Annotated in this window: 117 protein-coding genes, 1 tRNA gene and 1 pseudogene (1 of these 119 only partly in view); 30 read left to right on the forward strand and 89 right to left on the reverse strand. The window is 33.2% G+C overall.

The window, feature by feature from the left end; all coding sequences use genetic code 11:
- The 6 genes from MXE27_RS01550 to uvrB form a co-directional block, all read right to left on the reverse strand.
- On the reverse strand, positions 1-56 hold the start of the coding sequence (locus MXE27_RS01550; protein ID WP_248610640.1) for a methanogen output domain 1-containing protein. The gene continues 802 nt to the left of window position 1, outside the view; 56 of the gene's 858 nt are visible here — the first part of the coding sequence; it begins with the start codon at positions 54-56; its stop codon lies off the left edge, out of view.
- The gene (locus tag MXE27_RS01555; RefSeq protein WP_248610641.1) at positions 57-1,817 is read right to left on the reverse strand and encodes a response regulator; all 1,761 of its coding nucleotides are present in this window, start codon (positions 1,815-1,817) and stop codon (positions 57-59) included.
- A 63-nt stretch (positions 1,818-1,880) separates the two neighbouring features.
- The gene (locus MXE27_RS01560) at positions 1,881-2,318 is read right to left on the reverse strand and encodes a response regulator (RefSeq protein WP_248610642.1); all 438 of its coding nucleotides are present in this window, start codon (positions 2,316-2,318) and stop codon (positions 1,881-1,883) included.
- A 97-nt stretch (positions 2,319-2,415) separates the two neighbouring features.
- Entirely contained in the window at positions 2,416-3,330 is a 915-nt protein-coding gene (locus MXE27_RS01565) for a sensor histidine kinase (RefSeq protein ID WP_248610643.1), read from the reverse strand.
- 407 nt (positions 3,331-3,737) lie between these two features.
- Positions 3,738-6,623, reverse strand: a complete 2,886-nt coding sequence (gene uvrA / locus MXE27_RS01570) for an excinuclease ABC subunit UvrA (RefSeq protein ID WP_425438257.1) — start codon at positions 6,621-6,623, stop codon at positions 3,738-3,740.
- 76 nt (positions 6,624-6,699) lie between these two features.
- Complete coding sequence (uvrB, locus tag MXE27_RS01575; RefSeq protein WP_248610645.1) at positions 6,700-8,661, reverse strand: excinuclease ABC subunit UvrB; 1,962 nt, start codon at positions 8,659-8,661, stop codon at positions 6,700-6,702.
- Positions 8,662-9,103: 442 nt separating this feature from the next.
- On the opposite strand from uvrB, the gene uvrC reads away from it, so the two are divergent.
- From uvrC to MXE27_RS01590, 3 genes are all read left to right on the forward strand, one after another.
- On the forward strand, positions 9,104-10,861 hold the full coding sequence (gene uvrC, locus MXE27_RS01580; RefSeq protein WP_248610646.1) for an excinuclease ABC subunit UvrC: 1,758 nt from the start codon (positions 9,104-9,106) through the stop codon (positions 10,859-10,861).
- 314 nt (positions 10,862-11,175) lie between these two features.
- A complete protein-coding gene (locus MXE27_RS01585) occupies positions 11,176-12,447 on the forward strand; it encodes a methanogen output domain 1-containing protein (RefSeq protein ID WP_248610647.1) in 1,272 nt (423 codons plus the stop codon).
- A 49-nt stretch (positions 12,448-12,496) separates the two neighbouring features.
- The gene (locus MXE27_RS01590) at positions 12,497-13,225 is read left to right on the forward strand and encodes an ATPase domain-containing protein (RefSeq protein WP_248610648.1); all 729 of its coding nucleotides are present in this window, start codon (positions 12,497-12,499) and stop codon (positions 13,223-13,225) included.
- 108 nt (positions 13,226-13,333) lie between these two features.
- Here the strand turns inward: MXE27_RS01590 and MXE27_RS01595 are convergent, their stop codons facing one another.
- Positions 13,334-14,362 (reverse strand): M42 family metallopeptidase, encoded by a 1,029-nt coding sequence (locus MXE27_RS01595; RefSeq protein ID WP_248610649.1) that lies wholly within the window; start codon positions 14,360-14,362, stop codon positions 13,334-13,336.
- A 90-nt stretch (positions 14,363-14,452) separates the two neighbouring features.
- Positions 14,453-14,680 (reverse strand): hypothetical protein, encoded by a 228-nt coding sequence (locus MXE27_RS01600; protein ID WP_248610650.1) that lies wholly within the window; start codon positions 14,678-14,680, stop codon positions 14,453-14,455.
- A 221-nt stretch (positions 14,681-14,901) separates the two neighbouring features.
- Between MXE27_RS01600 and MXE27_RS01605 the strand changes: the two genes are divergently transcribed.
- The 3 genes from MXE27_RS01605 to MXE27_RS01615 all read left to right on the forward strand — a co-directional run bounded on the left by MXE27_RS01605 (position 14,902) and on the right by MXE27_RS01615 (position 16,812).
- The gene (locus MXE27_RS01605) at positions 14,902-15,636 is read left to right on the forward strand and encodes a 4-phosphopantoate--beta-alanine ligase (protein WP_248610651.1); all 735 of its coding nucleotides are present in this window, start codon (positions 14,902-14,904) and stop codon (positions 15,634-15,636) included.
- 205 nt (positions 15,637-15,841) lie between these two features.
- Entirely contained in the window at positions 15,842-16,405 is a 564-nt protein-coding gene (locus MXE27_RS01610; protein WP_248610652.1) for an AAA family ATPase, read from the forward strand.
- A gap of 14 nt (positions 16,406-16,419) precedes the next feature.
- The gene (locus tag MXE27_RS01615) at positions 16,420-16,812 is read left to right on the forward strand and encodes an RNA-binding domain-containing protein (protein WP_248610653.1); all 393 of its coding nucleotides are present in this window, start codon (positions 16,420-16,422) and stop codon (positions 16,810-16,812) included.
- Between the two features lie 107 nt (positions 16,813-16,919).
- Here the strand turns inward: MXE27_RS01615 and MXE27_RS01620 are convergent, their stop codons facing one another.
- From MXE27_RS01620 to MXE27_RS12015, 4 genes and pseudogenes are all read right to left on the reverse strand, one after another.
- Positions 16,920-17,798: a prenyltransferase gene (locus MXE27_RS01620; protein ID WP_248610654.1), complete on the reverse strand. Its 879-nt coding sequence runs from the start codon at positions 17,796-17,798 to the stop codon at positions 16,920-16,922.
- Positions 17,799-18,638: a phytoene/squalene synthase family protein gene (locus MXE27_RS01625; protein ID WP_248610655.1), complete on the reverse strand. Its 840-nt coding sequence runs from the start codon at positions 18,636-18,638 to the stop codon at positions 17,799-17,801.
- A gap of 62 nt (positions 18,639-18,700) precedes the next feature.
- Positions 18,701-20,173 (reverse strand): phytoene desaturase family protein, encoded by a 1,473-nt coding sequence (locus MXE27_RS01630; protein ID WP_248610656.1) that lies wholly within the window; start codon positions 20,171-20,173, stop codon positions 18,701-18,703.
- A 172-nt stretch (positions 20,174-20,345) separates the two neighbouring features.
- A pseudogene (locus tag MXE27_RS12015) lies at positions 20,346-21,094 on the reverse strand (carotenoid biosynthesis protein).
- Positions 21,095-21,214: 120 nt separating this feature from the next.
- Between MXE27_RS12015 and MXE27_RS01645 the strand changes: the two are divergent.
- Genes MXE27_RS01645 through MXE27_RS01655 form a run of 3 tightly spaced genes read left to right on the forward strand, consistent with a single transcriptional unit; the run spans position 21,215 to position 23,753 of the window.
- Positions 21,215-22,897, forward strand: a complete 1,683-nt coding sequence (locus MXE27_RS01645) for an ABC1 kinase family protein (protein WP_248610658.1) — start codon at positions 21,215-21,217, stop codon at positions 22,895-22,897.
- Positions 22,898-22,937: 40 nt separating this feature from the next.
- Positions 22,938-23,291, forward strand: coding sequence for a DUF5518 domain-containing protein (locus MXE27_RS01650; RefSeq protein ID WP_248610659.1), 354 nt, complete (start codon positions 22,938-22,940; stop codon positions 23,289-23,291).
- Between the two features lie 21 nt (positions 23,292-23,312).
- The gene (locus MXE27_RS01655) at positions 23,313-23,753 is read left to right on the forward strand and encodes an Hsp20/alpha crystallin family protein (protein WP_248610660.1); all 441 of its coding nucleotides are present in this window, start codon (positions 23,313-23,315) and stop codon (positions 23,751-23,753) included.
- 59 nt (positions 23,754-23,812) lie between these two features.
- Here the strand turns inward: MXE27_RS01655 and MXE27_RS01660 are convergent, their stop codons facing one another.
- From MXE27_RS01660 to MXE27_RS01690, 7 genes are read right to left on the reverse strand one after another with little or no spacing between them, the layout of a single operon-like run.
- Entirely contained in the window at positions 23,813-24,493 is a 681-nt protein-coding gene (locus MXE27_RS01660) for a diphthine--ammonia ligase (protein ID WP_248610661.1), read from the reverse strand.
- A gap of 7 nt (positions 24,494-24,500) precedes the next feature.
- Positions 24,501-25,301: a hypothetical protein gene (locus MXE27_RS01665; RefSeq protein ID WP_248610662.1), complete on the reverse strand. Its 801-nt coding sequence runs from the start codon at positions 25,299-25,301 to the stop codon at positions 24,501-24,503.
- A gap of 14 nt (positions 25,302-25,315) precedes the next feature.
- Positions 25,316-25,777: a hypothetical protein gene (locus MXE27_RS01670; protein ID WP_248610663.1), complete on the reverse strand. Its 462-nt coding sequence runs from the start codon at positions 25,775-25,777 to the stop codon at positions 25,316-25,318.
- A gap of 50 nt (positions 25,778-25,827) precedes the next feature.
- The gene (locus MXE27_RS01675; protein ID WP_248610664.1) at positions 25,828-26,229 is read right to left on the reverse strand and encodes a hypothetical protein; all 402 of its coding nucleotides are present in this window, start codon (positions 26,227-26,229) and stop codon (positions 25,828-25,830) included.
- 12 nt (positions 26,230-26,241) lie between these two features.
- Positions 26,242-27,297, reverse strand: coding sequence for a hypothetical protein (locus MXE27_RS01680; RefSeq protein WP_248610665.1), 1,056 nt, complete (start codon positions 27,295-27,297; stop codon positions 26,242-26,244).
- A 9-nt stretch (positions 27,298-27,306) separates the two neighbouring features.
- Positions 27,307-29,406 carry a hypothetical protein gene (locus MXE27_RS01685; protein ID WP_248610666.1) on the reverse strand — a complete coding sequence of 700 codons (2,100 nt, stop codon included), beginning with the start codon at positions 29,404-29,406 and terminating at the stop codon, positions 27,307-27,309.
- A 4-nt stretch (positions 29,407-29,410) separates the two neighbouring features.
- Positions 29,411-30,328: a hypothetical protein gene (locus MXE27_RS01690; protein WP_248610667.1), complete on the reverse strand. Its 918-nt coding sequence runs from the start codon at positions 30,326-30,328 to the stop codon at positions 29,411-29,413.
- 152 nt (positions 30,329-30,480) lie between these two features.
- Between MXE27_RS01690 and MXE27_RS01695 the strand changes: the two genes are divergently transcribed.
- The gene (locus tag MXE27_RS01695; protein ID WP_248610668.1) at positions 30,481-30,864 is read left to right on the forward strand and encodes a hypothetical protein; all 384 of its coding nucleotides are present in this window, start codon (positions 30,481-30,483) and stop codon (positions 30,862-30,864) included.
- A gap of 139 nt (positions 30,865-31,003) precedes the next feature.
- Here MXE27_RS01695 and MXE27_RS01700 read toward each other — a convergent pair whose 3' ends face one another.
- The 3 genes from MXE27_RS01700 to MXE27_RS01710 all read right to left on the reverse strand — a co-directional run bounded on the left by MXE27_RS01700 (position 31,004) and on the right by MXE27_RS01710 (position 33,626).
- On the reverse strand, positions 31,004-31,918 hold the full coding sequence (locus tag MXE27_RS01700) for a DUF2101 family protein (RefSeq protein WP_248610669.1): 915 nt from the start codon (positions 31,916-31,918) through the stop codon (positions 31,004-31,006).
- 20 nt (positions 31,919-31,938) lie between these two features.
- Positions 31,939-32,364, reverse strand: a complete 426-nt coding sequence (locus tag MXE27_RS01705; RefSeq protein WP_248610670.1) for a class III signal peptide-containing protein — start codon at positions 32,362-32,364, stop codon at positions 31,939-31,941.
- A gap of 104 nt (positions 32,365-32,468) precedes the next feature.
- On the reverse strand, positions 32,469-33,626 hold the full coding sequence (locus MXE27_RS01710) for an A24 family peptidase C-terminal domain-containing protein (RefSeq protein WP_248610671.1): 1,158 nt from the start codon (positions 33,624-33,626) through the stop codon (positions 32,469-32,471).
- 239 nt (positions 33,627-33,865) lie between these two features.
- On the opposite strand from MXE27_RS01710, the gene MXE27_RS01715 reads away from it, so the two are divergent.
- Entirely contained in the window at positions 33,866-36,121 is a 2,256-nt protein-coding gene (locus MXE27_RS01715) for a dolichyl-diphosphooligosaccharide--protein glycosyltransferase subunit STT3 (RefSeq protein ID WP_248610672.1), read from the forward strand.
- 45 nt (positions 36,122-36,166) lie between these two features.
- Here the strand turns inward: MXE27_RS01715 and pyrG are convergent, their stop codons facing one another.
- The 18 genes from pyrG to MXE27_RS01805 form a co-directional block, all read right to left on the reverse strand.
- A complete protein-coding gene (gene pyrG / locus MXE27_RS01720; protein ID WP_282730436.1) occupies positions 36,167-37,771 on the reverse strand; it encodes a glutamine hydrolyzing CTP synthase in 1,605 nt (534 codons plus the stop codon).
- Positions 37,772-38,074: 303 nt separating this feature from the next.
- Complete coding sequence (locus tag MXE27_RS01725) at positions 38,075-39,271, reverse strand: cofactor-independent phosphoglycerate mutase (RefSeq protein WP_248610673.1); 1,197 nt, start codon at positions 39,269-39,271, stop codon at positions 38,075-38,077.
- Positions 39,272-39,355: 84 nt separating this feature from the next.
- Positions 39,356-40,372: a homoserine dehydrogenase gene (locus tag MXE27_RS01730; protein ID WP_248610674.1), complete on the reverse strand. Its 1,017-nt coding sequence runs from the start codon at positions 40,370-40,372 to the stop codon at positions 39,356-39,358.
- 63 nt (positions 40,373-40,435) lie between these two features.
- The gene (locus tag MXE27_RS01735) at positions 40,436-40,924 is read right to left on the reverse strand and encodes an amino acid-binding protein (protein ID WP_342765976.1); all 489 of its coding nucleotides are present in this window, start codon (positions 40,922-40,924) and stop codon (positions 40,436-40,438) included.
- A gap of 111 nt (positions 40,925-41,035) precedes the next feature.
- Positions 41,036-41,251: an Asp-tRNA(Asn) amidotransferase subunit GatC gene (gatC, locus tag MXE27_RS01740; RefSeq protein ID WP_248610676.1), complete on the reverse strand. Its 216-nt coding sequence runs from the start codon at positions 41,249-41,251 to the stop codon at positions 41,036-41,038.
- A 128-nt stretch (positions 41,252-41,379) separates the two neighbouring features.
- Entirely contained in the window at positions 41,380-42,870 is a 1,491-nt protein-coding gene (asnB, locus tag MXE27_RS01745; protein ID WP_248610677.1) for an asparagine synthase (glutamine-hydrolyzing), read from the reverse strand.
- Between the two features lie 446 nt (positions 42,871-43,316).
- Positions 43,317-43,700 carry a transcriptional regulator gene (locus MXE27_RS01750; protein ID WP_248610678.1) on the reverse strand — a complete coding sequence of 128 codons (384 nt, stop codon included), beginning with the start codon at positions 43,698-43,700 and terminating at the stop codon, positions 43,317-43,319.
- Between the two features lie 192 nt (positions 43,701-43,892).
- The gene (gene cysE, locus MXE27_RS01755; protein WP_248610679.1) at positions 43,893-44,606 is read right to left on the reverse strand and encodes a serine O-acetyltransferase; all 714 of its coding nucleotides are present in this window, start codon (positions 44,604-44,606) and stop codon (positions 43,893-43,895) included.
- An 85-nt stretch (positions 44,607-44,691) separates the two neighbouring features.
- On the reverse strand, positions 44,692-45,669 hold the full coding sequence (gene cysK, locus MXE27_RS01760; RefSeq protein WP_248610680.1) for a cysteine synthase A: 978 nt from the start codon (positions 45,667-45,669) through the stop codon (positions 44,692-44,694).
- A 144-nt stretch (positions 45,670-45,813) separates the two neighbouring features.
- The gene (locus MXE27_RS01765) at positions 45,814-46,761 is read right to left on the reverse strand and encodes an ABC transporter permease (RefSeq protein WP_248610681.1); all 948 of its coding nucleotides are present in this window, start codon (positions 46,759-46,761) and stop codon (positions 45,814-45,816) included.
- Positions 46,758-47,576, reverse strand: coding sequence for an ABC transporter ATP-binding protein (locus tag MXE27_RS01770; RefSeq protein ID WP_248610682.1), 819 nt, complete (start codon positions 47,574-47,576; stop codon positions 46,758-46,760). Before MXE27_RS01770 ends, MXE27_RS01765 begins: the two co-directional genes overlap by 4 nt.
- 77 nt (positions 47,577-47,653) lie before the next feature.
- Positions 47,654-48,742: an ABC transporter substrate-binding protein gene (locus MXE27_RS01775; protein WP_248610683.1), complete on the reverse strand. Its 1,089-nt coding sequence runs from the start codon at positions 48,740-48,742 to the stop codon at positions 47,654-47,656.
- 262 nt (positions 48,743-49,004) lie between these two features.
- Positions 49,005-49,241: a hypothetical protein gene (locus MXE27_RS01780; RefSeq protein ID WP_248610684.1), complete on the reverse strand. Its 237-nt coding sequence runs from the start codon at positions 49,239-49,241 to the stop codon at positions 49,005-49,007.
- A 69-nt stretch (positions 49,242-49,310) separates the two neighbouring features.
- On the reverse strand, positions 49,311-50,189 hold the full coding sequence (locus MXE27_RS01785) for a nucleotide-binding protein (RefSeq protein WP_248610685.1): 879 nt from the start codon (positions 50,187-50,189) through the stop codon (positions 49,311-49,313).
- Between the two features lie 251 nt (positions 50,190-50,440).
- Complete coding sequence (locus MXE27_RS01790; RefSeq protein WP_248610686.1) at positions 50,441-51,820, reverse strand: nitrogenase component 1; 1,380 nt, start codon at positions 51,818-51,820, stop codon at positions 50,441-50,443.
- Entirely contained in the window at positions 51,817-53,355 is a 1,539-nt protein-coding gene (locus MXE27_RS01795; protein WP_248610687.1) for a nitrogenase component 1, read from the reverse strand. Before MXE27_RS01795 ends, MXE27_RS01790 begins: the two co-directional genes overlap by 4 nt.
- 527 nt (positions 53,356-53,882) lie before the next feature.
- Positions 53,883-54,230: a NifB/NifX family molybdenum-iron cluster-binding protein gene (locus tag MXE27_RS01800; protein WP_248610688.1), complete on the reverse strand. Its 348-nt coding sequence runs from the start codon at positions 54,228-54,230 to the stop codon at positions 53,883-53,885.
- 36 nt (positions 54,231-54,266) lie between these two features.
- Positions 54,267-54,662, reverse strand: coding sequence for a pyridoxamine 5'-phosphate oxidase family protein (locus tag MXE27_RS01805; protein ID WP_248610689.1), 396 nt, complete (start codon positions 54,660-54,662; stop codon positions 54,267-54,269).
- Between the two features lie 234 nt (positions 54,663-54,896).
- Between MXE27_RS01805 and MXE27_RS01810 the strand changes: the two genes are divergently transcribed.
- Positions 54,897-55,166, forward strand: a complete 270-nt coding sequence (locus tag MXE27_RS01810) for a MoaD/ThiS family protein (RefSeq protein WP_248610690.1) — start codon at positions 54,897-54,899, stop codon at positions 55,164-55,166.
- Between the two features lie 31 nt (positions 55,167-55,197).
- On the opposite strand, the gene MXE27_RS01815 is transcribed toward MXE27_RS01810, so the two are convergent.
- Positions 55,198-55,557 (reverse strand): zinc ribbon domain-containing protein, encoded by a 360-nt coding sequence (locus tag MXE27_RS01815; RefSeq protein WP_248610691.1) that lies wholly within the window; start codon positions 55,555-55,557, stop codon positions 55,198-55,200.
- A 141-nt stretch (positions 55,558-55,698) separates the two neighbouring features.
- Here MXE27_RS01815 and MXE27_RS01820 point away from each other — a divergent pair, with 141 nt between their 5' ends.
- On the forward strand, positions 55,699-56,622 hold the full coding sequence (locus MXE27_RS01820; protein WP_248610692.1) for an ABC transporter substrate-binding protein: 924 nt from the start codon (positions 55,699-55,701) through the stop codon (positions 56,620-56,622).
- A 131-nt stretch (positions 56,623-56,753) separates the two neighbouring features.
- Positions 56,754-58,265 (forward strand): PP2C family protein-serine/threonine phosphatase, encoded by a 1,512-nt coding sequence (locus MXE27_RS01825; RefSeq protein ID WP_248610693.1) that lies wholly within the window; start codon positions 56,754-56,756, stop codon positions 58,263-58,265.
- A gap of 108 nt (positions 58,266-58,373) precedes the next feature.
- Here the strand turns inward: MXE27_RS01825 and MXE27_RS01830 are convergent, their stop codons facing one another.
- The gene (locus MXE27_RS01830; RefSeq protein ID WP_248610694.1) at positions 58,374-58,757 is read right to left on the reverse strand and encodes a nuclear transport factor 2 family protein; all 384 of its coding nucleotides are present in this window, start codon (positions 58,755-58,757) and stop codon (positions 58,374-58,376) included.
- Positions 58,758-58,955: 198 nt separating this feature from the next.
- Between MXE27_RS01830 and MXE27_RS01835 the strand changes: the two genes are divergently transcribed.
- Positions 58,956-59,894, forward strand: a complete 939-nt coding sequence (locus tag MXE27_RS01835; protein ID WP_248610695.1) for a 4Fe-4S ferredoxin — start codon at positions 58,956-58,958, stop codon at positions 59,892-59,894.
- Between the two features lies 1 nt (position 59,895).
- Here MXE27_RS01835 and MXE27_RS01840 read toward each other — a convergent pair whose 3' ends face one another.
- The 4 genes from MXE27_RS01840 to MXE27_RS01855 form a co-directional block, all read right to left on the reverse strand.
- Entirely contained in the window at positions 59,896-60,477 is a 582-nt protein-coding gene (locus MXE27_RS01840; RefSeq protein ID WP_248610696.1) for a hypothetical protein, read from the reverse strand.
- Between the two features lie 56 nt (positions 60,478-60,533).
- On the reverse strand, positions 60,534-60,992 hold the full coding sequence (locus MXE27_RS01845; protein ID WP_248610697.1) for a DUF2124 domain-containing protein: 459 nt from the start codon (positions 60,990-60,992) through the stop codon (positions 60,534-60,536).
- Between the two features lie 94 nt (positions 60,993-61,086).
- Positions 61,087-63,075 (reverse strand): sensor histidine kinase, encoded by a 1,989-nt coding sequence (locus MXE27_RS01850; protein WP_248610698.1) that lies wholly within the window; start codon positions 63,073-63,075, stop codon positions 61,087-61,089.
- A 270-nt stretch (positions 63,076-63,345) separates the two neighbouring features.
- Positions 63,346-63,903: a flavodoxin family protein gene (locus MXE27_RS01855; protein ID WP_248610699.1), complete on the reverse strand. Its 558-nt coding sequence runs from the start codon at positions 63,901-63,903 to the stop codon at positions 63,346-63,348.
- Positions 63,904-64,133: 230 nt separating this feature from the next.
- Here MXE27_RS01855 and MXE27_RS01860 point away from each other — a divergent pair, with 230 nt between their 5' ends.
- The 6 genes from MXE27_RS01860 (at position 64,134) to MXE27_RS01885 (ending at position 71,802) form a co-directional block, all read left to right on the forward strand.
- Positions 64,134-64,547 carry a winged helix-turn-helix transcriptional regulator gene (locus MXE27_RS01860; RefSeq protein WP_248610700.1) on the forward strand — a complete coding sequence of 138 codons (414 nt, stop codon included), beginning with the start codon at positions 64,134-64,136 and terminating at the stop codon, positions 64,545-64,547.
- Positions 64,548-64,993: 446 nt separating this feature from the next.
- Positions 64,994-66,337, forward strand: a complete 1,344-nt coding sequence (locus tag MXE27_RS01865; protein WP_248610701.1) for an RNase J family beta-CASP ribonuclease — start codon at positions 64,994-64,996, stop codon at positions 66,335-66,337.
- 217 nt (positions 66,338-66,554) lie between these two features.
- Positions 66,555-68,087, forward strand: coding sequence for a SulP family inorganic anion transporter (locus tag MXE27_RS01870; RefSeq protein WP_248610702.1), 1,533 nt, complete (start codon positions 66,555-66,557; stop codon positions 68,085-68,087).
- 187 nt (positions 68,088-68,274) lie between these two features.
- Positions 68,275-69,087 (forward strand): DUF368 domain-containing protein, encoded by an 813-nt coding sequence (locus MXE27_RS01875; protein ID WP_248610801.1) that lies wholly within the window; start codon positions 68,275-68,277, stop codon positions 69,085-69,087.
- Positions 69,088-69,165: 78 nt separating this feature from the next.
- The gene (locus MXE27_RS01880; RefSeq protein ID WP_248610703.1) at positions 69,166-70,395 is read left to right on the forward strand and encodes a hemolysin family protein; all 1,230 of its coding nucleotides are present in this window, start codon (positions 69,166-69,168) and stop codon (positions 70,393-70,395) included.
- 582 nt (positions 70,396-70,977) lie between these two features.
- Complete coding sequence (locus MXE27_RS01885; protein WP_248610704.1) at positions 70,978-71,802, forward strand: transglutaminase-like domain-containing protein; 825 nt, start codon at positions 70,978-70,980, stop codon at positions 71,800-71,802.
- Between the two features lie 41 nt (positions 71,803-71,843).
- Here MXE27_RS01885 and MXE27_RS01890 read toward each other — a convergent pair whose 3' ends face one another.
- Both MXE27_RS01890 and MXE27_RS01895 read right to left on the reverse strand, forming a co-directional pair.
- Positions 71,844-72,524, reverse strand: coding sequence for a hypothetical protein (locus MXE27_RS01890; protein ID WP_248610705.1), 681 nt, complete (start codon positions 72,522-72,524; stop codon positions 71,844-71,846).
- A gap of 114 nt (positions 72,525-72,638) precedes the next feature.
- Positions 72,639-73,754, reverse strand: coding sequence for a DUF362 domain-containing protein (locus tag MXE27_RS01895; RefSeq protein WP_248610706.1), 1,116 nt, complete (start codon positions 73,752-73,754; stop codon positions 72,639-72,641).
- Positions 73,755-74,167: 413 nt separating this feature from the next.
- On the opposite strand from MXE27_RS01895, the gene MXE27_RS01900 reads away from it, so the two are divergent.
- From MXE27_RS01900 to MXE27_RS01910, 3 genes are all read left to right on the forward strand, one after another.
- Entirely contained in the window at positions 74,168-74,590 is a 423-nt protein-coding gene (locus MXE27_RS01900; RefSeq protein WP_248610707.1) for a hypothetical protein, read from the forward strand.
- Between the two features lie 152 nt (positions 74,591-74,742).
- Positions 74,743-75,039, forward strand: coding sequence for a 2TM domain-containing protein (locus tag MXE27_RS01905; RefSeq protein WP_248610708.1), 297 nt, complete (start codon positions 74,743-74,745; stop codon positions 75,037-75,039).
- A complete protein-coding gene (locus tag MXE27_RS01910) occupies positions 75,032-76,216 on the forward strand; it encodes a M24 family metallopeptidase (protein WP_248610709.1) in 1,185 nt (394 codons plus the stop codon). The genes MXE27_RS01905 and MXE27_RS01910 overlap by 8 nt, the downstream gene beginning before the upstream one ends.
- Positions 76,217-76,245: 29 nt before the next feature.
- Here MXE27_RS01910 and MXE27_RS01915 read toward each other — a convergent pair whose 3' ends face one another.
- Positions 76,246-76,719 carry a hypothetical protein gene (locus MXE27_RS01915; RefSeq protein WP_425438252.1) on the reverse strand — a complete coding sequence of 158 codons (474 nt, stop codon included), beginning with the start codon at positions 76,717-76,719 and terminating at the stop codon, positions 76,246-76,248.
- Between the two features lie 93 nt (positions 76,720-76,812).
- Here MXE27_RS01915 and nudC point away from each other — a divergent pair, with 93 nt between their 5' ends.
- Together nudC and MXE27_RS01925 are read left to right on the forward strand one after the other, a co-directional pair.
- Positions 76,813-77,643 (forward strand): NAD(+) diphosphatase, encoded by an 831-nt coding sequence (gene nudC / locus MXE27_RS01920; protein ID WP_248610711.1) that lies wholly within the window; start codon positions 76,813-76,815, stop codon positions 77,641-77,643.
- A gap of 58 nt (positions 77,644-77,701) precedes the next feature.
- Complete coding sequence (locus tag MXE27_RS01925) at positions 77,702-78,130, forward strand: hypothetical protein (RefSeq protein WP_248610712.1); 429 nt, start codon at positions 77,702-77,704, stop codon at positions 78,128-78,130.
- A gap of 172 nt (positions 78,131-78,302) precedes the next feature.
- Here MXE27_RS01925 and hdrA read toward each other — a convergent pair whose 3' ends face one another.
- From hdrA to MXE27_RS01960, 7 genes are all read right to left on the reverse strand, one after another.
- Positions 78,303-80,678 (reverse strand): ferredoxin:CoB-CoM heterodisulfide reductase subunit HdrA, encoded by a 2,376-nt coding sequence (hdrA, locus tag MXE27_RS01930; protein WP_248610713.1) that lies wholly within the window; start codon positions 80,676-80,678, stop codon positions 78,303-78,305.
- A gap of 33 nt (positions 80,679-80,711) precedes the next feature.
- Entirely contained in the window at positions 80,712-81,644 is a 933-nt protein-coding gene (gene hdrB, locus MXE27_RS01935; protein WP_248610714.1) for a ferredoxin:CoB-CoM heterodisulfide reductase subunit HdrB, read from the reverse strand.
- A gap of 103 nt (positions 81,645-81,747) precedes the next feature.
- Positions 81,748-82,332: a 4Fe-4S dicluster domain-containing protein gene (locus MXE27_RS01940; protein ID WP_248610715.1), complete on the reverse strand. Its 585-nt coding sequence runs from the start codon at positions 82,330-82,332 to the stop codon at positions 81,748-81,750.
- Positions 82,333-82,532: 200 nt separating this feature from the next.
- Complete coding sequence (locus MXE27_RS01945; protein ID WP_248610716.1) at positions 82,533-83,549, reverse strand: ThiF family adenylyltransferase; 1,017 nt, start codon at positions 83,547-83,549, stop codon at positions 82,533-82,535.
- 65 nt (positions 83,550-83,614) lie between these two features.
- Positions 83,615-84,985: an FAD-dependent oxidoreductase gene (locus tag MXE27_RS01950; protein WP_248610717.1), complete on the reverse strand. Its 1,371-nt coding sequence runs from the start codon at positions 84,983-84,985 to the stop codon at positions 83,615-83,617.
- A gap of 120 nt (positions 84,986-85,105) precedes the next feature.
- Entirely contained in the window at positions 85,106-86,488 is a 1,383-nt protein-coding gene (cysS, locus tag MXE27_RS01955; protein ID WP_248610802.1) for a cysteine--tRNA ligase, read from the reverse strand.
- A gap of 65 nt (positions 86,489-86,553) precedes the next feature.
- Positions 86,554-86,624 (reverse strand) — tRNA-Cys (locus MXE27_RS01960).
- A gap of 425 nt (positions 86,625-87,049) precedes the next feature.
- Here MXE27_RS01960 and MXE27_RS01965 point away from each other — a divergent pair.
- The 4 genes from MXE27_RS01965 (at position 87,050) to nifU (ending at position 91,610) form a co-directional block, all read left to right on the forward strand.
- Positions 87,050-88,375: an O-acetylhomoserine aminocarboxypropyltransferase/cysteine synthase family protein gene (locus tag MXE27_RS01965; protein WP_248610718.1), complete on the forward strand. Its 1,326-nt coding sequence runs from the start codon at positions 87,050-87,052 to the stop codon at positions 88,373-88,375.
- Positions 88,376-88,419: 44 nt separating this feature from the next.
- Positions 88,420-89,889, forward strand: a complete 1,470-nt coding sequence (gene metX / locus MXE27_RS01970) for a homoserine O-acetyltransferase MetX (RefSeq protein WP_248610719.1) — start codon at positions 88,420-88,422, stop codon at positions 89,887-89,889.
- 113 nt (positions 89,890-90,002) lie between these two features.
- On the forward strand, positions 90,003-91,154 hold the full coding sequence (gene nifS, locus MXE27_RS01975) for a cysteine desulfurase NifS (protein ID WP_342765981.1): 1,152 nt from the start codon (positions 90,003-90,005) through the stop codon (positions 91,152-91,154).
- Between the two features lie 81 nt (positions 91,155-91,235).
- Positions 91,236-91,610, forward strand: a complete 375-nt coding sequence (gene nifU, locus MXE27_RS01980; protein ID WP_248610721.1) for a Fe-S cluster assembly scaffold protein NifU — start codon at positions 91,236-91,238, stop codon at positions 91,608-91,610.
- Between the two features lie 27 nt (positions 91,611-91,637).
- On the opposite strand, the gene MXE27_RS01985 is transcribed toward nifU, so the two are convergent.
- The 33 genes from MXE27_RS01985 to MXE27_RS02145 form a co-directional block, all read right to left on the reverse strand.
- Positions 91,638-92,282 (reverse strand): nitrite/sulfite reductase domain-containing protein, encoded by a 645-nt coding sequence (locus MXE27_RS01985; protein ID WP_248610722.1) that lies wholly within the window; start codon positions 92,280-92,282, stop codon positions 91,638-91,640.
- 167 nt (positions 92,283-92,449) lie between these two features.
- Complete coding sequence (locus tag MXE27_RS01990; protein WP_248610723.1) at positions 92,450-93,331, reverse strand: hypothetical protein; 882 nt, start codon at positions 93,329-93,331, stop codon at positions 92,450-92,452.
- A gap of 70 nt (positions 93,332-93,401) precedes the next feature.
- Positions 93,402-94,301, reverse strand: a complete 900-nt coding sequence (locus MXE27_RS01995) for a hypothetical protein (RefSeq protein ID WP_248610724.1) — start codon at positions 94,299-94,301, stop codon at positions 93,402-93,404.
- Between the two features lie 273 nt (positions 94,302-94,574).
- Positions 94,575-94,793, reverse strand: a complete 219-nt coding sequence (locus tag MXE27_RS02000; RefSeq protein ID WP_248610725.1) for a TIGR04165 family Cys-rich peptide — start codon at positions 94,791-94,793, stop codon at positions 94,575-94,577.
- A gap of 214 nt (positions 94,794-95,007) precedes the next feature.
- Positions 95,008-95,499: a TspO/MBR family protein gene (locus MXE27_RS02005; RefSeq protein ID WP_342765977.1), complete on the reverse strand. Its 492-nt coding sequence runs from the start codon at positions 95,497-95,499 to the stop codon at positions 95,008-95,010.
- A 231-nt stretch (positions 95,500-95,730) separates the two neighbouring features.
- Complete coding sequence (locus MXE27_RS02010) at positions 95,731-96,165, reverse strand: MOSC domain-containing protein (RefSeq protein ID WP_248610726.1); 435 nt, start codon at positions 96,163-96,165, stop codon at positions 95,731-95,733.
- Positions 96,166-96,212: 47 nt separating this feature from the next.
- Entirely contained in the window at positions 96,213-97,037 is an 825-nt protein-coding gene (locus tag MXE27_RS02015) for a sulfide-dependent adenosine diphosphate thiazole synthase (RefSeq protein ID WP_248610727.1), read from the reverse strand.
- A 92-nt stretch (positions 97,038-97,129) separates the two neighbouring features.
- Positions 97,130-98,284, reverse strand: coding sequence for a tRNA uracil 4-sulfurtransferase ThiI (gene thiI / locus MXE27_RS02020; protein ID WP_248610728.1), 1,155 nt, complete (start codon positions 98,282-98,284; stop codon positions 97,130-97,132).
- Positions 98,285-98,335: 51 nt separating this feature from the next.
- Positions 98,336-98,527: a MoaD/ThiS family protein gene (locus MXE27_RS02025; protein WP_248610729.1), complete on the reverse strand. Its 192-nt coding sequence runs from the start codon at positions 98,525-98,527 to the stop codon at positions 98,336-98,338.
- A 168-nt stretch (positions 98,528-98,695) separates the two neighbouring features.
- A complete protein-coding gene (locus MXE27_RS02030) occupies positions 98,696-99,826 on the reverse strand; it encodes a trans-sulfuration enzyme family protein (RefSeq protein ID WP_248610730.1) in 1,131 nt (376 codons plus the stop codon).
- Between the two features lie 335 nt (positions 99,827-100,161).
- Positions 100,162-100,668: a hypothetical protein gene (locus tag MXE27_RS02035; RefSeq protein ID WP_248610731.1), complete on the reverse strand. Its 507-nt coding sequence runs from the start codon at positions 100,666-100,668 to the stop codon at positions 100,162-100,164.
- A 142-nt stretch (positions 100,669-100,810) separates the two neighbouring features.
- Positions 100,811-101,446, reverse strand: coding sequence for a CBS domain-containing protein (locus MXE27_RS02040; RefSeq protein WP_248610732.1), 636 nt, complete (start codon positions 101,444-101,446; stop codon positions 100,811-100,813).
- A complete protein-coding gene (locus MXE27_RS02045; RefSeq protein ID WP_248610733.1) occupies positions 101,436-102,200 on the reverse strand; it encodes a 4Fe-4S binding protein in 765 nt (254 codons plus the stop codon). Before MXE27_RS02045 ends, MXE27_RS02040 begins: the two co-directional genes overlap by 11 nt.
- Positions 102,201-102,401: 201 nt before the next feature.
- Positions 102,402-103,328, reverse strand: a complete 927-nt coding sequence (locus MXE27_RS02050; protein WP_248610734.1) for a carbohydrate kinase family protein — start codon at positions 103,326-103,328, stop codon at positions 102,402-102,404.
- Positions 103,329-103,351: 23 nt separating this feature from the next.
- Positions 103,352-104,245, reverse strand: a complete 894-nt coding sequence (locus MXE27_RS02055; RefSeq protein ID WP_248610735.1) for a formylmethanofuran--tetrahydromethanopterin N-formyltransferase — start codon at positions 104,243-104,245, stop codon at positions 103,352-103,354.
- Positions 104,245-105,276 (reverse strand): hypothetical protein, encoded by a 1,032-nt coding sequence (locus MXE27_RS02060; protein ID WP_248610736.1) that lies wholly within the window; start codon positions 105,274-105,276, stop codon positions 104,245-104,247. Before MXE27_RS02060 ends, MXE27_RS02055 begins: the two co-directional genes overlap by 1 nt.
- 58 nt (positions 105,277-105,334) lie before the next feature.
- Positions 105,335-106,714: a 4Fe-4S binding protein gene (locus tag MXE27_RS11970; RefSeq protein WP_342765982.1), complete on the reverse strand. Its 1,380-nt coding sequence runs from the start codon at positions 106,712-106,714 to the stop codon at positions 105,335-105,337.
- 13 nt (positions 106,715-106,727) lie between these two features.
- Positions 106,728-107,750 (reverse strand): 4Fe-4S binding protein, encoded by a 1,023-nt coding sequence (locus MXE27_RS02070; protein ID WP_248610737.1) that lies wholly within the window; start codon positions 107,748-107,750, stop codon positions 106,728-106,730.
- Positions 107,751-107,812: 62 nt separating this feature from the next.
- Entirely contained in the window at positions 107,813-108,949 is a 1,137-nt protein-coding gene (locus MXE27_RS02075) for a hydrogenase large subunit (protein ID WP_248610738.1), read from the reverse strand.
- Entirely contained in the window at positions 108,946-109,395 is a 450-nt protein-coding gene (locus tag MXE27_RS02080) for an NADH-quinone oxidoreductase subunit B family protein (RefSeq protein WP_248610805.1), read from the reverse strand. The genes MXE27_RS02075 and MXE27_RS02080 overlap by 4 nt, the downstream gene beginning before the upstream one ends.
- 89 nt (positions 109,396-109,484) lie before the next feature.
- Positions 109,485-109,868, reverse strand: coding sequence for an EhaM family protein (locus MXE27_RS02085; protein ID WP_248610739.1), 384 nt, complete (start codon positions 109,866-109,868; stop codon positions 109,485-109,487).
- A 54-nt stretch (positions 109,869-109,922) separates the two neighbouring features.
- A complete protein-coding gene (locus MXE27_RS02090) occupies positions 109,923-110,246 on the reverse strand; it encodes an energy-converting hydrogenase subunit EhaL family protein (protein ID WP_248610740.1) in 324 nt (107 codons plus the stop codon).
- Between the two features lie 10 nt (positions 110,247-110,256).
- The gene (locus MXE27_RS02095) at positions 110,257-110,574 is read right to left on the reverse strand and encodes a hydrogenase (RefSeq protein WP_248610741.1); all 318 of its coding nucleotides are present in this window, start codon (positions 110,572-110,574) and stop codon (positions 110,257-110,259) included.
- Complete coding sequence (locus tag MXE27_RS02100) at positions 110,571-111,434, reverse strand: respiratory chain complex I subunit 1 family protein (RefSeq protein ID WP_248610742.1); 864 nt, start codon at positions 111,432-111,434, stop codon at positions 110,571-110,573. Before MXE27_RS02100 ends, MXE27_RS02095 begins: the two co-directional genes overlap by 4 nt.
- 43 nt (positions 111,435-111,477) lie before the next feature.
- Complete coding sequence (locus MXE27_RS02105) at positions 111,478-111,693, reverse strand: DUF788 domain-containing protein (RefSeq protein WP_248610743.1); 216 nt, start codon at positions 111,691-111,693, stop codon at positions 111,478-111,480.
- Between the two features lie 46 nt (positions 111,694-111,739).
- Entirely contained in the window at positions 111,740-112,420 is a 681-nt protein-coding gene (locus MXE27_RS02110) for a proton-conducting transporter transmembrane domain-containing protein (RefSeq protein WP_248610744.1), read from the reverse strand.
- Positions 112,421-112,484: 64 nt separating this feature from the next.
- Positions 112,485-113,153, reverse strand: coding sequence for an EhaG family protein (locus tag MXE27_RS02115; protein WP_248610745.1), 669 nt, complete (start codon positions 113,151-113,153; stop codon positions 112,485-112,487).
- The gene (locus tag MXE27_RS02120) at positions 113,150-113,632 is read right to left on the reverse strand and encodes an EhaF family protein (RefSeq protein WP_248610746.1); all 483 of its coding nucleotides are present in this window, start codon (positions 113,630-113,632) and stop codon (positions 113,150-113,152) included. Before MXE27_RS02120 ends, MXE27_RS02115 begins: the two co-directional genes overlap by 4 nt.
- A complete protein-coding gene (locus MXE27_RS02125; RefSeq protein ID WP_248610747.1) occupies positions 113,629-113,889 on the reverse strand; it encodes an EhaE family protein in 261 nt (86 codons plus the stop codon). The genes MXE27_RS02120 and MXE27_RS02125 overlap by 4 nt, the downstream gene beginning before the upstream one ends.
- Positions 113,882-114,166: an EhaD family protein gene (locus MXE27_RS02130; RefSeq protein ID WP_248610748.1), complete on the reverse strand. Its 285-nt coding sequence runs from the start codon at positions 114,164-114,166 to the stop codon at positions 113,882-113,884. The genes MXE27_RS02125 and MXE27_RS02130 overlap by 8 nt, the downstream gene beginning before the upstream one ends.
- 86 nt (positions 114,167-114,252) lie before the next feature.
- Positions 114,253-114,504: an EhaC family protein gene (locus tag MXE27_RS02135; RefSeq protein ID WP_248610749.1), complete on the reverse strand. Its 252-nt coding sequence runs from the start codon at positions 114,502-114,504 to the stop codon at positions 114,253-114,255.
- A 37-nt stretch (positions 114,505-114,541) separates the two neighbouring features.
- The gene (gene ehaB / locus MXE27_RS02140) at positions 114,542-115,045 is read right to left on the reverse strand and encodes a [NiFe]-hydrogenase-3-type subunit EhaB (protein WP_248610750.1); all 504 of its coding nucleotides are present in this window, start codon (positions 115,043-115,045) and stop codon (positions 114,542-114,544) included.
- Positions 115,038-115,334, reverse strand: coding sequence for an energy-converting hydrogenase A subunit A EhaA (locus MXE27_RS02145; protein WP_248610751.1), 297 nt, complete (start codon positions 115,332-115,334; stop codon positions 115,038-115,040). The genes ehaB and MXE27_RS02145 overlap by 8 nt, the downstream gene beginning before the upstream one ends.
- Positions 115,335-115,343 lie beyond the last annotated feature (9 nt).

Consider the following 115,343-nt stretch of genomic DNA (forward strand, 5'->3'; position numbering starts at 1 on the left):
ATACCCAGAGCCACAATACTTTCATCTTCCACCACCAGAACTCTTGCACTGACCAATCAAATCCTCTCCTTATATCTTATCTCTTTAAATTTAATCTTGAATTTAGAAGGTTTTGAAATCTCCATAACTCCATCAATCTGGTTTACCAGGTTATTTACAATTTGCAATCCCAGAGTATTAGTTTGATTTAAATCTAAATTTTCAGGTAATCCCACCCCATTATCACAAATCATTAAACTATACTCATCATCATTTAATTTATGCAGCGATATTAATATACTCCCCTTTCCATCAGGAAATGCATATTTAAGTGAATTCGAAACAAGTTCATTTATTATGAGTCCACAGGGGATAGCAGTTTCAATACCCATTAAAACATCATCTACCTCAAGTTTTGCTTCTAACTTATGAATATCCATCCCATAAGAGTCAAAGAGATCACTTATCATGCTCTGGATATAATCTGTAAGATTTATCTTAGATATATCCTGTGAATGATATAATTTCTCATGGATTAATGCTATGGCCTGGATTCTATTTTGACTTTCATTATAAAATTCAGATATTTGCTCATCATCAACTTGAGCCGATTGTAAAGTTAATAGAGTAGATATAATTTGGAGGTTATTTTTTACTCGGTGATGTATTTCCCTAAGTAAAAGTTCCTTTTCTTTAAGGGATTTTTTAATTTTATCCTCAGCAATTTTACGGTCTGTGATATCCATGAAAGAAATTAATCCTTTATTAGTGGCAGGTATAATATCAGAAGTGGCAAAGAAAGTTTTGGTAGTCCCTTTTCTATTAATAAGGCTTACCACATAATTTTTAGGCAGTGCATTGGGATTTATTCTCTGCAATCTCTGATATCCTTCCATTCTTTCCAGATCATCAGGCGACACAAAATTTAACCACGACATTTTTGATTCAATTTCATTTTTGTGGTAGCCTGAAAACTTTTCAAATTCACTATTTACCAGAGATATAACCATATTTTCATCAAAAATTAAAAATAATGTTCCTGTATTTTCAAATATGGCCCTGTATTCTTCTTCTTGCTTTTTAAGGGCTTTTTCAGCAATTTTTTGCATAGTTATATCTTTACCTAATAAAAAATAAGTATTTGCAGAATCAGTGTCAATTAAAGTACTGGAAAGGATTAGGACTTTTTCCTTTCCATTTATATTGAATATTATTTCCATATCCTCTGTTTTATCAAGAAACAAATTTTCAAAATCATTATCATTAACCCAATAATTAATTTTTCTATTAACAAGTTGTTCTTTTTCACTTTCCATGAAATTTAATGCAGCATTATTAAAGTCAATTAAGTTTCCATCGCGATAGCAAACAAAAATAGGATTTTTAGATTTTTCAAACAGAGTACGGTATTTTCTCTCACTTTCTTTTAAAGCTTTTTCTGCAAGCAAATGCTCATGTTTTTGTTCGGCTTCTTTCAAAGCCCTTATCACAGCATGTGGAAGTTTAGTAAGATTATTTTTAAGCACATAGTCGGTAGCACCTTTTTTAAGCATTTCAACAGCGTAATCTTCCCCTATTTTACCACTGACAAATAAAAAAGGTGTGTGAGGTGTTATCTCATTAGTAATTTTAAGTGCAGCAGGACCATCAAAAGTAGGTAGTGAATGATCTGCCAGTATTATATCTGGTTTAAATTCTTGCAGTTCACGGACAAAATCATTCTCTTTCTCAACAATATGGGATACAAAATCCATTCCCTCTTTCTTGAGTTCTCTTTCAGCTAATTCCGCATCAAGAGGAACATCTTCCAAAATTAGAACTTTAATTTTATTGTTCATAGAATCATTAGATTTTTTATAATTTATCAAACGATTGGTAAGTATTTTAAAAAGTAAAAATCATTAAGGTGGATTATTTATTAACATCCAATAAAAGCCCAGCGTAGATACAGCATCAATAAATTCATCAAACTCTACAGGTTTGCTAACGTAACTATTAACACCTAATTTATAACTTTCTACTATATCCCTATCTTCTTTAGATGATGTTAGAACAACTACTGGTATTTTTCTAGTATTTTCTTCAGCCTTTATTCTTTGGAGAACTTCAAGACCATCAACTTTAGGCATTCTCAAATCAAGGAGTATTAATTTTGGAAGATCCTCAGGGTTCCTATGAGAAAAATCACCTGTGGCGAAAATGAAATCCAATGCTTCCGCACCATCCTTAACCCAAACAACTTGATTAGCTAAATTTCTCCGTTTTAAAGCCCTCATGGTTAGTTCTGCATCAGTAGGATTGTCTTCAACCAGTAAAATTTCTATTTCTTCCATTCCCATCTAATCACCTTAGTATAAACTTTTTTAAGAGGAGTTAAATTAATAAATTATTTATCCAAAATTATAAGATAAATAGCTGGAAAATAAATTCCGGAGACTATTTACCGTTTTTAGGCATGGAGAAGTAAATAATAGCACCTTCATCCACTGCACCTTCACCCCATACCTTTCCATTGTGTCTTTTTATTATCCTCTGAACAATAGAGAGCCCCACTCCTGTACCTTCAAATTCTTCTGGGCTGTGTAATCGCTGGAAAAGACCAAATAATTTATTAATATATTTCATATCAAATCCAGCACCATTATCCTGGACATAAAAAACATATTCATTTTTTTCTTCAATACACCCAACAGTTATCTCTGCAGGGTCTTTATGGCTTGTGAATTTTAGAGCATTACCAATTAAATTACTGAATACCTGATACATTAAAGATCTATCACCAAAAACTGGTGGGAGATCCTCCACCATAAAATTTATATTTCGACCTTCAGTTTGGGTACTGAACTCACCATATATATTTTCTACTAAACTATTCATATCTAATTGATTAATATTCATTTCCTGTCGGCCGGCGCGGGATAACAATAGTATATCATCAATAAGTTGACCCATTTTTCTCGTATTATCCCTAATAATATTTAAAAGCCGTATACCTTCCTCATCTAATGTATCTTCATAATCTTCAACCATTATCCTGGAAAACCCATCAATAGCCCTTAAAGGAACCCTTAAATCGTGGGATACAGAATAAGCAAACGCTTCCAGTTCATCATTGGCATCTTCTAATTTTTCTGTCTGCTTTTTAAGTTCTTCATTTAATTTTCGGAGGGAACGAACACGTTCTATACGCTCAGAAAGTAAGGCAACCATAACCACAATAAGCATCAAAAGAATTAATCTAAATGAGTCTTCAGATATATTGAATCCCAAAGAATTAGATAAGGGTTGTAAAACTAATAAAGCTATAGCCACAGCCACTGGGAACAATATTAACAATTTTTTACGCCCCAATACTATCCCCATAATAAAGGGCACTGGGAAAAAATTAAAACCATTCAGATGGAAATTCATCTGATGAAAAAGATTAGAACTATTTTGCAGCCCCAAAAAAATCAAGACAAAAATTATGATTAACAAGAAGAAATTTTGAGTTTCTATTTTTAATTTCTCTGTAATCATGGTTATCACAATTTATATTATTTTTTAATTAATATAAAATATTAACTCATGACAACTATAAAAAACATTGGAATATTTGACTTCTATCTATAAAATTTGGAATATACTAGGGATATACTTACATCCCGTAAGTGAAAAAAATAAAAAAACATAGAGTATTTAAAAATAATAAAGGGGTTGATAAAGTAAAGTAAAAACTTCTAATAATTATTTTAAAAAATTAATTATTTGAAATGTTTTTATTTATCAGATACTTCACTAACCAGTTTTCTAGTAAGTGGGGTTGAATTTTCACTAAGAATTTCCCTTAAAAAATCACCGGTGAAAGTTCCACTTTCTGCAATTTCTTCAGGAGTTCCTGTTGCCACCACCAGACCTCCTCCATCTCCACCTTCAGGTCCCAGATCAATTATATAATCCGCAGTCTTTATGACATCTAGATTATGTTCAATAACAACTACTGAGTTTCCAGAATCTGTTAATCTACCCAGGACATGGAGTAATCTTTTGATATCCGCAAAATGAAGTCCTGTAGTAGGTTCATCCAATATGTAGAATGTTTTGCCAGTACTCTGACGGCTTAATTCTTTTGCCAATTTTACTCGCTGAGCTTCTCCTCCAGATAATGTTGTGGCAGACTGTCCCAGTCTAATATAACCTAAACCCACATCATCAAGGGTTTGAAGTTTCTTTTTGATTTTTGGGATATTCTCAAAAAATTCAAGTGCTTCTTCCACAGTCATATCCAGAATTTCTGAAATATTTTTAGCCTTATATCGTATGTCTAAAGTTTCATCATTGTATCTTTTACCTTTACAGACTTCACAAGGCACATATACATCAGCTAAAAAGTGCATCTCAATTTTAATTATACCATCACCAGTACATGCCTCACAACGCCCCCCTTTAACATTGAAACTAAATCTTCCTGGTTTATAACCTCTTTTTTTAGATTCAGGAGTTTCTGCTAATAATTCACGGATATGAGTAAATACTCCAGTATAAGTGGCTGGATTAGAACGAGGTGTGCGGCCAATAGGAGATTGATCAATGATAATTATTTTATCAATATGTTGCACACCTTCAATTTTATCGTGTTTTCCAGCATTCATATGCTTGCGATTAATTTTTTCATACAGCCCCTTGTAAAGGATTTCATTGATTAAAGTACTTTTTCCAGATCCTGAAACACCAGTAATGCACGTGAAAACCCCTAGTGGTATCTCAACATCGATATTTTGCAAATTATTTTCTTTGGCACCGTATATAGTGATATTATTTCCATTAGAATTTCTTCTAGATGAAGGCAATGAAATGAATTCTCTTCGAGAAAGATAGCTGCCGGTTATGGAATCAGGATTTTCCATAATTTCTTGGGGTGTTCCACTGGCCACAAGATGGCCACCGTGTTCACCAGCCCCCGGCCCAATATCTACCACATAATCTGCAGATAATATAGTTTCTTCATCGTGTTCAACTACAATAAGCGTATTTCCAATATCTCTCAGTCTTTTAAGGGTTTCAATTAGCCTTACATTGTCTCTCTGGTGCAGCCCAATGCTTGGTTCATCAAGGATGTATAAAACACCCACCAACCCAGAACCAATTTGGGTCGCTAAGCGTATTCTCTGGGCCTCCCCACCAGATAGAGTACCGGAAGATCTTTCTAAAGTAATATAATCCAATCCCACATCGACTAAAAACTTTAATCTTTCATTGATCTCTTTTAAAACTTCTTTAGCGATGAAATTTTCTCTTTCTGTGAGTTTTAAATTCTTGAAAAATTCTTTTGACTCTTTAATGGGCATCTTCACAACTTCAAAGATAGATTTACCACCTACCGTTACAGAACGGCTTTCTGGTCTCAACCGACTTCCGTCACATACCGGACATTTATGATCACTCATAAACTGCCCCATGTAACTTCTCATATAATTGGATTTAGTTTCCATATATATACGTTCCATCCGTCGAATAACACCTTCAAATTTTCTCTTAACACGGTATGATCTATTTTTTCTTTTAAATGCAAATTCTATACGTTCAGACGAACCATATAAAATTGCTTTCCGGTATTCTGGATCCAATTCCTTAAAGGGGACATCCATACTAAAACCAAAGTGATCCGCAACCGCTTGCAGCATCTGTTGATAATAGTTATCCTTGTTTTTTGATTTACTCCATGGAACAACAGCTCCCTCATTTAGGGATAATTCTTCATGAGGAACCACTAGGTCTGGATCAATTTCCAGTTTGCTTCCCAAACCATTACATTCTGGGCATGCTCCATGAGGATTATTGAATGAAAACATCCTTGGGCTGATTTCTTCAAAGTTTATGCCGCACTCTACACACGCAAAGTGTTCACTATATATTTTTTCATGGTTATCTTTACCAGACCCATAAACGATAATAAGTATTCCCTCTCCTAATTCCAGAGCCGTTTCTACAGAATCTGCAAGTCTCCTCTGGAAATCAATATCTGATCTGATTACCAATCTATCCACAACGACTTCGATAGAGTGTTTTTTATTTTTATCAAGATCAAAATCTTCTTCTAAATCATGTATTCCACCATCAACCCTCACTCTCACAAAGCCTTTAGTCCTTAGATTTTCAAAGACCTTGAGATGTTCTCCTTTTCTATCTTTTACTACAGGGGCTAAAACTTGAATTTTCGTTCCCTCTCCATTTAAAAGAATATTTTCCACTATTTGGGTAGATGTTTGCTGTGAAATCTCTTTACCACAATTATAACAGTGCGGAGTACCAATTCTAGCAAATAAAAGTCTTAAATAATCATATATTTCAGTTATAGTTCCCACAGTAGATCGGGGATTCACCTTAGTTGTTTTTTGATCAATGGATATAGCTGGAGATAATCCTTCAATATAATCTATCTCTGGTTTTTTCATTTGTCCTAAAAATTGTCTAGCATAAGCAGATAATGATTCAACATATCTTCTCTGGCCTTCGGCATAAATGGTATCAAATGCCAGTGACGATTTTCCAGATCCACTGATCCCCGTAATCACCACTAATTCATCACGGGGAATATTAATGTCAATATTCTGTAAATTGTGCTCTCTAGCCCCTTTAAGGACTATTTTTCCTTTTTTATTCATAATTTCAGCACTCATTAAATTATAACTCCTTATTGTGAATTAATAAAATTAGATTAATTAAGAAATTTTCATCATATTACTTTGATACACCTTTTAGTACCATTAGTTTATCCCTTATTTTTGCAGCCTGTTCAAAATCAAGATCGGCTGCTGCTTTTTGCATATCTTTTTCTAAATCTTTTATTAAAAGCCTTAACTCATCTTTCGGTACTTTCTTAATATCACTGATATCTCCAAGATCCACTTTTTCCTTTTCTTTTTTCTCTTTAAGGGTACGTATTACACTGCGAGGAGTGATATTATTCTTCTCATTGTACTCAATTTGTAGTTTTCTACGGTGATTGGTAATATCCACTGCCGATTTTACAGATTCAGTCAGTTCGTCGGCATAAATCAATACCTGACCTTCGACATTTCGAGCCGCACGACCTATAGTTTGTATTAATGAGGTTTTTGATCTTAGAAATCCTTCTTTATCTGCATCTAAAATAGCTACCAGAGAAACTTCTGGAAGATCTAATCCCTCTCTTAAGAGGTTTACTCCCACCAGGCAATCAAATTCTCCTCGTCTTAAATCATCAATAATTTCAATTCTCTCTAAAGTATCAATTTCTGAGTGGAGATATCTAACTTTTATACCTATTTTAGCATAATAATCTGTAAGGTCTTCAGCCATACGCTTGGTTAATGTTGTTACCAGTATTCTCTGGTTTTTTTCCACCCTCTTTCTAACTTCAGATAATAAATCATCAACCTGTCCCTTAACCGGGCGTACAATTACTTCAGGATCCACTAAACCTGTCGGTCTGATAATCTGTTCCACTACATTCAAGCTGCGTTCTAATTCATACTGGGCAGGAGTTGCGGAAACATAGACTACTTGATCAACTATATTTTCAAATTCATGGAATTGTAAGGGTCTATTTTCCATTGCTGAAGGTAATCTGAAACCATAATCCACTAAAGTTTCCTTACGAGCTCGATCACCATTGTACATCCCCCTAATTTGAGGTACAGTTACATGTGACTCGTCAATTATGGTTAAAAAATTATCAGGAAAATATTTTAATAAAGTATATGGTGTTTCTCCCCACTTACGCCCACTAAGATGGAGAGAATAATTTTCAATTCCAGGACAATAACCCATTTCTTTAAGCATTTCCAGATCAAAACGTGTTCTTTGTTCTAAACGCTGGGCTTCTACTAATTTATTTTGAGATCTTAAGATGATTAATCTCTCTTCCAGTTCTTTTTCAATATCTTTTAATGCTTCTTTAACTTTTTCTTCTGCAATTACAAAGTGTTTTGCGGGAAATATAGTTGTACGTTCTAATTCCTGAACTTTCTTACCTCTTAATGGATCAATTAATGAAATGGCTTCAATCTCATCCCCAAATAATTCAATTCGCAGGGGGGTGGTACCGTGAACTGGATTAATTTCAATTACATCCCCTCTTACACGAAACTGGCCTCTGTTAAAATCTATATCTCCTCTTTCATACTGCATATGAATTAAACGGGAGAGTATTTCTTCCCGATCCATACTATCCCCTATTTGTAGGGAAAGAATAAACTCACCGTAGTCTTCTGGAGATCCTATACCATATATACATGAAACACTGGATACCACAATGACATCGTCTCTTGATAATAAAGATTGTGTGGTTGAATGGCGCATACGATCTATTTCTTCGTTAATAGACGCCTCTTTGTCTATAAATGTATCAGTTCTAGGAACATAAGCTTCGGGTTGGTAGTAGTCATAATAACTCACAAAATATTCTACGGCATTGTTTGGAAAAACTTCTTTAAATTCTTCATACAGCTGCGCAGCTAAAGTTTTATTATGCGAAATAACAAGAGTAGGTTTTTGAACCTTTTCAATTACATTAGCCATGGTAAAAGTTTTACCAGACCCGGTGACACCTAAAAGAGTCTGGTGTTGAAAACCTTTATTGATGCCATCTACCAGAGATTTTATTGCTTTTGGCTGATCACCAAGCGGTTTATAATCTGATACTATTTCAAATTTATTCATTTATTAATCCTCAAAAAAAGTGCGGTTTTTTTGTAATTTAAGATTCATTTTAAAACCATAAAATACAATCCCCTTTTTATTTGTTTGATTTTGTTGATTTTATTTATTTTAGATTTACGAAACAATAAGTGAAAAACTTAAATAATAATATATAATTTAAGAAAAACAATGATAAAATTTATATTAAATATGGTTGTAGTTTAATCCTTAAAAAGCTTTCCACACTATTACAACATCCCATTAAATTATTACAAATATCCCTTTTATTTAGTTATTAAGACTTAATATAAAGTAATGTAAGAAAAGAATATTCATTTTGTGGTAGAGAGCAAAAGAAAAGAAAAGAAATCATCTAAATTAAGCTAAATCAAAATATAAAAATCAATACAACTATAATTAAATTGACCATTAAATCTATAAAATTATAAGTAGAGGTAAAAAGTTGTCCACACGTGTCAATAATCCTGATGATCTTCCAAATAAGCCCGGCGTATATATAATGAAAGATAAACAGGACAATATTATTTATGTAGGTAAATCTATTTCTCTTAAAAAAAGAGTAAAGTCTTATTTTAAAGAATATCATGACACACCCAAGACTACAGTTATGATGGGGCAGTTCAATAGCCTGGAATACATAATAACCGATACTGAAAAAGAAGCCCTTATTTTAGAAGCTAATCTTATAAAAAAACACCGGCCCCGATATAATATTCGTTTAAAAGATGATAAAAGATATCCGTACGTTAAAATAACAAATGAAGATTTTCCCAGAATATTAATTACTAGACACATCTCAAATGACAGTGCTCATTATTTTGGACCATTCACTGATGCAACATCCGTTAGAAAAACTGTTAGATTTGTTAAATCACTTTTTAAAATTCGAAATTGTAAAAGAATGGAAGGACCATGTTTAAACAGTCAAATAGATCTCTGTCATGCGCCCTGCGATAATAAAATATCAAAAGCAGAATATCAGAAATTAATTGAGAATATCGATCTATTTTTCCAAGGTAAATATGGTGAAGTTATGGAAACCCTTCTAAGTGAAATGAATGAAGCCGCAGCAGAGCATAATTTTGAAAGAGCAGCAGTTACTAGAGATCAGATAAATTCAATCAAAGAGATAATGGAACACCAAAATGTTGCTTTTACAGATAACCTAGATCAGGATGTTATTGCAGGTTCTATTGATAAAAGTACCGCTTGTATTGTGGTTTTTTCAGTTCGAGAAGGAAAAATCGTTGGTAAAGACGATTTCCTGATGGCAGGATTTGAAAAATCGTCCCCTAAAGAAATATTGTCTGCTTTCATTAAGCAGTACTATGCAAATCCACGATATGTGCCTGGTGAAATCCTTTTACAGGATAATATTCATGATCAGCAACTGGTAGAAGAATGGTTATCTGATATAAAAGGTTCTAGTGTAGAAATTACAGTTCCCACCGACGGTGTAAAATTTAGACTGGTGAGAATGGTAACAAAAAACGCAGATATTATTCGGAACCAGAAAAAACAGATCAAAAATGCTTTAATTGATTTGAAAAAGTATTTAAAGCTCCCTACTATCCCCCATATAATTGAAGGTTTTGATGTTTCAAATATTTCTGGAAAATCAGCAGTGGGTTCAATGGTCACATTTCATGAAGCTTTACCAAAGAAAGGGAAGTATAGACGTTATAATTTGAAAACTCCTGGACCGGATGATTACGGGATGATGCGTGAACTATTAAATCGAAGATATAAAAAATTAATTGATGAAAGTGATGAAATCCCCGATCTTATCCTAGTTGACGGTGGAAAAGGACAGTTGAATGTGGCTTGTGAAGTTTTAAAAGAATTGAATCTGGAAAAAATTCCAGTAATGGGGCTGGCTAAGGAATTTGAATATATTTTTATCCCTCAAATGGAAGAACCTATAATTCTACCCCCTAATTCTGAATCGTTATTCCTCCTGCAAAGGATTAGGGACGAAGCCCACCGGTTTGCAGTTTCATATCACCGCCAAGTCAGGTCAAAAAATATTGATCATTCTGAACTTGATGAAATTAAGGGTGTGGGACTCCAAAGGAAAATGAATCTTTTAAGACACTTTGGAGATCTAGATACAATAAAAAAAGCTACAAAAGACGAATTAATTCAAGTAAAAGGCATAACTAAAACCGTGGCACAATCAATATATAATCACTTTCATTAAAAATAATACTTAAAAAGCTAAAATAATGCCAAAACACAAAAACATCGTTTATTTTTATTAATATAAATAGTATTCAACACTGAATATAACCTTAATTTTGATAATATGAGTTTTTAACTTAAATAAGATTAGATTTCTAGTTTTTAGATATTATATAAGTAAAACTATTAATATTTGTAAAAATAAAATAGATTTAGAATATAATTTCAAAAGGTACAAATGCCTATACTATATATTATTTAAGGAAATAATCCCTATAAATAAAACCGAACAAGATTATATTATTAGAGATAATGTTATCCTGAGGGAATATAATGGCTGATACAAGTTTGCTGGTTGTAGAAGATGAAAGTATTGTGGCCATGGATATTAAGCATCGCGCAGAAGGGCTGGGATATAATGTATTAGGAATAGCCTCCTCAGGAGAAGAAGCTATTGAAAAGACTGAAAAAACCAGGCCTGATTTAATATTAATGGATATCGTCTTAAAAGGGAAAATGGATGGTGTTGAGGCAGCTCAAATAATAAGAGATAAATTTGATATTCCCGTTGTATATTTAACTGCATATTCCGATGAAAAAACATTGGGAAGAGCAAAACTTACAGGCCCATTTGGATATATTATAAAACCATTTGAGGACAGGGAACTTCACAGTGCAGTTGAAGTTGCTCTTTATAAACACAAAATGGATAGTAAACTTAAAGAAAGTGAAGAAAGATATCGGGCGTTATTTGAATCTTCACCAGACCCTATTCTTTTACTGGACACTGATGGTAAAATTAATTTCATGAATCATCGCGTTGAAACTCTTTTAGGAATACGCCGAAAAAAAGTTATCGGAAATTCTTTATTAACCCTATCTAAATGGGGATTTATTGATGAAGTTACTGTGAAAAAATACCTTGAATTAATTCCTATAATCCTCAGTGAAGGTAGAATAGATAGTTTTGAGATGAATATTATAGATAAAAATAAGGATTCTTTTTACTTTGAAACTTATTCTACATTACTAACTTCTGAAGAAAAAGGCTCAATTATTCAATTAATAGGCCACGATATAACTTCTAGAGTAGAAGCAGAAAAACAAAAAGTAGAATTAGTACGTGAAAAAGCACGAGTCGAATTATATGGATTTGTAGTGAGTGCTGTTCCCGTTTTTGCTTCATCTATTCCCCCTCAACTTAGAAATACAATAATAAAAAATTTTGCTGATCGCTTTGAACAGAATGTTAGACCTAATTTTTACAAAGAAATGGCTCGTATTGGTTTACTTAATCAGATTAAAGAAAATACTGAGGAAAATAAAACTGAAATATTTGATGCATATCTATCCTGGTTAAAAGAATTACTTTCCAACCTCGGTATTCAAACGAAAGTTAAAACCAATCATTCTAAATATAAACTGGAATTTATTACTTTTCCATGGATCGATGAGGCTCGAAAAAATCCCATATTCTCTCTCATATTTAGAGCTATGATTATTAGAAGCTTCACCTGGACTGGACTTAAAGGAAATGTCACTCAAACTTCAAGCCTGCTCGAAGGATCTAAAAACATTCAATTTGAATTCCATTTACCTCATTAACATTTACCCTTCAACAATATTTCCCCACATAATAAAATAAAAAGGAGGCGTGACTTTGTTAGAGAGGATAAAAACTGGAATAAATGGATTAGATAACTTAATGAGTGGTTTTCCAAAAGGAAGATCTGTTTTAATAACAGGAGACGCAGGTTCTGGAAAAACTATTTTTGGATTGCAATTTGCAATTAGTAGCTGTAAACAGGGCTATAAAACAGCGTACATTACCACTGAAGAGGATGATGAAGACTTAGAAAGGCAATGCAGATCATTTAATTGGGATACACAATCCCTAATTGACAAAGGAACTTTAAAATTCATCGAACTTGCGGGTCTGCGAGCCAAAGTAACTGAAGCAGAAATGAATATTGGTGTAGATGCTATAAAAGGAAACTTTGAAAAACTCATCCATGAAATTTCGCCAGATGTTAAAGTAGTGATAATTGATAGTATGGGCAGCCATACTGCAAAATTGACTCCCTATGAATTCAGAGACCGTTTTGATCTTTTAATTTATGAACTAAAACAAAAAGGCATTACATCCATGATAATATTAGATAGTGCTACTTCACGGGAATTCAATGAATTAGCTTTATTTTCTGTTTATGGTGCGATTAAACTATTAAAACGGGAAAACCCATATACTGGAAGGCGTGAAAGAGTAATGGATATTGTAAAAATGAGAAGTACAAAAACACCTATTGAATTTGTAGCCTATGAAATCAATGATAATGGTATAGAAACTGTTGATCAAATGGAAAGTGAAGAAGAAGATTTCTAAAAACAATAATATTTTTTATTAACTGAAAAAATATGCCAAAAAAGAAATTTTAGTGTTTAAATATACTAAATTAGCATCAGCTTTGATTTATATTTAAACAATAATTTTTTAAAGATTTTCCAATGCATTTACCAACAAATTAATGGTTTCTTCAATATCTTCCATACTGGCAATGCTTACTGTGGTATGGATATATCGAGTAGGGACTGAGACAACTCCCGAAGGAATACCTTCTCGGGTAAGGTGTATGGCAGTTGCATCGGTAGTTCCACCCTCACTAACTTCTAATTGAACTGGAATTTTGTTTTCTTCTGAAGCTGAAATTAACCATTCTTTAATTTTAGGATGAGTTATAATTCCCCTACCACTTGCATCAGTAAGGATAATTGCAGGTCCTTTTCCTATTTTAGCTGGAGCTTCATCTTCTTTCATTCCAGGATGATCGCCGGCAATGGTCACATCAAGGGCAAGTGCAATATCTGGATTAATCTTAAATGCAGAAGTTTTAGCCCCCTTAAGTCCGACTTCCTCTTGCACTGTACCTACGCCATAAATATTAGCTTTTGATTTTGCTCTTTTTAAAGTTTCTATCATGATCAAACAACCAATTCTATTATCCAGTGCTTTACCAGTGATTAACGAATTAGGTAGTTCTGTAAACTCATTTTTAAATATAACTGAATCCCCAACACTGACCATTTTACTGGCTTCTTCACGAGATGATGCACCTATATCAATAAACATGTCTTCATAGCTAGTTATTTTCTTCCTCTCAGCTGCTTTCATTCGGTGAGGTGGTTTGGATCCAATGACACCCAGAATCGGGCCTTTTTTTCCATAGACATATACAACCTGGTTTAATAGCATTTGATCATTAATTGCCCCTATTTTTGAGAATTTCATGAAACCTTTTTTATCAATATGCCTTACCATCAAACCAATTTCATCCATGTGGGCAGCTAGCATGACATTAGGATATTCAGGGTCTCCTTTTTTAAAAGCGATGATATTTCCAAGCCTATCTTGCTCTATTGTGTCAACATTGTCTTTTAATTCTTCAGTGATTAGTTTCCGAACTTCTTCTTCGAATCCAGATATACCTGGAACATCTGAAAGTTTTTTCATCAATTTTATCATTTATTACACCTTAGACTGATATTTAAACTTATAAAGTTATGAATAATTTATATTAACCTGAAAATTAATATAATATTCTTAAAAAATTAATTAAAGAGATTTAATTAAAATAAGGATCCCTACTACAATAATTAAAATTTGAGGCCAGGATTCAAGATACTGTAATGGTATAAGGCCCATGTTTATAGCGTACCATACAAATCCAATTACAATAAACGCCAATCCTATATAAATCCCGTAAACATTTCTTTTTTTCTTTTTTTCTTCCATTTCTCTTCTTGAAGTAGTCTCAGCATCAATATCAATATCTTCTTTCATGGAACTCCTCTCACCAATTATTTAATTAAAAACTAATAAAATGTCATGGAATTATCTATGTTTATTCTATTATTTATTATACTATATGAAAATTAAATATTTCTACTTTAAATAAAAATATCAGAGTACCATTATCACATCCCCATTTCAAGATGAAAAGCAGCATACTCTATCTAAAATTGAACATTAAAAATTTATATCTTTACAACCCATTTTTTTATATGATTCCAAAAGATCATCCTCGTTATCAATCACTATTACTAAGAGAAAAAATTGTCATTGCTCACCAAAATGGCATCCTTGCAGAGTCAGGAATGATTGCTCATGGGAGAGGAGAAGCATTTGATTATCTTATTGGGGAAAAAACAAGTGCCCCTGCAAAAAAAGCCATAAAAGCAGCTGCTGCAGCATTATTAGTTGCTGAAAATCCTGTTCTATCTGTTAATGGAAATACGGCAGCATTGGCATCCCGAAATATGGTGAATTTAGCCAAAACAATACCTGCTAAAATAGAAATAAATCTTTTTTATAGAACTCCAGAAAGAGTTGAAGCAGTAAAAAATGTTTTAGAAAAATCCGGAGCAGAAGAGATATTGGGTACTGAAGATGAAGATTTAAAACACGTGGATAATATAAAAAGTCCCAGATCAACTGCCAGTCCAGAGGGCATATTCACAGCAGATGTAGTTCTGGTACCGTTAGAAGATGGCGATCGTGCAGAAATACTAGTCAATAGTGGGAAAAAGATTATAACTATTGATTTAAATCCCCTCTCAAGGACAGCACAAAAATCATCCATAACTATTGTTGATAACATTGTAAGAGCCATTCCATTAATAAAAAAAGAGACTAAGAAACTTAAAAATGAAGACCCGCGTATTTTAAAGAAAATTATAAAAGAATTTGATAATAAAAAAAATCTTGATGAATCTTTAACTATAATTACACCTAAATAAAATAAAAAACTCAGTTATAATAAAGATTAACTAAAAAAATAAATTATTAAACGTTCTTTTAAATTTAATCTACCTTGAAATGAATTATATGAATTATTCATTCAGAATACACTTAATAATAATCATATTTAATAAATTAGACTATTATCTAAAATAAACAACAATATTAATATGCAATGATTACAATGATCTTAGAAGTGAAAAAATGAAAGTGATTGGAGTTTCAGGAATGCCCGGATCAGGAAAAGGCGTGGTCTCTCAGATTGCCCATAGAATGGGTATGCGAATCATTAGAATGGGGGATGTTATCCGGGATGAAGCTAAAAAAAGGAATGAAGATGTGGGTAAAACCGCTGTAACTTTAAGAAAAGAGTTTGGAGATTACATAGTTGCTGAAAAATGCGTTGAAAAAATCAAATTAGAACAGTCAAAAGCAGATAGTAATGTAATCTTCATGATCGAGGGAATTAGAAGTCCATATGAGTTAGATATTTTTAGAAATAATTTTAATGAATTCATAATTATCTCAGTATTTTCCAATCCAAAAACCAGATTTAAACGATTAAAGAGGAGAAAACGATCAGATGATTTTTCAGAATTCTCTGAATTTCAAAAGCGGGATAAAAGAGAGTTATGCTTTGGCATTGGTGAAGTGATTGCTACTTCTGATTACTTAATTGTTAACGAAGGCCCTCTGTGGCGCTTCAAAAACCAGGTAAAACGAATTCTTCGCCACCAAAACAAAAATGTGAATGATGAAACAATATAGTCAGGTGAATACTTATGGAATGCTTAGTCAATATTTCATCTAAAATTAATGCAACTGAAGATTCAGAAAAAGTTGTAAAATCAGTCCAGAATATATTCAATGGAGGGTCATTAAAAATTGATGAAAAAATGGTTTTATTACAGGGAGACTGCAGTCTACTTAAAAATTTTAAAGAAATTTTAGAAAATGAGAAAATAAGGGCCACTGCAAGATCTGTGATGGAATCATCCCTATCCGACGATAAAATTGAATTTATTTTAAGTAAACAAACAGCATACGTGGGAGTTGTTAATTTTGTTTCTGGAACAGAATCTCCACTGGGAGATATAGATGTCCAGATAACCAGCAAAAATACAGATCAACTCTTGGATTGGTTGGCTCCAGTTGAAGATTTAGATAATGAATAATATTTCTCCATTTTGTTACTATTATAACAAATCCCTCCTGAATTAATTTAAATTATTGCTTTTTTTATTGTAAAGAGATAACATATCTCTTTTTGTAGGTTATAATTTCAATTAAAGAATAATTTGTAAATCACCAGGGCCGTGAATAATATACCCCCCAGTATAGTATTTACATAAGGAAGATACCAGTAAATCTTTGTTATATTCATGTTTTTTTTAATTAGTAAAATTAGTGGAAACACTGGATAAATGAAAACTAAAAAACTCAAAGGATAAAAATCTGATAAAAATATAACGATTAGCGATAATGATAACCAAAAAATAAAACAGAGATAAAGAGAAGTTTTTTCACCAATAAATACCGGAGTAGTGTTTATTCCCGATTTTTCATCATATGCTATATCGGGTATTGCTGAGAATATGTGCATAGCAGATATATGGAAATAAGCCCCTAAAAGTACTAAAAAAGAAGGAAATGTATTTGAAGCCAGATAAAAAGCAAAAATTCCCGGAAGAATATATAAATAATTTGATGAAAAATCCATGAATGGTCTTTCTTTAAATCTTAAAGGTTTTGCACTGTAAAAATAGGATAAAATCAAGAATAACGAGAAAACGATTTTCTCAGGTAAATTCTGGAAAAGCATTAAAATTATGCTGAAACCTGTGACCAAATAGATAACAGTTAAAAGCTTTTGACGTTCAGTATTATGTACCCTATACTCTTTTTTATCCTTTTTAGGATTCAATTTATCAGTTTCTTCATCCCAATAATCATTAACCCCATAAATAAATATATTGGCCGGTATGAAAAAATAGAAAAGATATAAATAGTAATCTGGGCGTAGAAAATCTTGAAATAGAGAAAACCCCAGAGCATAACCTACAACATAAGTTCCTCCGGTGTAAATCCAAAAACGAAAACGAGATATTTTGAAAATGAAAGATAAGAATGATTTCATGAGATTACCTTCAATCTCTTTCATTTAATTCCTGAAAGGGATTCCTAATGAATTAGTGAACACATTGAATACAATCTTTGGTGGTGATGGCTTTACTTTTGTTTTGTATACTGCAAATGGATCTTTTTTAATCTGGGAGGCGGTCCATTTATACATATCAGAAGCTGTTTTAATAGGAATCAAGTATCGGTATGGTATGAAAGAGAAGCCTTTTTCCGCTTTAATCTGCCATGAGTGATAAACTTCAAGCTGTTTATGTATGAATGAATTGAATTTATCCGGTTTTTTTCGGGTTATATTATAATTTAGGTTCTCTAGTTGAAATTCTTCTAGGTCACTTTGAGGAAAATAAATCCTACCTAAATCAATATCCTCAGAAATATCTCGGATAAAATTGATGTACTGCATAGCTCTTCCCAGGTGCCGTGCAGCAGAAAATGATTCTTCTTCAAGATTCATTATTTTTGCCATGAATAGGCCAACTACTTCTGAAGAGCCAAAGAGGTAAGTCATTAATTCATCCATATCATCATAAGTCGATTTATAGATATCCATTTCCATAGAACTTAAGAACGCTTCAACCCATCTATTAGGGAACTCTTTACGATTTTCTAGTTCTACAAATGAGTCTATGATGATATCCCCTGTAATAGAACCAGATTTTGAATCCTTATATTTATCCCAGAATTCATAAAATCTTTCTTTATCTTGAGGGATAGCATCCACATAATCATCAGCTTTTCTTAAAAAACTATATAATGTGAAAACATCCTTTTTAACTGCTTTAGGGAAGAATATCGTGCTGTAAAAATAAGTTTTACTCCCTTTTTTAAATATTGTGTAAATATTTTTATCTATTTTCATTTATCTCAACTTAAAAAATTTTTTTAACTATTTTTTAGTATTTGAGAATGTGAAACTGAATCTCATCCATACCTGTCTTTTATTTCTTGTGCAACAATCTGAGATGAAATTAAAACCATAGGGACACCTATACCTGGATGAGTATAATGTCCAGAATAATATAGATTGTCGACTTTTTTGCTTATATGCGAAGGTCTAAATAATGCAGTTTGTCTTAAAGTATGGGAAAGGCCAAGAGCTGTACCTTTATATGCATTATATCTGTCTTTAAAATCAGTTAATGCAAATATATGTTTTACTACAATATTATTTCTTATATTTTCCCCAATTTTAGATTCAAGATCATCCATTATCATGTTATAAAATTTTTCACGTATCTCTGGAGTATCTTCAATTCCCGGAGCCAACGGTATTAAAATAAACAATGTCTCCGAACCATTAGGAGCTGCAGTTTTATCTGTTTTTGATGGCACATTAACATAATAAGATGGGTTTTCAGGCCATGCTGCTTTTTTTGGATCGAAAAGTGTATCAAAACCAGATTCCCAATCCTTATCCAAAAAGAGGTTGTGGTGAGCAAATTGTTCCATCTCTTTATCAATTCCCAGATAAGCCACCATAGCCGACGGTGCTAAAATTTTTTTATCCCAATAGCCCTCATTATAAGTCTGATGTTGTTTATCTAAAAGATCAACCTCACTGTGGGCATAATCCGCATTAGACAATACAATATCTGCATCATAAACATCTTTAGTGGTTATAACTTGATTTACATGGTTTTCTTGAATTTCTAGATCAATCACAGGTTCATTGAACTTAAATTCCACCCCATATAATTTACATAAATCATAAATTGAATGAGCTACTTTTCTCATACCTCCCTGTGGATACCATACTCCCATGGTAAGGTCAATGTGTGACATTATATGGTAAAATGAAGGTGTGTTTTGGGGTGATCCACCTAAAAATCCAATGGAATACTGGACAATTTTACGTGCCTCGTCACTTTCAAATTGATTATTAACATAGTGCTGCAGATTTTCCCAGAGTTTAAGTTTGTATCCTTTCAGTAGGAGTTTACCATTAAAGAAGTCTAAAATAGAGGTGTAGTCCCTATATAACATTTCATCAATGGAAAAATCATAGACCTCTTTGGATTCAGCCAGGTATTTTTTTAATTTTTCAGCTCCACCCTCTTCAAAACTTTCAAAAAGTTCATAATTCTTTTCAATATCAGAAGCGACATCTACCACTTTCTCATCACCGAAAAAAATTCGATAAGATGGATCTAACCGATCTAGTTGAAAAAAGTCCTCAGGTTTTTTATCAAATTCTGCAAAAAATTTCTCAAATACATCTGGCATCAAATACCATGATGGTCCCATATCAAAATAAAAATCGTTTTTGGCATAAACACTGGCACGCCCACCAATTTGTTCATTTTTTTCCAGCACTGTGACCTTAAAATCATCTTTTGCAAGAAGGGCCGCTGCTGAAAGTCCCCCGAATCCAGATCCTACCACAATTGCTTTCATCATATCATCCTTATTTCCTGATTTTAATCTACAGAAATTAAGAGCGAACAAATGATAAATTAATAATAAATATATTATTAATTATTAGATTTAAACTTGATTATTATTAATGATAAACAAAATCAAAAAAAGATATAATTTATTGTTATATTCTTTATTGAGGAATGAATGACTATGATATAAATTTAAAAATTTTAAACTGTTTTTTGTATAAAATAAAAATTAAAAAAGATAATCCAATTATTGACGGAATTAGTAGGCCTAAAAATATACAGACTGAAGTCCAGAATATTAAAATCAAAAATAAACTAGAAGCTAATATTTCTGGTTTATCCTCATCCCATATATGTTCATTAATTAAATACAAACCCAATAGAGAAGCTATAAATCCAGTTAATACCCACCCCATCAAATTCATTAAAGGAACACCATAAAAAATACCCGGAGAATCAAAAATCCAAAATTTTAAAGCAACAGCAGCGGGATCTAAAATAAAATCTGCCATTAAAACTAAAAAAGTTGAAATAATAATGATTTTCAACTTATTCACTGACTGTAAAGTAGCTAAATAAAAGCATCCTATGAATATAGGGACATAAGCAAATGGAACTGTGTATGGAGTTAGTCCAAATAGTTTATAGCCAATATATCACCATAGTGAAAATTAGAATAGGGAAATCCTGTTAAAATAGCAAATGTTTCAATTAAAAATGCGTAAATACTGAGGATAATAATCAAAGAAACTGATTTTTTCCACCCCAACCAAACAAATAAAGCATAATAGCAGGGAATTGCTAGAAATATTATAAAGAACCCTGATATCAGCGAACTTTCACCACTAACTGGAATGTTTACTAAAAAATACGCAGAAATTATCAGTGCAAATAATATTATAATAATGAATTTGGAGTGATTTTTCATTTAAGATCATTTGATTCATATAATCAATCAGGTTATGTTTATATTTGATCCCCATTATTATTTTATGTTTGTAAAAATATATGATAAGTATTATATATCCAAAAAAAGTTATTTAATAGTATGATGCTTGGTCCTTTCAACAAGCAAAAACCAGATTTAGGACGATTAAGAGAAATTATTAGTGTGCTTATTAAATACCAGTTTGGTAATATTATGGCACAAGCTGGTTTTAAAAAAAGTTTTAAAATATCATTCACTCGTGAAACTGATTTTGAAGAAGATCTGGATAGTACTGCGCCTGAAAGATTGCGACTCGTTTTAGAAGAATTAGGAACTACTTTTATAAAATTAGGTCAAGTATTAAGCACCCGTCCAGATCTAGTGGGGAAGGATATTGCAGATGAACTGGCAAAGCTGCAAGACGAAGTACCTCCCTTTGAATATAGTGAAGTTGAAAAAGTGGTGGAAGCAGAACTGGAAGGGCCTATGGATGAATTTTTTAAAAGTTTTAAAAAAACACCTATTGCCTCTGCTTCCATAGCTCAGGTCCATAGGGCACGTCTTATTGATGGCAGTGAAGTTGCAGTTAAGGTTCAAAGACCTGATCTAGAAGAACAAATTCAGAAAGATATATCTTTAATGAGATATCTTGCACGGCAGATGGATAAAAGAATTAAAAATATTAAATATTATAATTTACCCAGTATAGTGGACGAATTTGAGAGGGTTATTGATAATGAAATGGATTTTTCACAGGAAGCGCGGAATTTAGAAAAATTTAAAGCCATGTTTGATGATGATCCTGAAATATATGCACCTAAAATTTATAAGAAATATTCAACCAACAGGGTTTTAACCATGGAATTTATTCATGGCACAAAAATTAGTGAAATTATTGAAACAGATATAGACATTAACCGCAGAAGAATTGCCGAGATTGGTACTGAAGCTTATTTTAAAATGATATTTTTAAATGGTTTTTTCCATGCCGACCCCCATGCAGGAAATATTTTTGTGATGAAAAATAATGTGCTGTGTTTTGTTGATTTTGGAATGGTTGGACATTTAGACTCTGAATTTATGGACAACCTTGCAGAATTATTTATTTTCACTATAAACTATGATATTAAAGGCATGATTAACCAGATGATGTACATGCGTTTAATTGATGACGATACTAATATGGAAGAACTGCGTTTTGACCTTCTCAATCTTCTAGATAAATATTATGGGGCTGAAATTGATGATATTGGTGGTCTAATAAATGAATTCAGTATGCCTGGAATAATGGTTAAACATAAGATTAAGCTTCCTAAAGATTTCATTCTATTGGGAAGAGTACTGAGCATGGCCGAGGATATAGGTCGCAAATTAGACCCTACATTTAATGGAATATATTTAGCTCAACCACTTATTAAAAAGATTATAAAGAAAAAATTAAGTCCAATGCGTTTTTTAGATTATCAGACCCAATATCTATTTGAAATTGAACATTTACTTAAAGACCTACCTCAAACCATGAACCGATTAATCTTTCGCCTTGAAGAAGGTAAATTAAAAATGGAAACTGATTTGAAAGGTCTGGACACATTTTCAGATCGTTTAGAAACAATGACCAATCGTATTTCGCTGGCATTATTAATATCTTCAATTATTATTGGGTCTTCATTGATATTACAAACAGATAAAGGTATGCCCATGCCCACTATAGGCTTTTCATCAGTAGGACTTATAATTTTTTTAATTGGGGCAATTTTCGCAATAGTGCTCACCATATTCATTATCAGGTTTGGCCGTATCTAAATTTAATAAATAGTATATATTTACTTATAAAGGTCTAAAAATGTTTTATTATGTAGAAGTAATTTGGGGAACTATAATTGCTTTTGTACTCAGCATGAGTTTAGGATATCTCCTGGGAGCATTGGGATCCTTTTTAGGATTTATATTAGCCACCGTATTTGTTGGTTATCAGGTAAATGAAGATATTATAAATGGGGCGTTTCATGGAGCAATTGTAGGGTTAGCTGCAGGAATTCTTGCCTTTATTTCAATGATTATTATGGGTATTCTTTTTGAAGTAGGGCCCGGGTTAAGGATAATGGAATTTGGATTATTTGGAATAATCATAGGATGGGTGGTGGATTTAATAATTGGAACAAGCGGAGGAATTATTGGATCAAAAATAAACTCCTGAAAAAAAGGATTAGGTGATAAAATGAAACATAAACAACATGCATCAGAAATGAAATGTCATTTAAAGGAAGCATTTAATGAAAGTGCGAATAAAATAAATGAATTAAGATGCGGCATTGAAGAATCTATTTTTAATCATGATTTACTGCCGGGAAAGATGATAAATGAAACTCCAGATTCTTTAATAATTAAAATTGTAATTCCAGGGGTTAAAAAAGAAGATATAAAAGTTGATTTATCTGAATCAGAACTATATTTAGAAGCTGAAATTGAAACCGAACATATTCTTAAAGGTAGGGTGATTAGTTTATCTGATAAAAAAACAGCTCATTTTAGAAGAAAAATTTCACTTCCTGAGAAAGTAATTCCTGAAAAATCTAAAGCCCGATTAAAAAATGGAATTTTAAAAATAGAAGTGGTTAAATTAGAAAAATCCAAATTTAAAGAAGTTAAAATTGAATGAATTATTCTCCAAACTGGATATGGGGAATAATGTCTTAAGCTTTTAGAGTGTGATATGCATTATTTATCTTCCAAAACAGCCTCTTTAATGGATAGAACACCATTATCATAGAACCATTCAGTTTCAGATTCTATGATTTTAATTTTTTTTTGGAATATTGGACAGTCCAGAACTAATGTTTCAGCTTCTCCACCTTCAAATGCCACATTAATTCCATGCTTTTGGTTTAGTTCAATAAGTTCATTTAAAGCATTTTCATCAATTTTTCGACCTAACCATGATTCATCCAGACCTTCAGCTGCAACACCAGTTAATATAAATTCAAATCCCAGATCTAAAAGTTCCCTCATGTATTCTTCTGGGTCACTGTGCCATAAAGGAGCGACAGATTCCAGACCTAAGTCTTTGCAGAGTTTATCGATTCTTGATTTTTGGTATACGGAGAATAGTGCTCCAGAGTAAATTGCTTCAACACCCAGATTTTTTAATTGTTGTAGTGCTAATTTAAGATCATCTAACTCTTTTTCTTCCTCTCCTTGAGTAGATCCTTTAATTAAAGGAATATTCAATGCCTGGGATGAAAGTTCGCTTATATGGATATTAGGTACGTGGTACATGTAGGAATGAGGATTTTCAGATATCATAGAGAAAAGATAAACCACCTGGTTTCCTTCTTGAATTGCCCTGTAAACAGCCATAGTACTATCTTTTCCACCAGAATAAAGAACTGCTACTTTCATTTAATAATCATTCCTTTTTAAATATCCTATTTCTTAAATCAGATATAAATGTGATTATAGTGTCTATAAATACACCGGCTAGACCCGTTAACAATCCAATTAAACCGCAAAACAAAATTATGCTTGTTTTAGATGGTAAAAATGTTTTTAAATCAGCGATTTTTTCTTCAACAGGTCCCTGCACACCAGTCACAACAACTTCTTCTTTAGATATCGTTTTTATAATATTATCTACCTGAGATGCTTGAGCAACAATAGAAACATGCACATTACTGTATTTGGTATTTATTTCACCAGTAAGCATTAGCCAATCTGATAATGTATTAATAGCAGTTATGGGGTTGTATCCTCTTTTTGTATTTAAAACGATAGTACCATTAGTATAGACTTCATAAGAGGTTATGTTTGCATCAACAATAGGAATTCTATCTTCTATTAATGTCTTACGTCTATCAGAGAATGGATCTGTCCGGATAATTATTCCACTGCTGTAAACTTCTAAAACACCGTCCATTGATTCAACTTGCTTTACAAAATTATTAACGTCGATATTAGTAGATACATCAACCCCAATGGTTTCATTGGCATTACTTGATATCTGATAATATGATCTGGCCATTTCCGGCAAATCGTCATATAAAGGGGAAATAAAGAAGGCTCCCCCCACTACTCCTACCATGAAACCCATGAAAATCACGAATAATAAGTTTTTCTTGCCAATGATAGGTGTTAAAAGTGCAGTGGAAAATACAAAAACCAGTAAAACCACAAATAAAATAATCATTATTATTGCTACTAAGGTGTCCATGTTATCACTATTAATTATAATTGAGTACTATTTGAACTTGCTTGATTTTCTGATGTTTCTCTGGTGGCCACAATACTACCTGTTGCTATATCAACATAGACCTCTTTTGCAACTTTAAAGTCCTTAGATAATGGAACAATCCAGACAGAAATTGTTTCATTGTTGATAACAATTGATCCTTTAGTTGGCTGTCCAATCGTATAACCTTCTTCTCTTGCTATTTCTTTGGCCTTATCTGAAGTAATATTTAGATTAGTATTATTGGTTGTATTCTCTGTACCAGTATTATTCGTATTGTTATTAAATGGTGATGCTTGAGGTGTTGATTGAAAAGATAAAGGGCTGTTATCTATCCTATTTTCAACAGAAGAATCAGTTGATTTGAAAGGATTAAAAGCAATTAATAGTATTATAACCGTTAGAGCTCCTATGCCAATGAGTGCTTTTTGTTCCCATGTTAAGTCCTTGATGTCCAAAGTAGATCCTCCGAGATAGTATTTGAAATAATAAACTAATAAATATAGATTTATGGATTATAAACTGCAAAATAAATATATCCATTAGTGTTTCGTATTGTGTAACCTTTTCCAGGTGTCATGTTTGTATAACTTATATTAGTACGTGGAATTAATAGTATATCAAAACTTTGCCCTTTATATCCCATAGCAAGTGTACCATTACTTCGAACAATTGCTGAGTAATTAAAGTCACCAGGAATGGTTATATTTACTTTATAGCCATTACCCCCCATATAAGCAGTATTTATAGCCGAAGCGATTTTTTCACCTACAATGCGTGTTCTGGCAAGTTCTGATGTTTCAACATTACTAGTTTCTGTGCTGATTAGACTTATGAAACTCCCGAAAATCACGAAAGCTACTAAAGTTGCTAATAATAGATCCACACTTGCTATTCCTTTACTATCCATATTTTCACATCTTTAAGTATACTGACTCTGCAAATCGAAATTATTCCTTGAAGCCGTTGAGATATAAAATGTTGTGCCTGTTGGATCGGCAATTGGTTGATAAATATTTCCCTGAACCCTAATACTAATGGGATAACCTCTAACTGAATTAAAGTATTCATAATCGACAAAAGATATATCTGCCCTACCATGATCTTCTGATAAAACATTTCCTAAAACAAAACTACTCATCCGGGTATTAGCGGGGCTGGTAGAAGAACTATTGGTTTTGTTTTCCAGGCGATCGAAGAAAGATAAACCGTATTTATTTGGTACATAGTAAGATCTAGGATAAATTTTACTGGGGTTATCGGTACCATACATGCACTCCCATAAATAATTTAACCGGATTAAGTCTTTATCCACAATTTCGTCAAATTGATAATCAATACCTGTACTGTTAGTAGAAGCATAAGGGTAATTATAGAATACATTACTTGATCTTTCTTTGGAATTTAACCATACATATGGATCTTCCATTCCTTCAATAGACACATATGTTGATATTTCTGGAGTGAAAGTTTGAATATACTGACGATTTTTAGATTCATAAACACTCACAGGTATTCCTCCCTTTATTGTAACATAAAACCCAAATGGGTCTGTTTGAGTAATATTCACATCATTTGAGAAGAAAGTAGCATTTGTATAATTATTAATAGCAATATTGTTAATAGATATTTGACGTCCAGTTTCATTCTCTAATTGTTTACAATTCTCAATAACATGCTGATTAATAGACTCTAATACCCTCTGTTTAACATGATCCCTACTGTTACTCAAAAATGTCTGATTATCTATGACATTCCTTGTTGCATTATATGCAGAGTTTCTACCTGCATCACCTGCTGCTTTTTCAATAGCATTAAATATATTATTTGCTGTGGAATAAGTAACGTCTCCACCTGTTGCAATAGTTGCTACCATATTAGCCTCATTAACAATTGAGCCATAATTTATAGCTACTATTAAAACAGGTATCAATATCAGAAATGTTAATGGGCTAAAAGCATATCCTTTTTCATCCATAAAAATCCCTCAGCCTCTCCATAAATCCAATCTAACTGGAATATTGTTTGGTAAATCCCCAGTAAACAATGCTTCGCTTCTAAATAATGATGGATCCACATCATACCCTGCTTCCTGTAAAGTTTGATTGAGTTTTGCAATTGCTCTTAAGCGCGCAGTTTCAGCTTCTGGAGCATAAGACGCCGTCCATATATTTGATAAAAATTCAGGATATAATACAGCTACTCTATTTCCAGAGTAAATTTCTGCATTACCTGCAGTATCTCCTGATTCCCAGTAATTAGAAGGCCCAGTTACAGTAACCCTTACTGTATATGTTCCAGGAGTAATTGTATAATTACCTGCATTTCCGGTGGTGAAAGCTTTAGTTCCAGCAGCATCTAATGAAGCTAAATTCAATGCATAGGGGACAATAGCACTATCATATAAATTATACCAAGTACCACCTTTATTTATTTGGACCCGATAATTTTTAGTATCTGTACCTGCACCTGCAAATAAGTATACTTCTTTTGCACCAGATTCCGTGGTGAAAGATCTTGTTTGAGTGTAACTGTTACTTGATGCTTGATAACTGTAGAATGGGAAGTTATTCCATTTTATAGGTAATTTAGTATATGAAGCCGTTACATAACAATCAGCCAATCCCACTAAATCGTAATCAGTGCTGGGTACTCTGTCCCATATAGTAATCCTAACCTTGTTGTGACCCGCCCGTAACTTATCTCCTATATATATAATGCCTGGAAGATTACCATAACCATCACCAGCAGTGTAATCAGTGATTGATGATGTAGGGGTGGATTTGAAATCAAATGAGCAGAACACTGCTTCCCATTGATTACCATTCCATACTTCGACCATTGCATTGTCTACACCACCATATGCATTAACATAAACAGCACCATCAAGTATGGAAATGGTTTCATTAGGTAAATCAAATTCTCGAATAACACTAACTGCACACCCATCTTCATTGGTTACTAAATCATCTATAACGAAAGGTATGCCATCGTCATAATTATCCAGTAGATTTCTGTTTGAATCTCTAAATGTCGCCCAACTCATTACCCGGCGAGTATTAAGTGATGTAACAGTTCCAGTATCTAAATCATAGATACGGCCAAATGCTGAGCCTCCACCCAATTCTTGAGCAGTAGGCACTGCTAATCCTGCAGCATCAGGGAAACTATATTTTTCATTGATTACACCTTTTGGAACTTTAAAGTTAGTAGTATAATTGGCAATAATTGCAAACCAGGCCATATTATAATCATTTCTTTTGGCATAAGTTGTGTTAATAAAGTTCACGTAAAAATTGTTCACACCTGCACTCAAGTTCGAGGCAGAAATATTGCCCTGGAAGTTATACATCCGAGTAGTGGTTCCAGGCCGAGAATTTAAAAATATAAACTGGTTTGGGTTACCTCGAATACGATTACCATTTATATAAGTATCAGCACCATAAGATGCTCCATTATTTGCAGAACTGGAACCTATTAAGAAAAATGCGTTGCTGATAACAGCATCACTGGGTATAGAAAATGCAATGTTTTGAGCAGTAGAACCTCTTCCCCAAAATGGATATGAGTATAAACCACCACTACCACTCCATGGATTAAAATTAGTCAACCAGTTGTGAAAGTTCCATACCGTGGTAGTAACATTGTTTTGTTGATCTTCAAATTCAGCTTTTTCCAATTTGTACCATGCACGCCCCATCCAACCTTCTTGAGGAGCAGATAAAACCTGTACACGTGTGGCAATATTTTTAGATACAAGCACGCCTCTATCATTTTCAGCAGAAGCAAAATCATCTACTGTCATTTTATAGGCAGTGTTGTTAGGAATTAACTGATCTAATCTTTCAGTTAAAATATCATTTGCACCAGTTTCATTTCCAGATTGATATAAACTTGCAGCAGTATAAATAGTACCATCATACTCCATAATCCTTAAAGCATCCCCCGCAATCCTTTCTAAAGACTGCTGATCTTGACCCGCATAATTAGGCATAGCATAATAAGTTACCATTGCTGAAGCAAACACAATAAAAATTACAAGAGCTAAAGTAGCATCGGTTGTGAAGATTAAACCTCTATCATCCATAAAATCACCGTATCCATATATAGAAAACAAACCTGCCTGCAATAGGTTTGGTACCTTCTAAATCAATTAGATTTTCAGGCGTACCTTTCGGTACTCTAATAATGTAAACATCCAAATTACTTCCAGGTTTACTGGCCACCTGTTTAAGCACCACACTGTTATCCTGTAACTGAGTTGCATTCTTTAAGATAGTGGAACCATAAACAGCAGGATCGATTTTTTTTCTAATGAATGTAGTACCGCCCTGGAAATCATTCTGTCGGACAACCGCTATATTGTTGATTTCAACAGAAGCGGAAGTAATATCCTTATTATAAACTAAAACATAATAATCATAAGCATTATTATACGCAATATTAGTCTGGAAGGGGTTTGGTGGATTAGAGTAATCCCTGGGCTGTTTATTATATCTTATCCCCACACCTTGAGAAACAATAGTAAATTTCGAAAGACGTACCAATCGCTCAATTCTTACAATATTAGAAGCAGACCCATTATACGTCCCTAAAGAATAGTATTGAGAATTATTATTTACAGTTGTAATATTGATGTAATATCCATATGGGCTTCCCACCATTTCCTGCATAAGCGTCGTATTCAACGCCCCTAATTTAGCAGGATCAATATAATTCGGTATTGGAGCTTTAGCTCGTGAATCGTAAGTAGCTAAACCAGGTGAATAAGGATTACCTAATGTTTGCCAGTCGTAAGGTTGACCTGATGTTTCCAGCAATGATTTAACTGTATCTGCTCCAACTCGATCCAATGAAGTTTGAAATGTTGTTTCTTGAGTTAGATAGTACATACTATCCATATTAGCTGCTGCCATCCCCAGTATTATAGTAATCGGTATTAGTGCTAAGAGTAAATCTAAAGAAAACGCGAAACCCCGTGAATCATCTTTTAGTTGCCTCAGATACATGCCCCCATGTAAATATTAATAATTTTATACAACATATAGTCTATTTAATAACATTTATATAACTTTTCTTTCTTATTAATATATATAAAATAGTTTAATAAAATTGAAACAATATTTTTTAATATATTCATTGATAAAAAGGCGTAGATATTATGGACAAAAGGGGACAGCTTACTGCTGAATTTATTTTAATAGTTGGTTTCATAATTGTAATTGTCTTATTAGTAGTCTCATATATTGGTCCACAGGTTGAACAGAATTCCGTTATGGCTGCGGCAAGAGAAGGAGCTTCTGCTGCAATTGCTAATATTGATATTGTAGATATTAGTGTACAGCCCATAAGGGTAACCAGTTTACAAGTTACCGGTGATACTGATAAAACAGTACGAATTCTATTTTCTGGAACTATACCCGAGAATTACAAAGCAGTTATTATGAATAAAACAGTTAATACAGTTGTAGAACAAGGATTTACTCAAATAAACAATAGTTCAGTTAAAGGGAACAATTTTGTTTACAATTTTATAATTGGATAAATCCCTAAATTCTTTTTTTATTTATGGAGAGTTTATTAATCTTTAATCTTGAAAAAATAAACCTTAACTAGCTATTCATTTATATAAAATAATAATTAGTTAATTTTAAAAAAACAGAAGATATTAAAAAAAATTAAAATTAGAAATCATGAACTTTTTCAATGATTTTAACTGGTTTGTTTCCATTCATATTAAATGTACTTCCTCTAACTTCTAATTTAACCTGTTCTCCTTCTTTTAGATCAATTCCATTGTTTTCCACTAAATATAGGTCTGGTTTTACATTAGATTGGATATCATATTCAACCTTTACATGTGAAGTATTGCTTCCGACTTCAATTATTTCACCATAGGTAAAATCCCGGTGATATCTAATTCGGAATATGAGAAATACTGCTAAAACAGCTAAAAGTGCGAATATGAGTACTGAAAATGAAGGGAAAAACTGGAATGGAAAAGCCATGGTTATGGCAGAGTTTCCTGCTACAATTACCAAAATAAAACCCACTGCTATATACATCAAAAAGAAATCCCTATACGCATTAAAGTCATCCGGGTACATTAATTTGATTTTATTGTAAAGAGTATAAACCGTTAAGGCGACCAAAGCTAATCCGACAATTGCAAAAATAATGAATGAAATAAAGTTAAAAACAAAAAGTACAGAAACTATTAAAAATGATCCTGCCATAATCTGCAAGCGTAGAATAGTATTTTCCTTTTCTTTTGAAGAAAACTTCAAACCTTTAATCATTATAGTGCCGTCTGACTCCTCTAAAGATTTTGGAACTTTAACCATTTCTTCATTTTTAAGTTCATTCTTTAATTCTTCAGAAGGTGAGTATTTTTCATCTCTTTTAGTCATATTAGAAATTTTATCAACAATTTCTTCATTTTTAATTTGATTAACAGTTTCCTTTACTTTTTCAGGGCCGGTCCTCTTTAGATCCAAATTCTTAATTCGGCTGGGAAGTTTTATAATTTCAATAACTATGGTTCCTGTAAATGAAAAAATTGATATTATTATATCACCAAATCTGGAAAAAAAACTCATAGAATACCTCGAAAAAATAGTTATGTTACATTATAAGTAATAGAAGATCCAACTGGCCAGTAAACAATCACCGTGCGCCATCCTTCAGTAATGGAAACATTTTTATTTACAATATATTGTGTGGTAGCATTTACAAATTTAGTGCCATTAGATAGCGTAGTATTGAGTCCAATAGTATAATTGGAAGCTCGAAGAGTAGTTGTCTGAGGGAAATAAACAGATATTGTCCTTTTTGCTCCAGGACCATTAGCATATACCATGTCTACTGCTTTTGCAATATTTTCAACCGCATTTTTTGCATCTGATGCTGTTGAAACATCGTTACTGGCTTGAAGCGAGTTACTAACCAGAGGTATAGTAATAGCAGTGAACATCAATATTATAACCAGTACAAGTAACAAATATTCAACAGAAACTTGCCCTCTTGAATCTAACCCTTTCATCATACTAACTATGTCTCCCTATCATATATAACAATTAAGTTTTTAATAAACTTTTATAAACATTTTATGATTAAATTTTGGATTGATTTTTTTATTCTTTGTCTCAGTTACACCAGTAACTGCACCAGTTGGAAGAAAATTAAGGCCAAATCTCCAATGAATAATGAAATTAATAGGCCTATGAATATTGATGGTGCAAAAGGTACACCTCTTTTTACCCGGAATTTATTTTCTAATTTTTTCTGACTAACCATATCTTTTAGTAGATCTATATTTTCATCAGTTAATCCAGCCGCTAAATTACCAATCAATAATTTACCTTTAGGTGCCGTTAAGGTGCTTATATCACCTGTTTTTGCTGCTTTTTTAAAACCAGAAAACATACTACTATCATCAAAGAAAACTTTGTCATCCTTTTCATATAAACAATGGGCCATTATCATTCCGTCTCGCAGCTTATCTACTTCCAAATCATCCTGCAGAGCCTGTCTATTCACAGAGGTTAATAATTTCCTTATTATTCCAATAATAGTTATGGAAATAAAGACTACTACTATCCCCGTGATTGCCAATTCAAAGCTTTTATAAATAGCATAAACCGTGACGATTGAAACCAGCACGGCCTTTACCCGATTGGGCAACCTGGAAATTGTCATAGTCAATAGATAAATCAATATTAATGATAAAATCAAAATCTGGAATGGTAGAAATGGCGTTATTAAAACAGTTATGGTTACTGAAGAAGTGACAACCAATGCTAAGACCATATTTTTTTTGTAATCTTTTACAGGAGATGTGAGTTCACTTATTAAATGCCTCTTTTCATTATATGCAATGTAAAATACAAATAATAATAGAAATGGGAAAGTAGAAAGAATACTGTTAATTATTAATGTAAAAGGGAACGGATAGTAAGCTAAAATTGGAAATGATGTGTTTAAAAAGGTGTAATTAACTATTAATGGTTGAAATGGTAAAATAGCAGCTAGTGCTGTGAATAATTTTACATCTCCACCGGCCCAGGCACCAAGTTTCCAGAATGCATATCCTAAAACAAAAATAGTTCCAGTAAATAACAACGTATAAACTAAAATCATTATATTTCCAAGTATAAAAGCATTAATTCCATTAAGAAGGATTCCTATGCCAATTAAAGGAAATGTAAGTTTGTTTGGGATTATTCCCTTTTTTAAATCACTGTAAGATGCATAAAAACATGCAATTATGGCTATAAAAGTACAGCTTAGAGCAATATATGAAATCATGACTATCACTTTAATAATATCATTACAATAATTAAATTACCGATTAAATAATTATTATCAATTAATTCTATTTAAAATAAGGTATTTAATGGTTATTATTTAAATATATTTCAAATTAAAAATACTAAAAAAAGGAAAACTGTACCAACTCTTTACTTTAATCTAATTAAATAGTAGTCATTACAATAACCAAGTGAATGTTTATTCAGCAAATAATAAATCAGTAACAGGTAAATCTCATGAATTTTTCCAGCAATCAGTTCTTATTCATTTTTGTATCTGTGGTATTCATATTATCCATAGGGATTTTTATTAGAATGGATTCAATTGGTCTGGAAGGAGTTTCATTAGATAAAAAAGAATTTTATAAAGACACACATGGACAACAGTACATGTATGATATGGATTCTTATTACAACTACCGTTTATCAAATAATTTGTTGAAAAACGGAGCGTTGGGAGATGCAGTTTACCAAAATATAGAATGGGATTTGCATTCCTATTATCCTCCAGGAGTTCCTCTGGATTACCCTCCACTTATTGCTTATCTTACAGTTTTTATCTATAAATTAATCAGCATTTTTCATCAAACAGAATTAATTAACGTGTGCTTTTTCATTCCAGCATTTATTGCACCTCTTGCCGGAATTTTTGTTTTATTTTTTATATACCGAATGAAAAACGACACAAATGGATTTTTAGGTGGATTGGCAGCAGGATTATTAATGGTTTGTGCTCCTTTCTATTTCATGAGAACCGTGCCCGGGTTTTTCGACACAGACATGTTCAATCTCTTATTTCCTATTATTATTGTGTGGTTTTTATTTGAAGCTATTCGAGCAAATGAAAAAGAAAAGCAAGTTATTTTTACCGGGTTATCCTCGATTTTTATGCTATTTTTTGCTTTAGCCTGGAATGGATGGCAGTTTCTCTACTTCATGATATTAATCGCAGCATTAATTTTTTATATAAGTCAAAATCTTAAAAAACAGGTTTCTTTTAGTATAAAAAATAAATCCCACATCCCATTTATATTTTTATTATTATCCTTAATCATCATTGTTTTAGTAAATGGAGTAGAAAATTTAATAAAAATTGCTTCTGGCCCCATAGAAACCCTGAAATTGACCTCAAATTATATTTGGTACCCCTGGCCAGATCCTTATAACTTTATAAGTGAACTCCAACCTCCGGAACTTTTAAATGTTCTATGGGGGTTGGGGCCGGGCTTAATAGTGGCCGGGGTTATGGGGATAGTCATTCTTGTTTATAATTATTTTAAAGAAAGTTCTAAAAAAGCTCCTGAATTGAAATTTTTAATGATTTTACTAATAATATGGACAATAGCTTCAATATTATCACTATTTAAAGGCATTCGATTCGAAATAATGTTAATTGCACCATTGAGTATTGGTGCAGGTATTTTTATTTACATGCTCGGTGATTATCTGGATAAAGTACTTTATAAAACTAAAGAGAGGCGCCTAAATTACAGTAATTTGATCTTCATAATCCTTTTAATTGGTTTATTGGTGGTCCCCTCTGTTTTAATAGTCCAGGAAAACTATAAAAATCTTACACCTCGGGCCAACGATAACCTATGGGATTCAGCAGTATGGATTAAAGAAAATACTACAAATAATACAGTAATTATATCCAATTGGGTTCATGGACATTTTTTTGCTACTGTATCGGATAGACCAGTAGATTTTGACGGTCGTTTAGGTTACATTGAAACATTACCCGTTAGAAGCTGGCAATATCAAGGTTCTTCAATTAATATTAAAACACCGAATGTATATCGTGAATACTGGCAGGACAAAGTTTTTTCAACATCTAATATTACTCTGTCTAAAGGAATACTAAGAATGTTAGCAACCAGTGGAGACAATGCCTATCTTACCCTTGAAGAATATACTCAAAATCCCGCAGAAAGTGTTAAAATATTAGAAGATATTTTAGGTCTTGATAAAGATCAAGCTTATTCATTACTTACCAAGAAATATCTTATCCCTTCTCAAACTGCGCATAAATTATTGGATTACACTCATCCATCACAGGAAAATCCATACATTTTTGTAACCTATGATTCACTGATAGAAAAAGGTTACTGGATATTCTATTACAGTAATTGGGATTTTAAAAAAGCCAAAGGTATTAAAACCATATATTCCCCTGGATATTTGATTAGAAAAGATAGTAATCTACTAGTTTATGATAATGATTTATTGGTTAATCTTTCCAGAGAAAATGCAACATGGCAAGATAAAAAACCAGCAAAGCTTGTAATTATCCAGGAAGATGAAAAAGAGAAAATAATTGAACCGGATAGTGATTTTAATATTTATATACTCTTAAATAATGATAGAAGTATTGTTCTAGATAAAAAATTTGAAAATTCGGTTTTTGTTAAGTTAGTATTAGAACAAGATATTAATAGTGAATTCAAATTACTTTATAAAAAAGGAGACGTTCATTTGTGGAAAGGATCTTGAAAAAAAATTATTAAAAATCGTGAATTCATCTGAGAATTCATGATTTTATTTTTTATGATCTACAGTTGCCTGCATAAATGAGACAAAAATGGGATGTGCTCGGTTAGGTCGGGATTTAAATTCTGGATGGAATTGGCAACCTAAAAACCAAGGATGATCTTTTAATTCAATAATTTCTACTAAAAAGTCATCTGGTGAAGTTCCAGATATTTTAAGACCCTTATTTTCAAGTTCTTCACGGTATTCATTATTTAATTCAAATCTATGTCGGTGGCGCTCCTCAACCATATCCTCTTGGTACGCGGTATGGGCAAGGGTACCTTTTTGAAGTTTGCAATCATAAGAACCTAATCTCATGGTTCCGCCCATGTCTTTGATTTTTTTCTGCTCTTCCATCATATCAATTACAGGGTAAGGTGTATCCACGTCAAATTCAGTGCTGTGTGCTTCTTCCAGTCCATGGAGTCTTGCATATTCAATAACCATACACTGCATTCCTAAACAAATTCCAAATAAAGGCACCTGATTTTCAATGGAGTATCTTACGGCATCTAGCTTTCCAGAGATTCCCCTTTCACCAAATCCTCCAGGAATCAGTAGTGAATCTAAATCTTTAAGTTTTTCCGTATTTATAGAATCTTCAGCACTAATCCATTCAATTTCTACTTTGGCCCCTACATGTGCCGCGGCATGTTTTAGTGATTCCCTGATACTCATATATGAGTCTTCAAGTTCTACATATTTACCAACAATACCCACACGTACTTTGGGTTCTTCTTTTTTAAGTGATTCTACGATATTCTCCCAGTCAGATAGGTCATGAGAGTTTTCATCTATGCCTAATTTAATCCTATTGATTATATATTTCCCAACGTTTTCTCTATCCAGAACCAATGGCACTTCATATATGGATGAAGCATCTGGCGCATTTACAACAGCATTAGGTTCTACGTCACAAAAATGAGCTATTTTCTTTTTTAAAGGAGTGTCAATGGGTTCTTCAGAACGGCATATAATCATATCTGGAATGATACCCGTACTGCGCAGTTCCTTGGTGCTGTGTTGTGTTGGTTTAGTTTTGAATTCCCCTGCAGCTTTTAAATGAGGAACGTATGTAACATGGACAAACATTACATTGTCATGGCCTTCTTCATTACGAAGCTGTCTTAAAGCTTCTAAAAATGGTTGGCTTTCAATGTCCCCGACTGTTCCTCCAACTTCAACCAATACTACATCAGCCTGAGTTTTATCCGCCATTTTTCGAACCATTTGTTTAATCTCATCGGTTATGTGAGGAATTATCTGAACACAGGAACCTAAATATGATCCCTTTCTTTCTTTAGTAATAACAGACATGTAAACTTTCCCAGTGGTTATATTGGATTCACCTGAAAGGTTAACATCTAAAAAGCGTTCGTAATGACCTAAATCCAGATCAGTTTCCATACCATCATAGGTTACAAAAACTTCGCCATGCTGATAAGGATTTAAAGTACCAGAATCCCAATTTAAGTAAGGATCTATTTTAATAGCAGTTACATCAAGCCCATATGATCTCAAAATACGCCCAATTGAAGCCGCGGTTATTCCTTTTCCAATTGAACTTACAACCCCGCCAGTTACTACAATATATTTAGCCAGATAAATCAACTCCTTAAATACAATTATATATCATTAATAAAATTAAATGAAAATGACATTATGTTCATTAATTAAAGAAAAATGATGACAATATACGATTTTTCACTGTAAAAAATATTTATCATCAAGGATTATTAAATAATGTTTAACATTTTTTAAATATTATCAACTTTTTTAAATATGACCTCAGAGTAAATATATTTTTTTATTCCAATTATATATTATTCCCCACTCAAAGTTAGACTAAAAAACCCAACTATTTTTACAATAAGTTCCTAAAAATCCACAAATAAAATAAAAAAATGAATTTAATTAAAACCCATTGATTAACTTATTTATTAAATTATGGGCTTTTCCCATTCCTAATATTCCATTTTTTGCATCAAATTCATCATATTTTTGCACTTCATCAGCATCCAGTCCGGGTGAATAAACTGCATAAGGAACAGGATCCATAGTATGAGTTTTCACTGCAATAGGGGTAGCATGATCTGGCAGTAATGTCAATTTGTATTGATCAAATGATGGTAAATGGTCAAGTAATGGGCCTAATATTTTTGAGTCGATTTCTTCTATACCCTTTATTTTTTCTTTTATATCTCCAGCATGTCCTGCCTCATCAGGAGATTCCACATGTACAAATACAATATCATGGTTCTCTAAAGCTTCTAAAGCATATTTTCCTTTAGCTTTATAATCTGTATCAAAGTAACCCGTTGCACCAGGAACGTTAATATTATCCAAACCCAAATTAACACCAATCCCTTTTATTAAATCCACCCCCGTTATTGTTGCGCCTTGAAGACCATAATTTTTCAAAAATGAATCCATTTGAGGTTTTTTACCCTGCCCCCACAACCATATCATATTAGCAGCTTTTTTACCATTTTTAATCCTTTTATGATTTATCTCATGATTTAATAGTATTTTTTGGCTTTCTTTCATGATCTTATTAATTATGACTGCGTTCTCATCATCTGTAGGCATAGATAAGTGATCTAGTATAGGTTCTCCCACTATATCGTGAGGTGGAGTAGTTTTTAGATTTGATGATTCTTTTTTAGAATAGACAAAAAGGTTTCGGTAACTTACCCCTGGATAAAAAGTTCCGTAATCGCCGAAGCTATTATTTAATTCATGTATAAGCTCAGTGGACTCTTGAGTACTGATGTGTCCTGCATTAAAATCAGCTAGAATTCCTTCTTCATTAGTAATGAAATTGCAGCGAAAAGCCACATCATTTTTATCTAAAGAAACGCCCATGCTAGATGCTTCTAAAGGTCCACGGCCAGTATAATATTTCTCAGGATCATATCCCATAATAGCCAGATTTGCCACATCTGAACCAGGTTCCATACCATGAGGTACAGTCTCAAGCAGACCATTAACACCTCCTCTTGCAACTTCATCCATATTAGGTTTATTTGCTGCCTGTAATGGAGTTTTATTATTTAATTCTTCCAAAGGATAATCTGCCATTCCATCTCCAATTAAAACTACGTATTTCATAAAAATCTTCCAAGTAAAATTTCTAAATTAAATTTGTATTAATAAATAAAATAGATGAAAAATAAGAAAATGAATATCTTAGAGTTATACCTTCTTATTTCTCCAAATATTAATTATATCGCTCAAAATAGCGGAAGCTGTTTCGATTGACCCAGCACCCCTACCTACAACTGTTACCTCATCAGCCAGATCAGTTTTTAATGTAGCCATATTTAAGGTACCTTCTACTGCATATGGAGAATCTTCTCGAACTAAACGTGGAGAAACAGTTAATGAATCTTCAGATATTTCCGCCATGAGTTTAATTAGATATCCATCTCTTTTTGCAATTTCTATGGCTTCAGCAGTTATGCGAGAAATTCCTTCAACTTCCACATCATTTAAGGTGTAGTTTAAGCCCATGATAGAATTAGCCAAAATTACAGATTTACATGCTGCGTCTATACCTTCCACATCCTGGGTGGGATCAGTTTCTGCAATACCCAGTTGTTGGGCTTCTTGCAGGGTCTGTTCATATGATGAACCTTCCCGGGTCATTCTAGAAAGGATAAAATTAGTGGTCCCATTTAATATTCCTAAGATGGAATTAATTTTGCATCCCGAAAGTGTATCATGGGCAAAGTTTATTATTGGCATAGCCCCGCCCACTGAAGCCTCATACTTTAATTCTACTCCCTTTTCTCCTGCAAGATCCATCATTTCACTAAAAAATAGGGCTAAATGTCCTTTGTTAGAAGTTACCACATCTTTATTATTTTTCATGGCTTTAATGATTAAAGATTTTCCAGGTTCTCCGTCTTCAATATTAGTTGGTGTGACTTCTATCAAGCAGTCATAGTCCAATTTATCCAGAACTTCCATACCGTCACAATGGGGAACACCATATTCTGGATAATCACTTACTTTTCCAGTTTCTGATTTTGTTTTCAGAAGTAAATCTGTATTAATTCCTTGTTCATTAATAACAGCACCCGACGAATCAGTGACTGCTACTAATTTTAATTCCAGACCATAATTTTTTTTAAGATAATCATTTTTTTGAGAAATTACATGGGCCACACCACGACCTACAGCACCAAAACCCATTAAACAGATACGCATTAAAACTCCTCCCCAATAAATATTCCAATTTATATTTAAGTACCTTCAACTAATTAGAATATTTTATACCTCACTGATAACTAAGAAATCTTTTTCAAGGCTAATGTTATGGATTTTTTCCATTACCTTATCTTTTTGGCCATAATCAGCTTCCATAATTATTTTTGCTGATGAATCGAGAGGTTCTTCGGACATCTTCAAAGCAAGATCTACAACCCTCACTCCATTTAAATGGTTAATCTGATCCATGGTATCCTTAACATCCCTATCTACAATATTACCAATTAAAATTGTTGTTATTTTTTCTTTAAGGACAACACCATCAACTTCCATTACATTAATGTTAAGTTCAGCCATTTTCTGCAGGACAATATCCAGTGTTTTTTCATCACCTTCAATAGTTATTTGAACAGGTACTAATCCCCTTTCTGTTTTTATATCTCTCTGATGAATTACAGTAACTATATTTGCTCCTAAAGCACCAATTGGGTCTAAAACAGCAACTAGTTGCCCTGGAACATCTTGAAGTTCAAGTACCATGTTCATGCGCATTGTATCTCCTCTTTAAATTAATTTATTTAATGATTTTTGTATATCAGGAATCAGCAAATAATATAAAAAAATAATATCTTTTAAATATTAAAAGACAACCAAACAAATGAATTATTTAGTCCATTTACTTTTTTCAACAATTAAATTGCCATCTTCATCGATTTTGGCATTTCTAATTATTTTTTCCGGATCTTTATCTTCAGCATTATCCTCACGAGAACGGTTCAAATTATCCACAATATAGTGAGTTTCTTCTAAATCAGGAATATCTTCCAGAGTTTTAGAAAATTCCTGAAGGATTTTTTCTGCTTCTTTTTCGATTTTCATTTCATCCATCCATAAAATTGAATATATGCATTTAAATCAATCATCATATATTTTCTATAAAATTTGATTTTAATGTGAAATATATTATTGATATTAATTTATCATCAGATATATTAGATTTAATCTAATTAAAAACCTCTCAGTTTTTTCATATAAGACTCCTGATTGAAATCTTTAAGAACTTTTTTTATAAGGATTTTATTAATTCCCGATCCATATTGGGCTGCTTTTTTGGGTCTCTGTGCAATGAACTCGGGTACCCCAAGATCAACAGCTACTTGACGCAGCATATGTTTACGGATTTTATCATTTTCATCTAATATCTTATACTTAAAAGGTATATTAAATGCTGCTTTTATAACTTCCCTATCTAAAAATGGAACCCTTAATTCCACACCATGGGCCATGGTTACTGCATCATCCCTCTGCAGATTAACATGATAAATATTGGCAATATCTTTTTTAAGAACGTCCTGAGTATCTTCACCTTTTTGTGAATAATCCATTAAATAGCGATTATATCCTGCAAATAGCTCGTCAGCGCCTTGTCCAGTCAATACTACTTTTTGATGATCTTCTTTTGCCATTTTAGCTGCCAGGTATGTGGGCATACCCACCCCAATTTTCATTACATTGAATTCTTCTATAGCTGATAAAACTGGTTCGAGATTATATTTTACTACGTCTTCAGTGACTATTTGGGTTCTAATGTCCAAATTTAAAATTTCAGCAGCTTTTAAGGCGTAGCCCAAATCCTGCGAATTTTCACTTCCCACGGTATAAAGTGTTGTCTTAACTGGTAGATTCTTTAGGATGCAAGCCAGTATGGTACTATCAACTCCTCCAGAGAAAATCAAGCCCACATTTTCTAAGCCAGTTATTCTTTTTTCAACAGATCTAATTAAAGCATGTTTAAGGTCCCTTTTTAATAATTCTGCATCAATCTGCTGAAGGTTAAATGTTTTACTTTCCGGGTCTTTTTGATATGGTGGGGATCCATTTAAGGGGAGTTCTTCTACACTTATAAGTTGATCATTTAATCTAATGTGACCTGGAGGCAGGGTATGTACTTCCATTATACCGATTTTCCAGAGTGCTTTTTTCTCTGAAGCAAAAGCTTTTATTTTTCCTTTTATTTCACCATAGTATAATGGCTTTACACCTACTGGATCTCGACCTAATACTAAATTTTGACCATCCCATAATGCAAATGCGTAATCCCCATCTAATTTCTGCATAGTCTTCCGTATAGATGATAATAAATTTTCCCCTTCAAAACTGTTATTTAACTTTAAAATTACTTCACAATCAGAATCTGTGGTGAATTCTTCATTAAGTTCTTCTTTTATCTCTCGGAAATTGTAAATTTCGCCATTACAGACCAATACTTGATTATCCTCAATAATTGGTTGAGATGATTGGCATCCCACTATAGATAATAAGTTGTGTCCCAAACCAACTGATCCTTCAGGAAAATCCATTTGTTTTATTTCACCATGCAAAACTTCCCCATCTATAAATAACCCAGAACCATCGGGTCCCCTGTGTTTTAGAGAGATTAAAATGTCTTTTAAATCTTTAGATATATCTTCTCCAAAAATTCCAGCAATAGCACACATAATAATTCCTTTAGTTTAAATATTTATTAAAAACAGTTTTTGATTTATCATGAATTAGGTTTTTATATATAATATAATTATTACTGGAGTTTTAATAAAAACTTTTTTAAAATAACGATTGATCTGAAGTGAAACATAGGACTAACCATGATTCAACTTCTAAATAATTTAACCATCCTCATTTATCGAAAATATATAATATAGCACAACTAAACCGATTTAAGGCCATTAAATGGGCTATTAATAAGAAAAAAAATTTAACTTTAAAAAAATAATGTGGATAACGTCGATAATTACGCCTGAAAAAGTAAAAATCGTCTTAAGAATTAGTTTATTATTGATATTTCAATAATCAAAAAAATTACTTTTTAAATTAATAGTAAATGACAGGTATCATTTTTTTCAGGAACATCAAAGCTAACAAATTAATGTAAATTAATTTATAATTAATCGCAATCCGAAACATTTGATCCTAAGCAGGCACTGCAGTTGGAAGGGATATTATCTTTTTCTTTATGAAGTTGGCACATAATATCCTCAGCCTTAATTAATTTACAGATTTGACAAGTACGAGGTATTATGTCTATTTGACTGGCCCTGCCTTCCTTTAAATCAAGAGCAAATTCTTTAATCATTTTTTGAATTTGATCATTAAATTTGATACCATGTCCTCTTTTATCACTGATATATTGAGACACAGCAGGTTGAGTAATATCAAGTAAATCAGAAATTTCTTTCTGTTTCATTCCTAACTTAAGGAGTTCTTTAGCTAGTTCAGATCTGATGGTGGGAATAACATACCATACTACCATTTCACATGGAGGTTTCACATTTATCACTTTATTGTTGATTTATAAATTTTTTATATAATAAATAATAATTTGAATAATTTTAGAATAATTCTCTTATCTAATAATATACTATTTATTGTTTTCTTTTTTTATTGTATAATTTCTATCGCTTATTTTTTCTGAATCCCCTATTTCATTTTGATAATGATAAATAGAGATTATTGAATAATATTATATGCCTGCTCCCTCAGAAAAAATTTCTTCCATCTCGGTTTTTTTAATTAACAAACCATTATTTTTCATTATTTTGGATGTATATCCTAATTCTTTAATCTGAGATTCCATCTCATTTTGACGTTTTAAAATTAAATCAATTACTTCTGCAACAGGATCAGGTAGTTTTCCATGATCTAAATCTATGGCGCATTTCCTATCTTCTTGAACAACCCTACCGGGTATTCCAACACAGGTAGCTCCATTAGGAATAGATTTTAATACAACTGATCCAGCACCTATTTTAGAGCAATTACCAATATTAATATTCCCAATTATTTTTGCTCCAGAACCAATAACTACCCCATCGCCAATAGTAGGGTGTCTTTTCTTTTTTTCCAGACTGGTACCGCCAAGAACGACCCCTTGATAAATTAATACATCATTTCCAACAACAGCAGTTTCACCTATAACAACACCCATCCCGTGATCAATAAAAACACGTCTTCCTACAGTTGCACCCGGGTGTATCTCGATACCTGAAAAAAACCTACCTAATGACGAAGTAAATCGACCGAAAAATAAAAAATTATGATTCCAGAACCAGTTAGCTAATCTATGAAACCAAATAGCGCATAGTCCGGGATAACAGAAAAAGATCTCAAGAGTGCTACGTGCAGCAGGATCTCTTAAACGTACCATTTCTATATCCTCTCTGATTCTTTCAAACATGAAAAATCACCTGTCCAAACATTAATGAAAAATGTAATAACTATTGTTATAGAGTCACTTGCATTTGTATTTAATGTATTGAGATTTATATGATGGTATCATAATTATTGTAGAGTTCTTCAAATACCCACTCCATAGATAGGTATCTTTCCCCAGTATCTGGTAAAACTGCTACAATTAATTTACCTTCATTTTCTTCTCTTTTAGCTAACTCCAGTGCAGCCCATGTAGCTGCACCTGAAGAAATACCAGCAAATATTCCTTCTTCACGAGCAAGTCGCAGTAAAGTTGAAGCAGCATCTTCATCTTTTACGGGAATAATCTCGTCAATTAAATCAGTTTTTAGAACATCCGGAACAAAACCAGCCCCTATACCTTGTATTTTGTGTGGACCTTTTATTCCAGTGGCTAATACTTGTGAAGTTTCTGGTTCTACAGCAACTGCCTTAAATCCAGGTTTTCTTTCCTTTAAAACTTCAGCTATACCCGTAATAGTGCCACCAGTACCTACACCTGCAACAATAATATCTGCTTTACCTTCAGTATCTCTCCAAATTTCTTCGGCAGTAGTTTCCCTGTGAATTTTAGGGTTTGCAGGGTTTTTAAATTGTTGAGGTAGCACAGCATTTGGTATTTCTTTGGCTAATTCTTCAGCTTTTGCAATTGCTCCAGGCATCCCATCTTCTCCGGGAGTTAAAACTATTTCTGCTCCAAACACTGCCAATAGTTTTCTTCGCTCTAAGGACATGGTGTCCGGCATTGTGAGTATTAATCTGTATCCTTTTGCAGCAGCAACAAAACCTAATGCAATTCCAGTGTTCCCACTGGTAGGTTCAATCAAAACAGAACCTTCTTTAATTATTCCTTGTTGTTCACCATATTCAATTAGAGAAACACCAATTCTATCTTTAACACTGCTGATTGGGTTGAATGATTCTACTTTTACCACAACATTAGCTTTAAGGCCAGTAGTCAATCGGTTTAATCGTACTAATGGAGTATTTCCTATAGTTTCTGTGATATCGTTTGCAATTCCTCTTTTGAGTTCTGGTATATTTACCATTTTTTCACCTGTTGTTATTTTTTAATTCTATTTTTTTTATATATATAACCATTGTTATATAACAATTGTTATAATAGTTTTGTATTAACCTTTATAAAGTTTTCGAATTTCATAAAATCAAATATGAAACACCATTAATCAAATTTAAATAGCTTTTTGCCATCTCAAAGCGTAATTTTCCACTTTATCAAAGACAATAGTGACCAGAATAACCACAACAGAAACAACAATCATTCCAGCCATTACTGCAGCATAATTAGCAAATTGTCCTTGTGACTGAAGATACCATCCTAAACCAGAGCTAGATCCAATAATTTCTGCTACCATTAATGTAATAAAAGAAATTATCAAACCAATTAGTGCTCCCTGAAAAATAGAAGGTGAAGCACCAGGCAACAATACTTTCCACATAATGGTTGAGTCTTTAAGCCCTAATGTTCTTGCAGAATTAATAAGACGATGATCAATATTAAATACACCACCTACTACTCCAACTAATATTGGCCAAAAAGCTCCAATGAATATAACAAATACTGATGAAGCAAAGAAGCTCGGAAGTAGTGCTATAGCATAGGGAATATAAACCGTTGGAGGTATAGGTCCTAAAGCTTTGGCAGTTGGATAAGCTACATCATGTAATCTTTTCTTCCATCCCATTAAAAGACCGATAGGAATAGCAATAATAACTGCCAGCATATAGCCCAACAAAAGTATAGAAAATGAACTAAATATACCAGTGATGATAGTAGAATAATCGGTTGCGTATACAGCAAATACATTCTCTGGTGGTTGCAATAAATTAGTGTCTATTAAAGCAAATCTAGTAACTATTTCCCATAGAATTATTACTAAACCTACTAAAAGAAAAATATCATTTATCTTTTGAGGATTTTCACGATTTATATACAGCTCCAGTAGAAATATAAGTGTTACTACTACTAAAACTCCGGCGAAAATTTCTTTTCCTAAAGCGTCTTGACCTGCAGGCACCATTAATGTTGCTAAAAATAACAACAAGAAAATACCAATGACTAAAAAAGTTTGTAGATTAAATTTTATATTCAATGTTGATGTTTTAGTATTTACTTTCATACTAACTCCCTCATGTGTTTTTCCTGTTCAGCTAATGCATCTAACATTTCTTCGTTTAAAAGCGACAGTAAATTTGATCTTAGTCGCATATATTCAATACATTTAACTAAATCCGTCCTGCAACGAGGCCTTTCAAAATCAACTTTGATTATTTCTTTTATTTGTCCAGGTGAAGGAGTCATAACAACAATTTTATCTGAAAGTAAAATAGCCTCATCAACATCATGAGTAACATATAATGTTGTTTCTCTTTTATCTCCCCTACTCCAAAGATATATTAATAAATCCTGCATATGGACTCTATTTAAGGCATCTAAAGCCCCAAAAGGTTCATCCATTAAGAAAACCTTTGGTTCAGTAGCAAACATGCGTGCAATAGCTAAGCGTTGCCTCATACCACCAGACAAAGTATTGGGAAATTTATTAGCAAAATTAGATAACCCCACAATATTCAAGTATTTTTTTGCCCTATCATCAATTTCTTTAGTTTTAAGTCCTTCATTAGTATGTTCAATAGCAAATTTCAAATTTTCATAAGAAGTCATCCACGGAAACAAAGAATAGTCCTGAAATACTATTCCTAAATCAGGACTTGGGCCTATAACTTCCCTATTTCCAACAACTACATTACCCTGAGTAGGTTTTTTTAAACCAGCAATTATATCAATTAAAGTACTTTTACCACACCCACTAGGGCCAATTATTGAAACAAATTCACCATCTTTTAAATGAAGGTTAATATTATGAAGTGCAGATGTAGAACTATCTTCCACATTATAATTCATAGAAATATTATTTATATCAATTTTTGTCATCTAAAAATCTCCTATTATTCAATAAAAAAAAATAGATAAAAAGGGAAATCCTTCAAATCATTTTATTTCCTATATTATTAACTGGATTTATTAGCTACACTAGAGAACGTAACATTAACATTCTGTTCTTGATACAGCTTTAAAAGATCTTGGTAATTAGTATTTTTAGGATTTTCTTGAGCTAACTGATCAAGAGCCTTTTTATATAGATCTGTGTTAATAGAATTCTCTAATGCCGTTGGGTTAGTTATATTAGAATATCCTAATACTTCCAGTAAATCCCAATATTTTAGAGTTCCTTTTTTATTAGGATCTGGAGATAATGACAGATGCCCATCATATAAAGCCTGTTTAAGAGCTTTAGGATCCATATTTACATATTTACCGACAACTTCCACAGTTCCAGTTTGATTTGTTTTGTAGTAGTCATAAGCCTTTATTAATGCTCTTTCAAATTTGACCCATTTATCTTCACTACCATTAACTTTTGCAGAAGTAGTAACTATTCTGCAGCATGGGTGATTAGGAATGTATTCATCAGAGTATTTTACTATAACCAGACCTTGCTGTTGAGCAGTGTACTGGAATGGTGGCCATACAAATCCAATAGGTGCTTTTCCAGTTTTAACTGCTTGTACAACATCAGCAGCAGTTTTAAATTCTACAAAATTAACTTTTGAGAGGTTAACTCCTGCTTCAGAAAGTGCTCCTTTGATAGTGACATCAGGGGTGGACATTTTTACAGTGGCTACTGTTTTTCCCTCAAAAGCCTTTGGATTGTTTTTTGTTGCAGTTGCAGTTGCATTATCTTTAGCAATAACTGCTGAATCTCCACCCATTGCTCCACCAATTATCACCAGATCTTTTCCATTATTAATGAAATTTAATGGTTCACCTACACCTCCAGCTTCAACATCTAATTTATCAGCTAGAAGTGCATTGATTTCATCAGGACCTGTTTGGAATTCATTTAAAGTTACATCCAGCCCTTCATCAGCAAAAAAACCTTTTTCTTTTGCAATAAAGTATAAACTATCACCCGTAGATGGAAGATAACCTACTCGTATCTGGTTAGCGCTGGATGTTCCTAATAACGAATAGGCTCCCACCAATACAGCTATTAAAACAATGACGCCAATTAATATTCCTATTTTTTTATTTACCATAATAATCCTCTTAATTTTTTATTTTAGTTAATTATATTCAATTTAATTAAGTAATACGATTTTATATTCATAATTACCATTTAAAAAGTCCATACGATATTTTAACATTAATTATTCAATTAATAACCCCCTTAAATTTCAATTCCTCAAAAGAGTCAGAAAAAACTCTTTATATAGTCAGCCAATCAAATTTAATATAACAATTGTTAATTTATGATCCATTTTTTAGTCTCTTAAATTGATAACTAAAAAATAAAAAACATTAATCACAACAGTTATTCATAGATGAATAAGTTTTATTTGAATCATTTTTTATCCCAGCAACTCCTGTCTGATTTTCAGCAGAATCTGCACATGATGAACATGAAAGATTATTTTTTGTTGAATTATTATTTTGATCGGAAATATCTACATTATTATTCCCAATAATAAAATAAACACTGGAAATGAAAGCTATGATGATTAACAATATTATAATAACAGTTTTTTGATTTAACATAAAATACCCACTATAAAATTTATTTAAAATGATAAAATAAAGTTAAATGTAATTTAACAATATTTTATCTTAAACTCCAGTTCCACCATCCTGAATTCCTTCGATTGCAGTTTTTTGTTCTAATAGCAGTTTGTTTACCCAAGTTGAACCCCAATCAGATAAATCATCAACATCAAATGGTCTTGGAATGAATTTTTGTTTGTTATTAATAACCTTTCGAGCCAGTTCCCTGTAAACTTCGGCCTGTTCGGATTCAGGAGCCCCTTCAATAGTGGTTTTTCCGTCTAATTCACATCGAGTAACAATTGGAGAACGAGGAACATATTCTATTACTTCAGTTTCAGTTTGTTGACTGAAATCTTGAATCATTTCCCTTTGTGCAATTTTACTAATGGAATTACCTATAATTCCACCTAATAACCCTCCCCCACTTCCAGAGTATTTCAAAATACCTTTAAATAAATTATTGACTGCATATATAGCCATATAATCCGATGAAGTTACAGTGTAAATTTGTTCGGCTAAACCTTGTCGAATAGGGATTGCGAAACCTCCACATACTACATCTCCTAAAACATCGTAAATAACGATATCAGGATCATATTCATCAATAACACCATTGTTATCCAGTAATTCAATAGCTGCGATAATTCCTCTTCCAGCACATCCTACACCAGGTTCTGGACCTCCTGCTTCAACACATAAAATGTCATTATAACCTTCATGAATTACAGATGAAAAATCATTGGATCCACTCCTTATTGTATCCATAACCGTTGGAATAGATTTTCCATGTCTTAAAGTATTAGTTGAATCGTTTTTAGGATCACATCCAACTTGCATTACTTTGTATCCAATATCTGACAAAGCTGCACTTAAATTGGAAGTAGTGGTTGATTTTCCTATTCCACCCTTCCCATAAATTGCAATCTGTTTTCTTTTACTCATGATAAATACCTCAATATCTAAATTCTTTTTTTTAACACCTTAAATCGTTTAAAATGATTATAATGTTGTTAATTGACTAAATTGAACAAAATACCGCTGATTATGATTAGAACTTGTTTTTTTACTATAATGGCATTAATTTCAATTTAATAACATAAAAAGAAAAAACAATCGAATTACCTTATTCCATTGCTTGAATCTCTTTAACACAATCTCATTTACATATAGAAGACCATAATCTATGCAATATCTTAGAGAGGACCTGCAAAATTACTGATATAATCCTCAATTAATCTCAATCCACCAGCATAACCTGCATAACTATCACCTAAAACAACCCTATTGAAAGAAGGAAATGCAACTGTAACATGAAGTGCTCCAAGTTCAGGGAGAGATGAATTAGCTTCCAGAGAACTTGCAAATAAGAATTGGAATGGTCGGTCCCTTAATTTTTCACGTGCAATATGTGAATCTGGTTCAAATTGAACTTCCGGAATGATTGTAGATTCTAGCCCTTCTGTTAAGGCCTTTAAAATATCTTCACGATATTCTTCAGGTGGGTTATCTGTTAACTGTATTAGATCTGGCAGATAGCCCATTTCATTTACCAAAAACTTATTAATAGCAATAGCTGTGTTACTATCCGCTGTTACTGCAAAGTAAGAGTGAGGACGTACAATTAAAAGAGCATCACCAGAATATTCTATGAATCTATATGATCTTTTTTCTTCTTGTTCAATAAATTCCTCTACTTTTTCAGAAGGCACATCAAGCTTTTCACCGACAGTTCTCAAGAAATGACTGGTTTGTTTAGGGCCTAAAGGCACACTTGGAAATTTAATAGAGGGAATTCCAAATTTCTCTTCTAATTTATCAGCAACACGATGTCCATTCCATGTGGAAAGAACAATATTATATTCCGCTGCAGGAAGTTCCTTTAGCTTTTCAAAACCATTTGGTTCTGTGAATATTATATTGGCTTTTACTCCAATTCTTTCTAAAAGTTTTTTAATAGAATCCAATTCACCTTTCCAGAAAATGTGTTGATAAGGTACCACACCTAAAATATTAACCACACCTTTTTCAGTTGGAAGGGGAGTTAATATTTGATCTATTAAAGCTTCAAAAAATATTTCATAACCTTCATATGAATTTCCATTGAATCCAGGAGCATTTATATGGAAAATTGGTATTTTATCTTCATATTCCCTGATAATCGCATCTACATCATCTCCAATAAGAGCTGGTATACATCCGGAAATTACTAAAAACCCATCACCCTCATAAACTTCAGAAGAAGCGTTGATTAATTTTCGGAGTTTATCTTCTCCTCCAAAAATTACGTGCTCTTCCACAAGTCCAGTGGTAGCAGTACTGGTTCCCCCTACAGGACCTCCTGCATTTTGACCTCCAGCATAGAGTTGTCCAAAAAGTTGTCCTAAACCACAACCCAAACCAGCATGGAGTAATGGAACTAAACCATAAACTCCTAGTGCAGTTCCATATGCTCCTCCCAGAGCACAGGAATATTTAGGTGCTTCTACAAACTCTTTTCCTAATTCATGACTACTGTATTCTGGCGTAGAATTATTTTTACTGTTTATTACATCTCCGTTTTCGTTAGAACTCATTTAGAAGACTCCCTATTTACATATTTTAATGGATTAGGCTGCTGGTACCATGAATCCTTGTAACTATCTGCTGTTTTTTCTTTCATTACATTTTCAAATGATTTATTTTCTAATGATTGAACTATAAACTCTCCAAATGCAATTGCACCAGCATAACCACTTTGAGTACTCCATGGATCTGCATCTCCCCGTAATGCATGCAAACGTGTAACTGATTTTTCCCTCTTGTATGCTCCACCCTGGAATGGGCAAGTTAAAGTAATATCTGGGTCTCTACTTCGTGTAATATGTCCTTGTTCAGCTGCCTGGAAAGTATTTACCAATATCTCAAAATCGCCTACATCATTTACCATGCTTTCAATATCATCTAATATGAGATTATCAAAGTCCTGAGTCAATGCTGCAGATGATTTCAATCCTAACTCATCAAAGTAAGGTATTTGAGATAATAAACGTCCCTGCCCAAGTGAACCAAGAACTTCCAGCCTTTCCCCATCATCTTTGTAGTTCAATAGTTTTTCTCTAATAGCTTGCAATTTTGGAACCCATATCTCATGTTCTTCTTTAATCAAAGCTTCAATTTCTGATTTTTTACCTGTATGTTTACCGATTTGTCTTAACCATTCATCAGTATTTTTTATTCCTACAGGTGAGGGATATAAAAAGTATGGAACATCAAATTCTTGTTTTAATCCTCTTGAAAGGTAATCAGTATAAGTTGGGCACAACGGAGCGGTTACAGCTGCTTCTGAAAGTTGTTCTAATTGTTCTACAGAAGCAAATTCTGGAATGAAATTCACTCTGAGGCCAACTTTTTCAATCAATCTTTTTATTTCTAAACGATCTTGCCATGTGTAAGAGAGCATACTTGCTACATTTACCAGATCTTTTTGTTTCTTCTCTGGTTTCTTAACCAGATATTTTAATACTCCATGCCAGAACGCGTCATAACCTGTTTGAACCAGTCTAGACCTCACACCTTCACAATGTACCGGAACTATCTTGGCCTTTACTTGAGGCTGAATTTCAGTAACTGATCCTTCAATATCCTCACCAATAACTCCTGAAGTACATGTAGTGAGTATGAAAATTGCTTTAGGATCATATCTTCTTTGAGCCTCTAAAACTGCATTTTTAAGCTTTTCACTTGCACCATAAACCACATCACTTTGCTGCAAGTTAGTGGTAATCCAATTTAATTCAAAATTGGGATCTCTACCCAGTTCAGGAGATACTGATCTAAATATTTCTCTGTATCCCAGAGAAGATGATGAACAACCTAATGGACCGTGATATATTATAGCTGCATCTCTAATTGTAGATACCCGTACTGTAAGGTAAAAGTTTAAAACACATCCCGAGGTTTGCTGCAGTTCCCTATCATAACATTTAGTTTTGCCTGCTTTTGCATCTTCAATCAACTGGGTGGCTTTACCATAATAAACATTGGTACCATTTGCCCTCTGCTCCCTGTTGGGGCAGGTATTTTTTTCCAGATCGATCTTATGGTCTGGATCATATTCTTTTGGTGGCATTCATTTTTCTCCATTATTTGTTTTTTTAACGACCATAGTTAACAATCGTTATATTTAAATTTCTGTTCTATCCCGGCCAATCACAAATATCAAAAAAACTAGATTCAAATCACTGCAATCTAGTTTAAATCATGTACTAGGAACATATAACAATTGTTATATAAAAACTTAACGATTGTTATATTATAATATAATAGTGACTAGAGCTTGGCAACAATATAAAATATTTCAATAGGACATAATAGTTTATTAAAAAATGCCTATTATCATATTATCCTAAGAACATTATATGGTGACTCTTACACCAATACTCTAATGACTAACTGTATATAACAATTGTTATATTATAAAAACTTATCGATTATTATGGAGAATTAAACAAAATTAGCTATTTGATTAAAGATTAACAACGTTATAATAAACAGATTTGTACACTATGACTTATCCGGAATCAAAATTGAGTTTAGATTTATTAAAAATAATTTATGATAATATTAACCGTAAAAATAAAAAAATTGATATTAGTTTTAAGTGAATTCATCCAAATTCTGACTTAATTCTATTAGTGCTTTTTCAATAAAATCAGGATAAATTAAAGGCATAGTACCGGAATTTTTCAATTTTTGAGAAGCTCCAGGACCTATTTGGCTAACGATTACCACTTTACAATCGGATAGAAGTTTAATTGTATCATTAGTAAAACTTTTCCCATCAGCCGCTCTATAAATACCACATGAAGGGTCATTTTCACGTAACTCTACAAATTCAAAATCTTTTGGACCTTTTATATCAAAGACTAAAAATTTGTCTGCCTTACCAAAGTGCTGATTAATAAATTTCCCATCTGTACTGGCAACGGCTACTCTAAAAGTCATTATATCACATTTTTATTAAAAATTAGATAAAATAAATTAATCTATTTTTTTGCCAGCTTCTGGTCCAGGTTGTACAGAGTATATTTCTTCAACAGTGAATAAAATTGCAGATTTAGGTTCCAGTTCTGTCATAACGTTTTGAGCCCATTCCACAACTTGATCAAAATATTCACCTGATTTAAAAATTTTAACTGATCCTTTAAATTGGTAAGGGAAGGATTTAGCATCAGAAATAATCAAAGATAATTTTGGATTTTCATGTAAATTTTTGATAGTTTTTTTCATATAATTATCAGCAATCAATATAGTTTTTTCATCTAAAGGTCTGGCAAACCCAATAGGTACAACATTAGGCACTCCTTCTTCATTAGCAGTGGATAAAAATACCAAATTTTTTTCAATAGCATCCATCATTTCTTCATTCATAACCATTTTATCACCATATAGTTCTAACTATCATTAAAATAAATAATTTTTGATAATAGTTAAATCACGCCTTAAAAATCAAATATCAAAATATTAATTTTTTGTTGTATCAAAAACTATTTAAATTAACAATAGTTATATAACCATTGTTATTATACTATTTAAATTAAATTGTTTAAAATAGCACAATTTAATGACAAAAAAATCTTAATATCAAATAAGAAAATGGAGGCTTTATAAATGGTAAAAATAAAATTCCTGGGTAAATTCAGAGAAATTACAGGAGAAAAAGAAATAGAAATAAATCATGAAGGCACCCTAGATGAACTATTGGTTATTCTAACTGAAAGATACAGCTCAGAATTTGCAGAATCACTATTCAATGAAGATGGTGAAATAAAAGACTATATGAAACTACTTATAAATGGGGAAGATCCTAATTCATTAGGAGAATATTTAATGCATGAAAAAGATGAACTGGTTATTTTCCAAACAATTGCAGGTGGTTAATTACTAATAGCTTGATTGTGAATCTTGAGAATTATTTTAAAATTTTTATTAATTGCTCCATGTTTTCTTTCCTAATGGGCAATACATGCTTTTTACCATTATAATTAAATTTAAATCGAGTGATCTTTGATTCGAATTCAAGTTCTCTCATATCACTTAATAAATATTTGATAACTTTTCCGGTTCTACTGGTTCCCCAAAAATTCTTGCGATACTCAACTAGATGGTCTTTGGTTATTTCAAGATCGAAGAAATCATCCTGAAAAAACAACAAAGTATCTTGAAAATTTTTCTCACATACAAGACAAAATTCCGCATTTTCAGGATTTCCAACACCACATTCAGGGCAAATCAAAGTATAATCCATCAATTCCGGATCTTTTTTGTGCATGGATATATTATATGTTTTTAAAAATAAAAAGATTGAGTATAGCCCTCTTCTATTATGATTTAAATTAAAAAAATTTTAAATCCAAATGTATATAACTATAACAATTGTTATAATAATGATATCAAATCTATGGGGAGTTACATGAAAATCGGATATTTGTCAACAGTATATCACACCTCACTTTTAATCAAAAACATGACTAAATCTATCAATGACGAAAATCTTGAATGGGAACTATTTCCAACCGGACCGGCCATGATAAATGCATTTTTTGCAGAAAAAATAGATCTAGGGTATATAGGTCTTCCACCAGTAATGATAGGAATAGATAATGGATTAAAAGTTAAATGTATTGCTGGTGGGCATGTAGAGGGAACTGTATTAGTAGCACCATCCCCCTATCAAACATATCATGACCTGGTTGAAGAAAAAGACGGAATTCTCAAAGAAGAAGTTTTTAATAAATTAATTTCTCAATTTAAAGGAAAAACAATAGGTGTTCCATCAAAAGGATGCATCCATGATGTAATATTAAGGAAAATATCAGCAAAATATTCAATTAAAATAAAGAATTACAGATGGGCAGATTTAATACCTTATGCTTTGGAAGAAGGCGAAATCGACGCAGGAGTAGGAACTCCCGCTATGGCAGTGGCAGCCAAAAAAATTGCTAATACTCAGGTAATAATGCCCCCAAAATGTTTATGGGCTAATAATCCCAGTTATGGGATAGTAGTAAAGGAAGAAATCATGAAAGAAAAAAAAGAATTCTTGAAAGATTTTTTAATAATTCACGAAAAAATGTCCCGAATGATAAATGAAACCCCTGAAAAAGTAGCGAAAATTGTTTCACAAGAATTAGGATTAGATGATGATTTTGCTTTAAAAACATTCAAAATATCAGCAAAATATTGTGCTAGCTTGCCCAATGAATTTATAGAATCCACAATGAAATTCATAGAACCCCTTAAACAATTAGGTTATTTAAATTCAGATTTAAGATTTGAAGACATATTTTACACAGAATTAATAGAAAAAATTCACCCTCAGAGTCCACATTACTAAAAAAAAACCTACTCAAAAAGCAATCAATTCTATTCTAATCCTCTTCAATTTATAAAGAGTAAAAAGAACAACATTTAAAAGCTTATTTACCATAATTAAGAATTAGTTTTAATTATTGAATGGGGACTAATATGAATTTAGATGATGGGAAGACAGTGATAAATCGTATTAAAGAAAAATTAAGTGGTGATAGTGAAGCTTCTGTGATGTATCTTCATGCAGCAGTAGCATTAATTGGTAGTATTTCTATTCTATTAACCCTGGAATATGAAGTGCTGAATTTATCCGAAGCCCACCATACATTTATTGTACTGGTGGAAAAGACATGTGTTATTATTGTGATAGCATATGTGGTTACCCGCCTTAAATTTTTCAAAGAGGTTCTGGAAAAGAAATTTACATTAACTAACCAGATAGTTCTTATAGTTATTTTTGGGTTGATCTCTATTTTTGGAACGTATTCTGGAATTGATATCTTCGGTGCCCATGCCAATGTAAGGGATTTAGGTCCTATGGTAGCGGGATTGGTAGGAGGTCCTGTGCTAGGTATCGGTTCTGCATTAATTGGGTCCCTGCATAGAATATTATTAGGCGGTTTTACAGTTGTACCCTGCACTATTGCAACTCTACTCTCAGGAACCCTAGCCGGATTAATCTATTATTTAAACAAAGGTAAATTCATCGGTATTCTCGGAGCAGTTGTTTTTGCTTCATTAATGGAAGTACTGCACATGCTCCTTACTTTATTACTTGCAACCCCGTATACTCAGGCTGTGGAAGTTGTAGAAATTGTAAGTGGTCCCATGATCTTCGCCAATGCTCTGGGAATGTTAATTTTTGCATTTATGATTTCAAACCAGTTAAGAGAATTAAAAACCGTCAGGGAACGGGATGAATATCACGATGAATTAGAAAGGAAAAAGCACGAATTAGAACTTGCAGGTAAAATACAAAATAGTTTTTTGCCGGAAAATATCCCTCATATGGATGATTTTGAAGTAGATATATTAAATATATCATCCAAAGAAGCCAGCAGTGATTTTTTCGATTTCATACCCATTAATGATAAAAAAGTAGGGCTTACCATTGCCAATGTGTTTGGAGAAAGTTTCCCTACAACTCTCTTAATGGCACTATCCAAAACAATAATGAGAAACGAAGCACCTCATAAAAACCCTAATCTTTTACTGGATTATCTTAATCGTTTAATTTCACCGGATATAAGTTCTGAGATCAAAATAACCATATTATATGGAATATTAGATCTAAAAAACAGGATTTTTTCATATTCCAATGCAGCTCATCGCCCACCCATACTATTCCAATCTTCTGAAAATAAGGTGAAAAAGTTACATCAGGATGATGAAATTTTAGGTAAAATGCAGGAATTGAATCTTAAAACCTACCAAATAGAGTTAAAAAAGGGTGACGGATTAATATTCTATACAGATGGCCTTTTAAAATTATTTAATAAAGATAATAGTATGGCCATGAATAATTTAATGTCATTTATCCATGAAAATCAGAATATAAATCATGAAAACTTAATAAAAAAAATTAAAGACCATATAGATGGATTACTGGAAGAAACTCCCCTAAAAGACAACATAATAATGATAATTATCACCGCAAAAAAAGATTAAAAGGTTGAATGCGAATAAAATGAAATGAAGATAGATAAGTAATTTTTTTAAAAAGGAAAGTGTGAATTAAAGGTTTGAATGGTTTGCAAAAAATTGAAAGATGACTATTTAACTAATATCCTCAATGTATATTATTTTTTCATCCTTAAATTTTAATATAGATCTACCATCCATCTCTACTTTTTCCCCTTTTGACGGACCTTCTGGTATATCTACCGCTAAAATACCCATAAAATTAAGTTTTACATCCATAACCTCATCTTCAAATGTGATTTCTTTGAGTGTGATTTCTCTTTTTTCAAATAAATCCACTGCATGGTTTGCTTGGTTAGTGAATGATTTTTTCCCACTTAAAGACAATGTAACATGTCCCTGAGATACATTTCTAAATTCCACATTATCGTGGAGATAAGAAACCATTTTATCCACTTGAAAATCGTTATAAGCCTTAAAATATGATTCTACAATACTTTTCATTTCATTATTTTCCATGTTATGCCTCAAATTCTCTTTAGAAATTAATTAATTAACTTAATCAATAAAAGTTTTTGGAAAAGAAAATTGATTTTTGCGAAAAATGGGATAATAATTAATTAAAGCTCATGGTAAATTTATAAACAAATCAATATAATTTATAAGTCAATTTTAATCAATTAAAATAAGTAATTTGGATTATGTAAAGTGAATACTATGATGAAATTTGCGGATATAAATGTGAGGATAATTAAATTAACATTCAAAAGCCGTTTTTTATTGGCTAGAACCTGTAATAAAATACCCCTCCTTGCAAAAATAGTGGAAAAACTATTTTTTGAAGGGGATGATATAATGGTACTTCCCCGAGATGAAAGTCTTAAATCTTCATCGTCAAAAATTTTTATCACTCTTTCTGATCCTATAAAATTAAATTCACAAAATATCAACTTGAAATCCGTTGATTCTTTAGTAACTAAAGAAGTTGAAATTAATGAAAAAATCCCTTTTTCTCGAGAAGATATTATTCTTCCCAGTGAAATATTAAAAGAAATGATTAAAAAATCCAAATATCACTTCATTATGGATTCGTGTATTTGTAGGGTTTCTAATGATTGTGAAGACTATCCTAAAGAATTAGGATGTTTATTTTTAGGAAAAGGAGCAACAAGAGTTTCTACTAATCTGGGGAAATTAGTTTCTAAAGAAGAAGCTCTGGAATATATTAACACCTGTCAAAAAGCGGGTTTAAATCATATTATTGGTAGAAATAAAATCGACAGTGTGTGGTTAAATACTGGCCCTAAAGAAGAACTTTTATCAATTTGTGCATGTTGCCCCTGCTGTTGTCTATGGAAAATGACCCCTGATCTTCCAAAAGAGATTAGAAAAAGTTTCACCCCTATGATTGGGGCTGAATTATTATTTAATCCAGATCTATGCGTTGGTTGTGGAAAATGTGCTAAAGACAGGTGTTTTTTAGATGCTGTTAAAATTAAAAATGGGAAAGCTGAGATAAATCAAGACATATGCCGCTGTTGTGGACGGTGTGTAGAATCTTGCATTCAAGGCGCTATAAATATTAAAATAAAAGATGATGCTTTTGAAGAATCATTGGCACATGTTGAAAGATTGGTGGATGTGGAATCAAAATAAACTACTTCTCTTTTTTAGTTTCCATTCTTTTAAATCCATAATAGATCAGGGCCACACAGATAGTAAGGCCCACTAACGCTGGAATAATTATTGAAGTTCCCGATTCTCCACCAAATGCCACACTCCAAATTATTTTTAGTAATGCCATTAAAACAATAACCATTATCCCAAAAAGTAAATTTCGCTTCCAGAAAGCCGCTCCAAGGGCTATGAATGATACTGGAACCATTAATGCGATTAATATTTTAGATAAAGTCCAGCCACCAGTTAAATAATCCATTTCCATTTGCAGAAATTGCAAAGATTGTGGGTTGGCTACTTCAACTTCTGGAAAGTAGAACATACTGGTTAAAAGGAAGAATATTGTGGCTGAAATACCAGCCCAACTCCGTTTATATGCAAAATAACAGAATGGTATTAAAAACAAAGGTCTTATATACCAACTTAAAATGTTTTGATGTCTTTGAAAAGCCCAACTGAAAAACTCAGAGCTAAATATCATTAAAAGTAAAAAAATTATAGTGAAAAGAGCAAATATCAAGGCAATTAATTTATCGTATTCTCTTAATTTTAAATTTTTCATAAATAGCCCCACCATCAATCACTTAAAATTTACTATCTACAAAGGAATTATTAATATTATTTATATACATGACCAAGCAGTGTTCCATTGATTATGCAATCAAAATCAATTAATTCGTCCCATCCCGCTTCTTTGAACATATCCATATAACACAATCCAATTAATTTACCATTATCCTTTAGAACCTGATCAATTAATGATTTTAACTCGTTAACATCTACATTGGCTTTGGGCATGGATAATCCCCCTAAAAGAGCCACCACATCAGCATGAGGATCTGCAGGCCCGGTTAGTTGCATTCCCTGTGGAGTCATTTCTAATAAGCGAGCACTACTAATATCTGTTAATGTTATAAAACAAGACTTTTTATCGCGTACAGCATAGGCAAAGAGCTCGGCAAATGGGGTACAAACACCCGGGACCCCTATAAAAGTTATTTTTTCTGCATCAGCTACTTCATCTTTGAAAGCTATGATATTTCCATTTAAACCTTTAAATTCACTTATTTTTTGCATAAAAATCCCATTTAAGATTTGTAGCTATAGTAATATAAATTTTATTAGGATAACGATTCAATAAAGAGGCAATGATTTAGTTACCTTATCTGATTTAAACTCTTTTACCATAATCTGCTTCTTTAAATATTATCTTAAATTTTGTTCCCTGCGATCTATCTAACTCTATTTCTCCACCAACCTGTTTTACCAAATTATTTATTAACCTGAGGCCCAGTGTTTTTTTATTTTCAAAACTTATCTCTTTAGCCAACCCCACCCCATTATCAGATAGAGTTAATAAATAATCATCGGGCAGTTTTTTAAAAGTAATAGATATTTTACCAGCTCTTCCACGAGGAAATGCATATTTAAAAGAGTTAGTTACGATTTCATTTATTATTAACCCACATGGTGTGGCTGTTTCCATATTTAAATAAACATCCTCAATATCCAGGGAAAGATCTATTTTTTGACCGATATTTTTATAAGTTAAGGTTAAGTTCTTAATTATATTCTCAATATAATGTTTCATATTTACTTTAGACAGGTTTTTGGATTGGTATAATAGTTCATGGATTAAAGCGATAGTTTGGATTCGGTTTTGAATCTCCAAAAGCGTGTTTTTTGTTTTATCATCATCTATAGTGAAGGAAAGAAGGGTTATTAAGCTGGAAATTATTTGAAGATGGTTTTTCACCCTGTGGTGAATTTCCATGAGAAGAATATTTTTCTCATCTAATGACTTTTTCAACGCCTCTTCAGATGTTTTACGTTCTGAAACATCCCTAATAATCGCTGCAAAAACAGGGCCACTCTTTCCTTGCCATTGCGTAACTGATTCTTCTAAAGGAATTTCTTTACCATCTTTTCGAAGGCCTAAGGTTTCATGGATCTGATTTTTAAAGCTTTCATCTGAAATCTTCTGGGACAATTCATTTTTATAAAATTGGACTAACTGAGGAGGTATTATAAATTCTATATCCTGGTTAATAGCTTCTTCTGCAGTATAACCATAAATTCGCTCTGCACCGGTGTTCCATTGGGCGATTTTATTATTTTCATTGGTGATTACTATGGCATCAATTGAATTTTCAATTATGGCCTTAAATTTCATCTCATTTTCCTCAGCAATTAGGCGATTTTTTTCAGCGGTATGATGGGCTCTTTTTATTTCTTCCATCTGTAAAAACTGCCTCATAACAACCAATCCAATTGCAGCCCCGGCTGCCATTAACATGCTTAAAAAAATACGTTGATTATACAAATAAATTAATAAAAGCATTATATATGCTAAAATACCGAAAAACAAGGGTATGTGGTGATTAAAACTTAGGTTCATATACCATGCTTTATTAGAACAATCGTGGATGATTTTTGGTTGATTTTGAGTGATCTGTAAAACTGCAGCAGCCCCTATGAACATATAACTGCTCAACATTAAAATATCTGGAATTCCCCCAGCTGTATAATTTCCCTGAACAATGAAGTAAGCAAATATTGCGGTGGAAACGGCTTGCAATGTGGCGGATATTAGTAGAAATGATATTGGTCTATTTTTTATCTGGCCTGCATTTCTAAGGAATACTCCTATTATGCTGTAACATAAAGCAAATTCAATAAGTACAAAAATTACAGTACATACTACGGTAATGATATCTGTCATTCCAAATCTAACAATTCTATCTACAATGAGAGTCCATAATGCAATGAACAAAATACACATTACAATCCCAATATCTGCAATCCGCCTCATCTGTTGGAGTTTAGGGATTTGAGGGTGAGGAAAAGCCACAAGTGCTGCGGATAAGAATATTACATGGGTCATGAATAAAATAATGGTGGTTATGAAATCTAAAGAAATTCCAAATCCAATATTCCAAACAGCCCAAAGAAAATCCAGCACGAATAGAACAATCTGGGATGTGAAAAGAAGCCACCATGCTTTTTTTGCACTTTTATTGTATTCTTTTGATTTAATGGCTGCAAAATAAATTAAAACTAATACTGCAACATTAGCTAATGGTAAAATTGAATTGCTGAAATTGCTTCTAATAGAATCATTATTGATTAGGGTGATTAGTATTATGATATAAATTACCAAAAAAGAAACTGCAATTTTAAAAAAATCTTTAAAGGTTATATTTAGTTTCTCTATGATAACACTACCCTAATTAGGTGTTTAAAACTTTTTTAGGAAAATTAGAAAATATTATATAATTATTTAATATTTATGAGTAGGTTTGATTAAATCTAGCTAATAAATTTTTACTTAATATTAAATTCATTCAGTGTAGGCAAAATAAAAAATTTTAATATAATTGAGATGTGAAAACAACCAAATTATTTCAAGATAATAATGCTTTAAAGATATTTAGTTTAAAGCAAGTTTACTTCCTATTTCCAATGCTTTATCCATGACCTCTTTTTTCTCTTTTACCTCAGCAGGCAAGGCATTTTCTGTAGATAAAATAGAATCAACTACATTATAACCTAAAAATTCAAACATATCTGCGGTGTACTTAAAATATTGTGCAAACATATTTTCATCCGGATTGCCCTGGGTAAAAGCCAGTACTATGTCTTTTTTCCCGTATTTCTTCTCAAAATCAGCCAGGTAAAATGCGTAAAGTCGATCTGTGAACAATTTCGCCTGAGACGTCATTTGCCACATATACACAGGCGAACCTAATACAAAAGCATCTGCTTCCTTTAGTTCTTTATATAAAATCTGCATATCATCATCAGTAGCACATTTACCCTCATTTGATTTACAATACTGACATGCTTTACATGGAGCTATATCCATTTTACTTAAATTATATATTTTAGTTTCAACACCAGATTGAGATGCTCTATTTAATATTTGTTCAACCATTGCTTCTGTGTTACTGTTTTGCCTGGGGCTTCCTACAAGTCCTATTACTTTCATTTTTGTACTCCCTTATCTAAAACTCAAACTAAATTTTTAATTATTCAATTTTTCGGAAAATATATCCTCTTGAACAAAATTTTTATACTTGTTATAAGAGAATTCCATATAATCAATTTTAATGGATTAAATTTCTAGATTCCATTCCATTTTCTATTTAGAGTCATTTAAGTAGATTTTGTAACTTTTTAGTGACCAAGTAACCATAATGTAACCAGGAGATAATGAATATGGGTCGTGAAATATCTTCAAATGATAAATGTGATATGAGTTTATGTCCCGTTAACAAGGCCATGGAATATCTTAGTAAGAAGTGGAGTATTGAAATTATAAGAGATATGTTCTTTGGAAAAACTCGTTTTAGTCAGTTCAAAGAAGACAAACCAAAATTAAGTAACAAGGTTCTTTCAGATTGTTTAAAACATCTAGAAAGTAAGGGTATTATAAAAAAAAGAATTATAAGTGACACCCCAACAGTTACAGAATATTATTTAACAGAAAGAGGTAAGTCATTGAACAAAGTAATTTATGAACTGGCAGTTTTCACTATCGATTGTAATGATAATGAAGAATATTTAGATGAATCTGCGAGAATGGAGAGAAAAAAAGAGTTTAGGGAAATTTTAGATATTGATATAGAATAAATTTATCAAATCAAGTATAATCATACCCCTCTTATGAAAAATTTACCATAAATTTATATATGGACTACCACTAAATTAGAACTATAACACATTGAACTATTCTTTTTATAATTTCAGGAGATTATATGAGTTTTAGTATTTTATAGATTAATTACATTTTTTTAATTGATTGAAACTTCAATTAATACCTGTAATTTTAAATATTTTAATTAACTAATTATGATAATAATTTTAAAACTTTTTTTAATCTAAAAGACAAAATAATATACACATATAGTCAAAAATTTAAAAAATACATTATATCAAATATAATTTAAAAATAGATGATTTAAATCAATATATTTGTAAATTGATTGATAATGAATCATGATAATCAAAAAGAACTATAAATAAATGATTCTAGAATATAGTTCTAAATAATTCAAAATGAACTCAGGAGAGAAAGAATGAGTGTTGAAGTAATAGCCATTGGTGGATATGAAGAAGTAGGAAAAAACATGTCTGCTGTTAAAATTGGCGAAGAAGTAATAATCTTCGATATGGGAATCCACCTTGATCGGCTCCACATACACGAAGATACAGATATAGATAAAATGCACAGTTTAGACCTCATAGAAAGAGGAGTTATACCAGATGATACGCTGATGAAAGAAGTTAATGGTAAAGTTAAAGCCATAATTTTTACTCATGGTCATCTTGACCACATTGGTGCAGTTGCCAAACTGGCACACCGATATGAGGCACCTATAATAGCAACGCCTTATACTATGGCCCTTATAGAAAGGACCATTAAAAGTGAACGTAAATTCAAGTTTAACAATACACTCCAAATATTAAATGCTGGTGAGAAATGTCAGATATCTCCCGAAATAACACTGGAATTTGTACATACAACCCATAGTATACCCCAAGCAGTCACCCCTGCCCTGCACACAAAAGAGGGTATTGTAATTTATTCTAATGATTTTAAATTTGATAATCATCAGAAATTATCTCCCCCTCCGGATTACCAGCGTTTCAGAGAACTTGGAGAAAAAGGAGTCCTGGCGCTTATTGTAGACGCTACTCGTGCAGCAGAAGAAGATCAAGCAAAAACACATTCTGAAAAAGTAGCCAGAATAGTTCTGCAAGATATAATGGAAGGACCCATGAAAGAAAATCAGGGGATAATAATCACAACTTTTGCTTCACATATTGAGAGGATACAAGCCATATGCGATATTGTTTCAAAAAGTGATCGTAAAATGTTGTTACTAGGTCGTTCCATGGAAAGATACTGCAGTATAGCTGAAAAAATAGGCATACTCGATCTTCCTAAAAACACCAGTATCTATGGCAGCCCTAAAGCTATTAATAAAGCATTGAGTAAAGCAGATGATAAAAGATCAGAATATGTGCTTTTAACTACGGGACACCAGGGAGAGCCAGATGCTCTGCTTCCTAGAATTGCCAATGATAAAACAAGTTTCATTGTTCAACCAGGAGATAATATAATCTTTTCAGCCCCTATAATTCCCAACCCTTTAAACAAAGCTAACCGTAACCTTTTAGAACAACGTTTGAAAAGTAAGGGTGCTAGAATCTATACCAATGCCCATGTTTCAGGACACGCCGGCCGGGAAGATCATAGGGATTTCTTGAGAATGCTTACACCGGAAAACATAATTCCATCACATGGAAACCTGGATATGCTCACAGCATATGCAGAAATAGCTGAAGAAGAAGGTTACAGAATGGGTAAAAACATCCACATATTACGTAATGGGCAGGCACAGGTATTTAATGATTAATAAAGTCTGCCATAATATAAATTGAACATTATTTGGGGATTATTGATTATTAAATCCCTTAAAATACTTATTTTGGAATTTAATTTGAATATAAGATTATCTATTTAAATGAGGTCAATCAAAGGAATTTACCCATTTAAATTGAAATTAAAACTATAAACTTAAAATGAAGTTTTCATGTATTTCCTTCAAATATTCTAAAGGATTGATCAGTAATATGTCTTATGTGAATGTAATAAAAAGTAAAGTAAATAATTTAAATACAAAAACTGAAATTTTATCAGGAACTACCGTAGCCCTGGCTCTTATTCCAGAAGCCATTGCTTTTTCCATTATTGCTCATTTGAATCCATTAGTAGGACTATATTCTGCATTTATTATCGGACTCATCGTTTCTTTAATTGGTGGTAGACCCGGAATGATATCCGGCGCAACCGGTGCCGTAGCTGTGGTAGTAGTGGCTCTAGTGGTGCAACATGGAGTAGAATATCTTTTTGCAGCAGTAATTTTAATGGGCCTTATCCAGATAGTTATTGGACTTTTAAAACTTGGAAAGTTTATTCGGCTGGTCCCACAAGCAGTTATGTTTGGATTTTTAAATGGACTGGCCATCATCATTTTCACCTCACAGTTAACTCAGTTTCAAACACTTAATGGTGACTGGATTACTGGGTCTGCATTATGGATAATGTTAGCTTTCGTAGGATTATCAATGGCAATTATCCATTTCTTACCTAAAATAAGCAAAATAATCCCTTCATCTTTAGCTGCAATATTAGCCGTTTCAGCAATTACTATTGGATTAAATATTCCCACAAAGACGGTAGGAGACATGGCATCGATTTCAGGGGGGTTACCTTTATTCCACATACCTATGGTGCCCCTAAACTTAGAAACCCTAGGAATCATTTTACCTTACGCCATTATAATGGCAATGGTAGGGTTAATTGAAAGTTTATTGACCCTTAATGTCATTGATGAGATGACTGATACTAGAGGGAAGGTAAATAAGGAAAGTTTTGCCCAGGGTATTGCTAATACGGTTTGTGGTTTCTTTGGAGGAATGGGCGGATGTGCTATGATTGGTCAAAGTATTATAAATGTTAATTCCGGCGGTAGAAATAGGATATCTGGAGCGGTAGCAGCAATAGGATTGTTGGTTATTGTGCTGGCTGGTGCATCTCTGGTGGAACAAATACCCATGGCTGCACTGGTGGGGGTTATGTTCATGGTGGCTATAGGTACATTTGAATGGGCATCTTTCAGGATAATAAAAAAAGTTCCAAAGACCGATGTTATAGTGATGATTATTGTGGCTGCAGTGACGGTTATCTTTCACAATCTGGCTTTGGCGGTTATTATTGGAGTTATTATATCAGCATTAGCATTTGCATGGGAAAGTGCCCTTAGAATACATGCACACACATCTGTTGATGAAAATAATGTGAAGCATTATGAAATGGTCGGACCCCTATTTTTTGGTTCAATCACTTCATTTAAAGAAATTTTTGATTATAAAAATGATCCAAACGAAGTTATAATTGATTTCAGCAAATCCACTGTAAGGGATCATTCTGCAATTGAGGCCTTGAATCACATCACCGGCAAATATGCTAAATGTGGGAAAAAAATTCATCTGAAACATTTAAGTGAAGACTGCAGAATGCTTTTAGACAATGCTTCTGAAATTATTGATGTTAACCATTGGGAAGATCCACATTATAAAATAGCTGATGATCAGTTGGAATGATAATTAAAAAAATATAATAATAGATTGATACTTATTATTGCCCATATGAAATATAACTTAAGGATTGATTAATTATAAAAAATGATTTTAATGATTTATATTATATCCCCAAATCTGGAGACAATTAATGAATATTCGTAACCACAAACTCAAAAATTTTCTAACTATTTTTCTAAGAGGCCTGTTTATGGGTACTGCTGATATAATGCCCGGGGTTTCTGGAGGAACCATTGCACTTATAACTGGAATATACGAACGTTTAGTTCATTCCATTAGTAAAATAAATTTTGGATTTATTAAACCTCTTTTTAAAGGCCGAATTCATGAATCATGGGCTGTTTTAAAAGAAGAAGTTGATTTTGAATTATTTATTCCATTGGGGTTAGGAATAGGATTGGCTATATTAACTATGTCTCGCGTAATGAGTTTTTTACTTACCAATTACGTGGCTTATACCTATGCCTTCTTTTCTGGTTTAATATTGGCATCAGCATATATTGTTTACTCCGAAATTGATGGTTTCTCTTTAAAAAATTTCAGTTTTGGAATAATTGGGTTTGCCTTTGCCTTTATTTTCGTAGCCTTAAATCCCATTCAAACAAACCACACCCTACCCATAATCTTCTTCTCAGGCATGTTAGCTATCTGTGCCATGATACTCCCGGGAATATCAGGAGCATTCATTTTAGTTCTTATTAATCAATATGAATACATGATTAATGCCCTTAATAATTTTTCCATAACCGAGGTTATAACCTTCATGATTGGAGCATTTATAGGCATTATCTCATTTTCAAGGATACTGGATTATTTACTAAAAAACCACGAACACATCACCATGTCATTTCTGGTTGGTTTAATGTTAGGTACCTTGAGACTTCCTTATCAAAAGATTTCTGTGATAGATACCGGATCTATAATTATTGCAGTTTTATTAGGAGTGGTGGCATTTGCAATAGTCCTGGTATTAGAGAGAAAATTCAGATACATTGATTATTGAATATTTCATCAACAACTAAATGTAAACTAGTGGACTATAGGTTAATAATTAATTAAAAGATATGTTTACGAGGATAAAATGAACAATATATTCTTAGAAATTTTCGCGATATTTTTATTAATTTTATTGAATGGTATTCTGGCAATGTCTGAAATAGCCATAGTATCTTCTAGAAAAATAAAGCTCCGAAAAATGGCACAAAAAGAGAATAAAGGTGCAAAAATTGTTATTGATTTACTAAAATCACCGAATGAATTTCTTTCAGCAGTTCAAATTGGAATTACACTTATTGGAATTTTAGCTGGTGCTTTTGGTGGAGCCACAATAGCAGTTTATTTAAATTCCTATTTAAGCAATGTCAGTCTATTAGCACCATATAGTGAATCATTAAGTATCGCCATTATAGTTTTAATAATAACCTATTTTTCACTTGTGGTAGGAGAACTAGTACCAAAAAGAATCGGGCTTAACAATCCAGAAAATATTTCAGTTAAAATTGCCCGCCCTATGCAACTATTATCAAAAATTACAAAGCCAATTGTTTCTATTTTAAGTTTTTCAACAGATTCTTTATTACGTGTACTTGGACTAAATCAAGAAAAAGAGGGTAAAGTAACTGAAGAGGAAATAAAACTTTTAATTGAAGAAGGAATTGAATCTGGAACAGTCGAAAAAGAAGAAGAAGATATCATCAAAAGGGTTTTTAGACTAGACCAACAGAAAGTTGGAACTTTAATGACACCAAAAACAGAGATTATCTGGTTGGATTTAGATGATCCTTCAGATAAAATTAGAAATCAAATAATTGAGAGTAAAAGAGCAATTTTTCCTGTAGGAAAAAATGGTTTAAATAATTTTTTAGGGGTAGTTCAATCCAAAGAAATTTTAGAATCAATTTTAGAAGAAGATAAATTTAATATTGAAAAAAATCTAAAAAATCCTTTAGTCATACCTGAAACTTTGCCTATTCTAGATGTTTTAAATCTCTTCAAAAAAAATATTAACCCGGTCCATATGATCATGGTTGTAGATGAATATGGGAGCATTGAAGGATTAATTACACTAAATGATATATTGGAAGCATTAGTAGGGGACATACCTGCTTTTGATGAACCTAATGAACCTAAGGCTATTCTAAGAGAAAGTGGATCATGGTTAGTAGATGGTTATCTTTCAGCAGAAGAATTTAAAGAAATATTAAATATTGAAAAGCTTGAAGGTGAAGAAGAAGGGAATTTTAATACAATAAGTGGATTCATAATGAATTACACCGGTAAAGTACCCATAGAAGGGGAAAAATTCCAATGAAAAAACCTTGAATTTGAAATTTTAGATATGGATGGGCATCATATTGATAAGATTCTGGTAAAATTTTTAGAATAGAATACACCTCGTAGTCTCAAAATTTGCAATAAGCTAACCAATTAAAACCAAAAATATTTTTTCTTATAATTAATTAATAGAAGATAATCCTCATTATATCTTAATAAATTATAATTTTTAAGGCATCGATTAGCAATATATAAGGAAAAAAATAAGCATTAAATATTATCAAGTTATACTAATTAGTTAAAAGACAAAATATTTGATTTTTCTTATTTTTATTGATTTGAAATAGACTTTAAGAATCTCTTAACCTATTTAATAAGGAAAAAACACGGCTTTTTTGGAGATTGAAAACACAATATTTATAAACTTCCCTAAACTATACTGAGATGATTGCGGCATTAATTCTAAAATTAGGATTATTATCAGTATTTTTTAATAATTCTAAGGTAATAGTCGCACTGGCATGGAGGAGGTATAATTAAGCGACAGTCAGGATTTGCAATACTATTTGCAATATTTGTATCGCTCACATTTTGTATTTCACCTGTTTATCAGGAAATAATGAATTACAATGGATCAGGTATTGTTAAAAATAGTGAAATAAATCAGGAACTTAACAGCTTTTCTAAATCAAGCACAGAGTCTGTGCAAATAGAAGCTGCCACTACCAAGTATGTTAAAGTATACAAAAAAGTATGGTATAAACAAAGATATAAACAATCATATAAATACTGGTATAAATCAAAAGGTAAGTGGAAATACAGAACAAAGTACAAATGGGCTTATAAATGGAAATATAAGTGGGTTGTGACTTATAAAAAAGTGACAAACGATTCTACTACCCCCAGTATAGTTAATAATACTAATGCTACTAATACTACTAAATCTAATAATACAATCGTGAATAACTCAAGTAACAGTAACATCAGTGCTTTAAACAGCTATTTAAAGGCTACAACTAATTGTCAAGTAAACAATAGCGTAATAAGTTCAAGGGCTGTTTCAATCACCAGCAATAAAAATAACACCTACGACAAGGCAGTAGCTATTTTTAACTGGGTACGGGATAACATAGGTTATTCTTTTTATTACAACACCAAATATGGTGCTCTTGGAACCTTAAATAAAAAGACAGGAAACTGTGTTGATACCAGTCACATTTTAATCGGCCTTTTAAGGACAAGTGGAATACCTGCAAGATATGTTCATGGAACCTGCAAGTTTTCAAGTGGAAGCACCTATGGACACGTTTGGGCAGAGGTTTATGTAAACGGCACCTGGTATAAAGCAGATGCAAGTAGTTCAAGAAATTCCTTTAATGTAATAAAAAATTGGGATACTTCCACTGTTATAATAAAGAATAGATACGCATCTTTACCATTTTAGATGAGTAACTATCTTAATTTATTTTTTTTAAATAAATAAAGTCATTCTTGACTCTTTTGAAATATGAATTTACCTATTTTAGCATCCATATCTTTTTGACCAATATTTGAATAATAGATATTCATCCCTTTATGGAGAGATATTTCATTTAAATTAAGCTGATTTTTAACTTCACTGAAAAAATCTGATTCACCATCCATTACCCAGATTATCTTATTAACCTCACAATTAACATTAATTTTCATTTTTTTAGATGCTGAAACACTATATCCTCCATCATGGGTATGCCATGCATAGGCCATGTTTTCTAGGTCAGTGTTTTCTTCATCAAAGAGATAGTAAATATCATATTCTGGTAAGAAGTAGGTAGCACTTTTCCAGTTGAATCCCATAGTATCTTGATCAGTATCCTTTATTACAAGTAAAGATTTTTTTGGATTATTATGTGCTGCATTCAGAATATTTTGTATAGTCAATCGATTCAGGAGATTCTGAGCATTTACAACAGCATAATTATAACCAAATCCTATATCAATTAGATACGTGATTTCTTGAGAAATTGTGATTTTACTAATTTTTATTTCATGACCACTGTTTTGGTTTGAATTAAATGAACTTAAAAAATTTATACAATTTATAGAAATACAAAAAATCAAGATAACGGTCATGACCTTATTTTTGGATATTCCTGAAAAATTTGTTTTTTTCTTTACCGTCCCCATGATTAAAATACCTCACAAACAACTTTCATTCCAGTCTGTGCCATTTTCATTATAAAAATACTCCATCTAATTATAAAATTTAGGTTAATTCGCATGAATACCTATTCTAATGGATTAATAAGGATCCCAATCCTCAACTTCCTTGAACTGAGAAAAACTACCGTATTCATATTTGCGGAATAGTTCTCCCCATTTGGTCTTATGAAACATTTTTAATCTTTCGGTTCCTAAAAAAGGATACCATAAATGATCGTAGTAAAAATCTGATGCAAATTTAAGTGCTTTATAAATTGATGAATTAAATAAGAAATTATTAAGCCACTTTACAGTGGATGTTTGCTTACGGATCCTCTGATCCCAGCTAATTACTGGGCTCAGGGTTGCCTTAAAATTAAAGTTCAATTCATTTAACTCTGATTTATCCATCCCCACAATTTCTATCTCATCTACATCCCCTATTCCTAATCCATTATCATGGGCCATTTTAATATAGTCTATAGAAAGTGGGTCGAAGCCCATGATTTTTGCAGCTACTGCATCAATAGCTACCTGGTCACTACTGGCCATAATTATATTTCCAATACTGGGAACCATTGCTCTGGGACCAGAACCGTTGCCACAAACACCACCATCCATGACAGCCATGACCCCTGAGTGAAGCTCCTGTTGAATAGCTAAAAGGTCTACCAAAACTTCATGTATTTTTTCAGGAGAATCCATATCTTGAGATGCAATTATCCCTCCCCACACATTTCTCATGGCCCCGGTAATGGTAGTGTGACCGTGGGTCTTCATGGTAGGAAAATGAATCACATTACTATCCAAAAAGATTTCAGGGACCATGACTTTATCCAGAACCATCATTTCAGATTTGGGCTGATATTCAACCCATTTTACACTCTCAAGTGGTTCAAATAAAGTACCATGCTTTTCTAATATAGGGAGCCATTTATTAAGATATGCTCCTTTCCAGGGATGGTTTATTCCTTTTTTATTTTCTACTGCTAGAATATCTTGATAATTCGCGTCTTTTAGGGTTTTTAAAACTCCATCTAATTGCCATGGTGGTGTAGAACAGGCCGGGAAAAACAATGTCCATGAAAGATTTAGCTTTAAAATAGTTTTATTCTTGGGAGAAATCTGATTCTTATAACCTGCGCTTTTCAAAATTTCATGATAGTCCGCTACCACCATTTCAGGACACGTTTTTTTAACTGATACAACAGCCATTTATTACACCTCTAAATCGTTTTTTTTCTCCAATTGTTTAGATTTCCAAGTTATTCATTATTTAATCAGCTGAGTAACTGGATGATATGGATCTTGTTCTTGGAATTTATTTACAACATTTTCTATTAGAATGCGCGTGGCTTGATCAGGTAAAAAAAAGCCGGGTCAAACTCACATACTAAAATTAAGTAAGAATATTTAAATAAATATTCCAGAATCTCCACATATTTATACCCAAATTACACCATAAATCTTTTAAATTAGGTTAAAATAGGGATAATAAATTCTAATATTTGAAAAACTGATTTTGAGTTTAATAAAGGGAATGTGATCTTTGATTAAAAAAAATTAAAACAGTATTTTTATTTATCAAAAAATACAGAATAGTTGTAAATACAATAAGGGGTGATATTTTGGTAAAGAAAATTACTGCTATTGTTGCACTAGCTGTTTTATTCATGTTCTGTGCATCTATTCAGTTTGTTGAGCCGGCATCTGCTGCAACATCAAAAGGCATTAAAGTAGACCATGGAACCAAGTATTTCTGGAGTGGTCAAAGCGGAAACATGAAAATGACTTGGAAGACATATAAAGTCACCAGCAACACTCGAAAGGTGTACCAGACATTTTATGTGAAAATTAATGGCAAATATTTAGTAAGCTGGCATGAAATTATAACTCTAAGAAAAGTTTCAAAAAACAGGATAAAAATTATTGACTACACAGATAGTGAGTTAGGTCCTGGAACGACTGTAACTTACAAAAAAACTAAATTAAGCACCAGAAAATATTATTGGTACAAATTCAGACCACAAATGCTTAAAAATCTGGGATAAATTACATCATTTTCTCTTTTTTCTATTTTTTAAGGATTATGGGAAATTTTTGAGTAACATATCACTCAAAGTAATATTAAAAAATTTTATTAGTTTTTATATTCAAAATACCATTTTAATCAAATGAAATTTATCCTCTAGCTGGTGAGAAAATGCCTGAAAACATAACTCTAGAAGACTATAAAAAAGTTTACCATGAAGTAGCTAAAAAAGACCGTGCCCGAAGTTTTTATTTGCATTTAACTATCTATTTATCCATAAATACTATTTCAGCCATTATCAATATTATGTTAACTCCACAGTTTGTGTGGGTAATTTTCCCTATAATATTCTGGGGTATTGGGGTAATCTGGAATTATGTTTCATCATTCATTCTAATTGATAGTAAACTGAAAAAATTATCATTAAAGACGGAAATTGAACTGAAGAGGAGTTCTGATAATGAATAAAGTACCATCCAGTGAACTTAAAAGCAGATTAAGAAGATTTAAAAAACACATGGATTTTCATCACAGCCAGTGGGAAATGGTAGTAATATTCAGTAAAATAAACCAGTACTATTTTACCGGGACCATGCAGGACGGAATGCTTATCATACCCCAGAATGGTGAAGCCACTTTCTGGGTTAGAAGAAGTTATGAAAGGGCCGTGGATGAATCATTATTTGATAATATTAATCCCATGAAAAGTTTTCGTGATGCGAAATACGATGAATTACCAGAAACTGTTTACTTAGAAACAGAAGTGGTTCCTTTAGCTCTTTACCATCGTTTTTCAAGACAATTCCCATTTAAAAATGTTAAATCCGTAGATCGAGATATATCCACTGTTAGATCCATTAAAAGTGAATATGAACTCTCTTTGATGCGCGAATCTGGAAAAATCCATGCCCATGTTCTGGAAGATTTGGTGCCTGAAATTCTAAAAGAGGGTATTAGTGAAGCAGATCTGGCCAGCGAACTTTTTTCAGTGATGATGAAAGAGGGTCACCATGGTGTGGCACGTTTTGGAATGTTTGATACTGAAATGGTACTGGGCCATGTTTGTTTTGGAGAAAGTTCGATTTACCCTACCTATTTTGATGGTGCTAGTGGAAATTACGGCTTAAGTCCAGCTGTACCATTGATTGGAAGTCGTGAAAATAAATTAAAAAAAGGAGACCTGGTTTATATTGACATTGGATCCGGGGTTGATGGATACCATACAGACAAAAGCACCACTTATATGTTCGCTGAAAAATTACCAGACCATGCTGTTGAGGCCCACTATAAATGTGTGGATGTTCAGAATCAGATTGCTGAAATGTTAAAACCCGGGGCAATCCCTTCTGAGATTTATGACTCTATTATGGGCAGTCTGGATGATGAATTTCTAGAAAACTTCATGGGTTTTGGCAAGCGCACAGTTAAATTCCTAGGGCATGGCATAGGACTTTTAATTGATGAATTACCTGTACTTGCTCATGGATTCAACGAGCCTCTAGAAAAGGGTATGGTTTTTGCAGTTGAACCTAAAAAAGGAATCAAAGGTATAGGGATGGTTGGGATTGAAAACACTTTTATTGTGACTCCCAAAGGCGGTGAATGCATAACCGGAGATGACCCGGGTTTAATTCCCATATTATAAAAAAAATTATTTTTCTTATAAATTCCCCTTTATGATTCTATTTTCACAATATACTTCAAAATCAACCGGATGGCTTCTACAAATGTTGCTATAATCATAGCTATTACAGCAATGATAAATGCAATTTTTATCGCATATGCAATCCATGCACTGACTGTGAAGGGGAATATTGTATAAAGGAAATAAACTACCAGGATGCCCAGTATATTTAAAATTATCTGAGAAATAGCTTTAATCCAATCTTTAAAGTAGATTAAAAACAGTATATTAACCAGTATATTGGCTATTATGGATATATTGAATATCCAAAGCACACTTGTAAATGAATCGCTTATAAATGATATGTTCCAGTTTACCAGATTGTTTACAATATATAAAAAGATGATATTCACTATTATTGCTACTATATATTCTAATTTTTTAGCTTTTTTATCTTTTAAAAACTTATTTATCTTACTTTCCTTTTTATTTGCCTCTTTGGATTCTTCAGTCAACTTTACCACCTCACCTGTGAAATCAATATATAATTTATTATCCTTATTATCAACCTCATTAAACAAATAATTATTTATAACGTACTATTCAATCTATAAGCCATGTCCAGAGAAACCATTTATAAACATTACCTTCCTGAAAATAAGCCAAATTATGAAGATGATGATAAGGCCTACTGGTTCATATTCCATTCAAGTAACTTGTTAATAAATACTGTAAGTAGCAGCATTCCTTTTGTAAGAGATTTGAAAGAGCTGAATCTCACCCCTTTGAGAAAGATTTACCTGGGCACTTTAAAAAAACACCCCTGTTATACAGTAGAGGTGGAAAATGATACAAGCCTGAACAACCTGGATTTTAAAGATTTGAGGTCTTTATATTCTATTTTAGACGAAGATTTATTTCTTTTAGCAGGTAGGGCTATTCAGATTATTAATTGGGATAAAAACCACAGTTTCTGTGGAAAATGCGGGGCAAAAACCGTGACTTTAGACCATGAAATGGCAAAACACTGCCCTGAGTGTGGTTTTACCAATTTCACGAGGCTTTCTCCTGCAGTTATAACTGCCATAGTCTATGAAGGAAAATTACTTATGGCCCAGCATAGTTACGGGTATAAAAATAGATATGGGTTGATTGCAGGTTTTGTAGAAGCAGGAGAAACTTTAGAAGAAGCTGTACAAAGAGAAATTCTAGAAGAAGTTGGATTAAAAGTTAAAAATATTGAATATTTTGGTAGCCAGCCCTGGCCATTTCCCCATTCACTAATGATTGGTTTTACTGCAGAATATGAAAGTGGTGATATTGAGGTGGATGGTAAAGAAATAGAACATGCTCGCTGGTTTACTAAAAAAGAAATTCCGGATATGCCTTCAAAAATAAGTATTGCCAGCGAACTTATTGATTGGTTTTGTGAGAATAATCAAGATTAGGGTAAAGATGAAAATTCTCATCTTTTAATTTAAAAAAATATAATATTGGAGGAATAATATGGGCCATAAACAAGTAGATCTTAAAATTAATGATGATTTTTTTATTTCAGTTGATCAGGGAATGGAAGATATTATACGAAACTTCTTTCGCTGGGAAATTGAAACCTGTAATTCCTGTATAGATTATAAAGGTTCAGTATGGATTGAATTTTGCGAATATGCTGATTGGGAAAAGTTTTTACAGTTAACTCTCCGTAATAATATTGCTGTTAAAGGATATGATAGTAAAAAAGAAACACTATGGGATTTTCTTCAAGAAAAATCTAAAGTTAACCTTGTTTTTGATGAAGAACTGATGATTGACCCTAATCAAGAGGACAATTATATTGGAACAGGAGTTTTAATTATCTGTGTTGGTTTGAAATTCCCTAAAGAATTATTAAATGAATTTAGTGAATTATTGTTTGAAGTGATGCCTCCAAAATAATCTATTTATTTTGGAATATACTATAAACAATTTAATTATAAATTCCTGAAGTTAAAATTATTGAGCATCCCTGGAACTTATCCCTATAGTTTGCCCTCGACTTATTTTAGAAGAAGCCCTACATAGAATAGAAAGAACTATTAAAAATCTTTAATTACTTTTTTAAAGAGCGTTATTTTTGGTTAACAAGATCTTTAAAGAAATTCTCAAATTGTTGAGCCAATCCCCTATAGTGAGGGGCATAAGCCTTATAGAATCTTAATCTATCTGGAGCAATTCCTTTATTATCAACAAAATCAGATAATTCTTTCATTTTGGCTTTATGGGCTTCTAACATGCATTCATCAGGATATTCTGCCATCAATATACCATCTGCACCATTTTCATAGGCAAAAAGTAAGTGTTCCGGCATAATACGGTTAATAGAAGGTATTCTAATAATACGAATAGCCTCTGGATAACTCAAGCGATTATTTCCAATGGTGTCGGCTGCAGTATATCCTACATTATCCAGAAATGCAAGGATTCTTATTTCACCCTCTTTTTTATCACTAAGCAATCCTTTTATTTGGGAATATAATTCATTGTCATTTAATCCAATCATTTCTATTGCATTTTCACTGCAAACACCAACGCATGCACCACACCCACGGCAGGCCATGGGATCAATTGACATGTATTCTTCGTCCTGATAAACAGCTTTAAATCCGCATATCTCCTTACAGTTACCACAACGTTTACACCGAGACGTGCGAATAATAGCTACCGGAGGTTCAGCTTCCGTTCCGCATTTGATCTGTTCTGAAACTTTAGCAGCAGCAGCATTAGCCTGAGCTACACTTTCAGATATATCTTTAGGGCCTTGAGCAGTACCACAGACAAATATTCGTTCCACATCAGTGTTAACTGGTTTTATTTTTGCATGTTTTTCTTTGACGAACAGATCCTGACTCATTCCTACATTGAATCTCTTGGCAAGTTTAATTGTTCCATCTGATGGTTCTATAGCTTCAGAAAGCACTACCATATCTGTTTCAATCTCCAGTGGTTTGCGCTCTAAAGTATCTTCAACCCTTACAATTAACTGTCCATTTTTGCGGGTGACTTCACCTGGTCGACCTCTTATTAATTTTAAGCCTTTATCCTGGACATATCTAAGGTAATTTTCATACATCCCGGGTGTACGAAGATCAACATAACATATCACAACCTCAGTATCCGGAAACTTTTCTCTTATAATACTGGCATGTTTTAGAGCAACCATACAGCATACTTTTGAGCAGTATCTTTTACCCCCAGTTTTTTCATCCCTGGATCCAGTGCATTGAAGCATGACCACTCTTTTGGGAACAGTACCATCAGATAATTTTTGAAGCTCACCCATTGTTGGACCATTTACACCAAGTAATCTTGCCAGATCCATCTGGGATATAACATCATCAAAACGCCCATAACCATATTCTGGTCTTTTATTAAGATCAAAATGTTCATGGCCTGTGGCAATTATAACACTACCTGCCTTTAAGGGTATCACTTCACTCTTGAGTGATAAATCTATGGCACCCATATTGCATTCTTTCACACATTTTCCGCATTTTTTACAGTTCTCTACATCAATAGTATAAGCATCAGGCACGGATTGAGCAAATGGTTTATAAATAGCTTTACGGTTGGTCATTCCCTGATTCCATTCATCAGGAACTTCCACAGGGCAAACATCCACACAATTTCCACAAGCAATACATTTATCCTCATTAATAAAACTGGTTTTCTTTTCTAAAACTAAGTTAAAATAAGTGGATCGCCTTCCAGCCCTTAAGAGATTGGTTTTAGTCATTATCTTAATATTATTATGGTTAACCACATCGTTGATTATAGGGTTGAGAATACACAGAGAACACTCCTCAGCCAGTTTTTCTGGAGAGAAAACTTTCCCTATTTTGACCATGTTACCCCCGATAGAAGGGTTTTTTTCAATGATAGTAACTTTAACCCCTTGATTGGCCAGAGAAAGGGCTGCAGTGATACCTGATATGCCTCCCCCAAATATAGCGGCACTTTTTTCGGTTCGGCTGATAATCTTTTTTAAGGCTTGAGCATTTTTTACTTTTTCCACTCCAGCTTGAGTTAAACCTATTGCTTTTTGAGTAGCTTTCTGCTTATCTGAATGAACCCACGAACATTGTTCCCTTAAATTCACCATCTCCACCATGGCAGGATTTAATGGGTCAGCGTAATTTTGAAAAGTTTTCAAATGAGTCAAAGGAGAGCAAGCCGCTATAACCACCCGGTCAAGATTTTGTTCAATGATTTCTTCCCTTATGTGCCTGCGACAATTAAGAGAGCATAAATTTTCATAATCTTCCACAAAATTAGATTTAATACTGGATTTTAGTTCATCTATATCAACATTGTGGGATATATTTCCACCACAGCGGCATATGAATACACCTACCCTTTCACCAGATTTTTTATTAAAACTGCGATTAGGTGAAAAATTATCTGGATGATGAGTATTTTTCAGTTTTCTTGACTCCGTATTATTCATGATGATCAGATCAATTGAGTTTGTTAATAATTATTAAATATCTTTTATTTTATCTAAAAGACCTTCCACAGGCACACTATGAGTTTGAATACCTGCTACTTTGTAGGGATCCGCCCCCATACCCAATGCTGCCATTTGGGCTACACTTAAATGAACCAGATTAAACTTTTTACCCAGCTCTTTTTCTAAAACAGGCTGGCATCGATCAAGCTGCATTTGACAATTAGGACACATATGAAGTAACACATCAGCTTCACCTTCTAGAGATAAAAGTTTATCAGCCGTAGCAGCCATAGATAAATCCCGGTTGACAAATTTTTGACTGAATCCTGCACCACAAGTTGCTTTTTTAAAGTCATACCAATCCACCACTTCCGCCCCTAATTTAGACGCTATTTCATCTAAAACCATGGGGTTCCTGGAATCCGTGACAGCATGATCTGGATAAACTTTACAATAATGACAGGCATGATGGCTGGCTATTCTAATATTAGAAAAATCTTTCTTGACTTTTTCAGCAAGCTCATCAACTTTGGAATATAAAACTTCCACCATATGAAAAACATTTTCTTCACTATTTAAATCTCCAGGATGATATTTCATGTGCGATAAACCAGCACGCTCCAATATATCATTAATTTCGTTTCGAGCTTCTTCATTAAAATTAAGTAAGTTTATACTTTTTTTCAGTATGGCATAGCAGGTAGAACATAATGTAACAATATTTTCATGAGATGTACTACGGGCTAAGGCAAAGTTACGGGCTGCTAATGCAGTAGTTGAAACCTGATCAAATAAATCATAGTAATATCCTAAACCAGTACAGCAAGATTGATCAGGATCAATTCTGTACTCTACTCCTATATTATCAAATAAAAATTTAGTGGATGATTCTACTCCAGGATATTCCACATTAACTAAACAACTTTTGAATAGTAAAATATTTTTAAGGGGAATTGTTTTCATCTTATCTTGCCATTTTTTTAATAAATAATATTCTTGAATTAATCTTTTGAAAATTAAATAGTAATTATTATTCTATTTCATAAAAACAGAGATATTTGGATTTTCACTGTTCTTTAAAAGTTTTTAATCTCTTTTTAAAACCAGATTCTTGGAGAATATCTTGAACCTCTTTTAGGGATTTTCCCTTAAGATTATAATCATCTAAATCTAGATCTTGGCGAATATCCTCTAGATTTACTTTGAGATCCAAGTATTTTTTCCCATAATCCTTTACCATGCCATCAAAAAAAGATTTAGGCATAGCACCCACACCAAAATCAAGATAACTATATCCATAAGATGAAAATTCACACATCCTATGTTTATTTTCATTTTTGAGTAAAATTTTCTGTCTTAAAATTTGATTAATTTGACATGGACTATTATTCACGGGGCAGTTACATTGACAAGTGTAACAGTAAAAACAATTCCATAGATCCGGGCTGTCAAGTATTTCCCAATTATTATCCAATACTTTTTTTACGATTTCACGGGGGTCATAATCACTGTGTCTTGCAGCCGGACAGTTTGAAGTGCACAGACCACACTGCATGCAGCGTTTAATTCCCAAATCCGCAGAGGCTCTGAAATCAGTTTTAATCTCTTCGACCATCTCTTTGGAACTTTTTTCCATCTCTTTTTTTATCATCCTTTTTAACCTCTCCAATTGTGACGAGGGAAAAATAAATTATTTTATTAGGTCAATAATGATATCCTTTTTAACATATATATTTTTGTTATTTTCATCGGGTTCACGAGTATAAAAGTATAAAAATCTCTTTTTTAACAAGTAGGGTTTTATTAATTGCTTACCTGAAACAACAATTTAACTCTATCTATCTAAGCTAATTAAGTTCCTATATATCTAGCATAAAGAGATTTGGCCACATTTCCATCAGAGGTACCTTTTATTATTGCTCTAGAATCTCTAAAGATAGATATTTCGTAGTCATCTATTTTGAATAAAACTAAAAAATCCGTCGCTTTTACTTCCCCTAAGTTTTCCAATTTAGAGGCCAGTTCCAAAAGTTTTATTTTTTTAGGGCTTGCTGGAGTGATTTGCATAGCGTTTCGACCACATAGAGATGTGATTATTTCTTTTTCATCCGCATTTAAAAATTCAAATTCTCCTTTAGTACAACATACGCATTCATCTGCTTTTTTAACCACAATATGATCAATAGAATTGTTCCATGCATCATAGACCACTAATGTCCCATCAAGTATTTTTTCACCATCATACTCCCCCAAGAGAATTTTAATAGCTTCCGTACTTTCCATTGATCCCATAATCATCGTTGCAGTGTTTAAAACACCCAAAGTATCGCAGGTAGGTAGTGAACCTGGTTTTGGAATGTTGGGGTATAAACACCTTAAACAAGGACCTGAAGGTAAAATGGTCATAATCATTCCAGAAGTACCAATAGCACCAGTGTATATCCATGGTATTTCCTCCATTATGCAGACATCATTTACTAACATTCTGGTTTGTATATTATCTGTAGCATCAAGAACAACATCTGCATCTTTTAATAGTTCCTGAACATTAGTATGATTCAAATCTGCTACTACAGCATCCAAATTTATCTGAGAATTTACTATCTTTAAATTTTTTGCTGCTGAAATTGCTTTTGGCTCACCTACATCCTCTTCCGAAAAAAGCATTTGCCTTTGCAAATTACTTAACTCAACAAAATCCCGATCAACAATAACAATATTTCCCACTCCAGCACGGGCAAGGTTATTGGCAGCAACGGTTCCTAATGCTCCGCATCCTATAATAACTGCTTTACTATTTAAAAGTTTTTTTTGACCTTTTTCCCCTATGTTAGAAAGAATAATCTGTCTGGAATATCTTTTAAGCATTTAATTTACCTCTTATAAGTTAATTCGATGAAATATTAAAAATAAAATATGTATGGATTTTGAAATCAGGACTTTTGGACAATTATTTTTGCCAATTTTTTGGCAAGACCTACAATGGTTAAAATTGGTGGCCTGCCTGGAGCTCTAGGTATTACACTGGCATCAGCAATGTAGAGTCCTTCAATTTCTGTTTGCAATGATTCATCCACAACACGGCCCATAGCAGCGCTGCCTCCAGGATGAGCACCTCTCACCGGACTTATCACAATAGAATTTGGGTCTGCACCAATTTCTATTAAAATATCCGAAGCTTTTTTAATTCCTTCCTCAAAAAGTTTCAAATCTTGGGAAGAAATATCTTTAAAAATTTGACCTTTCTTATCAATATATCCATTTGATTCGTCGGCAATTTTTATCATAAACCCGACTACGTCTTTAGAAGAAACTTCTACTGTTTTTCCCTGTTCTTTATATTTTTGTTCTATTAGTGGAGGTAAATAAGCTGAAAAATGTGGAGAAATGAAATATGGTCCAAATTCTGTTTTTACGCCCATGGGGATTTCTTGATTAAAATTCGAATCCTTTAGAAATGCCCCAACTGTAATAAAGAGATCACAGAAAATATTTTCCCCTACACCTTTTTTTATTCCGGAATTTCTTAATATTATTGGAGTATTTAAAGCTCCTGCAGATAATATCACCTTATCCGCTTTAATTATCTTTTTATTTCCATTAAAAACACCTTCAACACCGGTGACTCTTTTTTGATTGTGCAGCACTCTTTTTATATTAAAATCAGTGATAAGTTCTGCGCCATTTTTTTGGGCTTCATTAATATAAAAAGTAGAATCCCATTTAGCATTTGTTTTACAGTAAAAAAGACAATTTCCGCATTTATCACAGATAGAAAAATCAATAAATTTAGGCATTGCTTCCATGAAAAATCCAAGTTTTTCTCCGGCATCAGTAATTTTTTGAGTTATAGGTCCTCTATATTCAAAGGGAAGTGGATTGACATTCATTTCCTGACTTGCCTCTAGAAATTCATCATAAAGTTCCAGATCATGCCGTTGAAATTGTGTGGTGGTTGAATCAGCGTAGCACGAACTACAAGCATAGCAAGCATTGGCCATAGAAACGGTTGTAGTGCCACCCACTCCCTCCAAATACATCAACTCTAAGTTAAGTCGATGAACATTATCATCTGTTAAATTCTTGATTAGATATTTGTATAACTCATTTTTCTTTAATTTTTCTTCTTTAATGGTGTCTATTTCTTGAATGGCCAGTTTAGATTTCAAATTTTTTGCAGCACTGCCTTTAGGATGAAAGTTCCCTTTTTCCACTAATGTTACCTTTTTACCTTTTTTTGATAATTCACGGGCAACTGTAGCCCCTCCGGCACCACTACCAATGACTAAAATATTATCACTCATTTTACCACTATTGAAAAGCATTTATTTTAATTATTAACTATTGTTATATAACAATCGTGATTTATATAGTTAATGGTATTGGAATTTTATAATGATAGAGTAAAAAAAATATTTAAAAAATCATTTATCCTCAATTTGAATATCTAAATCATTTAATTTATCTCGAATTTCGTCAGATAACTCCCATTCTTTTCTTTCTCGGAGTTTTTGACGTAAATTAACAACCAAATCCAGTAATTGAGTAGACAACTCTTCATCAGTGAAACTATCTGGAATATTATTAAAGTTTATGCCTAATATTTCACTTAATTCATTAAAAAAGGAGGATATATCCATTAAGACAGATCTTGAAGGATTTTTTACTTTAAAAGATTTATTTAATTCTTTAATTAGATTAAAAACAATTGCTAATCCTTCAGGAGTGTTAAAATCATTGTCCATAGCTTTGAAAAAGTCACTACTGGATCCATCCATTATCCCCTTGAAATAATCATCAAAGGAATTGGTTTCTTCTGCATCTTTTTTTAATTCATTTAACTTTTCCACTATTTTTCTAATTCTTTTAAGGCTTTTTCCAGCTTGTTCTAATGATTTTTCACTAAAATCAATGGGGCTGCGATAGTGAGTAGATAATACAAAGAAACGGAATGTTTCCCCATCATGTTTTTCTAACAAGTCGCGGATGGTGATAAAATTTCCCAGAGACTTAGACATTTTCTCACCAGAAACATTTAAAAACCCAGTATGCATCCAGTAGCGAACCATTGGTTGTTTGCCAGAAGCTGATTCCATCTGGGCAATTTCTGCTTCATGATGGGGGAAAATTAAATCCAATCCACCGCCGTGGATATCATATTGTGGGCCAAAGTATTCTTCAGTAATGGCCGTATCTTCAATATGCCATCCTGGACGACCTGGCCCCCATGGAGAATCCCAAATCGGTTTTTGATCCCTTTTCTTCCATAATGCAAAATCTCCTGGATTTTTTTTAGTTTTATCTATATTTACCCGGTGAACGTTCAGGTCTTCTAATTTTCGTCGGGAGAGTTTCCCATAATCTAGAAATTTAGCTTCGTCAAAATAAACCCCGTTTTCAGTTTCATAGGCAAATCCTTTTTCAATTAGAGTTTCAATTTGTTTAATTATTTCATGAATGTGATCCGTTGCTCTTGCAAAGAAATTGACCCCATTCACTCCTAAAAGATTCATATCTATTTGATATCTTTTTTCAAATTTTTTAGCAAGTTTTTCAGGATCCATTCCAATTTCTACAGCCCTGTTGATAATTTTATCGTCAATATCGGTTATATTTTGGAGATAGAAAACTTTAAATCCCCTATATTCAAGATATCTTTTAATTACATCAAATGAAATATAAGTTCGGGCATGTCCAATATGTGCATCATCATATACCGTTGGACCACAGACAAATAGTTTAACCCGTTTTTCATTCATCGGCTTAAACAGTTCTTTTTTCTGACTCATGGTGTTGTATATGTTTATCATATTTAGTACCCACTTTAAATTAGTATAAAAATAGTTTTAATTTTAATTATTTAAAAAAGTTAGGCCAAGATTGGGATTTGAACCCAAGTATCATGGTCTGCAGCCACGCACCTAGCCGCTCGGTCATCTTGGCATTTAGTTATGTATATTATATCTGTTTAATGTATTTATCTCTGCGACAACCATAAATTAACGATTGTTATATAAATAGTTTTCTATTATAAATAACCAATTAACAAGTTATAATTTCCCAAATGTCTAATACTATTTTAAAATTTCAATGTCTATTGTAAGATATAATTAAAGAAAAGAAATAGATATAAACACCTAAATAACCCTCACCAAAGGAATATAAAATGATTTTTAGAATATCACAATCGAAAGATTTATAAATGAAATTAATATAACAATTGTTATATTGCGATATCTTATGTAATTTTTGTTGGAAGAAGAGTTAATTGAACTAATGAATTAAATTAACGTTAATTAATTAGTTATAAACTAATCATGCCATTAAAATTGTGATATGGCAAACTAAAATTTATAGGAGTTAAGAAAATGAGTGAAAAAAGAGAATATGGTTTGAGTACATTAGGATTGCACATAGGACAAGAAGAGCCTGATCCCACAACAGGAGCCAGAGCAGTGCCAATTTATCAAACGTCATCATATGTATTTAATGACGCAGATCACGCGGCAAATCTATTTGGATTAAAAGAATTAGGTAATATTTACACCAGAATTATGAACCCCACCAGCGATGTATTTGAAAGAAGAATTGCTGCAATTGAAGGTGGTAGATCAGCCCTGGCCGTTGCATCAGGACAAGCCGCAAATTCATATGCCTTACTTAACATCAGCCTACCCGGCGATGAAATTCTATCAGCAGATAATCTCTATGGTGGAACCTACCAACTTCTTAACTACACTTTTCCAGAATTAGGGAGAAAAGTTAATTTCGTAGATTCCTCAAATCCTGAAGCATTTGAAGATGCCATAAACGATAAAACTAAGGCAATTTTCGCTGAATCATTAGGTAACCCCAAACTAGACGTGCCCGATTTTGAAGTGCTTTCAAAGATTGCCCATGATGCTGGAATTCCATTAGTAGTAGATAATACAACTGGCGTTGGATTAGTCAAACCAATTGAACACGGCGCGGATATTAGTGTACTTTCTGCAACCAAATTCATTGGAGGGCATGGAACATCAATAGGGGGAGTCATTGTAGATTCTGGAAATTTCAAATGGAATAATGGAAAATTCCCACAGTATACAGAACCAGACCCCAGCTATCATGGTTTAGTTTACTGGGATGCTTTTGGTGATTTCCCAGGAATGGGTAATGTTGCATTCACATTTAGAGCGAGAGTCAGATTATTACGAGATTTAGGGGCCGCTTTGAGTCCTTTCAATTCATTCTTGTTTTTACAGGGATTAGAAACACTGGATCTTAGAGTGCAGAAACACTCTGAAAATGCTTTTGCTGTAGCTAAATTCTTAAAAGAACACCCATCAGTTAATTGGGTCACTTACCCCGGATTTGAAGATGATGCTGCCCACGAAATAGCATCCAAATACTTGAAAAATGGTTACGGTGCATTAGTTGGATTTGGAATTAAAGGTGGGCTGGGAGCTGGGAAACAATTCATTGAAAATGTAGAGTTATTATCTCACTTAGCAAATATCGGCGATGCCAAGAGTTTAGTAATTCATCCTGCATCCACCACCCATCAGCAGTTAACCCCTGAAGAACAAGCAAAAACAGGAGTGACTCCAGATTTCATTCGATTATCCGTTGGGTTAGAAAATATTGAAGACATTATAGCTGATATTGATCAAGCCTTAAATAAAATTGAGGTAAATGAAAATGATTATAAATGAAGAATTTATACATTATAACACCAGATATAACTATTGTGATATAAATGAAAAAAGAATCTGTGGGATTGGTAGAAACAAAATATTTTAAACTACCTGAAGAACTTAATCTTGAAAGTGGAGAAAAGCTTAAAGAAGTAATTTTAGCCTATGAAACTTATGGTAAATTAAATAAGGAAAAAAATAATGCCATATTAGTTTGTCATGCCCTTTCAGGAGATGCTCATGTTGCAGGATGGCATGACGGAGACACTAAGCCCGGATGGTGGGATATAATTATTGGTCCTGGAAAATGCCTGGACAGTGAAAAATATTTCATCATATGTTCCAATGTTTTAGGAGGGTGTAAAGGCTCCACTGGCCCTGCATCAATAAACCCTGAAAGTGGAACCTCCTACGGGTTGGACTTTCCCATAATTACTATTAAAGATATGGTTAAATCTCAAAAATATTTAATAGAACATTTTGAGATAGATGAACTTTTGGCAGTAATTGGAGGGTCAATGGGCGGTATGCAAGTTCTTGAATGGTGCGTATCATTTCCAGAAATGGTTAAAATGGGCATACCCATTGCTACTGCAGCAAATTCTTCACCTCAGCAGATTGCTTTTAATGAAGTCGGAAGAAGAGCCATTATATCTGATCCAAGTTGGGAAGAAGGTTCCTACTCAAAAGATAAACCGCCCAAAGACGGTTTAAGTCTGGCCAGAATGATTGCCCATATTACTTACCTTTCTAATGAATCAATGTATGAAAAATTCGGAAGAAGGCTTCAAAATAAAGATGAGTACAGTTTTGATTTCGATCTGGACTTTGAAGTCGAAAGTTACCTGCATTATCAAGGCGAATCTTTTGTTAAAAGATTTGATGCCAATTCCTATCTTTATATAACAAAAGCTATTGATTATTACGATCTCACCAGCAATGGTTCTTTAGCCCAAGGTTTTAAAGATGTTAAAGCTAAAATTTTAGTGATTTCAGTTGATTCTGACTGGTTATATCCCCCTAGTCAATCAAAAGAAATAGTAATGGCTTTAACTGCTAATGAAATTGACGTGAGTTACCATGAAATCAAATCAGCATATGGTCACGACGCATTTTTACTGGAATCCGGGCAGTTAAATTATATTATCAATGGATTCTTATCCCATACATTAGTGCGTGATGTCATGGCACTTGATGTGGCCATTATAAATGAGAATTCGTCTATTGAAGATGCAGCAAATTTGATGATTGCTACAAAAGTAACACATTTGCCAGTAGCATCCCACGATAAAAAACTTATTGGGATTGTGACTGCATGGGACATCTCCAAAGCAGTTGCTCTTAAATGCAGCTTCCTGGATCAAATAATGACTGAAGACGTGGTTGTTATCTATCCTGATGAAACAATTGAAAAAGCTGCTGAAAAAATGAAATTATACAATATATCATCTCTTCCAGTTGTAGACTCAGAAAATAGGATTGAAGGAATAATAACCACAGATCATCTAAGCACCTTAATAAGCAGATACTAAAAATAAACAAATCACATTAATGTAACATTTAAAAAATTATTATCACCACTTCGTAATAATATAAATATTAATTAACTATTATTAAAGTAACTTTAGTACGGAGGTTAAAAATGATTTATTTAGATCATTCAGCTACATCACCAGTGGATCGTGAAGTTTTTGAATCCATGGTACCCTTTTTCACCGAAGATTTTGGTAATGCATCAACATTTTATTCATTAGGTAGAGAAGCCAAAAAAGCTATGGAAATCGCTCGAGAGAATGTAGCTGCACTAATTGGGGCCAGCCCTCAAGAAATAATATTCACCAGCGGCGGTACTGAATCAGATAATATCGCCATTAAAGGAACTGCATATAAATGGAAACATAAAGGTAAGCATATTATTACAAGTAAAATAGAGCATCCTGCGGTTGAAGAAACATGTAAATATTTGGAAAAAAATGGTTTTGAAGTCACATATTTACCTGTTTACAAGGAAGGAATCGTAAGGGTAGAAGATGTTAAAAAAGCCATTCGTGACGATACAATTTTAATTACTATCATGCATGCCAACAACGAAATTGGAACTATCCAACCAATTGCTGAGATTGGAAAGATCGCCCGCGAAAAAGGAATTTATTTCCATACAGATGCCGTGCAAAGTGTAGGTAAAATACCAGTAAATGTGGAAAAATTGAATGTAGATATGCTATCATTATCTTCCCATAAACTATTTGGGCCTAAAGGTGTTGGGGCATTATATGTTAAAAAAATGATCATTTTAGAACCAATAATTCATGGTGGAGGGCATGAACGGAGTTTGAGGCCGGGGACTGAGAATATTCCCGGTATTGTAGGTTTAGGTAAAGCTTGTGAAATTGCAATGGTTCATTTAGAAGAAAATATTAAACACAACACACAAATAAGAGATCAATTAATTGCGGGTATTTTAGAAGGAATTGAAGAATCTTACCTCAATGGAGATCGCGAAAATAGGCTACCTAACAATGCCCATTTTAGATTTACAGGAATTGAAGGTGAATCATTAATATTGCATCTTGATGCCAAAGGAATTGCTGCTTCAACGGGTTCTGCATGTTCTTCTAAAAAATTGGAACCATCCCATGTTCTAATGGCACTAGGTCTGGAAGAAGTTGAAGCACACGGATCTCTTAGATTAAGTTTAGGCAAAGAAAATACCTCAGAGGAAATATTATTTACTATTAATGCCATTAAAGAATCTGTAGAAACTCTTAGAAACTTATCACCACTGTGGAACAAATAAAAATGGCGCAGAGCCTATTGAAAATAAAATACTTGAAAATAGTACCAATTCAATAAATTTATAAAAATTTAAGGTGAAATTATGTATACTGAAAAAGTTATGGATCACTTCTCCAATCCCCGAAATGTTGGCGAAATACCAGATGCAGATGGTGAAGGAACTGTAGGAAATCCTACTTGTGGAGATTTAATGACCATTTACATCAAAGTAGAGGACGATGTAATTGAAGATATTAAATTTAAAACATTTGGTTGCGGGGCTGCTATTGCCACCAGCAGTATGGTTACTGAATTAGCTATAGGTAAAACTATAGATGAAGCCTTAAAAATTACTCGAAATGACGTGGCTGACGCTTTAGAAGGCCTTCCTCCAGTTAAGATGCATTGTTCTAACCTGGCTGCTGATGCCTTGCAAGCTGCTATAGAAGACTATCAAAAGAAACAGAAAGAAGAATAAAAAATATTTTTTTATTTTTAAAATATTTTATAAACCTTCAATAAATTCATACCATCCTCTATGGTCAATGAGACCACCTAAACGTTTTTTTGTATCTTGTTTTCGATAATATGAAATTACACGGTTAATAAAATCAATTGCTTCCTCATTAGATAAGTCTTTATTTAATAAATCACCAATTTTAGGTTTACGGCCCCCATTACCACCAATTAATATTTTCCATCCATTTTTAGTGCCAATTAATCCTATATCTTTAAATGCAGATTGTGAACAAGAATTTGAACAGCCCGAAATGCCAATTTTAACTTTATTAGGGGTTTCAATCCCCAAAAATGTTTTATTAATTTCCAAGCCTAATTTAACTGAATCCTGGAGACCCTTGTTGCAGTGGGTAGTTCCCAAGCAGAATTTTGCAGATTTCACACATTTTCCATTGAAACCACCTATCTTCATATCCAGTTCCTCCCATATTTTATCAATATCTTCCTTTTCTATTCCAATGAGTGCTATTCTTGTTGCTGATGTTATCTTCAAAGTCAGCTCATATTTTTCTGCTACTTTTGAAATTTCATTTAAAGTTTCAGCATCCAACATACCCCCAGGTATATGTGGGATAATAGCAAATTTACCGTCAAGTTGAAGTTTAGCTCCTTTTTCTGGAATATCCATCATTAAATCACCTTACAACCAAACAAGTTGTAACCCTAAAACAATTTTTACAACCTTCAAAGTTGTAAGATATTTCTCAAATTCAAATATATTTTTTATCAAGTTTCAACTTAAATAACTGTTGAATACTGTCTAAAAAGAAGCATTAATAAAAATTAATTTTAAAAAAGCTAAGTTGAAATCTTATATACTTTTACATAGTTCCCATTGAAAACTATCGTTCCAGATGGATATAATGAATTAAATCTTCCAGACATCCCCTGACCTGCCCTCTGATTCATTGGACCACCTGCAGAAAAATTCCCCTTAGGAACCAAGGCCCCATTGTTCATTGCAGAGTTTGGAGTAGAATTACCTTTATTTAAGGGTTTGGAACCATTAAATATTGTTTTATTGAGATTATGGTGTGCAGTATTATTCATTGTCATATTATGTGGGCCAGTGCCATTTATTTTACCATCATTATTTGGAAAAGATCCCATCTTAGACTGGTTGCCTATTATAACTACATCCGCAGAATTTGATAGAAGAGATGGCCCATATGGTAAGAAAAAACTACCCGGCACATTGGAACCCATCATTAACTTCTCTTGATTATTATTCTCTTTCCCATTATCACCATCTACTGAAATATAATAAAAACTTTGATTAGAATCATTATTCTGAATATTGTTCAATTGAACTTCTTGATCAAATACATATTCTATCCAGTAATATGAAGTAAAATCACTGGAAACCAGTATTGTATTTTCATTAATACCCATAGAAGTTGCATTTTCTTTAATGGCTAATAATTCATCGTACTGCTGTTCACTAATACTGGGGCCAATAGATGAAAATGTGGCACTGGCAGTATAGAAACTGGAAAAAGCGAATATTAAGGAAATTCCAATCACCAGTAACGATATGGTTGTTTTATAATATGGTTTTTTTGCTGTAAACACAGATTCCATATATCTTAATCCTAATGGTACCAGAAGCGCTATTGGTACGAATGATAAAAGTAAAAACCGGGCCTGGTACTCAGAAGAGATGAATGTTAAAATTGCCATTACACCAGCAAAAACAAGGTACGCCCATGTTAGCAAAGTTGTGGAGTTGATTTGAGAGTTAAAATTCTCTTTAAGACCCTGTTTTAATCATGACTCCAGAAAATATGCCCAAAAAGAATGGTAAACTGCAGAAATAATTATAACAAGCATCTAAATTATTGGAACCCATATTATTAAGTTCTGCACCTGAAAAGAATCCGAAAAATGAAAGAAATGTGGTGAACTTTGAAACCATAATGGGATAAAATGCAAATAATGTTGCAAATGTTCCTGCTACAAGTACACCTACTAAAACAAATATCTTAACTTCAAAAAATGGTGTTTTACCAGTTTTTAACTTTTTAAAAAAAATTGTAAAAATAATTAGTCCGAAAAAAAGAATTACTGCTAAGGCCCCTGTATAAATATGAGTCAACATATTACATGCAAGCAGTATAATAGTTATCACACCAAACTTTTTATTTTTGGGAGAATTTTCCATCCATTTTATGGCAAAATATAACATTAAAACCAGAAAGAATACACCTACAAGATTCTGCAGAATACCATAACTGCCTACCATGGAAAAATAGTTCACATTGACAGTTATTAAAAAGGCACTAAGTAAAGCAGGTGCTTTAGATGATTTTGAAACTTCATTTTTATTTTTAAAGTAGAGTTCTGTTAAATAGAATGCTGGAAATGCTAATACCGCCCCAAAGAAGGCAGTCCCTATTTTAAGTCCTAAAAGTTGACCCCCTGCAAGAGCAAAGGGAGTTAGTAAATAATAAGCAAGTGGAGGATCAGCAGTTATAGGAAAGCCTGTTTGTAATATACTTGCGATTTGATTATTATAAAAAGCCCCATCTATTCCATAAGATAAAGAATAACGAGTAAGGACATATAAGTTCAGTGCAAAAGAGAAAATAAAAATAGCGAATAACAATATCACACCATATCTCTCTTTTATAATTTTTTTAATTTCAAACATGATGAACACACAAATTATTTTTAAAATAATTAAGACTGTAAAAATAACTTAAAACAAATTAAACTATTGAATGAACCGTTTTAAGTTAAAATACTAAGTAATTCTTACTGTATTTTATTGATTTAGCTTAAAAGTAATTTTTCCCAAAAGAGACCCTAATTTATACCAAATCAAAAAAAAAAAAACCATATTGTGCTTAAAATTATTCACAATCAAATCAAAATAACCATGCTTAAAATAATAAAATAAACCTGAAAAAAATATGAAAATAAGTTATACTAATTTTTTCTTGACTTCAACAGGCATCTTGCGGTCTTCACAGAACTCAAATATATGGCCACATTCACCACATTTAATGATTCCCACATCACCCTGAGGTATATGTGGTATATAAAATGCATCTTCACTTGATTTAGCATTTCTTCTACGAGATATTCTCTTATCTTTGCATCCGCATTTTGGACATTCCTGGTTTAAATATTCTGCTTTCATTTTACTCCCCCGAGTAGTTTTTATAAATTTTTGATGTTCATCTTTTCAATTTAATTAGTTCGTGTGTTATCGAATGTACTATATTATACGAACAATACTTTATAAATGTTACGATTATTAAAATTTAAGTGCCCATTATTACTTATCTTCAGTGATATAAAAGATGAATGACTCCCCTTTTAAATAAGAAATTAAAAATAGGGAAATTTTAGTGTTAGTTCAAAAGGTAAACACTATAATTTAGATAAGAAGCTATACTAACCCAAATAATATACGGCACTAAAAGTAAGCCTGCTGGTTTAGAAACAATGTAAAATGCAAATATATTGGCCAGAATAGCAACCCATAATATCAAAATAACTGCAAACCCACCGAGAATATTATGCATTCCAAAGAACACAATTGACCAGGCCATATTAAGTATTAATTGAACGGCAAAAATCAAAATAGCGTATTTAACTTCTTTTCTTTCCAAACCCTGTCTCCAAACTAAGAATAATGCAACTGCCATCAAGATATAAAGAGTTGTCCACACGGGTCCAAAAACCCAGTTTGGAGGTGTCCATACAGGTTTAACCAGACTAACATACCAAGTTGTAATTTCTGGGAATGTGAAATAATTTCCAATGAAAGCAGCCAAAAATACAGCAAAAAAAGATGCCACAAGTTTTGGAAGATCTTGAACTTTAAACTTTTCCATAGCCATTATCCCTCCACTCATCTATTTCAAAAAATCTAAAATATGATAATAATTATGAACTTCCATTATTATAAATTCTACTAAAAGATGATAAAATATAATGAAATGATGGGCGGGAGAGTAGCATGTTAAACTAAAAATATGAAACTAAGAGAATAAAAAATGATTCCTCATATAAAGCATGAGAATGAATAAAACTATTGAAATAAAAAAGACATATTTTAATATGGTGTATGTTTAATCAATCTTAATTTCATCCCCTACTTTTACAAGTCCCTCCCTCAAAACTATTGCAAAAATACCTTCACTGGGCATAACACAATGTCCCATCTGATGATAAATAGCACAAGGTGAATGGCATTCTTTTCCAATTTGAGTAACTTTTATTTGAACTTTTTCACCAACAGACAGTACTGTGCCAATTTTTAGTGATTTTAAATCTATTCCAGAAGTAGTTATATTTTCTGCAAAATCCCCTTTTTTAACATTAAAACCATTCTTTTGGATTTTGTCTATACTTTCCTGGGCCAATAAGGAAACTTGTCGGTGAGATGAAGAATCAGCATGGGCATCATCCTTAAGTCCAAAATTTTTTAAGATTAATGATTCTTTAATATCTTTTTTCTTTGTTTGCTTCTCTTTACTGATACAAACTGCTAATACTTTACCCATTATACCAACCTGTATGCAAAATTAAAAAATAGAAAAAATAATTAATATTATTTGCTTGTAAAAGCTGCTTTTTGAGGAATATCCAGACTATTTTTATTTTTTAAAATTCCCAGCGCTACCTCAGCAACCCGCTCACCAGAAACAAGCATGCCGCCAAATGTGGGGCCCATTCTTGATTGGCCATATGCTGTGGCAACTGCCATTCCTGTAACCAGTAATCCCGGGAAAATTTCCTGAGTATTTTCTACGATGGCATCTTCTGACTTTTCAACCCACATTGGCTGATATCCTGGAGTTTCTAAAAGCCCTCTCTCTTCTAAGGAATTAACAACAACTGCATCGTGACCAGTTGCATCAATTACTAATTTAGACTCGATAGCTACAGGGTCAACACAAGTAATTGCTCTTGGTAGAGCAGAAACAGGAGTCCAGTTTATTACAACTCCCGAAACTTTGTCGTCTCTTAAAACTACATCGTCAAATTTAGTCATGTTGATAATTTTCGCTCCGGCATCGCAGGCACTGGCAATTAATTTAGAACATGCATGGGGGCCATCAGCCACATATAATCCTTCTTTAAATTCACTGTAGGGGACTCCAATTTCATCGAGAATCTTTTGGCCTGGAGCTCTAACAGTTAATTTATTCATTAAATAACCGCCAATCCAAAATCCTCCACCTAAATAATTGTTACTTTCAATTATCAAGGTTTTAACACCAGATTCTGCTAATTTTTTGGCAGCGTAAAGGCCGCTAGGTCCTCCACCTATAATAATCACATCGCTTTCGATGTAGTCTATAAATTCTTCGGCAAATTCAGAAACTATTGCTTTGGTAACATCTTTTTCAGATGCACTTGAAAATATCGCCATTTTTTTTTACCTCCAAATAATGATTTTTTAAATAAATGAAATTAATAAACCGTGAAAATTATCTAAAATCATGATTTATAACTAATAAATCTCTATTCAACATCTATTTCAGTCAATGTTGCGAAAACATCGTTTAAAGAAGATTCCATATTTATTTTTTCTTGGGTTTGTAGAACCTTTTCTAAATCTGCGTTTGTTTCAGGGTGTCGGGGAGCGGCACTGCAGCCACTATCAGGTAAAGTTGATATTTCAAATGTTCCAATTTTTCTACCGATCTCAGATATTTCCAATTTGTCCAGGCCAATGAGAGGGCTTAATATAGGAAGTGTGGATGAATATCTGGTGGCCAGAATATTGGGTAGAGTTTGAGACGCTACCTGACCTAAGCTGCTCCCATCAACAATCGCCCCTGCATTTTCACGATCGGCGAGTTTTCCTGCAATTTGATACATTCCACTTTTACATAAAACACAGGTCATTCTCTCAGGAGCATGCTCTCTACATTTGCCCAAAAAATCTCCGTAATTCACCTGGTATAATTTAATATCTGAACCTGAAGCGTACTCTTTTAATTTTTTAACAATTTTTATAACTTTAAGAGAGGGAGATGTGAATGGTTGATTATTGAAATTTAAAATTGTAACTTCACAGCCTCTCTTCATCATGAGATAAGTGGCTACTGGAGAATCTATTCCTCCAGAAACAAGGGCTATGACTTTTCCTTGGGTACCCAGAGGCATTCCACCAGGTCCTTGAATTTTTTCATGAAAAATGAATGTTTTATCTCCCCTAATTTCCACAAAAAGTTCGAAATCAGGATTAGTGAGGTCTACTTTAGAACTAGTTTTCCCATAAACAACAGAACCACAGTAAGCAGCTATTTCTTGACTGGTAAAGTCATGTTCACCTACTCTTCGTGCCCTGATGGCAAAAGAATCATTTCCTGAAAAAATTTCCTCTTCTAAAAGCTGATCCACATATTGCTGGATCCCTGTTTTAATATGTTCTTTAGTGGTTACTGTTTCAATTGCAGGGGAGAATGATACTATCCCAAATATTTTCTCCATATCAGTAAGTGCCTTATCGAATTGTTGAGGATAAAATAGGAATCTTCCGCTGTCATTTATAATTTTACCAGGAATTCCAGTTTTTATATTTTTAATTAATCTATTTTCAAATCTTCTTCTTACAGGAGGGCTTTTAATCCCAATTTCCCCATATCTAAGCAATAATAAATCGTAATTCACGTGATCTCCTCATTATTTAAATCTTTAAAAAGTTCCAAATAGTGGATATTTTCATCCGCCGTGGATAACCTGTATGATTTTTACATGATCCCCTTTGTTTAAAATTGAACTTTCTAATACAATTTGATCATTTTGAGTAACCACAACTTCTTCTGAATTAATTCCAAGTTCTTTAAGCAATTTTTCTACTGAAATCTGCTCTATATTCTTTTTTATTTTTGATTGGTGGAATTCAATTTCCATTGAATATGCCTCACGATTTAATTTTAAATCAGAATATTATAGGAATTCAGTTATTCTTTAACAATTGTTATATAATGATTGTTATATAAAGATTGTTATATAAAGATTGTTATAATCATATTAGGTCATTCATTTTAAAAGAAAAGAGAGATAAAAATTTTATATTAATCAACCCATTAGGGCATTGGAAAGATCTTCAATTAAGTCATCCTCATCTTCAAGACCAATAGACAATCTAATTAGCTCGTCACTAATACCTGCTTTCTTACGAGCTTCTTCAATCATGGATGCGTGACTCATTGATGCAGCATGTTCCACCAGAGAATCAGCCCCACCTAAAGATTCTGCAAGTGAAAAAACTTTCAAATTATTTAAAAATGATTTTACATCAGTTTTTAAATCAAAAGAAACTACTCCTCCAAACCCATTCATTTGTTTTTTTGCAATGTCATGGCCGGGATGCGTATCCAGTCCAGGATAATATACATTACCCACATTGGGATGGTCAGTTAAAAATTTTGATACTGCCGTAGCCGTTTTATAATGTTGCTTCATCCGAATTGGTAGTGTTTTGATGCCTCTTAAAACTAACCAAGAATCAAAGGGTGCAGCATTAGTACCTAAACCATTTAAAAGAAAATGAATATCTTCTGCAAGTTGTGGTGTAGTAGTGATAACAGCACCCCCAATAACATCACTGTGGCCATTTAGATATTTGGTTGTTGAGTGAACAACCAGGTCAATGCCATGTTCAATTGGCTTTAGAAAATAGGGTGTAGCAAATGTATTATCTGCAACTGAAATGATATTGTGTTCTTTAGAAATACTGGATATCAAGTCTAGATCCGTGATATTTAATAATGGATTGGAAGGCGTTTCAGCCCAAATAAGTTTTGTATTAGGTTTTATAGCATTTCGAATAGTTTCTTCATCATTTAATTTAATGAAAGTGAATTCAATTCCAAATTTAGTTAGTATCTCTGAAAACAGTCGGTAGGTGCCACCGTATAAATCATTACAGGCAATTACATGATCCCCACTTTCAAGTAAATGAAGTGTTGTTGATATTGCAGACATTCCACTGGAAAAAGCAAAACCTTCATTACCTCCTTCTAATTTCGCCAGAGCATTTTCTAATGCACTTCGAGTAGGATTACTGGTACGAGAGTAATCATGTTCTTTAGGTTTATTATAATCATCAAAGACAAAAGTAGACGTTTGATAAATCGGCGTAGTTACTGCACCAGTTACAGGATCTGGTTTTCTACCGGCATGAACAGAATTTGTTGCAAATTTCATATTTTTTCTCCTTTCATTAACATTTTAAGTTAACTATTGTTATATATTTATGAATTAAATATTCTGAAAGAGATAATGTTTTAAAAATCTTAGGTAAAGTATTTCTATAAATAAAGATCCCTGTGTTAATCCACCAATACATAAACTAATTAGTATAACTTTTTTATAACAATAGTTATATTTAAATTTATCTAAAATATCAATAATGAAAAATTTTTTGCAAACCTAATTTAAACCTCTAATCCAACTAAGAAGTTGACGATCTTGTGAGATTTAAGGATATATATCTATAAATTAATATTTTAATTAAAAAAAATAAAAAAAAGTAAATAATTTTATGAAATCTGGATAGAACTTATGATTTCATTGATACTGGTTTGCATATCCGAAAAATCAGTGGTTTTTGACCAGAATTCAAATAAATAAATGTATTTACTGGTTAAAACAGTAACAATTTTTTTACTTTCACCCTTGGCAGATGTATTAGCAACAAATCCTTTTTTACCACCAATATCTATAGCCGTTATATTTGAAATATTTTCACTGGCATAAATAGTTTTAAGCCGGCCTTTCAATGTACTGGCACTAATACCCTCAGATGGATATCGGTGAATGGCAACAATGAGTGTTTCATTGTCCGAAATCACTCCACCAATGGCACTTTCTGGTGAAAGCGAGAGATTTTTCAAATCTGTGAGATTCATCTCAGACCATTCACCAGGATAGGTAAAGAAAACACCGGATTTATTAAAAGTTTGATTGGTACTTGTATCCGTATTAATACATCCAGAACTCATTACTATTAAAACTAAAAACAATACAAAAATTACATATTTTTTCATAAAAAACCTCCCTCCCACTTACAATACATTATTTGGCTAAAAAAGAAGATATATTTTTCTATTGAGGTGTGTTTGGATAATAAAGAGGTTAAAATAAATATGAATGAAAAATTGGAAATAAAAAAAAATATGAATAAAAAGATTATTTTCGAGCCCTGGCAATTTTTCGAGCAATAACCAGCTCACCAATAGCTATTAAACCAACGAAGAATTTTTCAAGTCCACCCGTGGCCCATATGGCTTCGCCGAAAGTGGCTTCCTTAATATTCTTTTCATATTCTTGGGGTTTAATACGTTTTCCAGTTCGTCTGCGGGTTATAATAGCTGCAGCTTCCATGAGTTCGTCCCAACTTACACCTTTAAGCTCGTCTTCCATGGCTTCAAAGACCTTGGTAACTTTTATTTCATATAACTGCGAGAGGGTTTCCACGATATCAAAAGATCTTAAAACCCCTACCACAATGTCATCTTCATTTAAAACAGGAATACTGACTAATTTATGATGGGATGTTTCCAGTACCGCTAGACGTGCTGGGTCGTTTTCATTGACCTGCACAATATCGTCTTTAGGGTGCATTATATCGGATACTTTTTTTAATCCTTCTCTAAGGCCTCTGGTGACATCTAGAGATGTGATCCATCCCACTAATTTTTTATCACCATTAACTACTGGTGTAGTGAATTTCCTATATTTTTCCATTTTTATAGAAACTTCTATCAATCCCTGATCTGGGGAAACATCAATAAAATCTTTGTCCATAATCTCCTTAACTTTCATGGGCCAACCTCTCCAATTTTAGCGCACTAACCGGGCACTTTGTCGAACAAACTTCACATAAAATACATTTATCTTTATCGAGAATAACATCGCCGTTTTCTAATTTAATAGCACCTGTAGGGCAATTTTCCTCACAAACAAAACATTCCACACAGGCCTCTTGATCAATCAGTAGTTCCTTAGTTTCAATGATTGGGCCAAGCACCCTTTCTAAAGTAATTGCCTCTGGATCACAAACATTAGCACATGCCCCACAGCCAATACATAGTTCTTTGTTTATATGGGCGATTTCTTCATTTTCAACAGTTATGGCTTGGGTAGGACAGAATTTAGCGCATGTACCACATGAATTACATTTTTTAGAGTCTACAGAAATATTATTCATACGGAGCAAACGGTGCGGAACCTTAATATCATTAAGGCGGTACTGCACATTTTCATTGACATCTGCCATAGTTTCCACCACATTAATACACCCCACCGGACATGTTTGAGCACATATCTCACATTTAACGCAATTCTCTAAAATTTTTGCTTGTTTAACAGCATCAGCATCAGTTATAGCATCCACTGGACATTCCTGAACACAGAGATTACATCTTACACATTGGGGAGATATATTTATGAATTTATCGGAAACAGCACATTCCTCAATTTCTACCTTAAAATCCTCTACACTTTCCTTTAAATCAGCTGATTTTAAGGTAACCTCTCTTTGGAGATTTTCCATCTTCTTTTTAAAAGTTATATCCATAATCCAACCTCAAAGTGCCATTTGATAATTAATAATATTGAATTTTCATATAAGTCCCAGTTAGGGATTAATAATATTTAATCTTCACAACAACCACAGATAATATTGAAATTTCACATTAGATACTAATGAAATTTTTTCTTTAAATCTCCATTAATGTTATATGCATTTTTGTACCCTTTTAAGCTTTTCATATTTTTTTCATTCAGAAGTATTGGAGGTATAAGGTAAACCATCAGTGGCACCGTAACATTCTATACATTTAGAGGCCACATAATTTGCAAATTCGCACCCCTCTTTTAAAGAGTAATTTTGAATAAGTGAATATAATAAACCTGCATTAAATGCATCTCCGGCACCAGTAGTATCAACGCATTTCACATCAAGACAAGGCATTGAAACTTCAAATTCATCATTAACTGCATATGAACCCTGACTCCCGCGTTTAACAACAACCAATCCTATTCCTTCTTTAAGTAGGAGTTTAGCTCCTTGTATATATGATTCATATCGATTTTTCAATAACAGTTCCAATTCGACTTCATTAATCAATAAAATATCTGTGCGATTCAGTATTCTTTCTAATGATTCAAATCCTTTTTCAACGTAAATTCTACCTGGATCAAAACTAATTTTAATTTTATCGCGAATTTCGGATATTAATTCTTCCTGGGCCTTAAATGAGTCACCTACAAAGGAAGTTAGATGTAAAAATTGAGTATGATTAAGGTAAGAAAGATCAATATCCTCCATCAAAATAAGGTCATTAACTCCGGGATCGACATATAAACTTCTTTGACCCTGTTTATCTACAAAACCCATTACTCGTCCGCTGCGTCCTGATGATGAAACAGTAACTCCATCAGTATTTACTTTTTCCTGAATTAAGTTATTTAAAAGAGTATTTCCTTCCCTATCACCAGATACTTTTCCCAGGAATCCTGTTTTAAGACCCATCCGTGATAGGCCTATGGTGGTGTTGGCTGCAGATCCTCCACAAGATTCACTGACCCCTGTTATAAATGATTCTTCATCAGCACCAGCTAATTTATCCACATAATGCAGTTGGTCCATATTGAGGGCGCCGAACCCTACTACATCAAATTTATTGGTTTTTTGATTGTTCATTACCATCCCGAGAAGTATATTTTTTATTTGAAAAGTTCTTTTAAATCGATTTTATATTCCCCTAATTGTCCTTCATAATTACCTGCAGAGACGTTAATCACACCATCAACAGATGTAACAGCTTCAATTCCGGCTTTCATTGCTTTTTTCACATTATCCATATCCAGTCCATTAATTACTATTTCTGGAATATAATTTGCATTTACCGGTACTTTAGACTCACTTTTAAGTTTATCTTTTAAGGATGGGCAGAAAGGATGATTAGTTGTTGGGCCAATCCATGGGTAGTTGGTTTCTGGTTTTGATGCTGCAGAACAAATATCAAAGGGTGTTATAATTCCCTCGATTTTTTTAATAGATTCCAGTGCTTTTCTACCGGCTTTTAAAACTGATTCTTCATCTTCACACATATACCAAAAATTGGCGCCCATGATACCTTTTTGATATGATAACTTACTTTCTATTTTAAAGTCAGGAATGGCAATGGGAACCACAATCATATCCCTATCATTGATGTTTTCTTCCCACTCAAATCCATCTCCGCAATGGCCCACTTGTTTCATCATTCCAATGTGTCCTTCAGATATAAGTGATGCGTCGAAAACAGATGTGAATGGTTTTACCAGGATATCTTGACGGATCCGGTAAGACAATTCCACTTCAAATTTTTCCATATCATCCAAACCAAACCAGAACTGCACAATAACTCCTTGCCGGCCATCAGGAGTTTGCGACGAATCAACAAAAGATTCCACTCCCCCTTCTACTCTACCTATAACCGCGCCAGGAGTTGAAGTGGAATCAAAGGCTGCTCTTTTTAAAATTTCACTATCACTGGCTGTGATTAAGGCCCTGACACATGTGCCTTTAAATGCTTCGCAATAGGTTTCTTCTACTTCCACACCATTAATAATCATTATCCTAACTCCCCTATTGCTTTTCCTCTTACTTTTCTGCGACATTCCATGCTTTTTTTGGTGAGGTATTCCCAATTGTCATGGGTTAATTCAATTAAAGGCAATTCTCTATCTTGGAATATTTTCTTAAAATCCTCCAGTAAATTAAAGCTGATTCTAAAATTATCCATGGCCACCTGAGGGTCTTTAGAATATGCTTTAACAAACCCCAAGACATAATCCCTGTTGAATCTAGAGTGCATATCAGCTAATATAGATGTTACTATGGTATTTTCAGAGATTACAGTTATTTCAGCTTCCCTTACAGCGTACTCATTTCCATTAAAAGAAATAGATAAACCCTGGTTTTCCCTAACAAACCTCAAAGGTTCCACATCGGTTATGCTGTCACCGACATACATTACTTTAGAAGGAGAAATATCTGTTTTGCTTACGATGTCTTCTACAGCTAACTTTTTACCTTCACCACCAACGGTTTTTACTGAATTTAATAGTTTTCCAATTTCCATCCCCGGTATCTCTTCAAAGAAGATTTTATCCAGGTCCTTAAAATCTATACCTTGCACAATAAGGTCTTTTAATTCCATTAATCTATCTTTTTCAGATTCTTTAATGCTTTGAATTTCCAGATCCATTTTAGTATAGTAAGTATTTTCAAATGGGAACCCAGTAACATCACATAAAGCTTTAATATATTGCTGGTAACTGGTACTTACAATGAAAGAATTAAGTAATTTTTTAAGCTGATTTAACGTATCCTGCGCACCAGGGACCAAAAAAACGTTTTCTTTAGAAAATGTAACTACTTTTTTATTGGTTGCCCCGTATGCCTTTAAAAAAGGTGTGATTAATTTTAAAGTATCACCTGCATGGTAACCTGGTCTTTTTATCTCATCAACCAGCATATCATCATATTTACTAACAATAGAGAAAAATTCTTCTCCGCGAGGTATAAAGTGACCTGCCAATTCAAATGCATTATCATTAACTGATAATGGGCCTTCACAATCAGTTATAAATAATTTATCCATCAAAAATGTCCCTCCATGGACTAAAATATTTTTTTATCTTCATAAAATAAAAATATGGTTATATGGATTGAACTCTTATTGCAGTGACCGGGCAAATGGCCTGGCATTCACCACAGGCAATGCATGACTCCTGATCTACCAAAACATGATCATTCTCCATACTCAATGCATCTACCGGGCACTTATTTACACATATTCCACAGGACTGACAGGTGGAATCATCTACTTTAACTTCACCGTGTCTTGGACCAGTTATAGTGCGCCTTTTTAAGAGAATGGTATCATCTGTGGCTTCGAAATATTCTTCTTTAAGTTCAATAGCCGTGACAGGACAGGTTTCCACACATTTACCACAGAAAACACATTCTGAACTAATATGTACTGGTGAAGGCATTTCCAATTCAATACATTTAACAGGACACTGCCCAATACATGCCGAACAACCAATGCATTCTTCTTCAATTACTTTAATTTCTCTCCGGGGCGAAGTGGATTCAATAATCTCTTTAACATCAGTTACTTCAAAATCAGAACCCACAAGATTCTGAATTTTTGATTTGATAAGTGGAGTTACATCCTCTTCAAATTCCATTTCGCTGTGTTGGTAACTTACATCACGAATGACATTATTTAAAATACCGTCAATTTTTCCGGCATCATTAGCAAGTTTTTCAGATTCTTTTTCTAAAAGTTCAGACACTATTTCCATGGTTTTAAGCTTAGAAAATTGTTCATAAGCCCTTTTCCTTGAGGAGTACTTAATAGAAGCAGAAGGACAAACATCCATGCATTCTTCACACCTAGCGCAGTAAGATGGATCAATAAATGGCAGTTTACTCATTTTTCCTACATTTATAGCACCTTTTGAAGGGCAAACTCGAGTGCACGTCATGCAGCCAATACAATCCTTTTGATTCACCACTATTGCTTTTCCACCCACCACGGATCTTGGTAGGATTTCCCCGTATTTGATTGCTTCTGTGGGACATACTCTGGAACAGTATCCGCATCGGACACATTTTTCTTCATCAATTACACTATGAGCTTCCTCATTTCCAGATGCCACCAGTTCTATAGCACCAGTTTTACAGGCTGCCACACAGGCCCCGCAACGCCGGCATAGTTTAGGATTGATATTAGGTATGTTTTCACGTATAGGTTCTGAGAGAGTGGTCCTCATTTTTATAGCATCATAAGGACATGCTTCTCTACACAAAACACATCCAAAACATTTATCATCCAGTTCAATGTGGTTGTCTGGAGGTATTTCATGAACAGCATCTACAGGACACGCTTTAAGACAGGGACGCTCCTTACATTTTTCACATTTACTGAAGTCAATCTCGTAGTTAACTTCAACTTCCCGTAAGGGTTTAAAAAGTTTTTTAGTGGTGACAGGGATATTATCCTCTCCTAAACTGTTAAAATCCTTGATAATTTTTCATTCATAATTATATGGGTAAATTAGATGCCTTTAAAGTGATTAATATTACATCCTCTTCAGGGGATCTTTTAAGTAAGAATTTTGCAATATAATAACCAGCTACCCCGAATGGGCATGTCTGGTAACACGTACTGCATCTTAAACATTTATCTGGATCTCTTTTAACCCCTTTTTCTTCATCATAGATTATAGCTCCAGATGGGCAGTCTTCAAGACACAAACGACATTTAGTACATTTTTCTTCATCCCATGTAATAACCCGGAGTTTTAGTCGATCCGTGACTTTCTCAATAAGATCTATGACCATTTCTTCATTATTGAGAATTTGTAACGATTCTTCAATTAATTCATCAGCAGGTAGTTCCATTTTTAAGACTTTATCTGCAGGAAGAACTTTTATTTCATCTTGATTGTCTTCAATAGCTTTTTCTAATTTTTGAACAGCTAAATTTATAATCCTCTTTTGTTCTTCCACATTGGAAATGTAAATACCTTTAAGAGCCCCTTTAACCGGGCAGTTTTTAAGGCAGTCGCCACAGGCAATACATTTAGACTGATCAATAACTATTTTATTGTCTTCTTCGGTAATTGCTCCTTCCACCCGGCAGGCATTCATGCATTTTTTACATCGGATGCATAGATAATCGTCTATGACAAACATTTTTTCCACAGGAAGAATAGTAAATTCTTCTCTAATGAGGTGGTTTTCACCACATTCTATTGCTTTAGGATCAGTGGGACATACTTCTGCACAAAAACCACACCTAATACAGGCTCCGGCAGTAATTACGGGATAAGTTAGACCCTCCGTTTCAGAAGTGTCACTATCTCTCACCAGTTTAATTGCGCCTGGTGCAGGGCAAGCAGCTGTACAAGCTCCACAACCTATACAATATTCTTTAAAGACTTCCGGGAAATCTCTAAATCTTGCTGGTCTTTCAACTATATCATGACCTGATTTGGCATCAGCAAATTTCTCGGCCCATGATTTTCTAGCGAACTCATACAGGTACCATATTACAGAAGACATAAGGCATCATCACATTGTAAATTTAAACTATTTTTATCAAATTCTAGATTAATCGGCTTTATTTATTTCAAGTATTTTATGTTATGTATTCCCTGGAATTCTTTTTTTCCTTCTTTCTCATCGAGTATGACTACTCTCTCAGCACATGCCACACAGGGATCTACACTGGCGTATGTGGCTACAGCGTCGGCTACTGTGGCTGCGTCTTGAAGCATGTATTTTGCACAGGAATCAATATTCATGATACTGGGGGTTCTTATGGATATGTTGTTAATGAGGTTGCCATTAGTTTCAATCATATATGTAACTTCACCACGTGGAGCTTCATTTCTCCATTCACCATATCCTGCACCAATATCAATTTTTTTACGGACTTCTCCTTCAGGTAAATTATCTATTACTTGTTTTATGAGACTAATTGATTCGGGAATTTCATCAAATCGATTCATGGTTCGAGCAAAGTTATCTCCTTCTTTTCTCCAGATAACATTGAAATCCAGATGATCCCTGTAGGTATGGTGATCTTCTCTTAAATCATGTTTTAATCCAGAGGCTCTCCCTATAGGTCCAACTGCTCTACCTTTTATAGCGTCTTCTTTACTCATGACACCAACATCTTTAGAACGAAGACCTACTAAAGGACCCTGTTCAAACATTTCCACGTACTTATCATATTCTGATTCCAGATTGTTAATGATGTCTCGAACCTTTTGCAGGTGAGTGTCGTCTACATCCATACGGACTCCCCCTACTACGTTCCATCCCATATTAACCCGGTTACCAGTAAGTAATTCAATGGCATCCATTACAGGTTCCCTCAAATATAACATGTACATGAAAAGGGTTTCATGTTCTAATGCTTTAAAGTAAGTGGAGTTGGCCAGTAAGTGGCTTTGAATCCTGTCCAGTTCATTAGTTAAAACCCTTAAAAATTGTGCCCTGAGCGGTGCCCTTTCTCCAGAAATAAGTTCGAATGTTTCAGCAAAGGTCTGAGTGTGGATATAAGAACAGATACCACAGACCCTCTCAGATAAATATATGGCTTTTTGCCATGTTTTACCAGTCATAACCCTTTCGATTCCCCGGTGAACGTATCCGTAATCAATCTCGGCACTTAGAACCTTTTCTCCTCGGGTTTTGAGTTTTAATCTTAATGGTTCTTTAAATGCAGGGTGCATTGGTCCCAGAGGTAATATCATTCTTTCTGCCTCCCTTTAGCTGCTATGGCTCCTGGAGCCACTGCTAAAATAGCCTCTAATATTTCAGATGGTCTCGGTGGACAGCCTGGTATCTCTGCATCTACTGGTATAAAATCAGATACCGGAGCATATACACTTCCCCCTTCCTGATTAAATACATCACCAGATACCGGGCAATTTCCAATAACCACCACGACTTTTGGTTCAGGTGCTTTGGTATAAATCCGCCGCAGTTTGTCTTTCCATTGTTCAGTGACAGCCCCTGTTACCAGAATAACATCGGCCTCCCGGGGATTATTATGTACATATATACCGTATTGTTCTAAATCATAGCGAGGCGATAGCAGTGCCACTACCTCAATATCACAGCCATTACATCCACCTGTATTCACCAGGCAAACGTGAATTGAACTCTTTCTTACAATGTCTTTAAGAGCGTCTAACATTTCTTTACCTCTTAGTTTCCTCTTTAGGATTTCTAAAAGAATTGAAAGCACTTTATTATACCAGCACTTTAATAAGTTTTAATAACTTTTTATTCCATTAAGATTTCCAGTAATTCTTTTTTACCATCTTCTAAGGCATCTTCATATTCTTTTCCATCTAATATTTCCTTAGTTATTTTAGTCTTTATAGTTTCGGCTTGCTGGTCGGAAATTATTTCCATTACATCACAAAGCCAGCAAAGCCTTAAATCAGCATGCAGCCTCTCTTTTATACATCGAGGGAGAGCCGATTCAAAACGAGGGTGTAAAGCCTCTAAACTGGACATATCCAGTTTTTTTATTAATATTTTTTCAAAATCATCTGGTTCTATTTCCAGTTCATCTGCTAGAGGGATGACAATATCATTTCTCCAGCGGTAACTTTGAATAATTCTGGTTTTCATTAATTCCAGAAGTGATTCCTCATGATCCATATTATCACCGGGCTCTGCCCACTTAATTGTTCATTCTATTATAATCTCTTAAATTTAAAGCAACATATTGGTTGCCAGCCACAGTACTGCAGAAACTACAATTCCAATGACCGTTTCATATCGCCCATATCCCGGGCGCATACCTAAAACCATAGCCGCCATGAAAACACCAATGGTTATGGATACATAAAATGGTATAATCATTAGAAGCTGGTTGTTGATTAATAAAATCCAGCCCACAATGGCAATTATTAAAGCTATAGCGTCGATTTTTTCAGTTACAAAAGGTGCGCCATATTTTTTATAACTTAATAGGAGCCCTACTACAGAACCCAATACAAATGATACTAAATATATGAGGTAAAATATATCAGTCACTTTATCACCGTTAAGCTGGTTTGTAAAGAACAATAAATGCTACAATAAACAAGATTAAAGCAATTATAAATGCCCATTTTTCCAGTATTTCTGAAAAATGTACTGCTTTATCTCTTTGCTGGAGCATTATTATTACAGTAAATATTATCCCGACTATAGTAACAGGAATAACCACCATCCATTGTAGGAAAGCAGCCAGCCCACTGGCAAGCACTACACCTAAAGCGACAAGTGCAGTCAGGAATATGATGTCTTTTTCTTCTGCCATTTCTGATTCTCCTTCAGATAAGCTTGATTGTAAATAATGTTTTTCCTTTTTTAATTTCAAAATACCATCATCAGTAAAATGGATCCAAATATTCCAATGAATGCAAATATAACTTGGACCATGATGGAATGGTTAGGATTGAGCAGGGGTGTTGTGGCATTGATAAAAGCCGTTATAACACTGAGAACTAACATTCCTATTAAATAACCTAGAATACTCATGGGACCTATAAACACAGTTAAGAAAACCCACAACAGCATGTACCATGCAATTGATTCAGAAATCATGAGGTATCCCCTAAGCACACCAAAGTGTTCAGTTTCATAGCCTGAAATAATATCTTTACCCTTGGTAATGGCAAATGGTGAGTACGGTGCCTTGGATAAAATGAGCACAAAGAACATCACAGCAGCAAGAGGAATGGTGTAAATCAGAGGGCCGTTGACACTCTGGTACTGTATAATATCATGGATAACCATGGTATTAGTTTGTAGATATATGATTATCAAAACAGCAAAAAGTGGAACTTCTGCTGCTGCTGAAAATACTGCTCTTACACAGCTCAATTTACCATAAGGAGATCCAGAAGATGAACCTGCATTGTGTTCCACGATTTTATGCAGGGCATAAATACCAAAGAATAATAACAGTGACCCCTGGGCTACTGGCCCTACAATCACTGCGCTGACCCATATAGCACACAGCATACTGGCTATGGCCACATAAAATGGCATGGCTGCAGTTCGGGGGAATGATGATTCTTTAACATAAAATTTAAATGTGTGGAGTAAGTGCTGGATTATTGGTGGTCCCGGACGCATTTGTATCCGGGCCATAATCTTCCTTTGAAGTCCGAATAGAAGGCTTCCCACAAGGAAGGCAACGAGAACATTTAAAAGGATATTTGCCATTAAATTCATTTCATCACCAGTAATTTTTAAAAAGACGAGCCGGAAAATTTTATTAATACCCAATAAATGGCTCATTAGTTCTCTCGTCTTCCTCCTCTTTTTTACTCCGGGCCATTATTATTAGACCCAAAGACAGTATAAATACAGGTATAAGTACTATAGATATGCCATATACTATCCAATCAGCTGGATTAAAGATTAGGGCGTATAAAATTCCTAATATTGAAATTATAAACATTGAATAGCTGGCAACAGTTATTTGATTCATTTCATTTCACCTGAAGTACCCTAAACTAATTTTTTCATGATATTTTTTAAAATGGTTTATTTATAATCAAAAGTATTTCTATTGCTCTTACTATGACTAGTAAAGAGCTTAAATGAATTATAAGTATAAAAGGGGATCCGGGAGTACGGAACATTTCTGCTTTGGTGGCGTAGAATGGTGCCACACCGGTTTCTCCAGCTATTCCCATTATAAGCAGTAATGATGCGAAAAACATCATAGGGGTTGTTGAAGTTAGAGTAGATAATTGCAATATGCTTAAAGTCCCAGTAGCCCCCAGTATTAAAGCAGCGCCCCCGAATAATGGTAGGGAAGCGATCATAGCTATTAATCCATACTGGAAAGCTGCATCAAGTACATCGATTTGTTTTACAGCAGATACGATACCTATATTAACTATCCCAATTAGTGCTACAAATAGGGTGAAATTAAAAAGATCCCCTGTAATCATAGCCCCTGCAGTAGCCAAACCACATATTATAGCTAAAAATCTTCTTATTTTGAATTCTTCCAAATCAACTGTTACTTCGTTGTCCTTAAGAGAACCGAACTCTGCTTCAATCTGAGTTTCAGTTCTGCTGATAGCAATTAAGGTGGTAAATATTAGGGCACCGGCAAACATGAACAAGTTGAAAGGAGTAAGGTAGAGTACAATGTCTCCTAATGGTATTTGACCCAGTAGTTGCCCGCCTAATGTTGCTATGTCCATTTTTTACTCCTCATTAATTTTTTATTTAATTTTATAATTATGATAATTTAGTGTTATCCATAAACTACTCTCTTTTTATCTCTTCTCGGGCCATTATTCCAATCAGCCCCATCTTAGATGCTACTTTTATTAGAATTCCGCATCCTGACATGAAAAGACCTAATAACCATAGTTGAGGTGCTACAAAGAATATTAAAAATCCAGCCAGCCAGATACACCAGGCCACACCAGAAATTCCTGCTATGCCCTCCCAAACCTTGATAGGGAGTCCTCGAGATTTTCGAGCAATCACATAAAATAATATCCCTCCACCGGCTACTGCTCCTCCAGTAAATCCCGTCAAGAAACATCCGTATGCTATTAATATTAAAGCCAGAAAATTAGGTGCAGTGGAGAATATCTCCATGTCCATGGCAATGGGTAAAGGCATAAACTGTGAACTTTTACCAGTTTTCCGCATTTCTCTGCTCATGAGTATTTCAGAAATCGCCATGATTTCAGCCAGTTCTACTACTAAACCCGGCAAGATTAATGCCTCAGCAAGGTCGGTGCCTACTGCTGCTACTATTATGAGCATGGCTATTCCCACGATATCCGTGAGTATGAGAGCACTTAAATCATTTTTCTGGAAAGATATTCCCAGTAATGCTATGAATCCTGTTATAAGACCAACATATACTGCTGGAAGGAATAGTGATACTGTAAATTCTGGTACAACTGCAGGTACTATCATTCTTCTTCCCTCCTCATGGTAAAGTTCAGTGCCACCCAGGAGGCGACTACAAAGGCCATCATCAGTATAGTTGACTCCAATATTGTGTCAAAACCCCGGGTAGAGTATAATATTTCATCAATTAATCCACCAGGAGATGAATAAATAGAGGTACCATAATAATAAGTGGTATTTTTAACACCAATTGCTATTGGAGATAAATAACTGGTAATCATACCCAGTTCCTTGGAATTTTGAGGGTACTGTGCTTTTACTATACCTGGCTCTTTAAGAGGTATGCCTCCCCGATCGTAAGGAGCTAATGGATTTTTCTCATGGATTTGTTGTTGTGGTAGTGGTCTCGGATAAAGTTGATGATCATTAAGAGCCATGGGAACTAAAAAGCCAATTATGAGTAATAATCCCAAAGCAATGGAAAATAATCGTGGAATGCGTTTAGGATTGGCCAGTTCGTTCCATAATCTACCAATGCTCTTCATAATTCAGCCCCCATATCTTCCAATCGGATTACTGCTCTTAGAAGTATCAAAGTTATGATAGTAGTGGCTGCAATATAAGTTAAAAGAGCTAAGGTGTGATTATAAGTTAAAAATATGAGAGAAACACCTATGGCTGGAATTTCAGTATTTAATATTCGTACAATAGGGTCTTTAACACCAGGACCTGCAACTGTAGCAATACTACCGAAAATTACCAGGATACAACCTGTATAAAACCATATCTGAGGATCAAACAATTTCTTCACCCTCCGGGTTTTCCTTTTTTTCTCTTATCTCATTCAACTTTATGATTGCCATTAATAATATAACAGTAGCAATAGGATCAAATACTGCTGCGGCAAGAGCCACGTCCAGATATTGAGCTGAAATTACAGTACCAATAAATCCTCCCTGTAATAATGCAAACATTATAACCTTATCCAGGGGTTTTTGAAGCAGTATAATTCCTATAGCTCCAATAAGCATTACTATTGCCGAAACATTAGTTAAATTTATGAAATCCAGGGGATTCATGATCTTTCACCAGGCATATAAATAATTACAAGTGATATTTTTTTATTATTTTTTTATTAATGAAATTAAATTAGAGTTTAAAGCACCTATTCATCCAGTACTATTTCTTCTTTAACTCTATCTAAAGCATATGCAATTGCATTTGAACTTAAGGTTGATGCTACGAAATAAGTAATAGCAATTATGGCTCCAAATGGAGTTTGAATATACAGTGCAATTAATGCTGAAAATCCAAAACTCATTGCATTTAAATAAAGTAACCTTTCAGACCTGTCTTGAGCTACAAGGGCCCTTATAGCCATTAAAAGCACTATTGCACCAATGATTTCAATTAACATTTGTTATCATCCTGTTTAATATAAATCATTTCGTAATTTAAGATAATTTAGTGTATCTACCCATTTTATGAGCCAGTTTACCCAGCAATTTGGATGACGCAGGGTGATATATTCCCTGAATTGTGGTTATGGCGATTACCATTCCCACCACAAACATGACCGGGGTTATTCCCACATACGAACCTGCAGCGATTATAATTGTAGTGGTGAGTGCTCCAGTAGTTCCAGCGTATCCTGGATCTGCACATAAACGGTTACCAATATAAACCAGTAAAGCAGCTATAAATCCACCTTCAGGTATCCCTATAAGGTAACAACCAATAGCAGCCAGTAATGTTCCAGCAGATGCATCAGGCGAACATACTATATTTCCCTGGAAGAATCCTCCAGCTAAGTCTCCTCCTCGCTTTTGAACACCTTTTCCAATGTACCCTGCCCCTTTTACACCAGGAGATTCTGGAAGTCCCATCCATGTATCAATAAGGACAAAGTTTAGCCAGGATATTATGGCAGCTATTGCTACTCCCAGTAGTTCATTCATCTGATTCCCCCATTGCTGGTTTTGGAAATACTCCGTCAAATAAATATTTAACAAATAATGCTGAAAGTATCCCTAAAAATAGAGCTAAATCCAGACCATGATAAAAACCACTAATTCCTAACTTAAAGAATATTGCTAGCAGACCTAGAGAAATAATAGGAGTAGGAAATAATGCACTGACTGTCCATGAATGCCTCATTGGCCGTTCTGGTAACAGAGGAAGTCTTATTAAGAGCCCCACACCAATGGCCGAAGCTACTGTAATGACATAGCTCAATAATGTGTACATATCATTAGC

This window comes from Methanobacterium alcaliphilum (assembly GCF_023227715.1).
GTDB lineage: Archaea > Methanobacteriota > Methanobacteria > Methanobacteriales > Methanobacteriaceae > Methanobacterium_E > Methanobacterium_E alcaliphilum.

Bases quoted from the DNA above. Each gene is read 5' to 3' on its own strand.
- MXE27_RS01555 (WP_248610641.1), bottom strand. From the start codon at position 1,817: ATGAACAATAAAATTAAAGTTCTAATTTTGGAAGATGTTCCTCTTGAT.
- MXE27_RS01560 (WP_248610642.1), bottom strand. From the start codon at position 2,318: ATGGGAATGGAAGAAATAGAAATTTTACTGGTTGAAGACAATCCTACT.
- uvrA (WP_425438257.1), bottom strand. From the start codon at position 6,623: ATGAATAAAAAAGGAAAAATAGTCCTTAAAGGGGCTAGAGAGCACAAT.
- uvrB (WP_248610645.1), bottom strand. From the start codon at position 8,661: ATGAATAAATTTGAAATAGTATCAGATTATAAACCGCTTGGTGATCAG.
- MXE27_RS01585 (WP_248610647.1), top strand. From the start codon at position 11,176: ATGGCTGATACAAGTTTGCTGGTTGTAGAAGATGAAAGTATTGTGGCC.
- MXE27_RS01595 (WP_248610649.1), bottom strand. From the start codon at position 14,362: ATGATAAAATTGATGAAAAAACTTTCAGATGTTCCAGGTATATCTGGA.
- MXE27_RS01600 (WP_248610650.1), bottom strand. From the start codon at position 14,680: ATGAAAGAAGATATTGATATTGATGCTGAGACTACTTCAAGAAGAGAA.
- MXE27_RS01605 (WP_248610651.1), top strand. From the start codon at position 14,902: ATGATTCCAAAAGATCATCCTCGTTATCAATCACTATTACTAAGAGAA.
- MXE27_RS01610 (WP_248610652.1), top strand. From the start codon at position 15,842: ATGAAAGTGATTGGAGTTTCAGGAATGCCCGGATCAGGAAAAGGCGTG.
- MXE27_RS01615 (WP_248610653.1), top strand. From the start codon at position 16,420: ATGGAATGCTTAGTCAATATTTCATCTAAAATTAATGCAACTGAAGAT.
- MXE27_RS01620 (WP_248610654.1), bottom strand. From the start codon at position 17,798: ATGAAAGAGATTGAAGGTAATCTCATGAAATCATTCTTATCTTTCATT.
- MXE27_RS01625 (WP_248610655.1), bottom strand. From the start codon at position 18,638: ATGAAAATAGATAAAAATATTTACACAATATTTAAAAAAGGGAGTAAA.
- MXE27_RS01630 (WP_248610656.1), bottom strand. From the start codon at position 20,173: ATGAAAGCAATTGTGGTAGGATCTGGATTCGGGGGACTTTCAGCAGCG.
- MXE27_RS01645 (WP_248610658.1), top strand. From the start codon at position 21,215: ATGATGCTTGGTCCTTTCAACAAGCAAAAACCAGATTTAGGACGATTA.
- MXE27_RS01650 (WP_248610659.1), top strand. From the start codon at position 22,938: ATGTTTTATTATGTAGAAGTAATTTGGGGAACTATAATTGCTTTTGTA.
- MXE27_RS01655 (WP_248610660.1), top strand. From the start codon at position 23,313: ATGAAACATAAACAACATGCATCAGAAATGAAATGTCATTTAAAGGAA.
- MXE27_RS01660 (WP_248610661.1), bottom strand. From the start codon at position 24,493: ATGAAAGTAGCAGTTCTTTATTCTGGTGGAAAAGATAGTACTATGGCT.
- MXE27_RS01665 (WP_248610662.1), bottom strand. From the start codon at position 25,301: ATGGACACCTTAGTAGCAATAATAATGATTATTTTATTTGTGGTTTTA.
- MXE27_RS01675 (WP_248610664.1), bottom strand. From the start codon at position 26,229: ATGGATAGTAAAGGAATAGCAAGTGTGGATCTATTATTAGCAACTTTA.
- MXE27_RS01680 (WP_248610665.1), bottom strand. From the start codon at position 27,297: ATGGATGAAAAAGGATATGCTTTTAGCCCATTAACATTTCTGATATTG.
- MXE27_RS01685 (WP_248610666.1), bottom strand. From the start codon at position 29,406: ATGGATGATAGAGGTTTAATCTTCACAACCGATGCTACTTTAGCTCTT.
- MXE27_RS01690 (WP_248610667.1), bottom strand. From the start codon at position 30,328: ATGTATCTGAGGCAACTAAAAGATGATTCACGGGGTTTCGCGTTTTCT.
- MXE27_RS01695 (WP_248610668.1), top strand. From the start codon at position 30,481: ATGGACAAAAGGGGACAGCTTACTGCTGAATTTATTTTAATAGTTGGT.
- MXE27_RS01700 (WP_248610669.1), bottom strand. From the start codon at position 31,918: ATGAGTTTTTTTTCCAGATTTGGTGATATAATAATATCAATTTTTTCA.
- MXE27_RS01705 (WP_248610670.1), bottom strand. From the start codon at position 32,364: ATGATGAAAGGGTTAGATTCAAGAGGGCAAGTTTCTGTTGAATATTTG.
- MXE27_RS01710 (WP_248610671.1), bottom strand. From the start codon at position 33,626: ATGATTTCATATATTGCTCTAAGCTGTACTTTTATAGCCATAATTGCA.
- MXE27_RS01715 (WP_248610672.1), top strand. From the start codon at position 33,866: ATGAATTTTTCCAGCAATCAGTTCTTATTCATTTTTGTATCTGTGGTA.
- MXE27_RS01725 (WP_248610673.1), bottom strand. From the start codon at position 39,271: ATGAAATACGTAGTTTTAATTGGAGATGGAATGGCAGATTATCCTTTG.
- MXE27_RS01730 (WP_248610674.1), bottom strand. From the start codon at position 40,372: ATGCGTATCTGTTTAATGGGTTTTGGTGCTGTAGGTCGTGGTGTGGCC.
- MXE27_RS01735 (WP_342765976.1), bottom strand. From the start codon at position 40,924: ATGCGCATGAACATGGTACTTGAACTTCAAGATGTTCCAGGGCAACTA.
- gatC (WP_248610676.1), bottom strand. From the start codon at position 41,251: ATGAAAATCGAAAAAGAAGCAGAAAAAATCCTTCAGGAATTTTCTAAA.
- asnB (WP_248610677.1), bottom strand. From the start codon at position 42,870: ATGTGTGCTATTGCTGGAATTTTTGGAGAAGATATATCTAAAGATTTA.
- cysE (WP_248610679.1), bottom strand. From the start codon at position 44,606: ATGTTTGAAAGAATCAGAGAGGATATAGAAATGGTACGTTTAAGAGAT.
- cysK (WP_248610680.1), bottom strand. From the start codon at position 45,669: ATGGTAAATATACCAGAACTCAAAAGAGGAATTGCAAACGATATCACA.
- MXE27_RS01765 (WP_248610681.1), bottom strand. From the start codon at position 46,761: ATGAAAGTAAATACTAAAACATCAACATTGAATATAAAATTTAATCTA.
- MXE27_RS01770 (WP_248610682.1), bottom strand. From the start codon at position 47,576: ATGACAAAAATTGATATAAATAATATTTCTATGAATTATAATGTGGAA.
- MXE27_RS01775 (WP_248610683.1), bottom strand. From the start codon at position 48,742: ATGGTAAATAAAAAAATAGGAATATTAATTGGCGTCATTGTTTTAATA.
- MXE27_RS01780 (WP_248610684.1), bottom strand. From the start codon at position 49,241: ATGTTAAATCAAAAAACTGTTATTATAATATTGTTAATCATCATAGCT.
- MXE27_RS01785 (WP_248610685.1), bottom strand. From the start codon at position 50,189: ATGAGTAAAAGAAAACAGATTGCAATTTATGGGAAGGGTGGAATAGGA.
- MXE27_RS01790 (WP_248610686.1), bottom strand. From the start codon at position 51,820: ATGAGTTCTAACGAAAACGGAGATGTAATAAACAGTAAAAATAATTCT.
- MXE27_RS01795 (WP_248610687.1), bottom strand. From the start codon at position 53,355: ATGCCACCAAAAGAATATGATCCAGACCATAAGATCGATCTGGAAAAA.
- MXE27_RS01800 (WP_248610688.1), bottom strand. From the start codon at position 54,230: ATGACTTTTAGAGTAGCCGTTGCCAGTACAGATGGGAAATTTATTAAT.
- MXE27_RS01805 (WP_248610689.1), bottom strand. From the start codon at position 54,662: ATGGTTATGAATGAAGAAATGATGGATGCTATTGAAAAAAATTTGGTA.
- MXE27_RS01810 (WP_248610690.1), top strand. From the start codon at position 54,897: ATGGTAAAAATAAAATTCCTGGGTAAATTCAGAGAAATTACAGGAGAA.
- MXE27_RS01815 (WP_248610691.1), bottom strand. From the start codon at position 55,557: ATGCACAAAAAAGATCCGGAATTGATGGATTATACTTTGATTTGCCCT.
- MXE27_RS01820 (WP_248610692.1), top strand. From the start codon at position 55,699: ATGAAAATCGGATATTTGTCAACAGTATATCACACCTCACTTTTAATC.
- MXE27_RS01825 (WP_248610693.1), top strand. From the start codon at position 56,754: ATGAATTTAGATGATGGGAAGACAGTGATAAATCGTATTAAAGAAAAA.
- MXE27_RS01830 (WP_248610694.1), bottom strand. From the start codon at position 58,757: ATGGAAAATAATGAAATGAAAAGTATTGTAGAATCATATTTTAAGGCT.
- MXE27_RS01835 (WP_248610695.1), top strand. From the start codon at position 58,956: ATGATGAAATTTGCGGATATAAATGTGAGGATAATTAAATTAACATTC.
- MXE27_RS01840 (WP_248610696.1), bottom strand. From the start codon at position 60,477: ATGAAAAATTTAAAATTAAGAGAATACGATAAATTAATTGCCTTGATA.
- MXE27_RS01845 (WP_248610697.1), bottom strand. From the start codon at position 60,992: ATGCAAAAAATAAGTGAATTTAAAGGTTTAAATGGAAATATCATAGCT.
- MXE27_RS01855 (WP_248610699.1), bottom strand. From the start codon at position 63,903: ATGAAAGTAATAGGACTTGTAGGAAGCCCCAGGCAAAACAGTAACACA.
- MXE27_RS01860 (WP_248610700.1), top strand. From the start codon at position 64,134: ATGGGTCGTGAAATATCTTCAAATGATAAATGTGATATGAGTTTATGT.
- MXE27_RS01865 (WP_248610701.1), top strand. From the start codon at position 64,994: ATGAGTGTTGAAGTAATAGCCATTGGTGGATATGAAGAAGTAGGAAAA.
- MXE27_RS01870 (WP_248610702.1), top strand. From the start codon at position 66,555: ATGTCTTATGTGAATGTAATAAAAAGTAAAGTAAATAATTTAAATACA.
- MXE27_RS01875 (WP_248610801.1), top strand. From the start codon at position 68,275: ATGGGTACTGCTGATATAATGCCCGGGGTTTCTGGAGGAACCATTGCA.
- MXE27_RS01880 (WP_248610703.1), top strand. From the start codon at position 69,166: ATGAACAATATATTCTTAGAAATTTTCGCGATATTTTTATTAATTTTA.
- MXE27_RS01885 (WP_248610704.1), top strand. From the start codon at position 70,978: ATGAATTACAATGGATCAGGTATTGTTAAAAATAGTGAAATAAATCAG.
- MXE27_RS01890 (WP_248610705.1), bottom strand. From the start codon at position 72,524: ATGGGGACGGTAAAGAAAAAAACAAATTTTTCAGGAATATCCAAAAAT.
- MXE27_RS01895 (WP_248610706.1), bottom strand. From the start codon at position 73,754: ATGGCTGTTGTATCAGTTAAAAAAACGTGTCCTGAAATGGTGGTAGCG.
- MXE27_RS01905 (WP_248610708.1), top strand. From the start codon at position 74,743: ATGCCTGAAAACATAACTCTAGAAGACTATAAAAAAGTTTACCATGAA.
- MXE27_RS01910 (WP_248610709.1), top strand. From the start codon at position 75,032: ATGAATAAAGTACCATCCAGTGAACTTAAAAGCAGATTAAGAAGATTT.
- nudC (WP_248610711.1), top strand. From the start codon at position 76,813: ATGTCCAGAGAAACCATTTATAAACATTACCTTCCTGAAAATAAGCCA.
- MXE27_RS01925 (WP_248610712.1), top strand. From the start codon at position 77,702: ATGGGCCATAAACAAGTAGATCTTAAAATTAATGATGATTTTTTTATT.
- hdrA (WP_248610713.1), bottom strand. From the start codon at position 80,678: ATGAATAATACGGAGTCAAGAAAACTGAAAAATACTCATCATCCAGAT.
- hdrB (WP_248610714.1), bottom strand. From the start codon at position 81,644: ATGAAAACAATTCCCCTTAAAAATATTTTACTATTCAAAAGTTGTTTA.
- MXE27_RS01940 (WP_248610715.1), bottom strand. From the start codon at position 82,332: ATGATAAAAAAAGAGATGGAAAAAAGTTCCAAAGAGATGGTCGAAGAG.
- MXE27_RS01945 (WP_248610716.1), bottom strand. From the start codon at position 83,549: ATGCTTAAAAGATATTCCAGACAGATTATTCTTTCTAACATAGGGGAA.
- MXE27_RS01950 (WP_248610717.1), bottom strand. From the start codon at position 84,985: ATGAGTGATAATATTTTAGTCATTGGTAGTGGTGCCGGAGGGGCTACA.
- MXE27_RS01965 (WP_248610718.1), top strand. From the start codon at position 87,050: ATGAGTGAAAAAAGAGAATATGGTTTGAGTACATTAGGATTGCACATA.
- metX (WP_248610719.1), top strand. From the start codon at position 88,420: ATGAAAAAAGAATCTGTGGGATTGGTAGAAACAAAATATTTTAAACTA.
- nifU (WP_248610721.1), top strand. From the start codon at position 91,236: ATGTATACTGAAAAAGTTATGGATCACTTCTCCAATCCCCGAAATGTT.
- MXE27_RS01985 (WP_248610722.1), bottom strand. From the start codon at position 92,282: ATGATGGATATTCCAGAAAAAGGAGCTAAACTTCAACTTGACGGTAAA.
- MXE27_RS01990 (WP_248610723.1), bottom strand. From the start codon at position 93,331: ATGGCAATTTTAACATTCATCTCTTCTGAGTACCAGGCCCGGTTTTTA.
- MXE27_RS01995 (WP_248610724.1), bottom strand. From the start codon at position 94,301: ATGTTTGAAATTAAAAAAATTATAAAAGAGAGATATGGTGTGATATTG.
- MXE27_RS02000 (WP_248610725.1), bottom strand. From the start codon at position 94,793: ATGAAAGCAGAATATTTAAACCAGGAATGTCCAAAATGCGGATGCAAA.
- MXE27_RS02005 (WP_342765977.1), bottom strand. From the start codon at position 95,499: ATGGCTATGGAAAAGTTTAAAGTTCAAGATCTTCCAAAACTTGTGGCA.
- MXE27_RS02010 (WP_248610726.1), bottom strand. From the start codon at position 96,165: ATGGGTAAAGTATTAGCAGTTTGTATCAGTAAAGAGAAGCAAACAAAG.
- MXE27_RS02015 (WP_248610727.1), bottom strand. From the start codon at position 97,037: ATGGCGATATTTTCAAGTGCATCTGAAAAAGATGTTACCAAAGCAATA.
- MXE27_RS02025 (WP_248610729.1), bottom strand. From the start codon at position 98,527: ATGGAAATTGAATTCCACCAATCAAAAATAAAAAAGAATATAGAGCAG.
- MXE27_RS02030 (WP_248610730.1), bottom strand. From the start codon at position 99,826: ATGAAATTTGCAACAAATTCTGTTCATGCCGGTAGAAAACCAGATCCT.
- MXE27_RS02035 (WP_248610731.1), bottom strand. From the start codon at position 100,668: ATGAAAAAATATGTAATTTTTGTATTGTTTTTAGTTTTAATAGTAATG.
- MXE27_RS02040 (WP_248610732.1), bottom strand. From the start codon at position 101,446: ATGAAAGTTAAGGAGATTATGGACAAAGATTTTATTGATGTTTCCCCA.
- MXE27_RS02045 (WP_248610733.1), bottom strand. From the start codon at position 102,200: ATGGATATAACTTTTAAAAAGAAGATGGAAAATCTCCAAAGAGAGGTT.
- MXE27_RS02050 (WP_248610734.1), bottom strand. From the start codon at position 103,328: ATGAACAATCAAAAAACCAATAAATTTGATGTAGTAGGGTTCGGCGCC.
- MXE27_RS02055 (WP_248610735.1), bottom strand. From the start codon at position 104,245: ATGATTATTAATGGTGTGGAAGTAGAAGAAACCTATTGCGAAGCATTT.
- MXE27_RS02060 (WP_248610736.1), bottom strand. From the start codon at position 105,276: ATGGATAAATTATTTATAACTGATTGTGAAGGCCCATTATCAGTTAAT.
- MXE27_RS02070 (WP_248610737.1), bottom strand. From the start codon at position 107,750: ATGTCTTCTGTAATATGGTACCTGTATGAGTTCGCTAGAAAATCATGG.
- MXE27_RS02075 (WP_248610738.1), bottom strand. From the start codon at position 108,949: ATGATATTACCTCTGGGACCAATGCACCCTGCATTTAAAGAACCATTA.
- MXE27_RS02080 (WP_248610805.1), bottom strand. From the start codon at position 109,395: ATGTTAGACGCTCTTAAAGACATTGTAAGAAAGAGTTCAATTCACGTT.
- MXE27_RS02085 (WP_248610739.1), bottom strand. From the start codon at position 109,868: ATGGATCATGAGGAATCACTTCTGGAATTAATGAAAACCAGAATTATT.
- MXE27_RS02100 (WP_248610742.1), bottom strand. From the start codon at position 111,434: ATGAATTTAATGGCAAATATCCTTTTAAATGTTCTCGTTGCCTTCCTT.
- MXE27_RS02105 (WP_248610743.1), bottom strand. From the start codon at position 111,693: ATGAATCAAATAACTGTTGCCAGCTATTCAATGTTTATAATTTCAATA.
- MXE27_RS02110 (WP_248610744.1), bottom strand. From the start codon at position 112,420: ATGGACATAGCAACATTAGGCGGGCAACTACTGGGTCAAATACCATTA.
- MXE27_RS02115 (WP_248610745.1), bottom strand. From the start codon at position 113,153: ATGATAGTACCTGCAGTTGTACCAGAATTTACAGTATCACTATTCCTT.
- MXE27_RS02120 (WP_248610746.1), bottom strand. From the start codon at position 113,632: ATGAAGAGCATTGGTAGATTATGGAACGAACTGGCCAATCCTAAACGC.
- MXE27_RS02130 (WP_248610748.1), bottom strand. From the start codon at position 114,166: ATGAATCCCCTGGATTTCATAAATTTAACTAATGTTTCGGCAATAGTA.
- MXE27_RS02135 (WP_248610749.1), bottom strand. From the start codon at position 114,504: ATGTTAATTGAAATCATTGGTGCAATAGTGCTTTTAATGGCTATAAGG.
- ehaB (WP_248610750.1), bottom strand. From the start codon at position 115,045: ATGAATGAACTACTGGGAGTAGCAATAGCTGCCATAATATCCTGGCTA.
- MXE27_RS02145 (WP_248610751.1), bottom strand. From the start codon at position 115,334: ATGTACACATTATTGAGCTATGTCATTACAGTAGCTTCGGCCATTGGT.